The sequence below is a fragment of the Pseudomonas sp. GV105 genome (assembly GCF_003058185.1).
Taxonomy (GTDB): domain Bacteria; phylum Pseudomonadota; class Gammaproteobacteria; order Pseudomonadales; family Pseudomonadaceae; genus Aquipseudomonas; species Aquipseudomonas veronii.
In genome coordinates this window covers 1-114,683 of record NZ_QBUF01000019.1, presented here as the reverse complement: position 1 = coordinate 114,683, position 114,683 = coordinate 1, and the positions used below count along the sequence as shown (strand labels likewise).

Genomic DNA, 114,683 nt, shown 5'->3' with positions numbered 1-114,683 from the left:
ATGAGCGAGATCATGGACTTGAAGAAAGAGAAGAATTTCTTTGAGACCCGTGTGATCGAGTACCAGACTGGCGGTGCGTTGAGCTGGGATTGATTGAAAAAAACGGCCCCTTCAGGGGCCGTGTTGTTTCACCTGTCGATGTTTTTTTATGCCCAATCAAACCATCAAGACCCCCTGCGTCGGCCTGTGCTCCACCGTTTACGGTGATCTGGTCTGCCGCGGGTGCAAGCGTTATCACCATGAAGTCATCCAGTGGAATGGCTACAACGCCGAGGAAAAACAGGCGGTGTGGCTGCGCCTTGAGCAACTGCTGGTGCAGGTGATGGCCTCCAAGCTGGACGTGTTCGACCCACAGCGCCTGCGCCAGCAACTGGAAAGCCGCAAGATTCGCTTTATGCCGCACCAGTCGCCGTACTGCTGGGCCTACCAGTTGATTGCCCGGGGTGCGCGGGTGATTACCAGGCTGGACGCCTATGGCCTGGTGTTGCTGCCGGAATTTCGCGAGCACAGCCTGGCGGATTTGCGCGATGGAATTGATCGCGAGTTTTTCCTGCTGTCCGAGGCGCATTACCAGCGGTATATCGCCCCCGTGTTCTTGAAAGAGGCCTTTGGGCCAGCCCTGATCGCCACGTTCTAAATGTGGGAGGGGGCTTGCTCCCGATAGCAGTGTGTCAGTCAGCTTATATGTCACTGACCCGGCGCAATCGGGGGCAAGCCCCTCCCACATTTAGATCCAGGACGCTGCACGCTCCGCCTGGAGGCCATAGCGTTCAATCGCCTGCTGGCATACCTGCCGATCCAGACTGCCCTGCTCCGCCAATGCCGTCAGCGCGGCCAGCACGAGGTGATGGCGATCGACCTCAAAAAAATCCCGCAACGCCGCCCGTGTATCACTGCGCCCGAAACCGTCGGTGCCGAGTACGGTGTAGGGGGAATCCAGGTACGAAGCAATCATCTGCGGCACCGCCCGCACGTAGTCCGACACCGCAACCACCGGGGCGCCCTTGGGCAAGCAATCATTCACATGACTGACGCGCTGGATCGCCTGCGGATGCAAGCGATTCCAACGCTCCACCTCCCGCGCCTGCCGTGCCAGTTCGCTGAAGCTGGTCACGCTGTAGACCTCACTCGCCACCTGCCAATCGTCCGCCAATAGCTGCGCAGCCGCCTGGGCTTCACGCACCAGCGTACCCGAGCCGAGCAGGCGCACCTGGGCGTCAGGCGCGCCCTGCAAGCGGTACATACCTTTGATGATCGCCGCTTCCACCCCCTCGGGCAGGCTCGGCTGCGGGTAGTTTTCGTTCATCAGGGTCACGTAGTAGAACTCGTCGACATCATGCTCCAGCATCTGGCGCATGCCGTGGTCGAGGATCACCGCAAACTCCCCGGCAAACGCCGGGTCGTAGGCACGGCAGTTGGGGACGCTGGCGGCGCTCAGGTGGCTGCTGCCGTCCTGATGCTGCAGGCCCTCGCCGCCGAGGGTGGTGCGGCCGGCAGTGGCGCCCAGCAGAAAGCCACGGGCGCGCTGGTCGGCGGCGGCCCAGATCAGGTCGCCCACGCGCTGAAAGCCGAACATCGAGTAATAGATGTAGAACGGCAACATGCGCAGGCCATGCACCGAATAGCTGGTGGCCGCCGCGACCCAGGAGCTGATGGCGCTGGCTTCGCTGATGCCCTCTTCGAGGATCTGCCCGTCGGTAGCTTCGCGGTAGCTGAGGATCGAGCCGATATCTTCCGGCTCGTAGCGTTGGCCGACGCTGGAGTAGATGCCGATCTGCTTGAACAGGTTGGCCATGCCGAAGGTACGCGCCTCGTCGGCGACGATTGGCACGATGCGTGGCCCCAGGTGCTTGTCCTTGAGCAGGTTGGTGAGCATACGCACGAAGGCCATGGTGGTGGACATCTCCTTACCCGCGGCAGCCGTGGCGAAGCCGGCGTAACCGGCCAGAGGCGGCACACTGACCGGCGCTGCGGCCTGGCAACGACTGGGCACATAGCCGCCCAGGGCGTTGCGCCGTTGATGCAGATAGCGCAACTCCAGGCTGTCAGCGGCCGGTTTGAAGAAACTCAACGACTCGGTCTGCTCATCCGTCAGCGGCAACTGGAAACGATTGCGGAAGGCGATCAGCGCCTCGCGATCGAGTTTCTTCTGCTGGTGGGTGGTCATCTTGCCCTGCCCGGCTTCGCCCATGCCGAAGCCTTTTTTGGTCTGGGCCAGGATCACCGTGGGCTTGCCCTTGACCCGCCGCGCCGCGTGGTAGGCGGCGTGGATCTTGACCATGTCGTGGCCGCCGCGCTTGAGGCGGTCGATCTGTTCGTCGCTCATGCCCTCGACCAGCTTGGCCAGGGACGCGCTCTGGCCGAAGAAGTGCTCGCGGTTGTAGGCGCCGTCCTTGGCGGCGAAGGTCTGGAACTGCCCGTCCACGGTCTGCGACAGCGTATTGACCAGGGCGCCGTCGCTGTCCTTGGCGAGCAAGGCGTCCCAGTCCGAGCCCCACACCAGCTTGATCACGTTCCAGCCGGCGCCGCCGAACAACGCCTCCAGTTCATCGATGATCCGCCCATTGCCACGCACCGGGCCGTCGAGGCGTTGCAGGTTGCAGTTGACCACCCAGGTCAGGTTGTCCAGGCCTTCGCGAGCGGCCAGGGTCAGGGCCGACATGCTTTCCGGCTCGTCCATTTCGCCGTCGCCGAATACGCCCCAGACGTGGCGCTCGGTGGTGTCCTGCAAGCCGCGGTGCTGCAGGTAGCGCATAAAGCGCGCCTGGAAAATCGAGCTGATCGGGCCGATGCCCATGGAGCCGGTGGGAAATTGCCAGAAGTCCGGCATCAACCACGGGTGCGGGTAACTCGACAAACCGCGCGCGCCGACCTTGGCCCCGCCGATTTCCTGCCGGTAGTGCGCCAGGTCCTGCTCGCTCAGGCGCCCCTCCAGGAACGCCCGCGCATAAATGCCCGGCGCGGAATGCGGCTGGTAGAACACCAGGTCGCCGCCAAAGCCCTCGTGGCGGGCACGGAAAAAGTGATTGAAGCCCACTTCGAACAAATCCGCCGCGCTGGCGTAGCTGGCGATATGACCGCCGAGTTCGCCATACGCCTGGTTGGCGCGCACCACCATGGCCAGGGCGTTCCAGCGCACCAGCGAGGCCAGGCGTTCTTCGGTGGCCAGGTCGCCGGGAAACGCCGGCTGCTGCTCGACGCTGATGCTATTGATATACGGGGTGCCGTGACGGGGTTTCCAGTCGATGTGCGGGGCGCCGCCTTCACGGGCCAGCACGTCGAGGATCTGCCGCGCCCGCGCGGGGCCGGCGTTGGCCACCAGCGAGGCCAGGGCGTCGCGCCACTCGTCCTGTTCGATTTGATCACCGGCGAGCTGATCCGTTGTGGTGTGATTCACTGCGCTCGCAAAACCGTTCATGGGCACCTCCAGGCTTTTTTTCCAGTTTATGTCGATGACTGAGGATTTTTTGCCTGATGTCAGGCGTGCCAAAGCATATTTTGAGCATGAATCGCTGCCAATCAGACGTTTCCCAGCACGTTGTGCTCTAACCCCCCGAAACCTCGCCATTGTGTTTAAAATGCCGCCCGCTCAACGAACGACGCTCAACGATGAACCCCGACGCCCTCGCCACACTGCACGCCCACCTGCTGACCGCCCTGGCCACGCCACCGACCGAAACCCGGCGCCTGTTCCACGGGCGCGGCCGTTGCTGGCCGGGCCTGGAGCAACTGACCGTGGACTGGCTGCAGGGCGTGGTGCTGGTCGCGCTGTTCAAGGAGCCGGAGGCGGCGCACCTGGTCGCGCTGAAACAGCTGCTGGTTCAGTTCGAATGGGCGCAGTCCGGCGCCCACACGGTAGCCCTGCAGCACCGCTACCTGCCGCAAAGCACCACCGAATGGCTGGTGGGCGATGCGATCGATGAGCTGACGATTACCGAAGGCGGCCTGCGCTACCTGATCGACCTCGGTAAAAAACAGAACAGCGGGCTGTTTCTCGACATGCGCTACGGCCGCAACTGGGTGCGCGAACAGGCCAAGGGGCTGCGGGTACTCAACCTGTTCGCCTACACCTGCGGGTTTTCCGTGGCGGCCATCGAAGGCGGTGCCGAGCATGTGGTGAACCTGGACATGGCCCGCGGCGCCCTGAGCCGGGGTCGCGACAACCATCGCCTGAATGGGCATGACCTGAGCCGCGTTACCTTTCTTGGCCACGACTTGTTCAAGTCCTGGGCCAAGGTCATCCACAGCGGCCCCTATGATCTGGTGATCATCGACCCGCCGTCCTTCCAGAAAGGCAGTTTCCTGCTGACCAAGGATTACCAGCGCGTGCTGCGCCGCCTGCCGGATTTGCTCACGCCACAAGGCACGGTGCTGGCGTGCATGAATGACCCGGCGTTCGGCGAGGACTTCCTGATCGACGGCGTGACCCGCGAAGCACCGGGCCTGCACTTTGTCGAACGGCTGGAAAACCCACCGGAATTCCCGGATATCGATCGGCAAAGCGGCTTGAAAGCCTTGGTGTTCCGCCAAGGCTGATGCCGAAACGTCCGACGCTTGCTACGCTAAGCAATCACCGGGGTGGTGAACCTTATCCTCCCCTTCCCGGTCGATACCTGCATCCCCTGGCCAGACTCGACGCTGCCACAGCGTCGGCTGCCCCGTTTCACCCTTTGGAGAACCGCCCGTGATATCGACCCTGCATGTAGCCAGACTGAAAGCCTGGGGCGCCCACGGCTTCACTGCCACCGGAGTGGTGTTGGCCTTCCTGGCCACGCTGGCCTTGCTGGAGAACTCACCCAAGGCGTGCCTGCTGTGGCTGGGCCTGGCACTGGTGGTCGATGGCGTCGACGGTTCCCTGGCCCGCCGCGTGAATGTCAGCACGGTACTGCCCAGCTTTGACGGCTCGGTGCTGGACCTGGTGATCGATTACCTGACCTATGTGTTTATCCCGGCACTGTTTATCTACCGCTATATCGACCTGCCGGACTTTACCCACCTGTTCACGGTGTCGGTGATCCTGGTGTCGTCGCTGTTCTGCTTCTGCAACGTGAACATGAAAAGCAAGGACAACTACTTCGTCGGCTTCCCCGCCGCCTGGAACGTGGTGGCCCTCTGCGTGTATATCATCCAGCCCGACGCGTGGGTGACGTTGCTCACGGTGATTGGCCTGGCGCTGCTGACCGTGACGCCGATGAAGTTCCTGCACCCGTTCCGGGTCAAGCGGTTCATGCCGATCAACATCGCGGTGACCACGCTCTGGTTGCTGTGCAGCTTCTTGATGGTGGTGGATTACCCGAACACCAACCCGTGGACGTTTGGGTTGTGGTCGCTGATGTCGGCGTACTTCCTCGGGATCTGCATCTGGCGCACCGCGCTGGAGTGGCTGGGCACCCACAAATAGCCAGGCCGGCACCGTTTGAATGTGGGAGGAGGCTTGCGCCCTCCCACATTTGGATTTGCGTACATCGGGCAGGTAAGATGGCCGCCTTTCGCATAGCGCCCTGCCAACCATAAGCCCTGCCCATGCCCTTCGAACTCAGCGTAGACCTCACTACCCTCGCCATCCTGGCCGTCGTTGCGTTCATCGCCGGCTTCATCGACGCCATCGCCGGCGGTGGCGGCTTGCTCACCACCCCGGCCCTGCTCACCGCCGGCATGCCGCCCCATTTGGTACTGGGCACCAACAAACTCAGCTCCACCTTCGGCTCGGCCACCGCCAGTTTCACCTTTTACCGACGCAAGCTGTTTCACCCGCGCCAGTGGGTACATGCCATCGTCGGTACGTTTATCGGCGCCCTGGCCGGCGCCATCGTCGCCCACTACCTGCCCGCCGAAACCCTGAACAAGATGCTCCCGGTGATCGTCTTCGGTTGTGGCCTGTACCTGTTGTTCGGCGGCACGCCCAAGGCGCCGCTGGAGGGCGACGCACCGATCAAGAAGAAATGGCAGGCCACCCAAGGCTTCGGCCTGGGCTTCTACGACGGCGTGGCCGGCCCCGGCACCGGCGCGTTCTGGACGGTGAGCACGATGCTGCTGCACCCCATCGACCTGGTCAAAGCCAGCGGCGTGGCGCGCAGCATGAACTTCGTCAGCAACGCGGCGGCGCTGTCGGTGTTTATCATCAACGGTTCGGTGGACTGGATCGTCGGGCTGGCCATGGGCGTGTCGGTGATGGTGGGCGCGTTCTTTGGCGCACGCAGCGCAATCAGCGGCGGCGCCAAATTCATTCGCCCGGTGTTTATCACCGTGGTCCTCGGCCTGACGGTGCGCCTAGCCTGGCAGCACTGGTTCAGCGTGGCCTAAGCGGCGGGCCACGTAGAGGTCGATCAGGTAACGCGCAATCGAGCGTGACGCCGGCAACGGCGGCAAGTCGTGGATGTTGAACCACTGCGCGTCCTCGATCTCATCGGCCTGGGGCACGATATCGCCACCGGCGTACTCGGCATGGAAGCCCAGCATCATCGAATGGGGAAACGGCCAGCACTGGCTGCCCACGTACTGGATATTGCGGACTTCCAGCTGCACTTCTTCGTGAACTTCGCGGATCAGGCAGTCTTCGGCCGACTCACCCGGCTCGGCAAACCCAGCCAGCGTGCTGTAGACCCCGGGGACAAAGCGCGGCGACCGCGCCAGCAGGATCTCGTCGCCACGGGTCACCAGCACAATCATGCTCGGCGAGATGCGCGGGTAGCTGCGCAGGTCACAAGCCTCGCAGAACATCGCCCGCTCCCGAGGCACCTGGACCATGGCCTGGCCGCAACTGCCACAAAAACGGTGTTCCCGCGCCCAGGTGCCGATCTGCGCGGCATAGGCCAGCACTTTGTACAGCCGGTGATCGCCTTGCAGCATGAAGCCGCGCAGGCCTTGCCAACTGCATCCAGGCACGTCGCTGGCGGCATTGAGTTCGAGCAGGTACACCGGCTCGCCGTCAAGATGGCCGATACCGTGTTCGGCGAACACCGCCAGGTCCTGGCGCTTGAGCCATTCCCGCGGGAACAGCGCGCCATTGGTGTCGTGTAAAAAACCCTCGCGGCTGCGCGCGACGGCCCAGCCGCCGGGGGTTTGGTTGTCCAGCAGTGTGGTGGTAATCCAGCCTGGGGTCATATCAGTCAATCCACGAATTCGGGTTTCTGCTTGCTCATATGGGCCGCGATGGCCACGCGCAAGTCGTTGGATTGCAACATAGCCGCGTTCCAGGTGGCAACGTATTCCAGACCGTCATTGACTGTATGGTCACGCATGTAGCTGATCATGGCCTTGGTGCCGGTCACGGCAATCGGCGATTTGGCGGCGATTTCCCGGGCGATGTCCAGTACGCCGGCCAACAGGCTTTCCTGATCGGGATACACGCGATTGACCAGGCCGATGCTGCGCGCTTCCTCGGCGCCGAACTGGCGACCGGTGTAGGCCAGCTCGCGCAGCATGCCATCGCCGATGATGCGCGGCAGGCGCTGCAGGGTGCCGACGTCGGCCGCCATGCCGATGTCGATTTCCTTGATGGAAAACTGCGCGTCCTCGGCGGCGTAACGCATGTCGCAGGCGCTGATCAGGTCGATGGCACCGCCGATGCAGTAGCCCTGGATCGCGGCCAACACCGGCTTGCGGCAGGTGTCGACGGCGTTGAACGAGGCTTGCAGTTCGAGGATCTTGCGCCGCAACAGGCGTGCATTACGGCCCACGTCCTTGCCAAAATCATTGGCCACCGAGGCCAGCATCATCAGGTCGATGCCGGACGAGAAATGTTTGCCGGCACCGCTGAGCACCACGGCGCGCACGGCGTCGGTGTCGTCGACCCAGCGGAAGATATCGATGATCTCGGTCCAGAACGCCGCGTTCATGGCGTTGATCTTTTCCGGGCGGTTGATCTGCACATGGGCAACGCTGCCAATGAGCTCGACGACGAAGGCTTGGTATTCGGACATGGCAGTGATCCCTGACTGGCGAGTAATAAGAGCCGAACTATAACAAGGGTGAGCCACGGCGCATCAGCCAAAAACGGGACTGCTAAAATTCATCCGGGACGGGCCGTCGGCCTTGGAAAAGGCTGGATAAAAACCGCCTCAGGCGCCATCCTTCGCGCTTTAAGCCGCTGCCGCAGCGGCGCTCGACGTTTAAAGGATACGCCCCATGCTCACCCAACCTCTGGCCCCCGCCGATTTCGACCTGATCGAAGAAACCCTGCTCAAGTACGGTGACGACCACTCGGTGCTGAACCTCGCCGAACTCGATGGTTACTTCTGCGCACTGGTGTCCAGCCCGGCACCGGTCGATATCGCCGAGTGGTTCCCGGCGATCTGGGGCGGGCAGAACCCGCAGTGGGAAAGTGCCGAAGAAGCCAAGCAGTTCCTCGAACTGTGCGTTCGCCACATGAACGCCCGCGCCGCCCAACTGGCCACCGACGCCAAAGGTTTCCGGGCGCGCTTCGACGACACGGAGCATCAGGGCCAGACCCTGACCCTCGCCGAAGAATGGTGCTTTGGCTATATCCGTGGCGCCGCTATCGGCAACTGGCCTGAACTGCCCGCCGAACAGGCCGCACTGCTGGAGAAAATCTCCTGGTGCGCCGAACAGGACAACTTCGAACTGCCGGCGGACCTCGATGTACAGGCGCATCAGCAGCGCGTCAGCGAGATCGAACCGGCGGCGCGGGCGCTGCATGATTACTCGCTCGCCCAGCGCTAAGCCTCGACAAGCGTGACGTCTATGCCCGATTATTCGGGTCCGCCCGTCGGCCACTCCGTGCCACCTTGCCTTGAATCAGGAGCCTTGTACCTTGAGTTCGCAGAAAACCGTGACCGTTACACCGCCCACTTTCCCCCTCAATGGCAAGGTCGCGCCCCCCGGCTCCAAATCCATTACCAACCGCGCGCTGTTGCTCGCCGCCCTGGCCAAGGGCACCAGCCGCCTCAGCGGCGCGTTGAAGAGCGATGACACCCGGCACATGTCGGTGGCCCTGCGCCAGATGGGCGTGATCATCGACGAGCCGGACGACACCACCTTCGTGGTCACGGGCCAAGGCCAGCTGCAATTGCCTGCGCAGCCGCTGTTCCTCGGCAATGCCGGTACCGCGATGCGTTTTCTCACCGCCGCCGTCGCCACCGTGCAAGGCACCGTGGTGCTGGACGGCGACGACTACATGCGCAAACGCCCGATCGGCCCGCTGCTCACCACCCTCGGCCAGAACGGCATCCAGGTCGACAGCCCGACCGGTTGCCCGCCGGTTACCGTGCATGGCGTGGGCAAGGTCCAGGCCAAGCGCTTTGAGATCGACGGTGGTCTGTCCAGCCAATATGTATCGGCCTTGCTGATGCTCGCGGCCTGCGGCGCAGCGCCGATTGAAGTGGCGCTGACCGGCAAGGACATCGGCGCCCGCGGCTATGTGGACCTGACCCTCGACTGCATGCGTGCATTCGGCGCGCAGGTCGAGGTGGTCGACGACACCACCTGGCGCGTCGCTCCCAGCGGCTACACCGCCCATGACTACCTGATCGAACCGGACGCCTCCGCCGCCACCTATCTGTGGGCGGCTGAAGTGCTGACCGGCGGGCACATCGATATCGGTGTCGCCGCACACGACTTCACCCAGCCGGACGCCAAGGCCCAGGCGCTGATCGCGCAGTTCCCGAACATGCAGGCCACAGTGGTGGGTTCGCAAATGCAGGACGCGATCCCGACGCTTGCCGTACTGGCCGCGTTCAACAACAGCCCGGTGCGCTTCACCGAACTGGCCAACCTGCGGGTCAAGGAATGTGATCGCGTGCAGGCGCTGCACGACGGCCTCAACCAGATCCGCCCAGGCCTGGCCCGCATCGAAGGCGATGACCTGCTGGTGGCCAGCGATCCGGCACTGGCAGGCACGGCCTGCACTGCACTGATCGACACCCACGCCGATCACCGCATCGCCATGTGTTTCGCCCTGGCCGGGCTGAAGGTCTCGGGTATTCGTATTCAGGACCCGGACTGCGTGGCCAAGACCTATCCTGACTACTGGAAGGCACTGGGCAGCCTGGGTGTCGCCCTGCGCTACTGAGTCCGCGACGTCGAGATGGGGAGGGCTTGATCATGAACATTCGCCAACCCTGCCCGCCCGGCGCCTGTGTCTGTGACCGCGAACAGCTGCTGCAAACCCCAGGCGCCGACCTGCGCATCCTCAACCTGACGCGCCAGGAAGAAAAACGTCTGATCGAACGCCTGGAAGACCTGCAAAGCCTGCAAGACCTCGAACACATGCAGCAGCGCATGTACGCGCTATTGGGTATCCGCGTGCAGATCGCGCCGGGGCACACCGAGGTCAAGAGCATGCGCGGGATTCAGATCGTCATCGACGAACTGCCCGGCCTGTGCCGCAAGACCCGGCAATCGATCCCGGCGGCGATTCGCCGAGGCCTGGAGAAACGACCGGAGATTGCCTACCGGCTGCTGGATGCACATGACCTGCTTGGACTCTAGTCGGTCCTTTCAGTGCATCGCCACCAAGCTGCTGCTCCAGGCCTGAGGCGTGCCGCAACTAACGTAGTTACCAGATGAAATTATCGCCGCCTTTCACGCCATGCCCATTAAGCACGTCTTGGTAAGACATAGTGGGATACTTGATAAGCCTGTCCACTTGCTCGGAGTTCAAATCTTGAACTTCTCTAGGCGATATATTTGGAAACTCTTTCCCATGTGCATCCACCACTTGCTGAAAGTTCATATTGGGATATTTATCGAGCGTATTGTGTTGATCAAAGGTCAAGTTTTGCAGGTCGCCATTCGATAGATTTGGAAACGGACTGTCTTGGTCCGCATTGTTTTCCTGCTCTTGTCTCACTTGATCTTGTGTGGGTTTTTCCTGGGATGTGTCAATGGGAGGAGCAATCAGTGCGGATCCAGATGCAGCAGAAATTGAAGTCATTATCAAATCTCCAGTGATTGTGAACGCCTTGATTGGTCGTCGAACGGTTTCTGGTTCCCTGCTCGCAACGAAATCATCCGGCGACCGTCTCGGTTTCGAACAGACCCTGGCCCACTGCCTTGGCGTGATCCAGATGCACCTGCACCTGGCCGCTTTCCGACTCCAGCAGCAACGCTGACGTCAGCACCTGCGCGCCACAGTAATCGAAGATCCCGTAATCGATCTGCGTGTGCATGGCCTTGGCATAACCATGGCGCTCAAACGCGCTTTGATCTGCAGCACCGAGGGCCAGCAGGTGAACCTGCAAGTGCCGCAGTTTCTTCACCACCGGAGTGTCGGGGCCGTAGTCGATCGCCCAGCCGTTGACGAACACGCGGTCGATCCACCCCTTGAGCAGGCCTGGCAGCGACCACCAGTAAATGGGGAACACCAAGACCAGGGCGTCGGCGCGGTCGATGCGGGCTTGTTCGGCGGCGACGTCAGCCGGCGGTTCGGCGCGGGTGCGATGTACGCGCTGGTCGGCAGCGTTGTAGCGCGGGTCGAAGCCTTCGGCGGCAAGGTCGGCGATTTCGAACGTATGGCCAGACGCGCTCAGCCCGGCGGCGACTTGCGCGGCGAGGCTGTGGGTGAGGGATTGCGGGTCGTGATGAGCTACAACGATCAGTGCGTGCATGACAGTGACTCCCATTGGGTTTATGCTGGGCTTAAGTTACCTTTGGTAAGTTACTTTTGGTATATAAGCATGTCAAGCAGTGAATCCCCTGCCCCACGTCGTCGCCTGTCGCGTGAAGATCGTCTGCGCCAATTGTTGGACGTGGCCTGGCAACTGGTGCGTGAAGAAGGCACCGAAGCCCTGACCCTCGGCCACCTGGCGGAACGAGCGGGCGTGACCAAGCCGGTGGTCTATGACCATTTCGTTACCCGCGCGGGGTTGCTGGCGGCGTTGTATGAGGATTTCGATGGGCGCCAGAATCAGGTGCTTGCCGACGCCCTCGAAGCCAGCAGCCCGACCCTGGAAGATCGCGCGTGGGTGATCGCCTCATCCTATGTCGACTGCGTGTTGTTGCAGGGCCGGGAAATTCCGGGGGTGATCGCGGCGCTGAGCAGCTCACCGGAGTTGGAAAGCCTCAAGCGCAAGTACGAAGCACTCTTTCTCGATAAGTGCCGCGACGTCATGGCCCCCTTCGCGCCGGGCGGCAGCGTGTCCCAGGCGGGGCTGCGGGCCATGCTCGGGGCGGCGGAGGCCTTGTCTCATGCGGCGGCCAGCGGTGAGCTCAGCCGTGAAGAGGCGCAACAGGAGTTGCTGGCGACCATTCTGGCAATGGTCAATCGCGGGGCGCACAGCGCCCGTTGAGAGGCGTTTTTCAGCCTCGCCCCTGCACAAACAAGCGGACCTTGTGCGCCAGTTGATCCAGGTGCCGGTCGCGTTGCTTCTCGGCATCCACCATGGCGCGCTTGCCATGTTTTTGCAGCAGGTAGGTATGAATCTGCCGCACTTCCAATGAGCTATAGATAGCGGCCACATCCAGCACGCCCATCAAGCCATCGGTGGCGTAGGCGCGGGTGTTCATCAGCACCTGCGTGCCGCGCGCGCCGCGCACCTGAAAGCCCATCGCCGCGAAGGCCGGCACTTTGTCCACGGCGCAGGCCAGTTCGGCGTGAGGGTAACGTACCAGCACCTCTTGCATCATGCCCCGCGCCACGCCCTGGCGCCGGCTGCCTGCCTGTACGGCCATGAACGCCACACCGCAGGCTTCTGGGTCGTCCTTGACCGGCAAGTACAGCAAAAACCCAATGACTTTTTCCGGGTCTTGCGCAGACGTCGCGACGATCAGTTCGACCGCGATCCCCTTCGACCCGTCCAGCGCCTGCAGGTACAAATGCACCTCAAAGCCGATGGCATATTGGTAAATGTTGTAGAGCAGGTTACTCGGCGGCAGCGCGACGCTGCTGATGTCGGTGAGGTTGTCGACCACCATCTGCAGGATCTGGCTGTTGATCGGTTCGGGGCACGGCGTGGTGTAGCGGGTAAGGCTGAACATGCAAATTCCTGGAGTTTCGCGTCAAGGCAGATGGGATTGTACCTGTTGCAGCAGGTTCGGGATCGATAGGCATACCCGCCATGATCTGCATGCCTGGCGGCTCGCATGCACATCGCCCCGGGGACGGGCCGCACTGTCATCGTCCGCACACCTCACGCAAACACCCGCGCAACCAACGATGGGCCAGATCGGCGTCCAACCGTGGGTGCCAGAGCATTGCCACGGTAAACGCGGGTAACGCCACCGGCAGCGCAAAACAGAACAGGTCGCGCCGGTCTGGGGTATAGCGCTCGGGCACCGAGGCAATCAGGTCGGTGTTGCGTGCCAGGGCGATGGCGCTGGAAAAGCTGGCGACGATGCTGCCGATCTGCCGCGTCAGGCCCTGGGCTTCGAGGACGTCGTCGATCTGGCCGCGGTCCTGGCCGCGCCGCGATACGTAGAGGTGTCGGCCCTCGGCAAACCGTGCAGCGCTGATCTCGCCTTGGCTCAGGGGATGGCCGCTACGCACCACGCCGATCAGGCGATCGCGAAACAGCGCCTGGGTCAGCACTTCAGGGCTGGCCGTGGGGTCGACCACGCCGATGTCCAGGTCGACGCGGCCCTCGCGCAGTTGCGCAGTGTCCTTGTCGGTCTTGCTGACGAAGCGCAGGCGTACGCCGGGGGCGTCCTCGGCGAGACGGGCGAGCAACGCCGAACCGAAGCCTTCGACAAACTCCTCGCTGGTTCGCAGGGTGAAGGTGCGGACCACGTGGGCCATCTCCAGCGCCTGTGCCGGGCGCAACACCGCCTGGGCGCCCTGCACCAGTTGGCTGACCTGTTCACGCAGCGCCAACGCCCGGGGCGTCGGCACCAGGCCACGGCCAGCGCGGACCAGCAACGGGTCGCCGGTGGTCGCACGCAAGCGCGCCAACGCCCGGCTCATGGCCGAAGGGCTCAACCGCAGGCGCTTGGCCGCACGGGCGACACTGCCTTCGGCGAGCAATACATCCAGGGTGATTAGCAAATTGAGATCGGGCATTAGCGCTCCATAGTAGGCGTCACATGCAGGTATTTAGTGCAACTCATGCGTCTTCCGCCATGTTAGGCCACACCGTAGATTTGCGACAGTTACGTTCATTCAAGGAATCTTCCATGCATACCTCTTCCCGTGGCGGTCTTGTCAGCCTGTGCCTGTCCATGTTGCTGGCCGCCCTTGGCACCAGCATCGCCAATGTCGGCCTGCCCAGCCTCGCGCAGGCCTTCAATGCATCCTTTCACGCGACGCAATGGGTGGTGCTCACCTACCTGCTCGCGATCACGGCAGTCATCGTCAGTGCCGGGCGCCTGGGCGATCGGCTGGGGCGACGGCGGCTGTTGATCGCTGGCTTGCTGCTGTTCGCCTTGGCCGGCGGGTTATGCGGTGTCGCGCCTGGCCTGCGGTGGCTGATTGCGGCGCGCAGCCTGCAAGGTTTGGGCGCGGCGATCATGATGGCGATGACGTTAGCGATGGTCGGCGACACCGTCCCCCAAGCACGCATTGCGCGTGTCATGGGCTTGCTCGGCACGATGTCAGCCGTCGGTACCGCCATGGGCCCCGGCGTGGGCGGCCTGTTGCTCAGTGTGTGGGGGTGGCGCGCGCTGTTTCTGGTGGGGATGCCGCTGGGCTTGCTCGCGGCCGCCCTCGCCTGGCGCTACTTGCCGGTGGATCAGCCACCCGCGCCACTGGTCGGCGGCGGTGGCGTTTGGCGCTTATTGCAGTCGACCTCGTTGCGCGCCGGCCTGGTGATGAGTGCGTTGGTGTCGGCGGTGATCATGGCCACCTTTGTCGTCGGGCCGTTCTACTTGTCCCGAGGGCTTGGGCTCGATCCGGCCGGGATGGGCCTGGCAATGGCCGTCGGCCCTGGTGTCGCGGCGCTCACCGGCATTCCGGCCGGTCGTCTGAGCGAACGCTTTGGCAGCCACGTCATGACACTCGTGGGGCTGGCTGTCTGCGGCAGTGGCGCCCTGTCGCTGTGCCTGGCGTCCGGGCTGGTCACTTATCTTGCCTCATTGATTACGCTGACGGCGGGCTACAGCCTGTTCCAGGCCGCCAACAACACTGCGGTGATGAGCGAAGCCGATGCGGCACGCCGAGGCACGATCTCAGGCCTGCTGAACCTGTCACGCAACCTGGGGCTGATTTTCGGTGCGTCGGCATTGGGCGCGATGTTTGCCTGGACCACTCCCGATGTCACCCACGCCACGCCGCAATCCGTGGCTGACGGTCTGCACGCAACCTTTACCGCGGCATTCGCTTTGATCCTGCTCGCCAGCGCCATGGCATGGCGGCGGCAGCCCGCGCGTCAGTTGGCGTGAGCCGAATATCCTCGCTCATGACGGGTTGATCAGCCTCGCCATGCCGGCGCGGCGGGTGGTGGCGTTTGCCTTGTATGACCAGGGCCGTGAACATCCGGCATTCAAAACCCGAGGAAAAAAGTTCGGACCAACGGGTGCATGGACGCCCCTACATCGCGCATCATGGGCACTTTCAAGTTCAAGGGTAACGTCCATGCGCGTGCTGTCATTGATGATGGGTCTGACGACGCTGGCCGCCAGCCTGGTGTTCTGCGCCAGCGCGATGGCGAATGAAGAAAGTCAGTTGGTGCAACAGATCAACGCTTACCGCAGCCAGGTGCAACGCTGCGGCGACCAAGGTTCCCAGGAACTGCCACCGCTGGCCAGCGATACGCGCCTGGTGCTGCCGGCCAGTAATGTCGGCGACTTGCAGCAGGCCCTGGCCCGCGCGGCGTACCCGATGGTCAACGTGCAGGCAATCAGCCTGTCCGGGCCCAAGGATGCCCAGGCGGCCATGAAAGCCGTGCGCGAGAGTTTCTGCCGCGTGGTGCTGGACCCGCAATTCGTCGACATCGGCGTGAGCAACAGCGGCCAGGACTGGCGCATCGTGCTCGCCCGCCCGCTGCTGTCCAGCGGCCTGGGCGATTGGCAGACCGAAGGCAGGCAATTGCTGAACCTGATCAACGCCGCCCGCACACAACCGCGCCAATGCGGTCCCCAGGCGTTCACCGCGACCACGCCACTGTCGTGGAACGACACCTTGGCCAGTGCCGCCAACAGCCACACACGCAACATGGCCAACGGCAATTTCTTCGACCATCTGGACCACGACGGCCGCACCCCGGGCGACCGTGCCGAGCTGGCCGGGTACAGCGCGAAGAACATCGGCGAAAACATCGCGGCCGGCCTCGACACCCCGCGCAAAGTGGTGGACGGCTGGCTCGCCAGCCCCGGCCATTGCGCCAACCTGATGAACCCGCAATTCCGTGAAGTGGGCGCCGCCTACGCCATGGACCCGAAGAGCGATGCAGGCATTTATTGGACAGCGGTGTTCGGAACACAACAGTAAGTGAACACCCGCGATGAGATCTATCCCAGCGGGTGAAGCATCAAAGTGCCATCTCATGGATAATTGCGCTGAACCGGCAGCAATCATTTCTGTCTGTTGCTTATTGGCCTGACGCATCAGGCATCCAAACAGACCGTGGCAAACAAGGTGTTCACCCGATGATGAATTGGCTGCAAAGCAGCAGCGACATGGCCGAGCGGGTACGCCAGCACGACTGGGCCAGTACGCCCCTGGGTCCGCTGGAACACTGGCCGGATGTGCTCAAGACCACCGTGGCGCTGTGCTTTGCTTCAAGTTTCCCCCAAGCCATCGTGTGGGGGCCTCAATTGACGACCCTCTATAACGACGCGTTCATTCCGATACTGGGCAATAAACCCTATGCCCTGGGGCGTCCGTTCAGCGAGATCTGGAGCGAGGTCTGGGACGACATCAGCCCCATCGCCGACGCGGCTTTCCAAGGCCATGCGACCTATATCGAAAACTTCCCGCTGGTGATCGAACGCGGCGCGGCGCCGGAACAAGCGTACTTCACGTTCTGCTATAGCCCGATCCGCGACCCGCGGGGCCACGTCGTCGGCATGCTCGACACCGTGACCGAAACCACCGCCACGGTGTTCCTTTCGCGCCGCCTTGCGGTGCTGGATACCATCGGCAGCACGGTCGCCAATGCCACCGATGCCGAAGCCATCATGACCGCCACCACGCACCTGCTGGCGCAGCACCTGCAAGTGTCCATCTGCGCCTACGCCGATATGGACGCCGATGAAGACGGCTTCACCATCCGTGACAACTGGACGGCTCCCGGCTCGCCCAGCATCGTCGGCCACTACCGCCTGCAGGCCTTCGGGCAAACCGCGGTCAAGTGCCTGCGGGCCGGTGAGCCGCTGGTGATCGGCAACAACCGGCTTGAACTGCCCGCACAGGAAGCCGCGGCGTTCCAGGCCCTGGGCATCACCGCCACGATCTGCATACCACTGATCAAACACGGTCGCCTTACGGCCTTGATGGCGGTTCACAGCACAGCAGGGCGGACCTGGTCGCCGTATGACCTGGCGCTGTTGGCCGAAGTCACCGAACGGTCCTGGGCGCACATCGAACGGGTGCGCGCCGACGCCGCCGTGCGCGAAGGGTTGGCGGCCTTTACCGAATTGAACGCCACCCTCGAGCAGCGCGTGGAAGAACGCACCGCTGCGCTGGCCCAGGCCGAAGCGGCGTTGCGTCAATCGCAGAAACTCGAAGCCATCGGCCAATTGACCGGCGGCGTGGCCCATGACTTCAACAACCTGCTGACCATCATTCGTTCGTCGGTGGACTTTTTGCGTCAGCCCGGGCTGCCCGAAGAACGGCGCCAACGCTACATGCGCGCAGTGTCGGACACCGTCGAGCGCGCCAGCAAGTTGACCAGCCAGTTGCTTGCGTTCGCGCGCCGCCAACCGCTGAACCCGGAAGTCTTCGATGTGGCGCAGCGGGTCAAGGACATTGGCGAGATGCTCGAGAGTGTCACCGGTGCGCGCATTCATGTGCAGGTTCAATTGCCCGAGCGGCCGTGCCATGTCCGGGTCGACTCGAGCCAGTTCGAAACCGCGCTGATCAATATCGCACTCAACGCCCGCGATGCCATGGACGGCCAGGGCACCCTGACCCTGCGCGTGGGCACGGTGGACGCGATGCCGCGCATCCGGGGCGATGCCCAAGCCTGCCAGCCGTTTGTCACGGTGGCCCTGGCCGACACCGGCAGCGGCATTCCGGGGGAAACGTTCGAGCGCATTTTCGAGCCGTTCTTTACCACCAAGGCCGTGGGCAAAGGCACGGGCCTGGGGTTGTCACAGGTGTTCGGCTTCGCCAAGCAGTCCGGTGGCAATGTCGACGTGGCCAGCTGTCTTGGCCAGGGCACGGTGTTTACCCTGTATCTGCCCGAGGTCGAGCCGGAGGACGCCCGCCACGAGCCCTCCCCTAGTGACCCGGCACCGCCCCACGACACGAGCCTGCGCAATATCCTGATCGTGGAAGACAACCTGGACGTAGGCCGTTTCGCCAACCAGATCCTCCAGGACCTCGGTTACCAGACCACCTGGGCGACCAATGCCGAACAGGCGCTGGCGCTGGCCGGTCCGGATGCCGCGGCTTTCGACGCGATTTTCTCCGACGTGGTGATGCCGGGCATGACCGGCGTGGCGATGGCCAAGCTCCTGCGCCAACGTCGCGCCGACCTGCCGGTGGTGCTCACCTCCGGCTACAGCGAAGAACTCGCGGAAAGCGGCTACGAAGGGTTCGAGTTTCTCGCCAAGCCCTACTCCGCCGACCAGGTGGCGCGGGTGCTGGCCAAGGCCATGTTCAAGGACTGAGCCCTACTCCGCCACGACCACTTGATTACGGCCGAGGGCCTTGGCGCGGTACAGCGCCTTGTCGGCGGTGTTCATCAACGCGTGCAGGTCGCCATCCAAGGTGCAGGTCGACGCCACGCCGAGACTGGCGGTCATGCCCTGCACAGGTTCGGAAGCCATGCAGGAGATGGCCTTGATCAACTGCTCAGCGATACCCCGGGCGGTTTCCAGCGAGGTATTGGGCAGCAACACCGCAAACTCCTCGCCCCCCAGGCGACCGTACACATCGGCCTGGCGAAACGACGCGGTGATCACTCCGCCGATCTGCCGCAATACCTGGTCGCCGGCCTGGTGGCCATAGGTGTCGTTGATTTGCTTGAAGTGGTCCATGTCGATCATCAACGCACACAGCGGCTGCCGGTTGAGGCGGCACTGCGCGTACAGCAATTGTGCATGTTCGAAAAACGCGCGACGGTTCATCAGCCCGGTGAGTTCATCGGTCTGTGCGGCGCGCGCGGAAATAGTGTGGGCGCGTTCCATCTGCCTGGTCAGGCGGAAGGCTTTTTCCAGGGCGCCGGACAACTTGCGCGTGGCACTGACCACAAACGAGGAAAACACCAGCACCGCAATCGCCACGCCGACCTGCATCGACGACGGCTGAAACAGCAGCCACAGCGTACACGGCAGCAACACCAGGCCCATGGACACCATGGTCATGTAGCGATAGGCCGAATAGCACGAGACAGCGCTGACGGACATGCCCACGGTAAACAACATCACCAGTACTTGGGACATCCGGTCGTCGCTGGGCATGACTGCAAAGGCACCGGCGCCCCAGATGCTCGCGGACAGTATCAAGGTGAGCCAGTAACGGCGCTCCCAGCGTTCCGGCGTGCGCTCGCTGTAGGGGCTGCGAAACCATTCGAGGAACATTTTCACCCGCAGCAACGATGACGCCGCCAGCACCGCCAGCCATACCTGCATGACCTGGTGGTCAAAACGGTCCCAACACAGCCAGCAAAGCATCGCCGCCGCGAGATAGCTGCCGAAAATGGCGGCAAATGACTGACGAAACAGCTGATGCAAACGGTCGGTTCGCACCTGCTCCTCAATAACGCAATCCTGGTCTTGCTCATGCCCAAGGCCATTCATGAAAACCGCCTGATTCGACTGCCGCGACAAAGGTGCCATTGTGGCACCCTGCCACTAGCGCGGACAATAGACGCCAGCACCTTAGCGCCGTTAACTGTCTTGCGGACGCAAAATCAGCACGCCCAATGGCGGCAGATTCAACGACAGCGATACCGGTTGACCATGATGCGGTTCATCCTCGGTGAAGACCCCTCCGCCATTGCCATAATTCGAACCGGCATACGTGTCCGCATCACTGTTGATCACCTCGCTCCAACGCCCGGCGAACGGTACGCCGACCTTGTAGGCTTCACGGGGCACCGGGGTGAAGTTGGCCACCACCAGCACCGGTCTGCCGTCCTTGCTCCAGCGCAGCCAGGCGTAGACGCTGTTGATCGCATCGTCGCCGATCAGCCACTGGAAGCCCTGGGGCGCGTCGTCCTGTTCATACAGGGCCGGTTCCTCGCGGTACAGGCGATTCAAGTCACTCACCAGTTTCTGCACCCCACGGTGTTCGGGGTATTGCAGCAGGTACCAGTCCAGTTGCTGGTCGTGGTTCCACTCGCGCCATTGGCCAAACTCGCAGCCCATGAACAGCAGCTTCTTGCCCGGGTGCGTCCACATGAAACTCAGGTAGGCGCGCAGGTTGGCGAATTTCTGCCAGCGGTCGCCGGGCATCTTGTCGATCAGCGAGTGCTTGCCGTGGACCACTTCATCGTGGGAGATCGGCAGGATGAAACGCTCGGACCAGGCATACACCAGGCCAAAACTCAGTTCATTGTGATGGTGGGCGCGGTACACCGGGTCTTGCTGGATGTAATGCAGGGAATCGTTCATCCAGCCCATGTTCCACTTGTAGTTGAAGCCCAGGCCGCCCTGTTGGGTTGGCTGGCTGACGCCCGGCCAGGCCGTGGATTCTTCGGCGATCACCAGCGCGCCGGGGGCTTCGAGGGCGACCACGTCGTTCAAGTGCCGCAGGAAGTCGATGGCTTCGAGGTTCTCGCGGCCGCCATGGCGGTTGGGCACCCATTCGCCGGCCTTGCGCGAATAGTCGCGATACAGCATCGAGGCCACGGCATCGACGCGCAGGCCATCGACGTGGAAGTGTTTGAGCCAATGCAGCGCCGAGGCCAGCATAAAGCCATGTACTTCGGTGCGACCCAGGTTGTAGATCAGCGTGTCCCAATCCTGGTGGAAGCCTTCCAGCGGGTTGGCGTATTCGTACAACGCCGTGCCATCGAATTGCGCGAGGCCGTGGGCATCGGTGGGAAAATGCGCTGGCACCCAGTCGAGGATCACGCCGATGTCGGCCTGGTGACAGGCATTGACGAACTCGGCGAATGCCTGCGGCGAACCGAAGCGCGCAGTCGGCGCGAACTGGGACAACGCTTGATAGCCCCAGGAGCCGCCGAACGGGTGTTCCATGATCGGCATCAGCTCGATATGGGTAAAGCCCAGCTGTTGCACATACGGAATCAGCCGCTCGGCCAGTTCACCCCAGCCGTACTGGCGCGAAACCTCACCGGCCTCGTCCAGTTCGCACTGCCAGGAGCCCAGGTGCAACTCATAAATCGACAGCGGCGCCGTGGGCTTCTGCTTTTGCGCACGCGCCTGCATCCACGTGTGATCCTGCCAGTCGACCTGCAACGGCGACGCGACTTTCGATGCCGTGTCGGGCGGCATCTGGGTGGCCAGGGCCATCGGGTCGGCCTTGAGCGGCAAAATGCCGTGGGCCCCGAGAATCTCGTATTTGTAGGCCGCGCCCGCTTGCAAGCGTGGGATAAAGATCTCCCACACACCGGCCGGATGGCGCAGGCGCATCGGGTGGCGGCGGCCGTCCCAGATATTGAAGTCACCGACCACCGACACGCGCCGGGCGTTCGGTGCCCACACGGCAAACCGCACGCCCTGCACGCCATCGACCGTGGTCAACTGGGCGCCCAGGCAACTGCTGAGGTCACGGTGATTGCCTTCGGCAAACAGGTACAGGTCCATTTCCCCCAGCAGCAGTTGCTGGAAACTGTAAGGGTCTTCGGTGATCTGTTCGCCACCGGCCCATTGGATCTTCAACAGGTAGGCCTGGCGACTGCTGAAATGCCCGATAAACAGACCCGGCACCTGGGTCGCGTCGAGGCTGCCGATCGGCTCGCCAGTGTCGCGACTCAGCAGCTGGACACTCAAGGCCTCGGGCAGGAACGCACGGACAAACTGGCCGCCCTGCTCGTCATCATGGGGCCCGAGAATCGAGAACGGATCATGGTGTTCGGCGCGCACCAGCGCTTCGACGTCGTTGGACGCCGGCATTGCTGTCAGTTTCGGCTGCAGCGGTTCTTTATTCGTAAAACTCATGACGTCTCCCCACCGCGTACAGATTTCGATCCAGGTATGAGCCCGCTGAGCAAACCGTGCAAACCCTGCAAGGGCACCGGCAGCCAGGTCGGGCGGTTTTCCGCTTCATAAGCCACTTCATACGCGGCCTTTTCCAGGCTGAACAAGGTCAGCGCTGCGTCCTGGCCTTTGGCATCCTGCCAGTCATGCGCCAGTGTAGCCGTCGCCGCGTGATAAGCCTTGATAAATGCCAGACGCGCCTCAATCAGGTAGCGCTCGGTCACACGCTGGCGCGCCGCGTCCGCTGCGGGTGAGTGGTCCACACCTTGCACATTCAGGGCCATGGCCGCCGCGTAATCAAACGAACGCAGCACGCCGCTGACGTCTTTATAGGGGCTGTGCTTGCCGCGCCGTTCGTGCAGCGGCCGCGCCGGTTCCCCTTCAAAGTCGATCAGGTAGGCGTCGCCTTTCACTACCAGCACCTGGCCCAGGTGCAAGTCACCGTGGACGCGAATGCGCAAGCCGCCCAACGTGGCCTGCGCCAACGCCCGGACCTGAGCGCCGATGGCTTTTTTCTGCTCCAACAATTCACTGACCCGCGCCTGATCGGCCGGGTTCAATTGGTTTTGATGCAGTTTGAGCAATTGCAGGGCGCGCTCGATCTGCGCCGCGATGTCCTTGGCCCAGGCCTCGGCATCCTTGGCGGTGGTGACTTCGGCTTGGAAGTCTGGGTTGGCCGTCGGCGCCGCCAGCACGCCGTGCATTTCACCCAGGCGCTGCCCGAGCAAAGCGGCAAAGTCGGCCAGCTCGCCCAAGGCGTTGTAATGCTGCTCCTGTTCGGACATCGCTTCGGCCTGTTCGTCGCGGATCGCGCGCTCCAGGTTGTTCTGGGTCCAGCCCCAGGCGTCGCCCTGGTTGCTCAGGTAGCCCTGGGCAATCATCAACAGGTTGTCCTGGCCTTGGCCGTCACGCCGAATCATCGAACCGAGCAACGGCGAAATGTTCGGGTAACCGGCTGCGGTCAGGTAGGCGCTCATCTCCAGCTCCGGATGGACCCCGGTGCTGACCTTGCGGATCAACTTGAGCACCAGGCTCTCGCCCACCACCACCGAGCTGTTGGACTGCTCGGCAGCCAGGTAGCGCACGGGCGACTCATCGGTCAGCGGCAGCCTGGCCAACTGCGGCGTGGCTTCAAAGCGCAGCTCGCCCTCGCTGCTGTTCAACACGGTGCCGGCCTGCAAGGCCTGGATCACCGCGCGGATAAAGTGTTCCAGGCTGAACGCATCGGTCACCAACCCCACCTGACGCACGCGCCGCACACGGGCCAGGGCCAGTTGTTGCGGCAAGGCGCTGGTGAACTGGTCTTCGCCGAGAAAGCCGAACGGCAACTGGTAACGGCTGACCTGCCCCCCGGCGCTCACCTCGATTTCGCTGAGCAGCACCGGGTGCTGCAGGTCGCCGAACCGCACGCCGTAAGCGATATGCACGCTGTCGATGGCCGTGTCCTTGCCGGCGAACCAGCGGCGCTTGGGCAGCCAGGCCGGCAGCGAGGTGTGCTCCAGGACGGCGCGACACGGTGCGTCGAGCAGCTCCTCCATGCGTTTTTTCAGAACCAGGGTGGTGAAGTCCGGCATGCTTTGCACCGGTTCCACATGCCAGCTGGGCATCTGGTTTTCCGCCGCCAGCACGAACCAATAGAAGCCATACGGCGCCAGGGTCAGCAGGAAATTCAACTGGCCGATGGGCGGGAACGCATTACCGCCGAGCATCTCCACCGGCACCATGCCGGCGAAGGCCGAGAGGTCCAACTCGGCCGCCTGGGCGCTGCGCGAGACGTTGGCCACGCACAGGATGATCTCGGTGCGGCCGTCGTCCCCGGTGAATTCACGGGTATACGCGAGGATGCGCCGGTTGCTCGGCGAGAGCATCTTCAAGCTGCCGCGGCCGAAAGCCTTGGACTGCTTGCGCACCGCGAGCATGCGGCGGGTCCAGTTGAGCAGCGAATGCGGGTCCTGGGCCTGGGTTTCGACGTTGACCGACTGATAGCCGTATTGCGCGTCCATGATCGGCGGCAGCACCAGGCTGGCCGGGTCGGCGCGGGAAAAGCCGCCGTTGCGGTCGATGGACCACTGCATCGGCGTTCGCACGCCGTCGCGGTCGCCCAGGTAGATGTTGTCGCCCATGCCGATTTCATCGCCGTAATACAGGGTCGGCGTGCCCGGCATCGACAACAGCAGGCTGTTGAGCAGTTCGACGCGACGCCGGTCACGCTCCATCAGCGGCGCCAGGCGCCGGCGAATGCCCAGGTTGATCCGCGCGCGACGGTCGGCGGCGTAGTAGTTCCACAGGTAGTCGCGTTCTTTGTCGGTGACCATTTCCAGGGTCAGTTCATCGTGGTTGCGCAGGAAGATCGCCCATTGGCAATTGGCCGGGATTTCCGGGGTCTGGCGCAGGATGTCGGTGATCGGGAAACGGTCCTCCTGGGCCAGCGCCATGTACATGCGCGGCATCAGCGGGAAGTGAAAGGCCATGTGGCATTCATCGCCGTCGTCGCCCTTTTTGTCACCGAAGTACATCTGCGTGTCTTCCGGCCACTGGTTGGCTTCGGCCAGCAGCATGCGGTCGGGGTAATGAGCGTCGATCTCGGCGCGGATCTGCTTGAGGACGTCGTGGGTCTCCGGCAGGTTTTCGTTGTTGGTGCCGTCGCGCTCGATCAGGTACGGGATCGCGTCCAGGCGCAGGCCGTCGATGCCCATGTCGAGCCAGAAGCGCATCACCGACAGCACGGCTTTCATCACTTGCGGATTGTCGAAGTTGAGGTCGGGCTGGTGCGAATAGAAACGGTGCCAGAAGTACTGGCCGGCCACCGGGTCCCAGGTCCAGTTGGACTTCTCGGTATCGAGGAAGATGACGCGCGTGCCGTCGTACTTCTGATCGTCGTCGGACCACACGTAGAAGTCCCGCGCCGCCGAACCGGGCTTGGCCTTGCGTGCGCGCTGAAACCACGGGTGCTGGTCGGAGGTGTGGTTGATCACCAGTTCGGTGATCACCCGCAGCCCGCGTTGGTGGGCTTCGGCGATAAAGCGCCGGGCGTCGGCCATGGTCCCGTAGTCGCTGTGCACGCCGCGGTACTCGGCGATGTCATAACCGTCGTCGCGACGTGGCGAGGGGTAGAACGGCAGGAGCCAGATGGTGTTCACACCGAGGTCGGCGATGTAGTCGAGTTTGGCGATCAGCCCGGGAAAGTCACCGATGCCGTCGTTATTGGAGTCGAAATAGGATTTGACGTGAACCTGATAGATCACCGCGTCCTTGTACCACAGCGGGTCTTTGATAAAGGTGGCAGCCTTGGGTTTCTTCGCCATTGGAAACTCCTGAAAACTCGAGGATTCTTGCAGACTGAAGCGGGTCGATGCGCGGGGGCTTGCGCCCGATAGCGGCAGGACAGTCACTTGATCCATTGGCTGGCATAGCGCTTTCGGGAGCTAGCCCCCGCCCACATGTCGCTCCTTAGTACGTGGTGATGCGCCAGATCCCGAACGGCATCTGCGGCTCCAGCCGCATCCATTGGGTCTTGCCGTACCACGTCCAGCGATGGCCGTTCATCAAATCTTCGCCCTGGGTGTGGGCGTCGTCCGGCAAGCCCAGCTCCCACAGCGGCAATTCGAATTGCGCTTCCTGGGCATTGAATGGGTCGAGGTTGACCGCCACCAGGATGAAATTGCTGCCGTCTTCGCTGCGCTTGCCGAAGTACAGGATGTTCTCGTTCCAGGCGTTGTAGAGCGTCAGCCCCAAATGCGTGTGCAATGCCGGGTTTTGCCGGCGGATGCGGTTGAGTTGGGCGATCTCGGCGATGATGTTGCCGGGTGCGGTGAAGTCCCGCGGGCGGATCTCGTATTTTTCCGAGTCCTGGTACTCTTCCTTGCCCGGCACCGGCGCGGCTTCGCACAGTTCGAAGCCGGAATACATGCCCCACAACCCCGAGCCCATGCTCGCCAGCGCGGCGCGGATCAAGAAACCCGGGCGCCCGGACTCATGCAGGAAAGCGGGGTTGATGTCCGGGGTGTTGACGAAGAAGTTCGGCCGGTAGCACTCGCGCCAGGGCGACTCGTTCAATTGCGCCAGGTACTCGCTCAGCTCGGCCTTGGTGTTGCGCCAGGTGAAATAGGTGTAGCTCTGGGAGTAACCGACCTTGCCCAGGCGCGCCATCATCGCCGGTGTGGTGAATGCTTCGGCGAGGAAGATCACCTCCGGGTACTTGGACCGCACATCGCTGATCAGCCATTGCCAGAATGGCAGCGGCTTGGTGTGAGGGTTATCGACGCGGAATGTCTTCACGCCCTCCTCGACCCAAGCGAGCACGATGTCACGCAGTTCGGTCCACAGGCTGGGGATCGCATCCGCGGCGTAGAAATCGACGTTGACGATGTCCTGGTACTTTTTCGGCGGGTTTTCCGCGTATTTGATCGTGCCGTCCGGGCGCCAGTTGAACCAGCCCGGGTGCTGCTTGAGCCACGGGTGGTCCTGGGAGCACTGAATGGCGAAGTCCAGGGCGACTTCCAGGCCATGGTCGGCGGCGGCCTTGACCAGGCGCCGAAAATCGTCGCGGCTGCCCAGTTGCGGATGAATCGCGTCGTGGCCGCCCTCCTCGCTGCCGATCGCGTAGGGGCTGCCCGGATCGTGCTGCTCGGCCCTCAAGGCATTGTTTTTGCCTTTACGGTGGCTGCGGCCGATGGGGTGGATCGGCGGGAAGTACAGCACGTCGAACCCCATGTCATGGATCATCGACAGCCGCGAATGCACGTCGAGGAACGTACCGTGACGCGCTGGATGGTCGGTGATAGAGCGCGGAAACAGCTCATACCAACTGGCAAACTGCGCACGCTCGCGCTCCACGTCGAGCGGGTACGCGGGACTGATGCTCAAATAGGCGCGGTGATCGGCCCGGGTCATCAGGTACGCACTGTCTTCGTGCAGGAACAGCGCAACCTGCTCGGTTTCCAGCAGGCCGGAGAGCTCGTGGTGCAAGCGCATCAGGCGCTCGCGCAGCTCACTGTCACTGCGCTCGGCGGCCAGCAGCACCAGGCTGCGGCCTTCCTGCAACTCAAGGCTGACCGGCACGCCAGCCTCATGTTTCTTGCGCAGTTCGTAGCAGAAGCTGGCAAAGGTATCGATCCAGGCTTCGATGCAATATTCATGGGGCCCTTGGGCGGTGACGGTAAACGCGCCCTCCCAACCGTCGTTGCCGATATCGGCCATGACCTCGCTGTGCCAGCTTTCATCGTGCAAGGCGCGCCAGCGGATCAGCACCGCGAGCGTGTCGTGGCCGTCGGCGAACACCTTGCTGGTGACATTGATGCGTTGGCCCACCACGGCCTTGACCGCAAATTCGCCGCCGTCGATCACCGGCATGGTGCTTTCAATCGCTATGCGAGGCAGCAACAACGCCTGGGACAGCGGCAATACACAATCGTCTGGAGTCAGTGTTTCAGCAGTCATCGAGCATCTTCCCCTTACGCCCTGTGGACGCTCTTTGCTTGATCCGAATTCTGATACGGCACCGCTCTCCCTGAGCAGGACCACATAAGGTCCGAGCCCGGGGCCGGGTGAAAAGTTCAGGTGGATGTGCCGCCATCGACGGGGGGGAATCAATTCCCCCGGGCGGCTGTCCACCGATAGAGCAAAGCACAAAGGAGGCCACACCGATGAATATCCCGATTCCCGCGCAAACGCCCGATCCGAATATCGACAAGCCGACCCTGCCGCCCACCGAACCGGCTGCGCCGCCTGAGGAGGAACCGCCGCAAGACCCGCCCGTGCGGGTGGAGGAACCCTCAGCCCAATGCTATCCCCTCACCATCACCAGACGATGACAAGGAGTTCACCATGCCTGTACGTATCGAAAACCAGATCTGCTACTTCACGGTCGATGACAACGGCCAGGAACAAAGCCTGCCGGCGTCCCAGGTCACCGTCAGTACCGACAGCGAAAAATCCATGTCTTTTGTGGCGCTGAACGACGACCGGATCTACATCACCGAGGTCGAGGCCGACGCGCTGACCGTCGCCGGCGCCCAGGATGGGCGCAAACACCTGAAGGCCAGCGACAGTGATTCGGTGATTTGATTGATCTGTATCAGCACACGCTGAATCGAGCTGCGCCCCAGGCGCCACGGGGTGCAGCACATTGTCGCAGCAGGGCCTTTGCAGCGCATCTGATCCGCTTTTTATCGCCACACCTGAGTCTGTTATGCAAACAGCACGACGAGCATAGTTCACCGGCCTGATGGAGGCTGATGAGCAAACGACCATGAGCGAAATGATCCCCGTCCGAACCGTGGAAATCCACGAGCCTGCGCACCCGAAGAAGGTGACGGCCAAATCCAGCGATAACCAGATCCATACCCGTAGCTTCACCGGCCTGTACCGCACCTTGCGCGTGGCCGGTGCAGGCTTTCTGTTCCTGGCGTTTTTCGGCACGGTGTGGCTGAACTGGGGCGGTCGCCAGGCCGTACTGTGGGACCTGGCCGAAAGCAAGTTCCACATATTCGGCGCCACGTTCTGGCCGCAGGACTTCATCCTGCTGTCGGCGCTGTTGATCATCTGCGCCTTCGGCCTGTTTGCGATCACCGTGTTCGCCGGCCGGGTGTGGTGCGGCTACACCTGCCCGCAAAGCTCGTTCACCTGGCTGTTCATGTGGTGCGAAAAAGTCACCGAAGGCGAGCGCAACCAGCGTATCAAGCTGCAAGCGGCACCCTGGAGCCTGAACAAACTGGCACGGCGCTCGGCCAAACATACGCTGTGGCTGAGTATCAGCGTGCTGACCGGGTTGACCTTTGTCGGTTACTTCACACCCATTCGCCCGCTGGCCAGCGAACTGCTGACCTGGCAGATGGGCGGCGTGAGCCTGTTCTGGGTGGTGTTTTTCACCGCCGCCACTTACCTCAACGCCGGCTGGCTGCGCGAAGCGGTATGCATGCACATGTGCCCGTATGCGCGGTTCCAGAGCGTGATGTTCGACAAAGACACGCTGACCATCTCCTACGATGCGGCCCGTGGCGAACACCGCGGCCCGCGCAAGCGTGAAGCCAAACCGGCGGACGTCGGCCTCGGCGACTGCATCGATTGCCAATTGTGCGTGCAAGTGTGCCCCACCGGCATCGATATCCGCGACGGCCTGCAAATGGAATGCATCGGCTGCGCGGCGTGCATCGATGCCTGCGACTCGATCATGGACAAAATGGGCTACGCCCGCGGCCTGGTGAGCTACACCAGCGAACATCAACTGCAAGGCGGCAAGACCCACCTGCTCAGACCACGCCTGATCGGCTACAGTGCGGTGCTGCTGGTGATGATCGCGGCGTTGGTCGTGGCACTGGTGCAGCGGCCGATGGTGTCGCTGGACGTGACCAAGGACCGCGGCATGTTCCGCGAAAACAGCCAGGGCCTGATCGAAAACATCTACAGCCTCAAGGTCATCAACAAGACCCAGCAACCCCAGGACTACCGCCTGGAACTGGTGGATGGCGAAGGCTTCCAGCTGCAAGGCAAGACCCAGATCAGCCTGGCCCCGGGGGAAATCAGCGACGTGCCGGTGTCGGTGGCGTTGCTGGCGGACAAGCCGGCGAGCAGTTCGCAGATCCTGCGCTTCAAGGTCACCGACGTCGACGAACCATGGGTCTACAGCGCTGCCGACAGCCGTTTCGTGGCACCGTTGAACCGCTGAGGGTTGGCCGGCATAAGAGATCAAATGTGGCAGCCGCTCAGCCGGCGGCCACATTTCGCCCTGCGTACATCTTGAGAAGATTAATTTGGCTACCATGAAACGCTACGAAAAATTCGCCGACGACATCGCAGAACTGATCCGCTCCGGCGTGCTCGGCCCTGGCCAGCGAGTGCCTTCGGTGCGCTATGCCAGCCAGACCTACGGCGTCAGCCCGTCCACGGTGTTCCAGGCGTACTACCTGCTGGAACGCCGCGGCCTGATCCGGGCACGACCGCGTTCCGGCTACTTCGTCAACACCCATGCGCCCAGCCCGTTCTCCGAACCGGTGGTGAGTGAACACGTGCATGAATCCACCGAAGTCGATGTGAGCGAATTGGTGTTCTCGGTGCTCGAGTCCATCAAAGACCCGAATACCGTACCGTTCGGCTCGGCCTTCCCCAGCCCGATGCTGTTCCCGCTGCCCCGCCTGGCCCGCTCCCTGGCCAGCGCCGCCCGTGAGATGGACCCGCGCCTGGTGGTTACCGACATGTCGCCGGGCAACCCGCAACTGCGCCGGCAGATTGCCCTGCGTTATATGGTCGGCGGCCTGATGTTGCCGATGGAAGAGCTGCTGATCACCAACGGCGCCCTCGAAGCCCTGAACCTGTGCCTGCAGGCCGTCACCGAGCCGGGCGATCTGGTGGCCATTGAAGCGCCGGCGTTTTATGCCTGCCTGCAAGTGCTCGAACGCCTGAAACTCAAAGCGGTGGAAATCCCCGTGCATCCGCGTGACGGCATCGACCTCAACGCCCTGGCGCAAAGTCTGGAGCGCTACCCGATCAAAGCCTGTTGGACCATGACCAGTTTCCAGAACCCCATGGGCGCCACGCTGCCGGAAGCGAAGAAACAGGAATTGGTGGAGCTGCTGCGCCGCCATCAGGTGCCGTTGATCGAGGACGACGTCTACGCAGAGTTGTACTACGGACAACAGGCACCGAAACCCGCCAAGGCCTTCGACACCGAGGGCCTGGTGATGCACTGCGGCTCCTTCGCCAAGAGCCTCGCACCGGGTTATCGCATTGGCTGGGTGGCGGCCGGGCGCTATGCGCAGAAGGTCGAGCGTTTGAAGCTGATGACCTCGTTGTGCCCGTCGATGCCCGCCCAGGCGGCGATTGCCGACTACCTGCAACATGGCGGCTATGACCGGCACTTGCGCAAATTGCGCTACGCCCTGGAAGAACAGCAAAGCGCCATGCTCGCGGCCATTGCCCGGTATTTTCCGGCGCAGACGCGGGTCAGCCAGCCGGCCGGCGGGTATTTCCTCTGGCTGGAATTGCCGGAGCAGACGGATTCATTGAAGTTATTCCAGATGGCCTTGGCGCAAGGTATCAGTATCGCGCCGGGGCCGATTTTTTCGGCAACCCAGCGTTTCAGGAACTGTATCCGCTTGAACTACGGCAGCCCGTGGTCGGAAGCATCGGAAAAAGCGATGGAGACGTTGGGACGCATTGTGCGCTCGTTTTGACGCGGAACCAGATCGACGCACGTACCACACAGGACACTCACTATTCCTGGTTCGAACCAGAGGTTTCCTATGAGCGTTTCTGTCCCCCCAAGGCCTGCACCCCTGCCCATCCCGCCCAACTACATGCGTGCCGTCGAACAAAAGCAGGTTCGCGAGATGTACGCTCCGCTGGACCGACCGGCCGGCGACCTGCGCTCGGCACAGCAGATCATCGACCAGAGCCCGGTCATGACGCACTTCCTGCAAGGCCGCGACAGTTACGCGATCGCTGATGATCTTAAGCAGCAGGTCGGTGACTGGACCCCATCCAACGCAGACCCGGATGCGCGTGCTGACGCGGCTTACAACCTGGAAAAAGTGCTGCAGTTTCTCGACAACCTTGACGACCGCACCTTGAATGGCAGCCAGGCCCGCAACGGGCGTATCGACGGTTTCTTCAACGACGGCTATGGCACCCTGGAAAACTCCGAAGCCAGCCGCCTCAAGGCGTTTTCCTTTAAAGGCTATGAAGTGCTGCGCCATCTGCCGAGCTGAAGGCCGAGGGCCTCAACGACCGCCGCCCAGGTCGACGAATGTCCCGGTGGCATAGGACGCCTTGTCCGACAACAACCAGACAATCGCCTCCGCCACCTCGTCCGGCCGGCCGCCACGGGCCATGGGAATCCCGGACTCCAGCTTACTGACCCGGTCCGGATCACCGCTCAGGGCATGGAAGTCGGTGTAGATATAGCCGGGGCGCACCGCGTTGACACGAATGCCCTCGCCCGCCACTTCCTTCGCCAACCCGATGGTAAAGCTGTCCAGCGCGCCCTTGGAGGCGGCGTAGTCGACATATTCACCCGGCGAACCGAGGCGCGCCGCCACCGACGACACATTGACGATGCTGCCGCCCTGCCCGCCATGCCGGGGCGACATACGCAGCACCGCGTGCTTGGCGCACAGAATCGGGCCGAGCACGTTGGTCTTCATGATCTTCAGAATGCGGAACTCGGACATTTCATCGACACGGGATTTATGCCCCACAGTGCCGGCATTGTTGACCAGTGCCGTCACCCGCCCCAACTCGTTGTCAACACGATGGAACAGCGCGATCACCTCATCCTCGATGCTCACATCGGCGCGCACCGCAATGGCCTGGGCACCCAGCGCGCGGACCTGGTCGAGCACGCGATGAGCGGCCTCTTCGTCCGACTGGAAGTTGATGCAAATGCGATAGCCCTGGCGAGCCGCCAGCAAAGCCGTCGCCGCGCCAATCCCACGACCGCCCCCGGTGATGATGAGGACTTTGTCCATGCCTACGCTCTCCTGAATCAACCAAATGTTTAGAGTTGGCCCCAAGAATACCCGTCAAGCACGCTGCTTGTCAGGCGCCAGCGCTGCTTGTGCCCGCAGGATGTCGGCCATGAAGCCATCCGCCGGTAACGGATGCCCGAGCAAATAGCCCTGCAACGCGTTGCACCCCAGGCGGGTGAGGAAGCTCTGCTGGACATCGGTTTCCACCCCTTCGGCGACAATCCGCAGCCCAAGGGCCTGGCCCAGGGCGACGATGGCCGAGACAATGGCGGCGTCGTCGCCGTCGTGTTCCAGGTCTCGCACAAAGCCACGGTCGATCTTCAGTTCGTTGGCCGGCAGGCGCTTGAGGTACATCAGGCTGGAATAGCCGGTGCCGAAGTCATCAATGGACAGATCGACCCCCATTTCCGACAGCTGCTGCAACACCGTCATGCTCGCATCGGCATCGCTCATGGCGGTGGTTTCGGTAATCTCCAGCGTCAGGCTGTTGGCCGGCAACTGGTGGCGATCCAACGCGGTGGCGACACTCTTGACCAGGCCGGCGTGGCAAAACTGCAACGCCGACAGGTTCACCGCGATTCGCCAGTCCTCATAACCCTGGGCGTACCACACGCGCATCTGACGGCAGGCTTCGTCGAGCACCCACTCGCCAATCGGAATGATCAGCCCGGTCTTTTCCGCCAGCTCGATAAAGGCCGCCGGCAGCAACAAGCCCTCTTGCGGATGCTCCCAGCGCAGCAAGGCTTCGGCGCCTATCGGGGCACCGCTGACGGCGTCGAACTTGGGCTGGTAGTACAAGCGGAACTGCTGCTGCTCGACTGCGTTGCGCAAGTCCTGCAACAACTGCAGTTGCTTGCGCGCGTTAGAGTTCATCGACACATCGAAGAAGCTGTAGCCATTCTTGCCCATGCCCTTGGCGTGGTACATCGCGGCGTCGGCGTTCATCAGCAGTTCCTGGGGCGTACTGCCGTTGCCCGGGAACATCGCGATACCCACGCTGGCTGAAATTTTCAGCACGTGTTCGGCCACCTGGAACGCGCGATTGATCAGCACCACCTGGCGTTCGGCAAGGCCCAGGGCATCATTGGGCTGCGTCAGTTGCACCAGCAGCACAAACTCATCTCCGCCGATGCGCGCCAGGGTGTCCTGGCTGCGCAGATCTTCACGCAGGCGCTGGCTGACTTCGCGCAACAACTGGTCGCCCATGTGATGGCCGAAGGCATCGTTGACCGGCTTGAAGCCGTCCAGGTCGATAAACATCAGGGCCAGGCAACCGCCCTGCTCTTTCACCGCCTGCATGGCTTGCTGAATCCGGTCGGCGAGCAGGGTGCGATTGGGCAGGCCGGTCAGGGTGTCGTGCAGGGCCAGGTGGGTCAGTTCCTGATTGGCCAACGTCAGCGAGTCGGCCAGCACCGCGGTACGCGCCTCCAGGCGCGCGTCGAGCAACGACGTGAGCAGCGCGATAACCAGCACGGCCAGGCTGGTGACCAACACCAGGTTATCCAGTCCCTTGCCGCTCAAGCCGGTCAGCGCGGCGCCGCAGAAACTGTCGTCGGCAAAACGCGCCGCCGCCATGCCGGTGTAGTGCATGCCGACGATGGCCACGCCCATCACCACGGCGGCGCCACCGCGCGCCAGACGCACATAAGGCGTGTTGCGCCGCAGATTGAAGGCGATCCACAGTGCCGCGCCAGACGCCGCCACCGCGATCAGCAACGAGGCGCCAAACAACGCGGGGTCGTAATCGATGCCCGGCAGCATCCGCATCGCGGCCATGCCGGTGTAATGCATGCTGCTGATGCCGGCGCCCATGATCAGCGCGCCAAACCCCAGTTGCCACATAGGCAGGCGCTGCTGGCTGACCAGCCACAAGGCAAAGCCGCAGGACAACACCGCGATCAACAGCGACAACGCGGTAATGTCCAGGTCAAAACCCAGGGCGAACGGCAGCCTGAGCGCCAACATGCCGATAAAGTGCATGGACCACACGCCCACGCCCATGGCCAATGCCCCGCCCAGCATCCACAAGTAGATGGCGCGACCCTTGGCCGTGGCGATGCGACCGGAGAGGTCGAGCGCGGTGTAGGAAGCAAGCACCGCGACGAACAGGGAGATCACGACCAGAGAGGGAGAATAACTACCGATGAGCATGGAACTTCTCGAGAGCGACGGGTTGTAAACACCCGCCCCGGGTGACAAAGCCGCGGATTGTAGCGAGAATAATTATTGAACAGGCGATTAATTATAATAGGACCAGCACCGGCATTTTGAGGTCAATCTGCCCATTCAAAAAGGCCCGGACTTCACTCCTTTTCCGCCACTTGAGTCTGCCCATCCCAACCACCGCCCAACGCGGCGATCAGTTGCACACTGGCCACCAATCGCGTCTGCAGCAAGGTCAGCACGGTGCGTTCGTTACTCAGCGCCGTTGCCTGCACGGTGACCACATCCAGGTAAGCGATCAGCCCCGCTTTGTATTGGTTCTGGGTCAGGCGCAGCGATTCGCGAGCGGCCTCCAGGGCTTCGTTGCTGACCACGGCTTCGTCTTCCAGCACCTTGAGCTGGACCATATAGTTTTCCACTTCGCGGAAACCATCCAGCACGGTCTGGCGGTACTTGGCCACGGTTTCATCGTAACTGGCCACGGTGCGGTCGACTTCCGCCGAGCGCTGGCCGCCGTCGAACAGGGTCATCGCCAGTTTCGGCCCGACCGACCAGAAGCGGTTCGGCAGGCTGATCCAGTCTGAATAGGTGCTGCTGGAATAACCGCCAGCCAGGCTCAGGCTCAGGTCCGGGTAATAGGCGGCCTTGGCCACGCCGATATTGGCGTTGGCGGCGATCACCGAGCGTTCGGCCGAGGCGATGTCCGGGCGCCGTTCGAGCAATTGCGACGGCAGGCTCACCGGAATCTGCGGCAAGGCCGGAATGTCCTTGCTCACGGCCAGGTTGAAGTTGGCCGGCGCCTCGCCGATCAACACGGCGATGGCGTTTTCCAGCTGGGCACGCTGCCAGATCAGGTCGATCAGGCTGGCCTGGGTGGACTTGAGCTGGGTTTGCGCCTGGGCCACGGCTTCCTTGCCGGAGACGCCGGCGCGGTATTGGTTTTCGGTCATTTGCAGGGAGCGCTGGTAGGTGTCCAGCGTGGCTTGCAGCAACCGGGTCTGCTCATCCATGACGCGCAGTTGCAGGTAGCTTTGCACCAACTCCGACTGCTGGCTCAAGCGCATCGCGGCCAGGTCCGCCGAGCTGGCTTCGGCGCTGGCCTCTTTGGCTTCCAGGCCTCGGCGCAACTTGCCCCAGACATCGGCTTCCCAGCTCACGCCCAACTGCGCGTTGAGGGTGTCGCGGATGCCGCTGCTGGAACTGCTGAGGCTGGCGTTGCTGCTGCCGGTGCCCTGGCTGGCGCGGGTTTTCCCGACGCTCAGGTCCACCGTCGGGTAAAACGCCCCACGGGAACTGCGCACCAGCGCCTGGGCCTGGCGGAAGCGCGCTTCGGCCTGGGCGACGGTCTGGTTGGCGTTGTTCAGCCGGACCACGAGGTCATTGAGTTGACGGTCGCCGTACAGCTCCCACCAGGCGCCACGGGCCAGCGCATCGCTCGGCGTAGCCTGGCGCCAGCCCTGGGCTTGCTTGAACTGCGCCGGCTCGATGACCTCCGGGCGCGTGTAGTCGGGGCCGACGGCGCAAGCGCTGAGCAACACCCCGCAGAGCACCAGGCTGGCGATGCGGGAACCACGGGGCATGGCCAATGTGGCGAAAATTGAATCGGTCATAGCGCAGTGTCCAGGGCAGCATCGGTACGCACGCCGCGCCAAGCGTTGAAACGATGGCGCGCGCGGTCGAGATAAAGGTAAACCACCGGGGTGGTGTAAAGGGTCAGGATCTGGCTGAAGACCAGCCCGCCGATAATGGTCAGGCCCAGGGGCTGGCGCATTTCCGCGCCTTCGGCCCTGCCGAGCAACAACGGCAAGGCACCGAGGATCGCCGCCAGCGTGGTCATCAGGATCGGCCGCAGGCGCAACAGGCAGGCGCTGCGAATCGAATCCAGCGGGCTCAGGCCATCATTGCGCTCCAGTTGCAGCGCCAGGTCGATCATCAGGATCGCGTTTTTCTTCACCACCCCGATCAACAGGAACAAGCCGAGCAAGGAGATCAGGCTGAACTCGCCGCCCAGCAGGTAGATGGAGAGCAAGGCTCCGACGCCGGCCGACGGCAAGGTCGAGAGGATCGTCAGCGGGTGGATATAACTTTCATACAGAATACCCAACACCAGGTACACCGCCACCAGCGCGCCGAGGATCATGAACGGCTGGCCCTTCTGGGTCGCCGCAAAGGCATCGGCGGTGCCGGCCATCTTGGCGATGACGTCCTCCGGCAAGCCCACCTTGGCAATCGCCCGCTCGATGGCCGCAGTGCCCTGCTCCACCGTCACGCCGGGCGCTATGTCGAAGGCGATGTTTTCCGAGGCGAACTGGCCTTCGTGGCTGACCCGGTCGTCCGCCAGGCTGCTCTCATAATGGGCAATGGTCGACAACGGCACCCGCGCGCCCGTGGAGGTGATCACCTGCATCTGGTTCAGGGTGATCGGGTCCTGGGCGTATTTCGGGTTGACCTCCATCACCACCTGATACTGGTTGAGGCTGTCATAGATCGTGGAGATCTGCCGCTGGCTGTAGGCGTTGTTCAGCACCGCGGTGACCATGTTCATGTCGATACCCAGGCGCTTGGCCTGGTCGCGGTCGACGACCAGCGTCACCTGGGCCGCGCCCCGGCCTTCGCGGGCGTCGATGGCGGTGAGTTCGGGCAACGCACGCAGTGCGGCCACGACCTTCGGGTACCACAGGCGCAGTGCAGACAGATCACCGCTTTGCAGGATGTAGGAATACTGCGCACTGGTCTGGTCACGCCCGCCACCGAATTGCAGGTCCTGGTCAGCCATCAGGAACAGCCGCCCGCCCGGCACCAAGGGCACGTTCTTGCGCAGACGCTCGATCACCGCCTGGGCGGAGACCTTGCGCTCGCTGATGGGCTTGAGTCGAACCAGCATCACCGCGTTGTTGGTGCCGCTGTTGCCGCCGATGAAACCGGCCACGCTGAGCACCGCCGGGTCTTGCAACACGGCCTTGCGGAAAATCTCCATCTTCGGCTGCATCACGCTGAACGACAGCCCATCGTCGCCGCGCACAAAGCCGATCAATTGCCCGGTGTCCTGCTGGGGCATAAAGGTTTTCGGCACCACCACATACAGCGCGATATTCACCCCCACCGTGATCAGCAGGCTGAGCAAGGTCAGGCGCCGATGGCGCAGCACCCAGTCCAGGCTGGTGGCGTAGGCCGAGACCATGCGGTCGTTGACCTTCTGGCTCCAACGCTGCAAACCGGTCAGTTGGCCTTTGATATGAGGCTTGAGCCAACGCGCGCAGAGCATCGGCGTGAGGGTCAGCGAGACCACCAGCGACACGATGATCGCCGCCGACAAGGTGATGGAAAACTCACGGAACAGGCTGGTGACGATCCCGCCCATGAACAGGATGGACAGGAACACCGCCACCAGCGACACGTTCATCGACAGCAAGGTAAAGCCGACTTCCTTGGCGCCCAGGTACGCCGCCTTCATCGGCGGCACGCCCTCGTCGATATGCCGGGAAATGTTCTCCAGCACCACGATGGCATCGTCCACCACCAGGCCGGTGGCGAGGATCAGCGCCATCAGCGAGAAGTTGTTCAGCGAGAAACCGAACAGATACATCACCGCGAAGGTGCCGACCAGCGACACCGGCACCGCCAGGGTTGGAATCAGCGACGCACGGAAGTTACCGAGGAACAGGTAGACCACCAGGATCACCAGCCCTACGGCAATCAGCAAGGTCATCTCGGCCTCGTGCAGGGTGGCGGTGATCACCGGCGAGCGATCCATCGCCAGGCTCAGCTTGACGCTGGACGGCAGCACCGCCTGCAATGCCGGCAACTGCGCCTTGATCTGCCGGACGGTCTCGATGATGTTGGCTCCGGACTGGCGGTTGATCACCAGCAGCACCGCCGAATCGTTGTTGAAGAAGCCGCTGTTGTAGCGGTCTTCCACACCGTCGCTGATCTTCGCCACATCGCCCAGGCGCAGGGCCGCGCCGTTCTGGTAGCGGATCAGCAGCGGTTCATAGTCCTTGGCTTTTTCCAGCTGGTCGTTGGCCTGGATCTGCCAGTTGCGCTCGGCGTCTTCCAGGGAACCCTTGGGCCGACGCTGGTTGGCGTTGGCGATGGTGTTGCGCACATCGTCGAGGGCCACGCCGTACTGGTCGAGGGCCTTGGGTTCGAGTTCGATCCGCACCGCCGGCAGGGAACTGCCGCCGATCTGCACTTCACCCACGCCCGGCACCTGGGACAGGCTTTGCGACAGGATGGTCGACGCCAGGTCGTACAGCTGGCCCTTCTGCAATACGTCCGAGGTCAGCGACAGCACCATGATCGGCGCCTGCGACGGGTTGATCTTCTTGTAGGTCGGCATGCTGCGCATACCGCTGGGCAGCAGGTTGCGCGAAGCGTTGATCGCCGCCTGCACTTCGCGCGCCGCGCCGTTGATATCACGGTCGGAATCGAACGCCAGGATCACCCGCGTCGAACCCTGGCTCGACGAACTGCTCATGGTGGTAATACCGGCAATCGCGCCGAACGAGCGCTCCAGCGGCGTGGCCACAGTGGACGCCATCACCTCGGGGCTGGCGCCGGGCAGGCTGGCCGACACCACGATCACCGGGAAGTCGATCTGCGGCAGCGGCGACACCGGCAGCAGATTGAAGCTGACACCGCCCAGCAACATGATCGCCAGGCTCAACAGCATGGTCGCGACCGGGCGGCGAATGAAAGGTCCGGACAGGTTCATGACTCAACCGGCTCCAGGCGTTGCGGCTCTTTGCGCCAGCGCCGCCCCAGGCGATCGAAGTACAGGTAGATCACCGGCGTGGTGAACAGGGTCAATACCTGGCTCACCAGCAAACCGCCGACCATCACCAGGCCCAGGGGTTGACGCAGCTCCGCACCGGAACCGGTGGCCAGCATCAATGGCACCGCGCCGAACAGCGCGGCCAGGGTGGTCATCAGGATCGGCCGGAAGCGCAACAGCGCCGCCTGATAGATCGCGGTCTGCGGGTCAAGGCCCTGGTTGCGTTCGGCGTCGAGGGCGAAGTCGATCATCATGATCGCGTTCTTCTTGACGATACCGATCAGCAAAATGATGCCGATGATCGCGATCATGCCCAGGTCATTGCCGCTGAGCAGCAACGCCAGCAACGCCCCCACCGCCGCCGAAGGCAGGGTCGAGAGGATGGTGACCGGGTGGATGTAGCTCTCGTAGAGCACGCCGAGCACGATGTACATGGTGACCACCGCCGCCAGGATCAGCAGCAAGGTGCTCGACAGCGAGGCTTCGAACGCCTGGGCCGCGCCCTGGAACTGGGTCTGCACGCCGACCGGCATGCCGATATCTTTCTGGGTCTGGTTGATCAACTCCACGCCCTTGCCCAGTGCGACGCCAGGGGCCAGGTTGAACGACATCATCACCGCCGGGAACTGGCCGATATGCGCAATCGCCAACTGCGCCTGGCGCTGTTCCACATGGGCCAGGCTCGACAGCCGCACCTGGCCGCCGTCGGTGGTCTTGACGTGGATCTGGTTTAGCGCATCCGGCCCCAGGGTCTCGCCCGACTGGGCCTGCAACACCACGCGGTATTGGCTGGCCTGGGTGTAGATGGTGGAAATCTGCCGCTGACCGAAGGCGTCGTACAGCGCATCGGTGATGGTCGACACGTTGACGCCCAGGCGCGAGGCCGCATCGCGGTCGATCACCAGGTACACCTGCAGGCCCTTGTCCTGCAGGTCGCTGGCGACGTCGGTGAGCTGCGGCAACTGGCTCAAGGCATGGACCAGCTTTTCACTCCACAACGCCAGCAGTTCGGCATCGGGTGACGACATGCTGAACTGGTACTGGGTGCGGCTGACGCGGTCTTCGATGGTCAGATCCTGCACCGGCTGCATGTACAGGCGGATGCCCACCAGTTTGTCGATTTGCGGCTGCAGGCGGGTGATCACCTGGGCCGCGCTCAAGTTCCGCTGCCCATGGGCCTTGAGGTTGATCAGCAAGCGACCGCTGTTGAGGGTGGCGTTGTCGCCATCCACACCGATGTAGGACGACAGGCTTTCCACCGCCGGGTCGGCCAGGATGATCTTCGCCAACTCCTGCTGGCGCTGGCTCATGGCTGCGAAAGAAATCGACTGCGGCGCTTCGGAAATGCCCTGGATCACCCCGGTGTCCTGCACCGGGAAAAAGCCCTTGGGCACCACCAGGTACAGCACCACGGTGAGGCCCAGGGTGGCGATGGCCACCAGCAACGTCAGCGGCTGGTGCTTGAGCACCCACTGCAACTTGCGCCCGTAGGCCGCGATCAACCAATCGATCCAGGCGCCGCTGGCCTTGTAGAAACGGCTCTGTTCTGCTTCCTCGGGCTCACGCTTGAGCAGGCGCGCGCACATCATCGGCGTCAGGGTCAGGGACACCACCAGGGAAATCAGGATCGCCACCGCCAGGGTGATGGCGAACTCGCGGAACAGCCGCCCGACCACATCGCCCATGAACAGCAACGGAATCAATACGGCGATCAGCGACAGGGTCAGGGAAATCAGGGTGAAGCCGATCTGTTTGGCGCCCTTGAGCGCGGCGGCCAGCGGGGTTTCACCTTCCTCGATATAACGCGAGATGTTCTCCAGCATCACGATCGCATCGTCGACCACGAAGCCAGTGGCGATGGTCAGGGCCATCAGCGTCAGGTTGTTGATCGAGAAACCCGCCAGGTACATCACGCCAAAGGTGCCCACCAGTGACAGTGGCACAGCGATCGACGGGATGATCGTCGCGCTGACGCGGCGCAGGAACAGGAAGGTCACCATCACCACCAGGGCAATCGCGATCAGCAATTCGTGCTGCACGTCGGTGACCGAGGCGCGGATGGTCTGGGTACGGTCGGTCAGCACCGTCACATCCAGGCCGGCCGGCAGGTTATCGGTGATGCTCGGCAGCAGGGCCTTGATACGGTCGACTACCTCGATCACGTTGGCACCGGGCTGGCGCTGGATATTCAGCAGCACGGCCTGGTTTTCGTTGGCCCAGGCGGCGAGGCGTTCGTTTTCGGCGCCGTCGACGATCTGCGCGACGTCCTTCAGACGCAGCGGCGCGCCATTTTTGTAGGCCAGGATCAGTTCGGCGTATTGCTGCGGCGACACCAGTTGGTCGTTGGCGTCGAGCATCGACACGCGGGTCGGCCCGTCGAAGTTGCCCTTGGGCTGGTTGACGTTGGACGCGGTAATCAGCGTGCGTACATCCGACAGGTTCAAGCCGTTGGCCGCCAGGGCCTCGGGGTTGACCTTGATACGCACGGCCTGGCGCTGGCCACCGGCAATGCTGACCATGCCGACGCCGCTGATCTGCGCGATCTTTTGCGCCATGCGTGTGTCGACCAGGTCATTGAGCTTGGGCAGCAGCATGGTCTTGGAGGTAATCGCCAGGGTCAGCACCGGGGTATCCGCCGGGTTGACCTTGTTGTACACCGGCGGCGCCGGCAAGTCCTTGGGCAGCAGGTTGGTCGCGGCGTTGATCGCGGCCTGCACCTGTTGCTCGGCGACATCCATATTGATATCGAGGTTGAAGCGCAGGGTCAGCACTGAGGCCCCGCCGGAGCTGGTGGAGGCCATCTGGGTCAAGCCGGGCATTTGCCCGAACTGGCGCTCCAGGGGCGCGGTGACTGCGCTGGTCATCACATCCGGGCTGGCGCCGGGGTACAGGGTCATCACCCGGATGGTCGGGTAGTCCACCTGGGGCAAGGCCGAGACCGGCAACAAGCGGTACGAGATGATCCCTGCCAGGACAATCGCCAGCATGCTCAGCGTGGTAGCGACCGGGCGAAGGATAAACAGCCGCGACAGGTTCATGAACCGACCTTTTGCGCCTTGCCGGCGTCAGCGCCGGTCTCCCCTTTGGCCGCGGGCTTGCCTTGCAGGTGCTCGGTCGGCGTGGTCGGGACTTGGCTGCTGTCGTTGACCACTTCGACTTCACTGCCGTCCTTCAGGCGGTCGGTGCCTTCCAGCACCACGCGGTCGCCGGCGACCAGGCCTTGCTTGATCACGGTGTTGTCGCCGTCGCTATCGCCGACCACCAGGGGCTGGACCTTGACCTTCTTGTCGCCGTCGAGCTTGTAGACAAAGGTGCCGGCGTTGCCGAACTGGATGGCGGCGGACGGTGCCAGCACGACGTTGTGCAGGGTGTCGGCGAGCAGATGCACGTTGACGAACTGATTGGGGAACAGCGCCTGGTCTTTGTTATCGAAGCGCGCCTTGAACTTCAAGGTGCCGGTGGTGACGTCGATCTGGTTATCCAGGCTCTGCAGCACGCCGGTGGCTTGGCGCTTGGCGTCGCCGCGGTCCCAGGCTTCCACCGGCAGCTTGTTGCCGGCGTGGTAACGGGCGAGCACGGTTTCCAGGCTGTTCTCCGGCAGAGTGAAGGCCACGCTGATCGGCTGGGTCTGAGTGATCACCGCCAGCGCCGTGGTGTCGTTGGCGGCCACCAGGTTACCGACGTCGAGCTGACGCAGGCCGACGCGCCCGGTGATCGGCGCGCGGATCTTGGTGAATTCGAGGTTGAGCTTGGCGTCGTCGACCGCGCCCTGGTTGGTCTTGACCGTGCCCTGGTATTGCAGGACCAGCGCTTCGGCGGTGTCCAGGGTTTGCTTGGCGATACTGTCCTGGGCATACAAGCCGCGATAACGCTCGACATCGACCTGGGCGTTTTTCAATTGGGCCTGGTTCTGCATCAGCGTGCCCTGGGCCTGGAGCAAGGCGTTCTGGTAACTGCGCGGGTCGATTTCCGCCAGCAAGTCGCCGGCCTTGACCATCTGCCCTTCTTCAAAGGCGATCTTCACCAACTCGCCGCCCACCCGACTGCGTACATTAATAGTGTTGAGCGCGGTGACCGTCCCCAGTGCCTTGTAGTACACCGGGAACTCCCCCAGCACCGCCGGCGCCACGCGCACCGGCACCGGGCCGGTGGAGCCGCCGAAACCAGGGCGCGCCATGCCCGTTTTACCGGTGCGGCCGGCTGGCGCTTCTGGATGGGGCGCGCCGGTGGGCCAGAATTTCCAGCACAGGCCGGCGATAACCAGCAGCACGAGCAGGCCGAACAGCCAGCGACGGGAGTTGCGGGGGGAGGATTGCATGGAGTGATCAACCATTGGGCGCGAGGGCTTCTTCTTTGGGAGGCTGAAAGATAAGCACTGGGGCGCGTTAAGAAAAGCGCCTTTACCGGCTATTTACCTTGGGCTTACAACTTTTAACTTTTGAGCTTAGTCCACCGGCTATTTCGCTAAACATCTGACCAGCAAATAAAAACGGCCTGGACTAGGCCAGGCCGCAATTATGTACCGCGCAGTGTTACTGCATAACGACAGTAATGCGCAGAAACAGTTACTTCAAAACAGCCAGGGCTGCTTCGTAGTTTGGCTCTTGGCCGATTTCAGGGACCAGTTCGCTGTGCAGTACATTGTCGTTTTCATCCAGCACAACGACGGCACGGGCGGTCAGAGCCCGGAGCGGGCCGTCAGCAATCGAAACGCCGTAGTCAACGGCGAAATCAGCGTTGCGGAAGTCCGACAGGCTCTGCACGTTGTCCAGGCCTTCGGTGCCGCAAAAACGCTTCTGGGCAAACGGCAGGTCAGAGGAGATGCACAGCACCACGGTGTTGGCCACTTTGTCGGCCTGGGCGTTGAACGTGCGTACCGACGTGGCACAGGTCGGGGTGTCGACGCTTGGGAAGATGTTCAACACTTTACGCTTGCCGGCAAAGGTGGCCAGGGTCACGTCCGACAGATCGCCGGCGGTCAGGGTGAAGTCTGGCGCTTTGGAGCCGGTTTGCGGCAGTTCGCCTTCAACTTGGACGGGGTTACCACGAAGGGTGACTTGAGCCATGAACGGAATCCTTATGCTGGGTTTGGTTAAACGAATTCGAGAGGCGGAAGTTAACCACAAAGTGCCGTGGCGACCTACCGCCAGACACAAATTGTCATGTCTCGCCGGGCACGCGGGCGGTTGTGGTTTAATTGCGCGGTTTTCGTCCCCGCTCAAGGAATCTGTTGTTGATGAATCAGCCCGCCACCAAAGTCCTGGTCATTGGTTATGTCTGGCCGGAACCGCGCTCCTCGGCTGCCGGCGGGCATATGATGCAGATTCTCGAAACTTTTCTTACACAAGGTTGGGATATTACCTTCAGCAGCCCAGCGACCATCGGCGAGCACAAAGCCGACCTGCCGGCACTCGGCATCACCGAGTGCGCCATCGAACTCAATAACAGCAGTTTCGACGACTTTATCCGCGAACTGGCCCCGGACATCGTGCTGTTCGACCGCTTCATGATGGAAGAACAGTTCGGCTGGCGCGTCGAGAAGCACTGCCCCGCAGCGTTGCGGGTGCTGGAAACCTCCGACCTGCAAAGCCTGCGCGACGCACGCCAGCAGCGGCTCAAGGACGACCTCAAGGCGCAACCGGGCAACGATGACTTCAGCGCCTTGTTCGCACCGGGCCTGGAAGACGAGTTCCAGCGCATGGCCGACACTGACCTGGCCAAGCGCGAGATCGCGGCCATCTATCGCTGCGACATCAGCCTGATGATCTCCGACGTGGAAATCCGCCTGCTCACCGAACACTTCAAGGTGCCCGCCGCCCTGCTCCACTGGTGCCCATTGATGCTCGAGCCGCCAACCGAAGCATTCGCCCCCTTTGACGAGCGCGCGCACTTCCTCAGCATCGGCAACTTCCGTCACGCGCCGAACTGGGATGCCGTGCTCTGGATGAAGAACAGTGTCTGGCCGTTGATCCGCCAGCAACTGCCAGGCGCCCAACTGCATATCTATGGTGCCTACACCCCGCCCAAGGCGACGGCCCTGCACAACGCGGCCCAGGGGTTTCATGTGATGAACTGGGCCGAGGATGCCCTGCAAGTGATGACAGCGGCGCGCATCTGCCTGGCGCCGTTGCGCTTCGGTGCGGGGATCAAGGGCAAGCTGGCGGATGCCATGCTCTGCGGCACGCCGAATATCACCACACCGGTCGGCGCCGAAGCCATGAGCGACGAGCAGCCGTGGCCGGGGGCAATCGCCCACAGCGCCACGGCGTTGGCCGATGCCGCCGTGAGCCTTTACCAAGACCGCGAACGCTGGACCCAGGCTCAGGAGCACGGGCGCCAACTCCTGGCCCGCCGGTATGACCAAAACATCCACGGCCCCGCGTTGGTGGAATGCCTGGAGCAGTGCCGCAACGACCTCGCCGCCCACCGCCGAAATAATTTCACCGGCGGCATGCTGCGCCACCATGCCCACAAAAGTACGCAATACATGTCGCAGTGGATCGAGGCAAAAAACCGTAACCTTTAGCGCATCAGGAAGCGTGAATATCGTAACTTCGACGTGCCGCCGCTGCGCGGCACGTCACTCGGGGCAGCCCTAAACCTTAACGTCCCCAAACATACCTCACCTCATCCAGCGACACGCCACCACGGACCAGCGTGCGACGGCTGCCAGGCTCTTCTCTTCCGCCGAGCCCCTGATAAAAGCGAACAGCTCTTTCGTTTGCAGATAAAACCCATAAGGTAATATTTTTATAACCTTGATCAAACAAACGGTTTAAACCTGACTCCCACAATTTGGCACCGATTCCTTTACCCCAATACGCTGCCAAAATATAGATAGCCATGACCTCTCCCGACTCCGCTGCGGGCTTGTCTTCATCACGGCAACGGCCCACTGAAATCCAACCGACAACGTTTCCATCCACCTCTGAAACTAAAACGTCAGAGTCTTTGCTTTCGATTGCCTGAGCCCAATAAGCCTCCCTTTTTGGCAATGTCGCAGTCAGCGAGGCCAAAAAATCAGCCGGCATCAGATTCGCATAAGCGTGTTGCCAGCTACTGACATGAACATCAGCAATGCTCTTCGCGTCCTTGGGCAGTGCATCACGAATCATAACCAACTCCTTGTTCGTGTTCTGTTTCAGATAAAACGCTTCTTTGCTCCTAGCGACCATGCCCTCTCGATTAGCACGACGCCTGCTCGTAAACGCTTTTGTTAATAGCACAGGCCAGTGAAATATATTAAGTCGCCGATAACCCAAAACGGCCTTCAGGGATGCTCCAACCAACTTGCCGCTGGCAGCGACAGCACACAAGGGGGCATTATTGCGGAGCGCAACCACAATAAAGCGACGGCAGCATGACCCGAGCAACGCGAATCACCGACCCTTCCTACGAGCTGATGGACGATCACAACGGTCTGTCCATCATCTATCGCCAGCACGGTTTCCCTTGCCCGTTGGTGCGCTGGCATTTCCATAAGGAATACGAGCTGCACCTGATCGTCGCCAGTTCCGGCAAGGTGTTCATCGGCGACTACATCGGCAACTTCTACCCGGAAAGCCTGTTCCTTACCGGCCCCAACCTGCCTCACAACTGGATCAGCCAGGTCGAGGAAGACGAAGTAGTGCCCAAGCGCGACATGCTGGTGAATTTCACCGATGAGCTGCTTGAGAACGGCAGTCACATTTTTACTGAGCTCAAGACCCTCGCGCCGCTACTGGAGCGGGCGCAGTCCGGCATCGAGTTTCGCTGCAAGAAGACCATCGCCCAGGCCATGACGCTCATGCAACGCATCGAGGACGCCCAGGGCATGGCGCGCCTGGGGCACTTCTTTATCCTGCTGGACGTGTTGAGCGCGTGTGAGGACTACCAACTGCTGTCCGGCGTGACCACGCCGCAACTGGCCGACGAACACAGCATCGACCGCACCAACCGGGCGGTGGACTACATCTTTGCGCATTACGCACGGGAGTTGTCACTGGAGGAAGTGGCCGATTACCTGGGGATGAAACCGACGTATTTCTCGCGGGTGTTCAAGCAGGCCACCGGGCGCACGTTTATCGAATTCGTCAATCGCCTGCGCATCAGCAAGTCCTGCGAACTGCTGGCCGATGGCGACAAAGCCGTCACCGATGTGTGCTTCGAGTCGGGGTTCAACAACATTTCCAACTTCAATCGCCGCTTCCAGCAACTTAAAGGCATGACGCCTTCCCACTACCGGCGCCTGGCGGTGCAGCGGCTCACCGAACAGAACCTGGCTTAATCGTTTCGGCTTTTGGTGAGCGAGTACAAAAAAGTATCAGTCCCAGTGCGCCCAAGGATTTGTCACACCCCCCATTTGAGGGCTGTAATCAACGCACACTCTTCCTGGCTCCGCGTGGGAAGACACAACAACAATAACTGTCCTTCTGCAGCCCCTGGGCGCAGAAAAGGAGTGCGCGATGAAGTTCACAGCAAAAACACTGCTTGCCTGTTCTTGCATGACGGCATGCATGACCCTCAGCGCCGTCAGCCTTGGCGCGCAAACCCTGACCATTGCCACCGTCAACAACAGCGACATGATCCGCATGCAAAAGCTCTCGAAGACCTTCGAGGCCGAGCACCCGGACATCAAGTTGAATTGGGTGGTGCTCGAAGAAAACGTCCTGCGCCAACGCCTGACCACCGACATCGCCACCCAGGGCGGGCAGTTCGACGTGTTGACCATCGGCATGTACGAAGCCGCACTCTGGGGCGCCAAGGGCTGGCTGGAACCGATGAAGGACCTACCGGCGTCCTACGACCTCGACGATGTGTTCCCTTCTGTGCGTGACGGTTTGTCCGTCAAGGGTTCGCTGTACGCCCTACCGTTCTATGCCGAAAGTTCGATCACCTATTACCGCACCGACCTGTTCAAGGACGCCGGGCTGAGCATGCCCGAGCACCCGACCTGGACGCAGATCGGCGAATACGCGGCAAAGCTCACCGACAAAACCAAAGAGCAATACGGCCTGTGCCTGCGCGGCAAAGCCGGTTGGGGTGAAAACATGGCGCTGATCACCACCCTGGCCAACGGCTATGGCGCGCGCTGGTTCGACGAAAAATGGCAGCCTGAATTCAATGGCCCCGAATGGAAGGACGCGCTGAACTTCTACGTCGACAACATGAAGAAATCCGGCCCGCCGGGCGCTTCGAGCAACGGTTTCAACGAAAACCTCGCGCTGTTCAACAGCGGCAAGTGCGCGATCTGGGTCGACGCCAGCGTGGCCGGCTCGTTCGTCACCGACAAGACCCAAAGCAAGGTGGCAGACCACGTCGGCTTCACCTTCGCCCCCCACGAGAAGACCGACAAAGGCACCTCGTGGCTGTACTCCTGGAGCCTGGCGATCCCGACCAGCTCCAAAGCCAAGGACGCCGCCAAGCTGTTCACCAGTTGGGCGACTTCCAAGGAATACGGCGCCCTGGTCGCCAAGACCGACGGCATCGCCAACGTCCCGCCAGGGACGCGCAAGTCGACCTACAGCGACGCGTACATGCAGGCCGCGCCGTTCGCCAAGGTCACCCTGGAATCGCTGAAAGTCGCCGACCCGACCCAACCGACGCTCAAGCCGGTGCCGTATATCGGTATCCAACTGGTGACCATTCCTGAGTTCCAGGCGATCGGTACCCAGGTCGGCAAGTTCTTCTCGGGTGCGCTGACCGGTCAGCAAACCGTGGATCAAGCCTTGAGCGCCGCGCAGACCACCACCGAGCGTGAAATGAAGCGGGCCGGTTATCCCAAGTAACCCCCGATTCTGTAGGAGCGAGCTTGCTCGCGAAAAAGGTACATCCGACGCCGACATGCGCCTGAAATACCTTCGCGAGCAAGCTCGTTCCTACAGGAGTTTTGCGCACCTGCCTCTAATCGGTCTTGATCACCATGAATACAACACGCAAAAGCCGCCTGGCCAACCCCGGCTGGTTTCTCGTCAGCCCCTCGGTAGCCTTGCTGCTACTGTGGATGATCGTGCCGCTGGGCATGACCCTGTACTTTTCGCTGATCCGCTACAACCTGCTCTACCCCGGCGAAAACCAGTTCGTGGGGCTGGAGAACTTCACCTACTTCATCACCGATTCGGGCTTCCTGCCCGGCGCCACCAATACCCTGTTGCTGGTGGGCAGCGTGCTGCTGATCAGCGTGGTGTTCGGCGTATTGATCAGCGCCCTGCTGGAGGCCAGTGAGTTCTTCGGCCGCGGCCTGGTGCGGGTGTTGTTGATCTCGCCGTTCTTCATCATGCCCACCGTCGGTGCGCTGATCTGGAAGAACCTGATTTTCCACCCGGTGTCGGGGATTCTCGCCGCCGTGTGGAAGCTGTTCGGCGCGCAGCCGGTGGATTGGCTGGCGCATTACCCGCTGCTGTCGATCATCATCATCGTCTCGTGGCAATGGCTGCCCTTCGCGATCCTGCTGCTGATGACCGCCATGCAGTCCCTCGACCAGGAACAAAAGGAAGCCGCACGCCTGGACGGCGCCGGCGCCATCGCGATCTTCTGGCACCTGACCCTGCCCCACCTGGCGCGCCCGATTGCCGTGGTGGTGATGATCGAAACGATCTTCCTGCTCTCGGTGTTCGCCGAAATCTTCACCACCACCAACGGCGGCCCCGGCTACGCCTCGACCAACCTCGCCTACCTGATCTACAACCAGGCGCTGGTGCAGTTCGACGTGGGCATGGCCTCGGCCGGCGGCTTGATTGCCGTGGTCATCGCCAACATCGCGGCGATCATCCTGGTGCGGATGATCGGCAAAAACCTGACTGACAAGCCTTGAGGGCCGCGCCATGACGCTTCAACAATCCCGCCGCCTGCAAAGCCTGCTGCTCGGCACCCTGGCCTGGGCCATCGCGATCCTGATCTTCTTCCCGATCTTCTGGATGGTGCTGACCAGCTTCAAGACCGAGATCGACGCGTTCGCCACGCCGCCGCAGTTCATCTTCACGCCGACGCTGGAGAACTACCTGCACATCAACGAACGCAGCAATTACTTCAGCTATGCGTGGAACTCGGTGCTGATTTCGTTCAGCGCCACCGCCTTGTGCCTGCTGATCTCGGTGCCGGCGGCCTACTCCATGGCGTTCTACGAGACCCAACGCACCAAGGGCACCCTGCTGTGGATGCTGTCGACCAAGATGCTGCCACCGGTGGGCGTATTGATGCCGATCTACCTGCTGGCCAAGAGCTTTGGCCTGCTGGATACGCGTATCGCGCTGATCATCATCTACACCCTGATCAACCTGCCGATCGTGGTGTGGATGGTTTACACCTACTTCAAGGACATCCCCAAAGACATCCTCGAAGCCGCCCGCCTGGACGGCGCCACCCTGTGGCAGGAAATGGTCCGCGTGCTGCTGCCGATTGCCAAGGGCGGGCTGGCGTCCACGGTGCTGCTGTCGCTGATCCTGTGCTGGAACGAGGCGTTCTGGTCGCTGAACCTGACCTCGTCGACTGCCGCGCCGCTGACCGCGCTGATCGCCTCCTACTCCAGTCCCGAAGGCTTGTTCTGGGCCAAATTGTCGGCCGTGTCGACCCTGGCCTGCGCGCCGATCCTGATTTTTGGCTGGATCAGCCAGAAACAGCTGGTGCGCGGGTTGTCCTTCGGCGCCGTGAAATAACGGCTTCTCTCTAACAAAAACGAATTCAGAAGCGGAGGCCCATCCCATGGCCAACCTGAAAATCAAGAATCTGCAAAAAGGCTTCGAAGGCTTTTCCATCATCAAGGGCATCGACCTGGAAGTGAACGACAAGGAGTTCGTGGTCTTCGTCGGCCCGTCGGGTTGCGGTAAATCCACGCTGCTGCGGCTGATCGCCGGCCTGGAAGAAGTCAGCGAAGGCACCATTGAGCTCGATGGCCGCGACATCACCGAAGTCACCCCGGCCAAGCGCGACCTGGCGATGGTGTTCCAGACCTACGCGCTGTACCCGCACATGAGCGTGCGCAAGAACATGTCGTTTGCCCTCGACCTGGCCGGCGTCGACAAAAAGCTGGTGGAGAGCAAAGTCAGCGAAGCGGCGCGCATCCTCGAACTGGGCCCACTGCTGGAGCGCAAGCCCAAGCAGCTGTCCGGCGGCCAACGCCAGCGCGTGGCGATCGGCCGGGCGATTGTGCGCAACCCGAAGATCTTCCTGTTCGACGAACCGCTGTCCAACCTCGACGCCGCGCTGCGCGTGCAGATGCGCCTGGAACTGGCGCGCCTGCACAAAGAGCTGCAAGCAACCATGATCTACGTGACCCACGACCAGGTCGAAGCCATGACCCTGGCCGACAAAGTGGTGGTGCTCAACAGCGGCCGCATCGAGCAGGTCGGCTCGCCACTGGAGCTGTATCACCAGCCGGCCAACCTGTTTGTCGCGGGCTTTCTCGGCACGCCGAAAATGGGCTTCCTCAAGGGCAAGGTCACGCGGGTCGAGGGCCAGGGCTGCGACGTGCAACTGGACGCCGGCAGCTTGATCAGCCTGCCGCTGAGCGGCGCCACCTTGAGCGTGGGCAGCGCGGTGACCCTGGGCATTCGCCCGGAACACCTGGAGATCGCCGCGCCGGGCCAGGCCGGCCTGACCGTCACCGCCGACGTCGGCGAGCGCCTGGGCAGCGACACCTTCTGCCACGTCATCACCGCCAACGGCGAGCCGCTGACCATGCGGATTCGCGGCGACATGGCCAGCCAGTATGGCGAGACGCTGCACCTGCACCTGGACCCGGCGCACTGCCACCTGTTCGACACCGACGGCGTGGCCGTCACCCGACCACTGCGCGCCGCCGCCTGATTTCGCGAGAGTTATGATGAAACTGAATAAACACAACCTCACCCAATTGGCGCCGGAAGTGAAAATCCCGACCTACGCCATTGCCGATACCCGCCAGGGCATCGCCCATATCGGCGTCGGCGGTTTCCACCGCGCGCACCAGGCGTATTACACCGATGCGCTGATGAATACCGGCGAGGGCCTGGACTGGAGCATTTGCGGCATCGGCCTGCGCAGCGAGGACCGCAAGGCCCGCGACGACCTGGCCGGCCAGGACTACCTGTTCACCCTGTATGAACTGGGCGACAGCGACGACACCGAAGTGCGCGTAATCGGCTCGATCAGCGACATGCTGCTGGCCGAGGACGGCGCCCAGGGGCTGATCGACAAACTGGTCAGCCCGCACATCCGCATCGTCTCGCTGACCATCACCGAAGGCGGCTACTGCATCGACGACAGCAACGGCGAGTTCATGGCCCACCTGCCGCAGATCCAGCACGACCTGGCACACCCGCAGGCGCCGAAAACCGTGTTCGGCTTTATCTGCGCCGCACTGACCCAACGTCGCGCCGCCGGCACGCCGGCATTTACCGTGATGTCCTGCGATAACCTGCCGCACAACGGCGCCGTCACGCGCAAGGCCCTGCTGGCCTTCGCCGCCCGGCACGACGCCGAACTGCATGACTGGATCCAGGCCAACGTGACGTTCCCGAACGCCATGGTCGACCGCATCACGCCGATGACCAGTACCGCGCATCGCCTGCAATTGCACGATGAGCACGGCATCGACGATGCCTGGCCGGTGGTGTGCGAGCCGTTTGTGCAATGGGTGCTGGAAGACCGCTTCGTCAACGGCCGCCCGGCCTGGGAAAAAGTCGGCGTGCAGTTCACCGATGACGTCACGCCCTATGAAGAAATGAAGATCGGCCTGCTCAACGGCAGCCACCTGGCCCTGACTTACCTGGGGTTTCTCAAGGGGTATCGGTTCGTTCACGAGACCATGAATGACCCGTTGTTCGTCGCGTACATGCGCGCCTACATGGACCTGGACGTCACGCCGAACCTGGCGCCGGTGCCGGGCATCGACCTCACGCAGTACAAGCAGACCCTGGTCGATCGCTTCTCCAACCAGGCGATTGCCGACCAGTTGGAGCGCGTGTGTTCCGATGGCTCGTCGAAGTTTCCCAAGTTCACCGTGCCAACGATCAATCGCCTGATTGCCGATGGGCGTGAGACCGAGCGCGCAGCGTTGGTGGTGGCCGCGTGGGCGTTGTACCTCAAGGGTGTCGACGAGACTGGCGCGGTCTACAAAATTCCCGACCCGCGTGCCGAGTTTTGCCAGGGCCTGGTGAGTGACGATGCGCGGATCAGTCAGCGCCTGCTCGGCGTGGAGGAGATTTTCGGCACAGCTATTCCCAAGTCGGCTGAGTTTGTGGCAGCGTTCGAGCGGTGCTATGCGAGCCTGCGCGAAAACGGCGTCACAAAAACACTGCAGCAACTCCTGAAGAAACCGGTTTAAACCTGTGGGAGGGGGCTTGCCCCCGATAGCGGTGGGTCAGTAAAGAACATTTACACTGAAACACCGCCATCAGGGGCAAGCCCCCTCCCACATTTGAAGCGCATTTACAATCCAACAACAATGCTGAGCAAACCCTCATGACCCAGCAAAACCTGTTCCTCGGCATCGACTGCGGCACCCAAGGCACCAAAGCCATCGTCCTCGACGCCTCCAGCGGCAAGGTGCTGGGCCTGGGCGCCGCGGCACACACACTGATCAGCGGCGCCAACGGCCGGCGCGAGCAGCACACCCAGGAGTGGCTGGACGCCTTTACCGAAGCCACCCACCGCGCCCTGCAACAGGCCGGCGTGGACGGCCAGGATATCCTCGGCATCGGCGTGTCCGGCCAGCAACACGGCCTGGTGTTGCTCGATGACAGCGGCCAGGTGCTGCGCCCGGCCAAGCTGTGGTGCGACACCGAAACCGCCGCCGAAAACGAGCGCCTGTTGCAATACCTGGGGGGCGAAAGCGCTTCGCTGGAGCGTCTCGGCGTCGCGATCGCGCCGGGTTACACCGTGTCCAAACTGCTGTGGACCCGCGAGCAGCACCCCGAGGTGTTCGCGCGCATCGCGCATATCCTGCTGCCCCACGACTACCTCAACTACTGGCTCACCGGCCGCGCCGTCGCGGAATACGGCGATGCCTCGGGCACCGGCTACTTCAACGTGCGCAGCCGTACCTGGGACGTGGCGCTGCTCCAGCACATCGACCCCAGCGGCCGCCTGCAGGCAGCCTTGCCGACGCTGATCGAAGCCGACCAAGCCGTCGGCACGATCCTGCCGGCCATCGCCGAACGCCTGGGCATCAACCCCGACGCCATCGTGTCCAGCGGCGGCGGCGACAACATGATGGGCGCCATCGGCACCGGCAATATCGCCCCCGGCGTGATCACCATGAGCCTGGGTTCATCGGGCACCGTGTATGCCTTCGCCGACCAGCCCAACGTCAGCCCCCAGGCGTCGGTCGCGACCTTCTGTTCCTCCAGCGGCGGCTGGTTGCCGTTGATCTGCACGATGAACCTGACCAACGCGACCGGGGTGATTCGCGAACTGTTCGACCTCGACCTCGACGCCTTCAACGCCCTGGTCGAGCAGGCGCCGATCGGTGCCGACGGCGTGAGCATGCTGCCGTTCCTCAATGGCGAACGCGTGCCCGCCCTGCCCCACGCCACCGGCAGCCTGCATGGCTTGACCATGACCAACCTGACCCGCGCCAACCTGTGTCGCGCGGTGGTCGAGGGCACCACCTTCGGCTTGCGTTACGGCCTTGATCTGTTGCGCCAGACCGGCCTGCACAGCCAGAGCATCCGCCTGATCGGCGGCGGCTCGAAAAGCCCGGTGTGGCGGCAGATGGTTGCCGATATCATGCACACCGAAGTGATCTGCACCGAACAAAGCGAAGCGGCGGCCCTGGGCGCGGCGATCCAGGCGGCGTGGAGCCAGTCCGGCGAGTCCCTGGCCAGCCTGTGCGAAAAATGCGTGAGCGTCGACCCGGCCAGCCGGACCCTGCCGGTGGCCGACAATGTCAGCGCCTATCAACACGCCTACGAGCGCTATCAGCAGCACGTGGCAACCCTTTAAGAGCGAACGACTATGTATCTGGTGTGCGGTGAAGCGCTGTTTGATTTTTTCAGCGAGGACGATCCCAGCGGGCAAGCCTCCAAACTCAATTACAAGGCGATTGCCGGTGGTTCGCCGTTCAACGTCGCCGTCGGTTTACGCCGGCTCGGCATCGAGGCCGCGCTGTTCGGCGGCGTGTCCACTGACTTCCTCGGGCAGCGCTTGTTGCAGGTGCTCAGGGACGAAGGCGTCAACCCGCAGTTCCTGGTGGAATTCGCCGCGCCGACCACCCTGGCGATGGTCGCCGTGGGCGCCGATGGATCCCCGCAATACAGCTTTCGCGGCGAAGGCTGCGCCGACCGCCAATTGACGCGCGCACACCTGCCAACCCTGGGCGATGAGGTTCGCGGGCTGCATGTGGGTTCGTTCTCCCTGGTGGTGCAACCGATTGGCGACACCCTGCTGGCCCTGGTCCAGCGCGAAAGCGGCAAGCGCTTGATCAGCCTCGACCCCAACGTGCGGCTCAACCCGCAACCGGATATCCAGCTGTGGCGCGAGCGCGTGGCCGAACTGGTCAAGTACGCCGACCTGATCAAGGTCAGCGATGAAGACCTGCACCTGCTCTACCCCGACCAATCGCCGGAAAGCGTGCTTGAGGGCTGGTTGCAACACCGCTGCCAGTTGGTCTTCCTCACTCGCGGCGGTAACGGCGCCAGCGTGTTCAGCCGCCAGCACGGACACTGGTCGCAACCGGCGGTGAAGGTGGTGATGGCCGATACCGTGGGTGCCGGGGACACCTTCCAGGCGGCGTTGATTGCCTGGCTGACCGAGCAGCAACTGGATTCGGTAGAGGGCCTGCAGCAACTGACCCGCGCCCAGATCGACGCGATGCTGGGCTTTGCGATCCGTGCGGCCGCCATGACCTGCGGCAAAACGGGCCCGGACCTGCCCTATCGGCAACAGTTGGGGTGAACAAACGATCACAGGCTGCGGCGTTCAGCATGGATTGACGGGTAGCAACAGCATCGGGCCTGGTATTTACCAGGCCCGCAGATCGGTGAAAGCAACGCTCGCTATCTAGTAGTGGCCGCGCCCTGCTGCTCTTTGCAGTGCAGGCCCCTGCGATTGCTTGAGGTCTTCGCGCAACCCGGTGATCAGGTTGCAAATGGCTCGACTGCTGTCGAGTTTGTCAGCATTGATGCCTTTGACTTCCAGATCCACCCGGTCACGGTCGCGATCGTCATAGACCTTGATCGTCAACGAGGCATCTTCAGCTTTGGTGCATTCGCACCGTTTAGGCAGGAAACTTCCTTCAATGATACTGCGAAGTTCTAATTCCGAAAGCATGGTCAACCTCTCCTTTCTTGAGACTGCCAATCGATTGTTATAAGTCTTGCAGGCACTCGCCCGCCACGTCCTGCCAACCCTGGAAGACGTTTACAATCAATAAGCCTACTCGGCAAAATCCGTTCTCGTTGTAACCTTTCCTCATAAGCAGTACCCAGTCTTGTATAACTTTGTTCAACTCAAATTCACTCGACGAACATCATCGCCGAACAGCTTCGATTAAACGTTTAACCCTGGGCTTTGCGTTAACCGGCACTGTGTGCTGCGGCTCTTTCAGCAACATGTCGCAAACTATCAAAGTTGATATTGGCCCCTGAGTTGACCGCCACCAGCGTCTGCCCGCGCACGCGGTGTTGCCCCACATAGCGGCGAATGCCCGCCACAGCCAAGGCGCCGGACGGCTCGACGATGGAACGCGTATCGTCGTAGATCAGCTTGATGGCACTGCACAGTTCATCGTTGCTGACTGTGATGACGTCATCCACCCAATCCCGGCAGATCTCAAAGCCATAGGCGCCGATCTGTGCCACCGCCGTGCCATCGGCAAACCCGTCCACACTGGGCAGCACCACGCGTTCACCGGCGCGCAAGGCTGCCAACAGGCAACTCGAGCCTTCGGCTTCGACGCCGACGATGCGTACCTCGGGCCGCAGGTACTTGACGTAGGCGGCGATCCCGCCGATCAGGCCGCCACCGCCCACCGGCACGAAGATCGCGTCCAGCGCGCCCTGCTGCTGGCGCAGGATTTCCATGCCCACCGTGCCTTGGCCGGCGATCACGTCCGGATCGTCGAACGGCGAGACAAACGTACAACCGCAGGCTTCGGCCAGTTGCAACGCGTGGGCCAGGGCAAACGGAAAGCTCTCACCGTGCAGCACCGCTTGCGCCCCTCGCGAGCGCACACCCAGCACCTTCAACTCCGGCGTGCTGCACGGCATGACGATCGTGGCCTTGATCCCCAATTCCCGCGCCGCCAGCGCTACGCCTTGCGCATGGTTGCCGGCCGATGCGGTGATCACGCCGCAGGCCTTCTGCTCGGCGCTGAGTTGCATCAGCTTGTTGTAGGCGCCACGGATCTTGAAGGAAAAGGTCGGTTGCAGATCTTCGCGCTTGAGCAACACCTGGTTGTCGAGCAACAGCGACAGCGCCGGGGCGACCTGCAAGGGGGTTCGCACGGCCAAATCGTAGACCGGCGCGGCGAGGATCTTTTTGACGTAGTGCTCAAGCAGTCCCGAGACAGCGGTAGATGGGACGGGGCAAGTGCTCATGGGAGTCTCCTGGCTTGGGTAAGGGCACCTGGAGACGGAAAAACAAAACCCGCCTCTAGGGCGGGTTTGGGTGCAGCCGAGCGCTATCCCGCCAAATGAGGAATGGCGGTAATAATAATTGGCTGGCAACGCAGGGTTTGAAATGTCATGTCACGAAATTACCCGGCGGTGGCCGGTCAAGTCAATGGCAAGGGGCCATTTCGCTGACGGGGCTTTACGATGAATATACGAAACGTATACGATCCGTATATTCATCTGACACAGTGAAGCACATGGGCATCGTCAAGATCACCGACCAACTGCATGAACAACTACGCCTGGCCAGTGCGGCCATGGACCGTTCCATCAACGCCCAGGCCGAGTTCTGGATCAAGATCGGCCTGCTCGCCGAACTCAACCCGCATTTGCCCTACAACGAGCTGATCAACAAGCTGTTGCTGGACAAGCCGGACCTGATCCGGGGGCGCAGCTGATGATCAAAACCGCCGCACAACTCGCCGTGATGCGCGAATCCGGGCGCCTGCTGGCCCAGGTGTTCAGCATGCTCGACGGTTTTGTCGCCGCCGGACGCTCCACCCTGGAGCTGGACAGCGCCGTCGAAGCCTTCATCCGCCACGAGCTCAAAGCCCGCCCGGCGAGCCTCGGGCAATACGACTACCCCTTCTCCATCAACACCTCGGTCAACGAAGTGGTGTGCCACGGCATGCCCAGCGCCACGCAAGTCCTCAAGGACGGCGACATCGTCAACATCGACATCACCCTGGAAAAAGGCGGCTTTATCGCCGACTCCAGCAAGATGTACATGATCGGTGCCGTCTCGCCGAAGGCACGCCGCCTGGTGGAGATGACCTTCGAGGCGATGTGGGCCGGTATCCGCCAGGTCAAGCCCGGCGCCCGCCTGGGCGACATCGGCCATGCGATCCAGCACCATGCGCAGGCCAATGGTTACAGCGTGGTACGTGAATACTGCGGCCACGGCATCGGCCGGCAGATGCATGAAGACCCCCAGATCCTGCACTTCGGCCGCCCCGGCACCGGGCTGGAGCTGCGCGAAGGCATGGTGTTTACCATCGAGCCAATGCTGAACCAGGGCAGCGCCAAGGTGCGCAGCCTGAAGGACGGCTGGACGGTGGTGACCAAGGACAACAGCCTGTCGGCCCAGTGGGAACACACCGTGGCGGTGACGGCGGACGGGTTCGAGGTGCTGACCCTGCAAGCCATGTCCTGAGCCGGTCCCCCCAGGGATGGGGGGTCACCTCCCATTCGCGCCGCCTGCAATCCGCTTGAGCCCCAGCACCATCAACCCCGCGCCCAAGCCCATCGCCAACAAAAACAGCGGGTACGACACCCACCACGGCGTACCCGCCGTCATCATGCTGAACTCCGACATGCCGCCAATGCTGGCGATCAGGTTGAGCGGCAGAAACACCACGTTGATCAACGTCAGCTTGCGCAACAGGTTGTTCATGCTGTTGTTCATCAGGTTGCCGCGCGCGTCGATCAGCCCGGAGAACACGTTGGAATAGATCTCGGCCTGTTTGTAGCACTGGTGGTTCTCGATGATCAGGTCGTCGATCAGGCCGAGAATCTCGGCGCTGAAATGCTCCTTCTCGCCGTGGTTGCGCAGCCGCGACAGCACGGCGCCATTGCTGTGCAGCGCGTTGATGTAATAGATCAGGCTTTCGCTGAGGTTGAACATCTGCATCAGATGATGGTTGCTCATGGACGCGTTGAACTGTTGCTGCAACTCCCGCGCGACCAGCTTGATCACTTTGAGGTGGCCGAGGTAGTGGTGAATGTTGTTGAGCAGCAGGTCGAGCAGCACATCCAGCGGTGTGTGCAATGGGCGGCGGGCGCCGAGCCCGGACAGCGGGGTTTCATCGGTGGCGATCACCAACAGCCGGCCAGGTGAAAACAGCAGGCCGCAGGACGACACCTCAAACACCAGGGTGCCCCCGCCGGAGTAGTTCTCCGGGCGCTTCCAGATCAGAAACAGATTGTCGGGGTGAAATTCGATGCGTGAGACTTCATCCGGGTCGAGCGCCGAGGCCAGGGCATGCTCGTCCAGTTTGTGGTGCTCAAGCAGCCAGTTGCGCTCGGCATGGTCAGGGTTGCTGAACAACATGATCGGGGCCTCGTCACTGTCCCCGCTGCGCAACTTTCCATCGATCAATTCAAAGCGCTGGATCATCGCGACTCACCAGACCTGGCCCTGACGCTTCAACTCCAGGCGTCGGACGAATTCCTCCAGCACCAGGCCATACAGGTCGTCCTGCAAGTAGGCATCTTCGATACCGGCATCCAGGTTGGGGTTGTCGTTGACCTCGATCACCACCACCTTGTCGCCCGATTGCTTGAGGTCCACGCCGTAGAGGCCGTCGCCGATCAGGTTGGCGGTCTTCACCGCCAGCTCCACCACGGCCTTGGGCGCCTCGTGGACCGCCAGGGTGCGGCATTCGCCGTTGATGTCCGCGCCGATGGCCTTGTGGTTGTAGATCTGCCAATGGCCCTTGGACATGAAGTATTGGCAGGCAAAGATCGGCTTGCGGTTGAGTACGCCAATGCGCCAGTCGTACTCGGTGTAGAAAAACTCCTGGGCCAACAGCAGCACCGAATGCTCGAACAGTTCGGCGGTGGCCTTGAGCAACGCTTCCTGGCTTTCGACCTTGATCACCCCACGGGAGAAACAGCCGTCGGGGATTTTCAGCACCAAGGGGAAGCCGAGGCGTTCGCCGACCCGTTCGAAGTCTTCCGGTCGTTCCTTGTAGAGAATCTCGGTGGCCGGCATGCCCAGTTGATGGCTGTTGAGCAGGTCGGTGAGGTAGACCTTGTTGGTACAGCGCAGGATCGACGCGGGGTCGTCCATCACCACCAGGCCTTCGCTTTCGGCTTTCTTGGCGAAACGGTAGGTATGGTTGTCGACGCTGGTGGTCTCGCGGATCAACAAGGCGTCGTATTCGGCCAGGCGCGCGTAGTCCTTGCGCTCGATCAGCTCCACATCGATACCCAAACCCTTGCCGACCCTGATGAAATTTTCCAGGGCCCTGGCGTTGGACGGCGGCAATTGCTCCTGGGGATCATGCAGGATCGCCAGGTCATAGCGGGCCAATCGGCGTGAGCGCGGCTGACGCCAGATCTTGCGGCTGAAGTTGTCGAGGGCGTGGGCGAATTGGTCTTCCTGGTCATCGCGCAACTTGTGCAAGATGCCAGACTTGACCCCTTCGATATGCCAGCCGTTATTCTTTTTGAACTCAACTAACAAGATCGGACACGGGAACGCTTCAAACAGTTGGCGGGCCAACTCCTGCAACGGTTCTATATTGGTTCGACCAAAATAAAGTGTCAGCGTAAAGCCTTCGGTATTGCTGTAAAGATGATGACTCAAGGCTTTATCGAGGGTTTTATCCAGGTCGTCCAGGGCCAGCCCGTACAGTGACTTCTTGGTCAGTTCACTGATGGTCCGCACCGATGGAATCACCTTGTGCCCGCGAGCCTCGGCCAACAGTGAGCAGTAGTAACCGTGCCCCAGGTACTTGTAGCCGCGACACAGGTTGATCACCTGCACACGCTTGCCGGTCTCGCTTTCGCGGGTTTGTTCGAGATATTCCTGGGCCGTGACGATGTCTTCGCTGGGGAAGTAGGAGGCCCAGTCTTCCTTGCGTTCGACAATGATCACCACTTGGCTCGTGCCTCTGGGCGGAGCAGAAAAATAACCTTTGGAAGTTATTGTCGCCGCGACTGTTTGCTCGGATACTTCACGCCAATGACTTTGTACCGCCGACATAATATTTGATCCGCTTTAGAGAACTCGACCTTTTCTATTAAGCACGATCTTTTAGAGAAGTCCCGTTTCATTACGCAACTTTTACGGCGGTCATATGGCTCTTTTCTTTCGCGTTGCAACCCCCAGCGATGTGCCGACATTGGTGGCACTGGAACAGCACTGTTTCACCACCGATCGACTGTCGCCGCGCAGTTTTCACTGGATGATCAGCCGCGCCCATGGCGAGTTGCTGGTGGCTGAACAGGACGGCCAATTGCTCGGGTATGCGCTGGTGTTGTTCCATCGCGGCACGTCCCTGGCGCGGCTGTACTCGATTGCCATCGCCGAACACGCGCGCGGCCTCGGCCTGGGCAAGCAGTTGCTGAGTCGCATCGAGGCCTGCGCGGTGGAGCACGACTGTGCGTACCTGCGCCTCGAAGTGCGCAGCGACAACCCCGGCGCCCTCGCCCTGTATGAACGCAACGGCTACCGGCGCTTTGCGCTGATCAACGATTACTACGAAGACCACGCTCCCGCCCTGCGCCTGGAAAAACGCATCGTCCAGCACCAGGACGCGCGCGTGGAGCGTGTACCGTATTACCCGCAAACCACCGACTTCACCTGTGGCGCCGCCTGCCTGCTGATGGCCATGGGCGCGTTGGTGCCGGAGCGCGTCGCCACACGCCGCGAAGAACTGCAAATCTGGCGTGAAGCGACCACCGTGTTCATGACCGCCGGCCATGGCGGTTGCAGCCCTCAAGGCCTGGCGCTGGCCGCCTGGCGTCGGGGCTTTCGTGTGCGGATGCAGGTGAATGTACGCGGGCCGTTGTTTCTCGACGGCGTGCGCGATCAGCATAAAAAGGATGTCATGCGTTTAGTGCATGACGCCTTCGAGGAAGAGTTGGCCACCAGCACGGTCGAGCAAGTGCTCGGCGGCGCGCTGGATCTGCCCAGGGTACTGCGCGACGGCGGGCAGCCGTTGGTGCTGATCAGCAGCTATCGGCTGACCCGCTCCAAGTCGCCGCACTGGGTGATGGTCACCGACTGCGACGACGACTTCGTCTACTTGCACGACCCGGATGTGGACCACAGCCAGCACCGCCAGCCTCTGGACTGCCAGCACCTGCCGGTCAGCCACGCGGAGTTCGAGCGCATGTGCCGGTTCGGCAACAACAAATTGCGCGCGGCGGTGGTGCTGTTCAAGCCGCCGGCTTGATCGAGGCGGTGAGCAGCGGCAATACGCGACCGCGTACCTTAGAAAGCCAGCTTATAACCGATGCTCATCAACATGATCGCCAGACACGGGCGCAGCACGCCGTCCGGGACTTTACCGGCCATGTGGCTACCGATGTAGATACCCGGCAGCGACCCCATCAGCAAAAAGCCCAGCAGGTGCCAATCCATATTGCCCATGCCGGCGTGGCCCAGGCCCGCTACCAGCGTCAGGGGTACGGCGTGGGCGATCTCGGTGCCGACCAGGCGCCGCGTAGCGAGGAACGGGTAAAGGATAAACAGCGCCACGGTGCCGAGGGCTCCGGCGCCGATCGAGGTCAGTGCCACCATGGTGCCGAGGACCGCCCCCGTGACCACCGTCAGCGCGTTCAGGTTGCGCGGGTGCATGTGGTAATCGTCGCCAGCATGGCGCTGGGCGAAGGCCAACAGGCGATGCTTGAACAGAATCGCCAGGGCGGTCAGCAGCAACACCACGCCGAGCGCCTGTTTGATCACCGCGTTCATCGCGCTGGGGTCGGTGTGCAGGCTGGCGAGGAACCACAGGGTCAGCAGCACCGCGGGCACGCTGCCCAAGGTGAGCCAGCCGGTGATGGTCCAGTCGATATTCTTGTTTTTGCCATGCACCAGCACCCCACCGGACTTGGTGATGGCGGCGTACAACAAGTCGGTGCCCACGGCGGTGGCCGGGTTAATGCCGAACCACAGCAGGATCGGGGTCATCAAGGAGCCCCCGCCGACACCGGTCATGCCGACGATAAAACCAACGATCAGGCCTGCAACTACGAAACCAACGTTACCCACATCCATCACAGCTACCTGCGGCCTTGTAAAATTCTGGCCGCAGGATAGCGATTTTTCTTATAACCACTTATATCAATATGATCTGACTTTATGCCTTTTACGTCAGTCGTTGGCAAACGTAGGCCTGGGTCTGATAGGGAAAGGCCACGGTATCGCGGCCTTTCAACGCCGGGTGAGTGGCGATCAGGTTGCGTAATTGCGCGGTGACCTCGGCTTTTTCAGCGGCGGGCAGTACCGCGATAAAGCTGACGGAGAGGAAGCGATCCATGATCACTTCCTGCGGACTGCCGACGTGGTTGTAGGGAAAACAGGTCATCTCGGGGGCGGAAAAATACTCGCCGGTGAACGCCTCGCGCCATTTTCCGCTGTGAAAGCGCGGCGTATCGCCCTCGTAAGGCGTGATGATCGCGGTGATCGCTGCCACCCAGTCCACCGATTCATCCCGCACATTCCACACCAGCCCCAGACGCCCGTCGGGCTTGAGCACGCGGTGAATTTCGGCCAACGCGGCCTGGGTGGAGAACCAGTGGAAGGACTGGGCGCAGACCAGCGCATCGGCGCAGGCGGACGCCAGGGGGATGGATTCAGCGGTGCCGTTGACCAAGCGCACATCCGGCAACAACCTGGCCAATTGCGCAGCCATCGCCTGCACGGGTTCGACGGCAATCAGCGTCGGCGCCAGGGCGTTCAGCAGGCGCGTGAACTTGCCGGTGCCGGCGCCCAGGTCGATCACCGTCGACTGCGCGTCGATGCGCAGTACGTCAGCCAGCCAGCCCGTGAGTTGCCGCGGATAGTTCGGTCGGCCCTGGGCGTAAGTGACGGCCTGGGTCGAAAAACCCTGTTGCGCAGACGTGTGAACACCGGTCATTGCCAATCTCTCCTCGGGTAAAGCGGGGACACAGTGTGCGCCTTCCCACCCGGTTTTTCTAATCCGTCACACTCGGCAACCACACACGAAACCGCGCACCGCCGAGCGGTGAAGCCTGCGCGGTCAGGGTGCCGCCCTGGGCTTCGAGGGCGCGTCGGCTGATCGCCAGGCCCAGGCCAAACCCGCCGGTGGAGCGGTCGCGGCTGCGGTCCAGGCGATAGAACGGCTCGAAGATACGTTCGCGCTGGTCCGGCGGAATACCGATGCCATCATCGTCCACGCAGATTTCGCAGCCCGTGGGACATACCTTGACCCCCACCTGGATGCGTTTGTCGCAGTAGCGCGTGGCATTGCGCAGCAGGTTTTGCAGGGCGCGGGCGGTCAGGCGCGGGTCGAGGCTGAAGCGCTCGACACTGCAGTCGAGCGCCACGTCGATCACAATCTCAGGGTGCTCCAGTTCGTCGTCGACGCTGCCCAGCACGCTGTCGACAAACTCGTCGAGCACCACCTCGACCCGCTCCGGCAGCTGCGCAGGGTTTTGCAGGCGGCTATAGGAGAGCAACTCCAGCACCAGCTCATCCAGCTCACGGATATGCGCCACCAAGCTTTGCAGGCGCTCGCGGCTGGCCTGGGGCAGGTCTTCGGACAACGCCAGGGCCAGGCCGAAGTCCAGGCGCGTCAGGGGGGTGCGCAGTTCGTGGGAGACCGCGTTGAGCAAGTCACGCTGCTGGTTCAACAGGTGTTCGATATCGTCGGCCATGGTGTCGAACACCGTCGCCAGGCTGCCGATATTGGAACTTGGCGGAATGCGCGTGCGTTCGCCAAAATTCCCCTTGCCCAACTGCGTGGCAGTGCTTTTCAGGCGCTCCAGGTCGCGCCAGTGCGGGCGCAGCCATACCAGCAGGCAGGCGAGCAGCGCGGCACCGATCAGTACGTTCATCGACCAGTACAGCAGGTTCATGTCCAGCGAGTCCGGCGGGATCGTCAGCTTGACCGCAAACTGCGGGTTGATCGGTGAGCTGACCTCGGCCATCCACCCCCACTCGCCCAGGCGGATCACCGGCTTGCCTTGGGCCAGCAGCTGCTCTTCTTCGGGGGTGTAGCGCGCGTCCTGGTGCAACAGCAGTTCGACCTTGAGCGGCGCGAAGTCACGGCCCAGTTGTTCGGTGACCTGGGACCAGCGCTCCACCGGCGCCCGCTGGTATTGCTTGACGATGAGTTTCTGCAGGCCGCGGGACTGTTCGACGTTGTAGTCCACGTAGCGGTGCTCGAACACCTGGATCACCAGCTTGGGAATCAGGAAGATCGCCGCGCTGTAGGTGACGATCGTGATCAGATAGAGACGCAGCAGCACACGAAACATGACTCAGCATTCCCACTCTGATCGGCTGAACAGATAGCCTTTGCCCCACACCGTCTTGATCTTGCGCGCTTCCCCGGCGTGGTCGTCGAACTTGCGGCGCAGCTTGGAGATGGCCACGTCCACCGAGCGGTCGGTGCCGTTGAACTCGATCCCGCGCAGGCGTTGCAGGATCTGATCGCGGCTGAGCACTTCACCGGCATGCCGCGCCAGCACCACCAGCAGGTTGTATTCGCCGCTGGACAACTCCACCGCCTGCTCGCGCCAGGTCGCGGTGCGTTCCGACAGGTCGATGCACAGGTTGCCGATGACGATCTGGTCGTTGGCCACCTGCGGTTCGGACAAGCTGCTGCGGCGCAACAGCGTGCGGACCCGGGCCAGCAGCACGCGGGGCTCGCAGGGTTTGGTGACGTAGTCGTCGGCGCCCATTTCCAGGCCCAGCACCTGGTCGTGGCTGTCATCGCGGGCGGTCAGCATCAGGATCGGCAGGCCCGCCGAATCGGCGCGCAGCAAACGGCACACCTGCAGGCCGTCGAGGCCGGGCAGCATCAGGTCGAGGATCACCAGGTCTGGCGGGTTGAGCCGCGCGCGTTCGCGAACATGGTCGCCCCGGCTGAGCACGCTGACGTGGTAGCCATTGCGCTCCAGGTAGCTGGCAATCAGCTCGGAGAGCGCGGCGTCGTCTTCGACCAGGAGGATGTTGGGCATGGTGTTTCCAAATAATGCAGTTATGGGTCTTACACAAATCCCATGTGGGAGGGGACTTGCGCCCTGCCACATTTGATCTTCAGTGTTTGCAAGGTTGTGCAAGGATATACGCCCGCGGCCGAACGTGGGCTGCACCTTACATTTCTTCACAGACGACCTACACAGCTTCACAGCAGCGCAGTGCCGGCGACATTAGGATGCACCAGTCAATATTGGGATAAGAGCATGTCGAAGAATCTGTTTGCGCCGTTTTGCTTGCTGGCCCTGACACTCGCCCTGAGTGCGTGTGACGAGTCGTCCGCCGAAGCACCGGAAATGCCCCTGGCCACCGTCCGCATCGAAACCCTCGAGGCCAAACCCCTGTCCATCAGCAGTGAACTGAGCGGGCGCATTGCCGCGCCGCGCATTGCCGAAGTGCGCGCGCGGGTCGCCGGGGTGGTGATGCAGCGGGTGTTCAAGGAAGGCCATGACGTGAAACAGGGCGACGTACTGTTTCGCATCGACCCGGCACCGTTCAAGGCCGATCTGGACAGCGCTCAGGCCAACCTGAGCAAGGCCGAGGCCAATGCGTTCCAGGCGCGCCTGCAAGAACAGCGCTACAGCCAGTTGGTCGAAGGCAACGCCATCAGCGGCCAGGACTACGACAACGCCCGCGCCGCCCTGCGCCAGACCAACGCCGAAGTCGCCGCGAACAAGGCCGCCGTCGAACGGGCCAAACTGAACCTGGGCTACGCCACCGTCACCGCGCCGATTTCCGGGCGCATCGGGCGTGCGCTGGTGACCGAAGGCGCGCTGGTCGGCCAGAACGAGGCCACGCCGCTGGCGATCATCCAGCAATTGGACCCGATCCACGCCGACCTGACCCAGTCCACCCGTGAGTTGAACGAGCTGCGCCGCGCCTTCCGCGCCGGCAGCCTGAAACAAGTCGGCCAGGACCAGGCCAAGGCCACGCTGATCCAGGACGACGGCAGCCTGTATCCGCTGCCGGGCAAATTGCTCTTCGCCGAGATCAGCGTCGACCCCGGCACCGGGCAGATCATCCTGCGCAGCGAGTTCCCCAACCCGGACCTCGACCTGCTGCCCGGCAGTTTCGTGCGCGTGCGCCTGGAACAGGCGGTCGACCGCCAAGGCATCAGCGTGCCGCAACGCGCGATCACCCGCGACAGCGCCGGCATCCCGATGGTGCTGTTGTTGGACGCCGAACAAACCGTGAGTTTGCAACCGGTGGAATTGGGCGCGGTGATCGATGACCGCTGGGTCGTCAGCGCCGGGCTCAAGGCCGGTGACCGCATCGTCGTCGAGGGCGTGCAACACGCGCGTCCCGGTGAAAAAGTTCAAGTGGATGACAGCCCGCCACCGCCCGCCCAGGCTTCCGGCCAATAAGGATCTTTGACCATGCCGCAGTTCTTTATTGACCGCCCGATCTTCGCCTGGGTGGTCGCCCTGTTTATCCTGCTGGCCGGCGCGCTCGCCATCCCGCAGTTGCCGGTGGCCCAGTACCCCAACGTCGCGCCGCCGAAAGTCGAAATCCACGCGGTGTACCCCGGCGCTTCGGCGCAGACCCTGGATGAAAGCGTGGTCAGCCTGATCGAGCAAGAGCTCAATGGCGCCGATCACCTGCTGTATTTCGAATCCCAGAGCAGCCTCGGCTCGGCCACCATCACCGCGACTTTCCAGCCGGGCACCAACCCGGAGATGGCCCAGGTCGATGTGCAGAACCGCCTCAAGGCCGTGGAATCGCGCTTGCCCCAGGCGGTGACCCAGCAGGGTTTACAGGTGGAGAAAGTCTCCGCCGGCTTCCTGCTGCTGGTGACCCTGACCTCCAGCGACGGCAAGCTCGATGACGTGGCGCTCAGCGACTACCTGGCGCGCAACGTGATGAACGAACTCAAGCGCCTCGACGGGGTGGGCAAGGCCCAGCTGTATGGCGCCGAGCGGGCCATGCGGGTGTGGATCGACCCGCAGAAGCTGATCGGTTTCAACCTGACCCCGGCCGACGTGAATGCCGCGATCAGCGCGCAGAACGCCCAGGTTTCCGCCGGCAGCATCGGCGACTTGCCGGGCACCAAGACCCAGGAAATCACCGCGGCGATCCTGGTCAAGGGCCAGTTGTCCACGCCGGCCGAATTCGCCGACATCGTGCTCAAGGCCAACCCCGACGGTTCCACCGTGCGTATCGGCGATGTGGCGCGGGTGGAAGTCGGCAGCCAGGAATACCAGTTTTCCACACGCCTGAACGGCAAGCCGTCCACCGCCGTCAGTGTGCAACTGTCGCCGGGCGCCAATGCGCTGAGCACCGCGAACCGGGTGCGGGCGAAGATGGATGAGCTGTCGCGCTACTTCCCGGCCAATGTCGAATACAAGATCCCGTATGACACCTCGCCGTTCGTCAAAGTCTCGATCACCAAGGTGGTCTACACCCTGCTCGAAGCGATGGCGCTGGTGTTCGCGGTGATGTTCCTGTTCCTGCAGAACGTGCGCTACACGCTGATCCCGACCCTGGTGGTGCCGATTGCGTTGATGGGCACCTTCGCCACCATGCTGTTGCTCGGGTTCTCGATCAACGTGCTGACCATGTTCGGCATGGTGCTGGCCATCGGTATCCTGGTGGACGATGCGATCGTGGTGGTGGAGAACGTCGAGCGGATCATGGTCAGCGAGGGCCTGTCGCCCAAAGAGGCCACGCGCAAGGCCATGGGCCAGATCACCGGGGCCATCATCGGCATTACGTTGGTGTTGGTGGCGGTGTTTCTGCCGATGGCATTCATGCCAGGCTCGGTGGGGGTGATCTACCAGCAGTTTTCGCTGTCGATGGCCACCTCAATCCTGTTCTCGGCGTTCCTCGCCCTGACCTTGACCCCGGCACTTTGCGCGACCCTGCTCAAGCCGATCGCCAAGGATGAGCACCACGCCAAGGGCGGGTTCTTCGGCTGGTTCAACCGGCGTTTCGAACGGCTCACCGACCGCTACGAAGGCTGGGTGGCGTATGCCCTCAAGCGCAGCGGCCGTTACCTGTTGATCTACCTGGTGCTGCTGGTGGGCCTGGGGCTGATGTTCAGTCGCCTGCCCTCCTCGTTCCTGCCGGTGGAAGACCAGGGTTACACCATCATCGATATCCAGTTGCCGCCGGGCGCGAGCAAGAACCGCACGGTGCAGGTGGCCGAACAGATCGAAGCGCACAACGCCGAAGAGCCCGGGGTTGGCGACACCACCATGATCATGGGCTTCAGTTTCTCCGGCTCCGGGCAGAACGCGGCGCTGGCGTTCACCACGCTCAAGGATTGGTCGCAACGCAGCAGCGACGATTCGGCCGCCGCGATTGCCGACCGCGCCAACATGGCGTTCACTGAACTGAAGGACGCGATTGCCTATGCGATCCTGCCCCCACCGGTGGACGGCCTCGGCACCAGCAGCGGTTTCGAGTTCCGCCTGCAGGACCGTGGCGGCGTCGGCCACGCGGCGTTGATGGCGGCGCGTACCGAACTGTTGGACGCTGCGGGAAAAAGCCCGATCCTGGCCAACGTGCGTGAAAGCGCCCTGGCCGAAGCGCCGCAAGTGCAGTTGCAGGTCGACCGCAAGCAGGCCAACGCGCTGGGCGTGTCCTTCGCCGATGTGGGCAATGTACTGTCGTCGGCCATCGGTTCGGCCTACATCAATGACTTCCCCAACCAGGGGCGCATGCAGCGCGTGGTGGTGCAGGCCGAAGGCGACCAACGCAGCCAGGTCGCGGATCTGTTGAAGATCAACGTGCGCAACAAGGCCGGCGAGATGGTGCCGCTGTCGGCGTTCGTCGCAGCCAAGTGGACTCAGGGACCGACGCAGTTGACCCGTTACAACGGCTACCCGGCCATCGCCATTTCCGGTGAAGCGGCACCGGGGCACAGCACGGGCGAGGCGATGGAAGAAATCCAGCGCCTGGTCAACCAACTGCCGGCGGGCCTGGGCCAGGAATGGACCGGCCTGTCGTTGCAGGAACGCCTGTCCGGCTCCCAGGCGCCGCTGTTGCTGGGCCTGTCGCTGCTGATCGTGTTCCTGTGCCTGGCCGCCCTGTATGAAAGCTGGTCGATCCCGACGTCGGTGCTGCTGGTGGTGCCGCTGGGCGTGCTCGGCGCGGTGTTGGCCGTGACCTTGCGCGGCATGCCCAACGATGTGTTCTTCAAGGTCGGGCTGATCACCATCATCGGCCTGTCGGCGAAGAACGCGATCCTGATCATCGAGTTCGCCAAGGACCTGTACGAGCAGGGCGAAGACTTGCTCGACGCAACCTTGAAGGCCGCGCGGCTGCGCTTGCGGCCGATCATCATGACCTCGCTGGCGTTCATCCTCGGCGTGGTGCCCCTGGCGATTGCCACCGGCGCCAGTTCGGCGAGCCAGCAAGCGATCGGTACGGGGGTGATCGGCGGGATGATCACTGCGACGCTGGCGGTAGTGTTTGTGCCGGTGTTCTTTGTGGTCGTCATGAAGCTGGTGCGCAAGCGTCCATAACCCGCGCAAAAATGCGCTATGGTGCTCACAACCGCCCTTGTTGTGAGCACCCATGCCCTTCCTCGCCCGCACCCACCCTCGCCTCTCTTGCGCCGCCGTCCTGGGCCTTGCCGTTGGCATCCTGGTACCCGCCGATACACTCGTGAGCAAAATCCTGATCGGCTGGAATGCCGGCGTCTGGATCTACCTGGTGCTGATGCTGTGGCTGACCATCCGCGCCAAGGCCGAAGACGTCAAACGCATCGCCGAGATCGAGGATGAGAACGCCGGCCTGGTGCTGTTCACGGTGTGCATCGCAGCCATCGCCAGCCTGGCCACCATCACCTTCGAACTGGTCGGCAGCAAGGACCTGAGCACCGCCGAGCGGCTGTTGCACTACGGTTTTACCGGCCTGACGGTCATCGGCTCATGGTTGTTGATCGGGGTGATCTTCAGCGTTCACTACGCCCGGCTCTATTACACCTGGGCCGGCAAAGAGCCGGCGCTGCGCTTTGCCGAGGGGTTGTTGACCCCCAACTATTGGGACTTCCTGTACTTTTCCTTCACCATCGGCGTCGCCGTGCAAACAGCAGACGTGGGCGTTGCCACCCGCACCATGCGCAAGGTGGTGCTGGGGCAATCGCTGATCGGGTTTCTGTTCAACACAGCGATCCTTGGGTTCTCGATCAATATTGCCGCGGGACTGTTCAGTTGACGCCGCACAAACCTTCTAGACGCCCACGACTCGATGGGCGCTAGATAACATCGTCTATTCCGCCTCGGTGTTGTGATGGCCGCGCACAATTGGATCGATCTGTCCCAGGACGCCGACACCGGCATCGAGACCCTGCGCGCGCATTTCGAAGGCCATGCCTACGATCCCCATTGGCACGACAGCTACCTGATCGGCGTGACCGAACAAGGCGTGCAGCAATTCAACTGCCGCCGCACGCGCCACAACAGCGTGCCCGGCCAGGTGTTCCTGGTGGAACCCGGCGAGTTGCATGACGGCGACGCGCCCACGGCCGACGGTTTTACCTACCACATGCTCTACCTCGACCCGCAGTGGTTGACGCGGGAAGTGAGCGCGGTCTTCGAAGAGGCTCCCGTCAACAGCCAGCTGAGTTTTGCCGCGACCTTGACCAACGACCCGCGCCTGGCCCTCGCCACCAGCCAAGCCTTTCGCACCCTGCACAGCGGCGAGTTGCGCATCGTGCGACAACGGGCCATGGACCAGTTGCTCGAACGCCTCACCGGCCAGCTCCACTGGCGCAGCCGTTACCGTGACGACCCACGCCTGCCGCTGGTCGCCCACAAAGCCCGGGAATACCTGCATGCCCACCTGCATCACGATGTAGGCATGGATGCCCTGGCGCTGGCCTGCGGCGTCGACCGCTTCCGCCTGACCCGCGCGTTCAAGAGCGCGTTTGGCCTGCCGCCCCATGCTTATCTGGTGCAACTGCGCCTGGCCCGCGCGCGGCACTTGCTGGCCAAAGGTGAACAACCGGCCGATGTGGCGATCGCCCTGGGTTTTGCCGATCAGAGCCACCTGGGCCGCTGGTTCGTGCGCGCCTATGGCCTGACGCCCGCCGCCTACCGCAAGCGCTGCTCAAATCTTCCAGACAGGTGATACGCGGGCTTGTGAAGATCGACGCCATCAATGGGTCTATCGGAGTCGTCCCCCATGCTGTCCACGCTGTTGCCTTTCATGCTGTTTGCCTTCGTCGCCTCAATTACCCCCGGCCCGACCAATATCCTGGTACTGAGCAACAGCGCCCGTTTCGGTTTCAGGGCCACGCTGCCAATCATCCTGGGCGCCTGCGCCGGCGCGGCGCTGCTCGTGCTGGTGGTGGGCTCGGGGTTTGGCCGGTCCTTGGTGCAGCTACCCAAGGTACAAACCGCCATGCAATGGATCGGCATTGCCTGGCTGAATTACCTGGCCTGGCAGATTTTCAGCGCCCCCACCCGGGCCATCGAAGCGGATACACGCCAAAAACCCCTGAGCCCGATCGGCGCCGCCAGCCTGCAATTGATCAACCCGAAAAGCTGGATGATGGCACTGGCCGTAGTCAGCGTTTTTACCGGCAATGGTGCGGAGCGCCAAAACCAGGTGGTGTACCTCTCCCTGGCGTTTTTCCTGATATCGATCCCCTGCCTGGGCACCTGGGCGCTGTTGGGTGCCGGATCCGCACGGGTGTTGCGTTCGAGCAGCGCCATGCAGCGTTTCAACCGCGGTATGGCCTTGCTGCTGTTGGCGGCGGCTTGGTTAAGTGTGCTGGCCTGAACACACCGGCTATCTGGCTTTGTCCTACAACTTCTTGACGGCTTTCGTACTTTAGTGGTTTCCTGAAACCGGTTTCAGTCATTCCAATAAAAATAGAAGGTCGATGACCGTGAACAGTTTCTCTGCCGCCCAGCGCAGCCGCGTGACCATGCTCGACGTCGCCCAGCGCGCCGGCGTGTCCAAAGCCAGCGTGTCGCGCTTCATCGGCGACGATCGCGCCCTGCTCTCCGATGCCATCGCCCTGCGCATCGAGCACGCCATCGCCGAACTCGGCTACCGCCCCAACCAGATGGCCCGTGGCTTGAAACGCGGGCGCACGCGCCTGATCGGTATGCTGGTGGCCGATATCCGCAACCCCTATTCCATCGCCGTGATGCACGGTGTCGAAACTGCCTGCCGCCAGCACGGCTACAGCCTGGTGGTGTGCAACACCGACCGCGATGACGAGCAGGAACGCCAGCACCTGGCGGCGCTACGCTCGTACAACATCGAAGGGCTGATCGTGAACACCCTCGGCCACCACCTCGAACAACTGCTGGAACTGCAACGGGAAATGCCCCTGGTGCTGGTGGACCGCAAGGTCGCACCGTTGCGCAGCGACCTGGTGGGTTTGGATAACCCGGCCGCGGTACGCATGGCGCTGGAACACCTTGAGCAACAGGGCTACCGCGAGATAGTGCTGGTCAGCGAGGCCACCGATGGCACCAGTTCGCGCCTGGAGCGCCTTGACAGTTTCACCGCCGAGATTGCCCGCCGCCCGGCGTTGAGCGGCACGGTGCTGGAACTGGACGGCGCGCTGGAAAAGCGCCTGCGCGCCTTTCTGGCCAAGCCCGGCGCCAAAGCCGTGTTCTGCGCCAACGGCATCGCCGCCCTCGCTTGCACCCGCGCGCTCAAGGCGCTGGAGTGCGACCTGTTCGCGGACGTCGGCCTGATCGCCCTGGATGACCTGGACTGGTACCCGCTGGTGGGCACCGGCATCACCGCCCTCGCCCAACCGACGCAGGCGATTGGCGCCAGTGCCTTCGACTGCCTGCTCAAGCGCCTGCGCGGCGATACGGCGCCGGCCCGCACCCTGGATTTCCTGCCCGAACTGATCGTTCGCGGTTCCACCCAACCCACCTCGTAGCCGCTGTCGAGCCCTCGCGGGCGTCAATTCAATAGGTTGCGCATAAAAATGAAACCGGTTTCAGAGGTACACAATCATGCATGAATACCCCGTCTCCATCAGCCTTTCCAGCTACGGCGCCGACCTCGTCCGCCAGCAGGGCCAATTGAGTTTTGTCGCCCTGCTGGCGGCGGCCGGTGCCCGGCGCATCGAGTGGCGCGAAGAGCTGCTGACCATTGAACAACCGGCACAACTGGCCCGGGCGGCGGCCGAACAAGGCCTGGAGTGCGTGTTCTCTTCGCCGCTGGAACTGTGGGTCGCCGGCCGCGCCCAACCGAATGCCGAGCTCGCCGCCACCCTTGATCGCGCCCAGGCCTTTGGTGCGCGCTGGCTGAAAGTCTCCCTCGGCTACTTCACCGACACCAACGACCTGCACAGCCTGCACGCCCTGCTCAACCGCCACCCGGTCAAGTTGCTGGTGGAAAACGACCAGACCCTGCATGGCGGCCGCATCGAACCGCTGCAACGTTTCTTCAGCGAAGTCGAGCGCCTTGGCCTGCCGGTGAAGATGACGTTCGATATCGGTAACTGGCACTGGCAGGACCAGTCCGCGCTCACCGCCGCGCGCCTGCTCGGCCGGCATGTCGACTACCTGCACTGCAAGGCCGTGGCGCGTCGCGCGGACGGCAAGCTGGTGGCACTGCCGCCCGGCGCCACCGACCTGCATCTGTGGGAACAACTGCTGGGCCACATGACTCAAGGTATTACCCGGGCGGTGGAATTCCCGCTGCAAGGCGACGACTTGGTCGAAGTCACCGCCCAGCAGGTCGCCACCCTCGCCCTGCTTGGCCAACCCCGTGCGGAGTACGCCCATGTCTGAGATCGATATCCTGTCGTTCGGCGAAACCATGGCGATGTTTGTCGCCGAACAGAGCGGCGACCTGGCCCAGGTGGGCCACTTCCACAAACGCATCGCCGGGGCCGACAGCAATGTCGCCATCGGCCTGTCGCGCCTGGGCTTCAACGTCGCCTGGCTGAGCCGGGTGGGCAACGACTCCCTGGGCCGCTTTGTGCTCGACACGCTCAAGCAACAAGGCCTGGATTGCCGGCACGTGGCGGTCGACCCGCTGCACCCCACCGGTTTTCAGCTCAAGTCCCGCGAAGAAGCCGGCGATGATCCCCAGGTCGAGTACTTCCGCAAGGGCTCGGCGGCCAGTCACTTATCCATCGCAGCCATCAGCCCGGCGCTGCTGCAGGCGCGCCACCTGCACGCCACCGGCATCCCGCCGGCCTTGTCCAAGGCCACCGGCGAGTTGTCCCGCGAGCTGATGACGCAAATGCGCAAGGCCGGGCGCAGCGTGTCGTTCGACCCGAACCTGCGCCCGGCGCTGTGGCCCAGCCAGCAGCAGATGATCCGCGAGATCAACGCCCTCGCAGGCTTGGCCGATTGGGTCTTGCCGGGCTTGAGCGAAGGTCGCCTGCTTACCGGTTTCGACGACCCGGCGGACATCGCCGCGTTTTACCTGGACCAGGGCGCCGAAGCCGTGGCCATCAAGCTCGGCCCGGACGGCGCGTATTACCGCACCCAACTGGACCAAGGCTTTGTCGCCGCCGTGAGCGTGGACAAAGTGGTCGACACCGTCGGCGCCGGTGATGGCTTTGCCGTCGGCATGATCAGCGCCCTGCTGGAAAACCTCAGCTTCCCCGAGGCGGTACACCGCGGCAACTGGATCGGCAGCCGTGCCGTGCAGAGCCGCGGCGATATGGAAGGCTTACCCACACGCACGGAGCTGCCGACCCGATCCGTTGCTTGACCCACTCCCTGTTGCCACAACTACAACAAGCTCAGGAGCAACCCCATGGATACCTTGAAACTCGCCACCCGCCGTTGGTGGTACATCATGCCCATCGTCTTTATCACCTACAGCCTGGCGTACCTGGACCGCGCCAACTACGGTTTCGCCGCCGCCAGCGGCATGGCTGAAGACCTGATGATCACACCCGGCATGTCGTCCCTGCTCGGCGCACTGTTCTTCCTCGGTTACTTTTTCTTCCAGGTGCCGGGCGCGATCTACGCGCAAAAGCGTAGCGTGAAGAAGTTGATTTTCGTCAGCCTGATCCTCTGGGGCGGCCTGGCCACCCTGACCGGCGTGGTGTCCAACGCCTACATGCTGGTCGCCATTCGCTTCATGCTCGGCGTGGTCGAAGCGGCGGTGATGCCGGCGATGCTGGTGTACCTGTGCCACTGGTTCACCCGTGCCGAACGCTCGCGGGCCAATACGTTCCTGATCCTCGGCAACCCGTTGACCATGCTGTGGATGTCGGTGGTGTCCGGCTACCTGGTGCAGCATTTCAGCTGGCGTTGGATGTTCATCGTCGAAGGCCTGCCGGCGGTGCTGTGGGCATTTATCTGGTGGCGCCTGGCCGATGAGCGGCCCAAGGATGCCCAGTGGTTGAGCGACAGCGAAAAGCACCAGCTGGAAACCGCCCTCGCCGCCGAACAGGTGGGGATCAAAGCGGTGAAGAACTACGCCGAAGCGTTTCGCTCGCCCAAGGTGATCATCCTTGCGCTGCAGTTCTTCTGCTGGAGCATCGGCGTGTACGGCTTTGTGCTGTGGCTGCCGTCGATCCTCAAGGCCGGCTTGCAGATGGACATGGTCGAGGCCGGCTGGTTGTCGGCGCTGCCGTACCTCGCGGCGGTGATCGGCATGCTGGTGGTGTCGTGGGGTTCGGACAAGCTGCAAAAACGTAAGCGGTTTGTGTGGCCGCCGTTGTTGATCGCCTCTATCGCTTTCTATGCGTCCTACGTGCTCGGCGCCGAACATTTCTGGTGGTCCTACACCCTGCTGGTGATTGCCGGCGCGTGCATGTACGCGCCCTATGGACCGTTTTTCGCGATTGTCCCGGAGATCCTGCCGGCCAACGTCGCCGGCGGCGCCATGGCGTTGATCAACAGCATGGGCGCGCTCGGTTCGTTCGGCGGTTCGTACCTGGTGGGTTACCTCAATAGCAGCACCGGTTCCCCCGGCGCCTCTTACCTGTTGATGAGCGGCGCGTTGATGGTCTCGGTGGTGCTGACGATGTTCCTCAAGCCCGGCGCCAGCGACCGCGAGCGCGCGCCGTTGCAGTCCCTCGAATTAAAGGTGAAGACCTGATGAAAAAGTCTGTCGTTCTGTACAAAAAACTCTCCGCGCCGCTGATGGCCCGGCTGCATGAGCACGCCGAGGTCACGCTGATCGACGCGCTCGACCCGCCCGGCCTGGCCAAACTGCGCGACGCCCTCCCCGGCGCCCAGGGGTTGCTGGGCGCGAGCCTGCGCCTGGACGCCGCGTTGCTGGACCTGGCACCGCAACTGGAGGCGGTGGCCAGCGTGTCCGTCGGCGTCGACAACTACGACATCGAGTACCTGACCCGGCGCGGCATCCTGCTCAGCAACACGCCCGATGTGCTGACCGAAACCACCGCCGACACCGGCTTCGCGCTGATCCTCGCCACCGCACGCCGGGTGGTCGAACTGGCCGATATGGTGCGTGCCGGCCAGTGGCACAAGAACATCGGCCCGGCGCATTTCGGCAGCGACGTGCATGGCAAGACCCTGGGCATCATCGGCATGGGCCGCATTGGTGAAGCGCTGGCCCAGCGCGGGCATTTCGGCTTCGGCATGCCGGTGCTCTACCACAGTCACTCGCCCAAGCCACAGGTGGAAGAACGGTTCGGCGCGCAGTACCGCCGCCTGAACGACTTGCTGCAACAAGCGGACTTCGTCTGCCTGACACTGCCGCTCACCGCCGAAACCGAGCGGTTGATCGGCGCGCAAGAATTCGCCCTGATGGGCCCGGAGACGATCTTTATCAATATCTCCCGCGGCAAGGTGGTGGATGAAGCCGCGCTGGTCGAGGCCTTGCAGCAGCGCACGATTCGCGCGGCGGGGCTGGATGTGTTCGAGCGCGAGCCGCTGCCCCACGACTCGCCGTTGCTGCGCTTGAACAATGTGGTGGCCACGCCGCATATCGGCTCGGCGACCCATGAGACGCGGGAAGCGATGGCCGAGTGCGCGGTGGATAATCTGCTCGCGGCGCTCGCCGGTCAGAAGCCGAAAAACCTGGTAAATCCAAGCGCCTGGATGCAATAGCTTCTGACACCACACAGAGCAAATGTGGGAGGGAGCTTGCTCCCGATGGCGCTGGATCAGTCAGTAGATGAGTTGACTGACCCATTGCTATCGGGAGCAAGCTCCCTCCCACATTGGGATTGCACTGCAAAGTGGCTCAGATAACGAACCTGGCCACCATCGCATTCAAATCCACCGCCAGGCGCGACAGCTCATGGCTGGCCGCGCTGGTCTGGTTGGCGCCCGCCGCCGACTGGGTCGCCAGGTCCCGGATGTTGACCAGGTTGCGGTCTACTTCACGGGACACCTGGGCCTGTTCTTCCGAGGCGCTGGCGATCACCAGGTTGCGCTCGTTGATCAGGCTGATCGACTGGGTGATCTGCTCCAATGCCACGCCGGCCGCGCGGGCCATTTCCAGGGTGTTATGGGTGCGCTGGTTGCTCTGTTGCATGGATTGCACGGCTTCACCGGTGCCGTTCTGGATACCGGCGACCATTTTCTCGATTTCCTGGGTCGACTGCGCGGTGCGATGGGCCAGGGCCCGCACCTCGTCGGCCACCACCGCGAAGCCGCGCCCGGCTTCACCGGCACGGGCGGCTTCGATCGCCGCGTTGAGCGCCAGCAGGTTGGTCTGCTCGGCAATCGCCCGGATCACGTCGAGGACCTTGCCGATGTCGCGCCCCTGAGTGGCCAGACCTTCGATCAGCAACGAGGTGTTTTGCACATCCTGGGTCATGGTCTGGATCGCGCCGACGGTCTCAACCACCCGGTCGCGGCCTTCCCGTGCGGCCTGGTTGGACTGCGTGGAGGCTTCGGAGGTGGACACGGCGTTCCGCGCCACCTCTTCCACGGCAGCGGTCATCTCATTGACGGCCGTGGCGGCCTGGTCGATTTCGTTGTTTTGTTGCTGCAAGCCTTTGGAGGCTTCTTCGGTGACGGCGCTCAACTCTTCCGCCGCCGAGGCCAATTGCGTGGCCGAACCGGCGATGTGCTGGATGGTCTGGCGCAAGTTGGTTTGCATGGCCGACAACGCACTGATCAAACGCGCCGGTTCATCCTTGCCATCGTCTTCAATGACTTTGCTCAAGTCGCCGCCGGCAATGGTTTGCGCCACTTCCACGGCTTTGCGCAGCGGCGTGACGATGCTGCGGGTCAGCAACCAGGCCAACAGTACCGTGAGCAAGGCGGCGGCCACGGCCACCACGACGATCCCGCTGATCGCGCTGTCATAGCTGCGTCCGGCCTGCTCGTTGGCCTGCTTGGCGCCAGCGGAGTTGAGGGCGATCAGCTTGTTCAACTGCTCGCCCATCTGATCGGTGCCGTTCTTGATCCGGGTATTGATCAAGTCGCGCATCTCATCGACCTTGTTTTGCTGGGACAGGGCCAGCATCTCGGCCTGGGCCGTCAGGTAGTTGTCCAAGGTGCCGACAAACGTCTTGTACAGGGCCGCTTCCTCAGGCACGGAAGGTAACGCTGAGTAACCGGCCTGGGCGGCTCTGACCTTGTCGATCAGTGCGGCGATGCGCGTTTGCGCCTCTTGCAACGCGGCCGGTTCACGGTTGACCAGCACGCGAAACGACAAGATACGCATGCGCAACACGTTTTCCGTGAGGCTGCCCAAGTAGGCCACGCTGGGCAGTTGGTTGCTGCTCATATCCACCGACGCCTGACGGATCAGCGTCATGCGGTTGACTGCAAACACTCCCAATACAACCACCAACAACGCAATGAATGCGAAACCGAGAGACGCTCGAGGGGCAATATTCAGATGACGAAGAGACATAGAGGTATTCTCAAGAAGGAGTGTCTGCGCGCATCCCTGCAGCGGATTGATCAGCTGGCGTCAACACGCTGCTCTGACCTTGGTCACCACTTGTTGTCATTGTTGGGTGGGCCTATAAAAGATATCGGCAGGCCCAGCGGTTTTCGCAGGGCCTCCATAAATATTTTTTTACACTTCTGACGATCAGCGGTTTCTGGCATTCTGCGCCTCCATTTTCTGTCCAGAGCCCGCACTTTGTCTGACGCTCAAGCCCCGCGCCCGCGCTATAAATCCGACCTGATCTATGGCCTGGAAGACCGTCCGCACTTCTCTGCCGCAATGTTTGCCGCCTTGCAGCATGTGTTGGCGAGTTTTGTCGGCATCATCACCCCTACGCTGATCGTCGGCGGCGTGCTGGGCCTGGAAAGCGAGGTGCCGTACCTGGTGAGCATGGCCTTGTTCGTGTCGGGGCTCGGCACTTTTGTGCAGGCGCGCACGTTCGGCCCGATCGGTTCGGGGTTGTTGTGCCTGCAGGGCACCAGTTTTTCGTTTATCAGCGTGATTCTCAGTGCCGGGTTCATGGTCAAGGCCCGGGGTGGCGGCACCGATGAGATTCTCTCGACGATCTTCGGCATCTGTTTTTTCGCGGCGTTTATCGAAGTCGTGCTCAGCCAGTTCATCGGCAAGTTGCGCAAGCTGATCACCCCGGTGGTGACCGGCACCATCATCACCCTGATGGGCTTGTCGCTGATCAAGGTGGCAGTCACCGACATGGCCGGCGGCTTCGGCGCCGACAACCTCGGCGCCGCGAGCAATATGGGGCTGGCCGCGCTGGTGCTGCTCACCATCGTGGTACTCAACCGCTTCAACAACCCGTTCCTGCGCCTGGGTTCGATCGTGATCGGCCTGACCCTGGGCTTCATCGTGGCCTGGTGGCTGGGCCGTGTGGATATGGCGGCCTTGCCCCAGGTGCCGTTGATCAGCGTGCCGGTGCCGTTCAAGTATGGCTTCTCGTTCGACTGGGTGGCGTTTATCCCGGTGGCGGTGATCTTCCTGATTTCGCCCCTGGAGGCCGCCGGTGATCTGACGGCCAACTCGATGATTTCCCAACAGCCGGTCAAGGGCCCGCTGTACATCAAGCGCATCAAGTCCGGCCTGCTGGCGGACGGCCTCAACTCGGCGATGGCCGCGACCTTCAACAGCCTGCCGATGGTAACGTTCGCCCAGAACAACGGCGTGATCCAACTCACCGGCGTAGCCAGCCGTTATGTGGCGTACTTCATTGCCGGCCTGCTGGTGCTGCTGGGGCTGTTCCCGATGATCGGCGCGGTGCTGCAACTGATGCCCAAGCCGGTATTGGGCGGCGCGACGCTGATCATGTTCGGCACCGTCGCCGTGGCGGGGATCAAGATCCTCGCCGAAGCCGGCCTGCACCGCCGCAATATGCTGATCGTGGCGATCTCCCTGGGCATGGGCCTGGGTGTCGCCGCCGTGCCGGAAGTGTTGCGCGACCTGCCCAAGGCGCTGCACAACATCTTCGAATCGCCGATCACCGTAGGCGCGTTCTGTGCAATCCTGCTGAACATTTTCCTGCCGGAAGAGTTCTTAGAACTGGAAGAAGATGAATTTGATCCGGAGTCCTCAACCCTCAAAGTGATGCAAGACCCGGACGTCACGCACTAGGAGCACCTTCGTATGCGTAAGCTCATGGTTCTATCGATACTGCTGCTGACCTTGAGCGCTTGCGCCCTGTTCCCCAATCGCGACCCGGTCACTATCAACGTGGTGGGCATCGAGCCGCTGCAAAGCCAGGACCTGGAAGTGCGCTTCGCCGTGAAGCTGCGGGTGCAGAACCCCAATGAAACGGCAATCGACTACAACGGCGTGGCCCTGGACCTGGAGGTCAATGGCCGGCCGCTGGCGTCGGGGGTGAGTGATCAGCGCGGAAGCATCCCACGCTTTTCCGAGACGGTTCTGATGGTGCCGGTCAGCGTTTCAGCGTTTTCCGTGTTGCGGCAAACCCTCGGCCTGAGCCAGACCCAGAGTTTGAACAACCTGCCCTACGTATTGCGCGGCAAATTGGCCGGTGGGCTGTTCGGCACCATGCGGTTTGTCGATCGTGGAACACTGGACCTGCCGAATACCGCCACTTGGTAACCCCCCATGCAACCGACCTTGGTCACCCAACGCCTGATTCTGCGCCCGCTGACGCTCGACGATGCCGAGGGCATCCAGCAACAGTTCCCCCATTGGGAAGTGGTGCGTTATCTCAATACCCTGGTGCCGTGGCCCTACCCGGCTGACGGCGCGCGTCACTACCTGGAACACATCGCGTTGCCCGCCATGGCCCGGGGCGAGGAATGGCATTGGGCGATCCGCCTGCAAAGCGCGCCGACGAAGGTGAGTTTGTCGAGGGCATTTTTCCACGGGACATCTGGGAAATGACCCGTGAAGAGTGGCTGGATCGCCGCTCTTTCAAGCGATAGATATCAACCGGTGGGAGTAGGCTGACTCCCACCGGTTTTACCGCGCTCAGTCCGTGATGTAGCGCACGCCCGGCTTGGCCCGCTCATCGACCACCAGCTCGAAAACATCCGGCCGGGCGTAATGCCCCACCACGTCATAGTCATACCGTGCGCGCACCAGATCGTCGGTATTGATCTGCGCGCTCAAGAGCCCGGCTTCACCCAGCAGCGGCCCAGCCAGGATGTCGCCCATGGGGCCGACAATCACACTGCCGCCTGCAATCAACGGACGATCTGAAGGCCAGTTGGCAACCTCAACGCCCAGCGCCGCGGGCGATGCCTGCACCTGGCACGCACTGACCACAAAACAGCGGCTCTCGTGGGCAATGTGGCGCATGCTCACCTGCCACATCTCGCGCTCATCCACCGTGGGCGCACACCACACCTGCACGCCCTTGGCGTACATCGCCGTTCGCAGCAGGGGCATCATGTTTTCCCAGCACACCGCGCCGCCGATGCGCCCGACCGCCGCGTCGATCACCGGCAGTGTGGACCCATCGCCCTTGCCCCAGATCAGCCGCTCGGTGCCGGTGGGCATCAGCTTGCGGTGCTTGGCCACCAGGCCGTGCGCCGGCTCGAAGTACAGCATGGTGCAATACAAGGTGCTGGCGCTGCGCTCGATCACGCCCAGGACCAGGCTGGCACCGGTGCGCGCCGACAAACCGGCCAACGCTTCGGTTTCGGCGCCGGGCACGTCGATGGCGTTGGCAAAATATCGCGCAAAGGCTTCGCGACCTTCGGGCAGGCGATAACCGAGTTGCGTGCCGAAGCCTTCGCCTTTGGGATAACCGCCCAGCAGCGCCTCGGGCATCACCACCAATTGCGCGCCACTGCGCAGGATCGGCTCTTCATAGGCCAGGATTTGCGCCAGGGTGTCGGCCTTGCCGCCGGGCAAGGAACCGATTTGCAAGGCGGCCACAATAGAAACAGGCATCAGGATCACTCCGAACAATGAGGGGTTGCCCATTCTCCAGCCAGCCCGGATCATGAATAAAGCCCACCTCAGTGCTGAATGATATGAGCCAGATAAATATCACCCAAGTCGACCTCAACCTGCTGAAAACCTTCGAAGCCCTGCACGACGAATCCAGCGCCAGCCGCGCAGCGTTGCGCCTGGGCGTCACCCAATCGGCGATCAGCGCGGGCCTGCGGCGTTTGCGCGAGGTGTATGGCGACCAACTGTTCGTGCGAACCGGCCGTGGCCTGGCGCCGACCTTGCGGGCCAACCAGTTGAAGCCGGTGATCAGTGAGGCGTTGGACCGCTGCCGACAGAGCCTGGCAATGACCCACCCGGACACCCAGCAGTATCAGGGACGCTCCGTGGTGCTGGGTTTATCCGACGACTTCGAGATTGCCTACGGCCGCCGCCTGATGGCGGAAATTGCCCAGCGGTTGCCGAAATTGCGTGTGATTTTCCGTCAGACCCACAGCCAGATCGTCGCCGCCGCCCTGCTCGACCGCAGCCTCGACCTGGCGATTACCGCCGGCGGCTTTGCCGAACGCCGCCTAAGCCGGCAGGTGCTGGGAGAAGGTGATTACCGCTGCCTGGTCGACCCGCACAGCCTGGCGCCAGGCCAGCAATGCATCGACCTGCACGCGTTCGTTAGCCGCGAGCATGTGCTGGTGTCATCCGGCGGTTTTATCGGGATCACCGATGAAGGGCTGGCGGCACAAGGGCTGAGCCGCCAGGTGTGTGCCTCCACCAGCCACTTCGCCGCGTTGCCGTTTCTGCTCAAGGGCAGCCAGGCGGTGGCGACCATTCCCGGGCACGCCGCCGAAGCCATCGCCGGCATGACCGGCTTGCAGGTTCTGCCGTGCCCGCTGGCGCTGCCGCGCTACCCGGTGGAACTGGGCTGGCGCACCCAGGCTCAGCTTGATCCGATGTTGCTGAAAGTGCGCGAGGCGATTGTCGCCAGCTTTACTTCGCCGCCGCCATCAGCTTGTTGACTTCGCTGCGCACCATGTTGGAGAACTCCGGCGGCGACATGCCGTCGAGTTCCGCGCGAACCCATTCGGCCCACTTGCCCTTGCGTTTGGCGCGCTCGCCGAACAGGCGCGCGGCTTCGCCCTTGGCCTTGCCCAGGTTGCTTTGCCACAGGTCGTAGAGACGGGACTTTTCATCTTCCAGCTCGGCGCGTTCGGCGAGGGTCTTGTTGGCGAGATTGAAGCTCATGTTGAATTTCCTGCTGCACAAATAGGTGACATCTTACACTGTAGGTCTAAGTTTCCTGATTCGGATTTCGCATACCCACGCCGGCCGGCAAAAAACTGCAACTTTTGCCGCCGCCCGACACTCCATTGTTCACTGTCACATTTACCTGCAAGGAGTCACACAATGGCCCGTAAATCTGCCGCCCAAGTCGTCGAAGATCAAATCAAGGATCAAGCGTTCAGCGAACTGACTGCACTGATCGAAGAGTCGGACAAACTGCTCAAAAACAGTGCTTCCCTGGTCGGCGAAGAAGGTGAAACGCTGCGCGAGCAGGTCGCTATCAAGCTCAAGCAAGCGCTCGATTCGGTGTCCAATGTGCGCGAGCGCAGCAAGCCGGTGGTGGATGCCACCGAAACCTACATCGGCGGTCACCCGTGGCAGACCGTGGCGATCTCGGCAGGCTTTGGCCTGGTGGTCGGCCTGCTGCTCGGTCGTCGCAACTAATACTGTAGGCCTTGCGTAGCCACTGCCGAACCCTGGCGAGGTAGCGGCTACGCGGGTTTTCAGACGGCCCACTCACGTAGTTGATTCAACGCCTGCGCGTCCACTTCAATGCCTGCCGCCAACGACTTCGCCCGCGTGCGATGACGTCGATCCCCCGGCAACCGCCGCAACCCCACCGCGTGCATCTGCCGCACCAGTTCCTGGCTGCGCTCGGCGAAGTTTTGCCCGGCGGTTTTGCTCGGGTCGATCAGGATCAACAACTGGCCGGTCCACGGCGTGCGGGCGCCAGGGTGATCGGCCCAGTTGAACTCAAACGAGAAGTTGCCGCCGGTCAGGGCCGCGGCCAGCAACTCAACCATCATCGACAGCGCCGAGCCCTTGTGCCCGCCGAACGGCAACAACGCACCGCCTTCGAGGATGGCCTTGGGGTCCTGGGTCGGCTGGCCCAGGCTGTCGACGCCCATGCCCGGCGGCAGGCGCTCGCCGTTGCGCGCAGCAATCTGCACGTCACCATGGGCGATGGCGCTGGTGGCCAGGTCGAACACAATCGGCGCGCCGTCCGCCCGTGGCGCGGCAAACGCGATCGGGTTGGTACCGAACAGCGGGCGATCGGCGCCATGGGGCACCACGCAGGTCATGCTGTTGACCACGCTCAGCGCCACCAGGCCTTGCTCGGCGAAGGGTTCGACATCCGGCCACAGCGCGGCGAAGTGATGGGAGTTGTGTATCGCCAGCAACGCGATACCGGCGCTGCGGGCCTTGTCCACCAGCAACGCACGGGCCGCCGCCAACGCCGGTTGGGCGAAGCCATTCGCGGCGTCGACCCGCACGAAGCCGGAAGCGACATCCGTGACCACCGGCGTGGCCTTGCCATCGACCCAGCCGCTCTCCAGCGTGCTGATATATCCGGGCATCCGAAAGATGCCATGGCTGTGGGCGCCGTCGCGCTCGGCGCTGGCGCAATTGTGCGCGAGGATCTGCGCCACTTGCGGCGACGTGCCGTGCTTCACAAACACCGCGTGCAGCAACCCCACCAGGTCGTTGAAACCGATGAACGCTGAAGAATCGTCAACTCTCGGGGACTGGGCAGACATCTGTAGCTCCGATTTTGTAATTGGAAGAGACAACAAGAATCCAGACCGACGATTAAACAACGCCTCCCGTGCCTGCTGTCAACGGGCGCTTGAGTTATCTACTGCCTGACGCGCTTCGCCGTCCATTACGGTGTGTCGCGACTCCGTCACCAGCCTGTTTGGGCGTGCCCCAACGAGAATAAAAGTTCAATTGATGCGCAATTGCCATGAAGGCTGTTCTCGCCCTCGGTCTCGGGAGGTTAGAATGTGGGAAATCAGGATGAATTAATGACCGAAAAGTCTGCTTTAGAAGCCGAATATGACGCCATCACCGACGCCGCCGCGCATTGGTGCATGCGCTTGCATGCAAGTGATTGCACGGCGGACGAACGACAGGCCTTTCAACAATGGCACGATGCTCATCCGCTGCATGCCTTCGAATACGCGGCGATGCTGGAAATCTGGGACGTGGCCGATCACTTGCCACGCCATGCGCCGCTCGTAGCGCCGTTCAGACCGCGTCGCCGGCTGCGCGATTACGCGGTGGCTGCCGCAGTGTGCTTGGCCGCGCTGCCCCTGGCGGCGTTCACTGGCTGGGAAGCGGGCTGGTTGCCGACTGCCTATGAACGGTTCGAGGCCAGCAATGGCCTGCGCCAGGTCACCCTGGCCGATGGCAGCCAGGTTGAGCTCAACCTAGGCACCGAACTGGTCTACGCCGATTACAAGGACCAGCGCCGGGTCACACTGAGCAAGGGCGAGGCGTTTTTCAAGGTCAGCCATGACAGCACCCATCCGTTTGTCGTCAAGGCCGGTGAAGGACAGGTGCGCGTGACCGGCACCCAATTCAACGTGTGGAAATACGAAAATCAGGTGCGGGTGATGCTGCTCGAAGGCTCGGTGCAGATTTCCAGCGACCCGGCACACGGCAGCGTGCCGCTGACTCCAGGCATGCAAGCCAGCTATCAACCAGGCGATGCCACCCCAAGCGTGCGCCCGATCAACCCCAACGACAGCGCCCTCGCCTGGCGCCAGGGCAAATTGGTCCTGGACAACCTGGCCCTGGCCGACGCGTTACCGTTGATCAACCGCTACCTGAACAAACCGGTGATGCTGGCCGATATCGGCACCGGAACAATCCGCATCGGCGGCATCTATAACATCAGCGAGGTCAACAACCTCGTCCCCTCCCTGCCCAAGGTTTTGCCGGTCTACCTGACCCAGAACCAGGATGGCAATCCCGTCCTCAACTCCATCCCACGTAAAGCGCCCAAGGGCTGAGGCTTCTGCCTGTCCCTGCGGGCCTGATTGCGCCCGCAGTGTCCATTTTTGAAACACCTCCCTGCCCTGAACGGCCCGACCGGCGCGAACTCCCGGTTTTGTTACACGAAGTGTTACATCGCTGATACAGGCTCCCGAACTCACCGCCTGCGCGCCAGGCGTATCGGAAATTGCCGGCCGGCGTCGGCCAGCTGTATCAACGCTGAAACAGTATGGCCATCACTTAGCCTGCTAAGTTTCATAACTATTTGATTAACAATAATAAATTGAAAGCGGCACGCCTTCTGCTCTATCCCTTACAGCGCTGTTTAGGGTCAGCGCGGTGAATAAGGAATACTGCCGTGGATACGCATAATCCAGGCTCATTGAGCCTCCTGCTGATCAGCTGTGTACTGAGTACCGGCGTGAGCCTTCCAGTGCTCGCGGCAGGTGATGGTGTGATCGTCGTTCAACGTCAGGTCCAACCTTACGCGATAGGCCGGACACGCGGCACAGACCCCTACCCCACCACGGTCAATACCAATCCGTCGGCAACCGTCAACAGCGAACTCAGCGACAACGACATCGCCGGTGTGAGCAGTGGCGCCAGCATCACTCGCAGCATCATGCCCAATGGCGACCTGGCCGGCTTGACCAACACCAATAGCATCGGCCTGGGCGCTGGCAGCGCAGCCGGCCATGGCGGCAGCGGTATCGCCGGTACGGTCAACGGCGCGGTATCCCGCGGCCTGGCCCCGGTGAGCAATATCGGCGGCATGATCGGGGGGGCAATGAAATGAAGGCTTCCTGGATGCTCCTCGCGGTACTGGGCTGCACGGCGGCAATGGCCGACAGCAGCAACAACGCGACGATTGATAACTCTGCCAAGCAATACAACGGCGTCGTGACGCTCAACCAGGCCGCAGGCGACCAGCAACAACTGAGCAACAACGTCGCGATCGCGGTGGGCCACAACGCCCAGGCGAACATCGCCATCACGCAAAAAATCAGCGGCGCTGCCGCAGACCGCGCCATGGATGCCAAAGCGGCGATCCACGGCACCTCCTTCAGCAATGGCAACGGTGTACTGAGTGTCAACCAGTCGGCCGGGGCCCAGAACCAGATGATCAATGCCGTGCGAATCAGCATCAACGCTGGCCCGCAGAGCATCGACGACAGTGTCATGTCGCAACAGAACGTTGCACTTGCAACAGACTCAGGGTTGAACCCTATCACTGGCAGCCGCCAGGTCGTTACCAGCGACCAGGCCTTCACCGGCAGCCGTGGAGTGGTACAGGTCAACCAGAGCGCCGGGGTGGGGAACCGAGTGGCTAACACCCTGAATGTACGACTCAACTGATGGAGCTGAGTCGCCAGCTACACCGTACCAACACTTAACCAACTAAATAGAAGCAAGGAGATACACCATGAAACCTACAATGGCTCTTAAACCACTGGCTTTCGCTCTCGCTGCTCTCATGGCTGTTGCTGCTCAAGCGGGTCAGACTCATCATCATCCACAACCACCAACCGTCGCTGCCGCGGCCGCCAATGACGGTCAAAGCAACCATGGCAACGTGGTGATCAATGACAAAACCCAAAACAACGCGTCGGCCAACAGCTCCTACAACCACAGCAGCGGCGTAGCCAACGGCAACGTTCTCAGCGGTGACAACAACCAAGGCAAAAACGACGTAGTCGTTCAGTCTGCCGATGCTGATTTCGTGTTCGCCGCCGTGAACTCCGCACAGTCGAACACCGGTAACCTGGTGATCAACAGCGGCACCAAAAACAATGCCTCCCTCAACGATAGCGGTAACAACGCTTCGGGCATCATTCAGTTGAACGCCGCCGCGGGCACTTCCAACCAAGCCAGCAACAGCACTGTCGTTCAGTCGAACAAAGACGGTTCTGGCGGCCTCGCAACCGTCAATGGCGTGCAGGAAGTATCCAGCAACCTGACGCTCAACATCAGCAGCGGCCACAGCTGGAGCGCCAAACCCGTTGTCAACAACGCCAGCGTGAACAACTCGATGAACTACAGCTCTGGGGTGTCGAACTCCAACGTTCTGTCGGGCAGCAACAACCAAGGTCAGAACAACGTAGTGGTCCAATCCACCACTCGCTTCTGATCCAGATCGGGCCTTGGCAACAAGGCCCTTTTTATTTCCAGTGTCCAACAGGTCATACGATCATGCGCCTCGTCGCCTTCTGCCTGCTGTTAGCACTCACCGGCCCAACCTGGGCAGGGCAAATGGCCGTGGTCATGCCCGGCGGTGGGTTGATCTACAAAAAGGTCGAGAGCATCCGCGAGCGCAAGTTCGCCAACCTGGTGGAACAGAAAACCGATTTCAGCTGCGGGGCCGCCGCACTGGCGACCATCCTGCGCCAAGCCTATTGGATGGACGTGGATGAAGATCACGTCATCAAGGGCATGCTGGCCAGCGCCGACCAGGAACTGGTGCGTTCCCAGGGCTTCTCCATGCTCGACATGAAGCACTACCTGGAAAGCATCAACATGCGCGCCAGGGGCTACCGGATCACTCCGGAAGTGCTGATCACGGTCAAAGTGCCGGTCGTCGTGCTGCTTGATATTCGCGGCTACAAGCACTTCGTGGTGCTGCAGCGCGCCGACAAAGACTGGGTGTATATCGGCGATCCCGTGCTGGGTCACAAGCGTTATGCCAAGGACGATTTCATCAAGGGCTGGAACGGCATCGTCTTCGCCGTATTGGGTGAAGGCTACGACAAGGCCAACGTCTTGCTCGACCCACCCACGCCACTGACTGCCAAGAACAAGCTGAACGAGTTCAGCCCGGTGCGCGACAGCGAATTGATGGACTTCGGTTTTATCCAGAGCGACTTCTTCTAGATAGAAGCGCAATAAGGGGTAGGAAGCTCCAGGAGCAAACGATGAATACTCTCCGTTGGCTGACAGTCATGTGCCTGGCAGCCTCAGCACCTGTTTATGCTTCATCGGCGTTCAAGCCGATTGAACTCAAGGATTCGGAAATGGCCGAGTTGCGCGGCCGCTATGTGATGCCGGGGCGGATTGTCAGCTTTGGCATTGTGATGAGCAGTACCTGGACCAACGCCGCCGGTGCCACCGTGACCGGCACTGCCAACATGCAAGTCAACTCCACCACCATCACGCCGCAATTTTACGTGCAGATTACCGGCAGCGATGGCAACGGCACGACCCAGCAGCCTACCGGCACCGGCACCGTCGTCGGCGGCTCCGGCCTCGGCACCGGCCAGGGCGTGGTTCAAAGCGTCCGCACAGCGGGTGATGGCAACACAGCCACCAACGGCGTTGACATCAACGTCACCAAAGACGGCTTGACTCCGGCCAACTATGTCCAGTCAGGCCAGGCGTTACTGGCCGGCCAGCCGATTACCGGCAGCACTGCCGCTGGCCAGGTCACGGTGAGCGCCAAGAACGGCGGCCTGCAGATGGCGCTGCTGGCCAGCAACAATCAAGGCAACGTCGTGCAGCAAATTGGCGGCGGCAACGTCCTGCAAGGCACGGTCATCCAAGGGAACAGCAACTTCGTGAACAATCTGACCCAACTCAATGTGGTGCTGGGAAACAGTGGTCTGAACAATATCACGCAAAATCTTAACCTAGATCAACTCAAAGGCCTTCGCCCTTCCGGTTATTGAACTACGCTGAGCCACGACACTTACGCATTAGGAATGGGACGGCTTATTTCATGCATCGATCGTTATCGTTACGTGCCGTGATTTGTTTGAGTACGCTCCTGCCGGCGTCCGCGCTATATGCCGCACCGGACACCGATATTGAAACCTTGAAACAGGAACTTCTGGAGCTCAAGCAACGTTATGAAGTGCAGCAAAAAGCACTGGCAGTATTGGAGCAACGCGTTCGACAGGTAGAAGACCAACCCGCAACACCCGCCCCTAGACGCTTGGTCAAGTCGCCTGCCGACTTGAGAAAAGGCGGCACCACCGTGGCAGGCAACACGCCTGGGGTGGGCGCGGCGGCAGCATCGGGCGGCGCCGGCGGTGGCAGTTCCTATGGGCAAAGCCTGAAGGATGACTCGGCGCCGGCACAAAGCGTGAGCAACTTGTACAACGAGGCCAGTGGCTTCTTCGGCAATGGCAAGTTCAGCTTTGAAACCGGCGTCACCTATGCGCGCTATGACGCACGCCAGTTATCCCTTAACGGCTTTCTGGCGCTGGATTCGATCTTCCTCGGCAATATCAACCTGGACCGGATCAAGTCCGACAGCTGGACCGTGGACCTGACCGGGCGCTACAACCTGGACAACCGTTGGCAGTTCGACGTGAACGTGCCAGTGGTGTATCGCGAGTCGACCTACCAGTCCGGCGGTGCGGGCGGCAGCGCCAACACCACCTCGGAAGGCTCGGTTACCCGCGACCCGACCATCGGCGACGTGAACTTCGGCATTGCGTATAAATTCCTCGACGAGAGCGCCAGCCTGCCGGATGCAGTGGTGTCGTTACGGGTCAAGGCCCCTACCGGCAAAGATCCTTATGGCATCAAGCTGATCGAATCGCCGACCAACACCAACCTCGCCGTGCCGGAAACCCTGCCGACCGGTAACGGCGTGTGGTCGGTGACGCCAGGTATCTCCCTGGTCAAGACCTTCGACCCGGCGGTGCTGTTCGGCTCGCTGTCCTACACCCATAACTTCGAAGATTCGTTCAGCGACATCAGCCCCAACGTCAACCAGAAAATCCCCGGCAAGGTCAGTCTGGGCGACAGCTTCCAGTTAGGGGTCGGTGTCGCCTTCGCCCTCAACGAGAAAATGAGTATGTCGTTCTCGGTGTCCGACCTCGTGCAACGCAAGAGCAAGGTCAAGCAAAGCGGCGGGGATTGGCAATCGGTGGTCTCCAGCGATGCCAACGCCGGTTACTTCAACGTGGGCATGACCATCGCGGCGTCGGATAACCTGACGATCGTGCCGAACCTGGCCATTGGCATGACGGATGATGCGCCGGACTTCACCTTCAGCCTGAAATTCCCGTACTACTTCTAAACCGCGCACAGGGAAAAGCCCCGCAACGATAAGGGTCGTTGCGGGGCTTTTCGGTTTACCCGCCCTAGCGGATCTGGTGTTTGTGCAACAACCGGTAGAACGTCGGCCGGGAAATCCCCAGCACACGGGCCGCGACACTCAGGTTGTCGCTGTGCCGGTTGAGCACATCGCACAGCGCCTGGCGTTCGGCGCGGTGTTTATAGTCTTCCAGTGTAGCCATCGGCGACGAAATTGCCTGCTGACTCTGCAAACCCAGATCAACGGCTTCGATTTGCCGCCCTTCGGCCAGCACCAGGCCTCGGCGCACGCGGTTGGCCAGCTCACGCACATTGCCCGGCCAAGGGTGGTGCCCCATGGCCACCAGGGCGTCTTCGCTGAAGCTGCGGGGGCGGCGCCCGGTTTCCTGGCTGTAGAAGCGCGCAAAGTGGTTGGCCAGCATGGCGACGTCACCGTGGCGCTCGCGCAACGGCGCCGTGACCACTTGCAGCACATTCAAACGGTAATACAAGTCTTCACGAAACGTACCCTTCGCAACGGCCGCTTCCAGGTCGACGTGGGTCGCCGCCAGCACTCGCACATCCACCGGGATCGGCTGGCTGCCGCCGACGCGTTCGATCTGTTTTTCCTGCAGGAATCGCAGCAGGTTGGCCTGCAGCTCCATCGGCAAATCGCCGATCTCATCAAGAAACAACGTGCCGCCATTGGCCGCTTCAATCCGCCCGACCTTACGCTGGTGGGCGCCGGTAAACGCGCCCTTTTCGTGGCCAAACAGTTCGGATTGGATCAGGTGTTCCGGGATCGCGCCGCAGTTGATCGCGACAAACGGCTTGGCATGGCGCTGGGATTGGCGGTGCAGGGTTTTGGCCACCAGCTCTTTGCCGGTGCCGCTGTCGCCGCGGATCAGGACCGGGGACTCGGTGGGCGCCAATTTGGACAATAACTTGCGCAGCTCGCGGATCGGTCGGCTGTCGCCCAGCAGTTCATGTTCGGGCTCGTCCACCGCGGTGTAGCCCTTGCCCCGCAGCCGTGCCATGCCAAAGGCGCGGCCGAGGGTGACCTGCACCCTGGACACATCGAACGGCAAGGTATGGAAGTCAAAAAACCATTCGCAGACAAAATCGCCGACGTTCTGCAAGCGCAACACTTCTTGGGTGAGCACCGCGATCCACTCGGTGCCGCTGCGGCTGATCAGTTCCTTGACGGCTTCGGGCCGCTCCAGGTGATACGGCTGCAAGCGCAGCAAGCCGACATCGCAGGATCGCTCACCCACGGCCGCCAACGTACAACTGTCCACCTCCCACCCCGCCGCACGCAAACCCGGTAACAACTCATAGCAGTCATCACAGGGGTCGACCACGAGCAAGCGGCGCTGCACAGGTGTAACAATCATGACTATTCCTTGGCGCCAGAATTGCTAAAGTTATTTATAAACAAAGGTTTGTGACGCCCGGGAGTTACAGTATCAAAATCTTGACAGTTGCCTTGTATCGATTTGCTATATGTCTTGGCAAAAAGCCACTCGACCGTCACATCCCAGCAAAAAAGTTGTACCTGCCGAATCGCGTATTCAGCTTTCAAAACAGCCGCTTACATGACGCCAATCACGGAAAGTTGAAAATTGTTGCTCTAACATGTGACCCGTACCCCGCCATCGCGCATCAGTACAAGTAACTCGCCGCACGGTCAGCCCAGCCGACGGCACTCACTTGATTGGGCATTTAGAGAGAAGACCCACATGAACGCCCCGCTCCGCATCAACGAAGCTCTTTTGATCGCAGACCGTGCTTTCCAACCCTTCCAGTGCGTGGCCTGGCACGATGGCAACGGTGCCCTCAGCCTGAGCGTCATCGACCGCACCAATACCCGCATCGGCACTAAACAACTGTCGTCGAGCGCGTATACCGACCCGGCACAACTGGAAGATTTGTTGTTGCAGGCGCGCGCCGAGCTCGATAAAGATGGCTACCAGTTGCAGTCCTGGGCCATGCCGAAGTAATCCGAAACTGCAACTTGCGAGCACTGTGTTGTAAAGGACAGGGCTCGCAAGTTCAGTATTAAACGCCGATGGTCTAACTTGGCGTATCGAACACTTTGTGTGGCACCTTGAGAATAAACCGCTCGATCGCTTGTGCCGCACCGTCTTCGAGATTGCTGCCGGTGACCACATCGGCCTGGCGCTTGACGGGCTCTTCAGCCTGCCCCATGGCAATCGACAATCCGGCCACATGAAACATTGCCGGGTCGTTGCCACCATCGCCGATCACTGCGGTCTGTGCCAACGGCACTCCGAGGTGCGCGGCCAAGGCTTTCAAGGCCTCGCCTTTGTTGGCTTTCATGGCGGTCACATCCAGGTAGATCGGTTGCGAACGCGAGACCTGGGCCAAGCCCTGCACCTTGGGCTGCAATTGCGCTTCCAGCTCCATCAATAATTGCGTGTTGCGACTGGCGGCGACGATCTTGTCGACCCGATCCAGGTACGGTTCAAAACTCTCCACCACCAGCGGCCCATAACCCAGGCCAGCGGTTTCAACCGCCACCATGGGCCCAGGCGGATCGCGCCGCAGCCATTCACCATCGGCAAACAGCCAGACTTCCACGTCCGGCTCGCCGGAAAACAGCGCCAATGCCACCAGCGCCGCCTCCGCCGGCAGCCGGTGCGCGACCAGCACGCTGCCGTCAGGGTTGACCAGTGTGCCACCATTGAAGCCCGCCACCGGCACGTCGATGCCAAACGCTTCGACCATGTGCATCATGGCCTTGGGCGGACGCCCGCTGGCCAGGCTGAATAACACGCCAGCTTCACGCAAGGCGCGAACCGTTGAAAGGGTGCGTTGGGTCGGGGTGTGATCCGGGCGCAACAAAGTGCCGTCCATATCACTCAACACAAACCGGATGGGATGCTTCGCAGTATCACTCATCCGAGCGAGTGCCAGGCACGGCCATCGCGGGCCAGCAACGCATCGGCCGCCGCCGGACCATCTTCACCGGCCTTGTAGGCCTGGATCCCGTCGTCTTCCTTCCACGCATCGAGAAACGGCTGCACCGCACGCCAGCCGTTTTCGATGTTGTCGGCGCGCTGGAACAGGGTCTGGTCGCCGGTCATGCAGTCGTAGATCAAGGTTTCGTAACCCGTCGACGGCTGCATTTCGAAGAAGTCTTCGTAGGCAAACCCCAACTCAATGTTGGCCATGTCCAAGGTCGGCCCAGGCCTTTTCGCCAGCAGGTCGAACCACATGCCTTCGTTGGGCTGGATCTGGATCTTGAGGAACGTGGGCCGCAGCTCATTCACTTCGGTGTCGCGGAACTGCGCATAAGGCGCCGGCTTGAAGCAGATCACGATCTCGGTATCGCGAATGCTCATGCGTTTGCCGGTGCGCAGGTAGAACGGCACACCCACCCAGCGCCAGTTGTCGATCATCACTTTCAGGGCGACAAACGTTTCGGTGCTACTGTCGGGCGCGACGTTGGCTTCGTCGCGATAACCGGGAACCGGCTTGCCACCAATCTCTCCGGCGCTGTACTGGCCACGCACCGAATTGGCCCGCGCATCCTCTGCGGACCAGGGGCGCACGGCACCGATCACCTTGGCCTTTTCACCCCTCACAGCGTCGGCGCCAAACGCCGCCGGCGGTTCCATGGCGACCATTGCCAGCAGCTGGAACAGGTGATTGGGCACCATGTCACGCAGGGTGCCGGTTTTTTCGAAGAAATTGCCTCGGGTTTCCACGCCGACGGTTTCGGCGGCGGTGATCTGTACGTGGTCGATGTAATGGTTGTTCCAGAACGCCTCGAACAGCACGTTGGAGAAACGGCTGATCAGGATGTTCTGTACCGTTTCCTTGCCCAGGTAATGGTCGATGCGATAGATCTGCTTCTCGCTCATCACCTTGAGCAAACAGGCGTTCAAGGCTTCGGCGGTGGCCAGGTCGGAACCGAACGGCTTTTCGATCACCACGCGGCGGAAGTGATCGTCGCTCTCCGTCAACAAACCGGCACTGCCCAGGCGCTGCACCACGTCACTGAAGAAGCGCGGCGCGGTGGCCAGGTAGAACACCGCATTGCCGGTGCCGCTGTCGGCGATTTTTTCGGCGATGTCCGCGTAGGTGCTGTCGTCGAGGAAATCACCCTCGACGTAGCTGATACCTTTGGCCAACTGCGCCCACAGCTGTGGGTCCAGTGCGTTGTCGGCATTGCCCTTGACCTTGCTCGCGGCTTCGGTGCGAATGAAGTCCTCGAGTTTCTTGGCAAAGTCGGCATCGCTGATGGCGTTGTGATCAACGCCGACAATGCGCAGGCCCTCGCCCAGCAGCCCGTCACGACTCAGGTTGTACAGCGCCGGCATAAGCAGGCGCTTGACCAGGTCGCCGTGGGCACCAAACAGAAACAGCGTGGTGGGAGGAGCGGGTTCGGCCTTGGGTTTCTTGCCGTTGGCGGTCATTTTTTGGACGTCTCCACGTGACCACCGAAGCCAAAGCGCATGGCAGACAACATCTTGTCACCGTAGGTGCTCTGCTGGCGCGAGCGGAAACGCGCAAACAACGACGTGGACAGCACCGGCACCGGCACGGCTTGTTCCATGGCGGCTTCGATGGTCCAACGGCCTTCGCCGCTGTCGGCAACCGAGCCGGAGTAGCCCTCGAGTTTCGGGTCGGTGGCCAGGGCGTCGGCGGTCAGGTCCAGCAGCCAGGACGACACCACGCTGCCACGACGCCAGACTTCGGCGATATCGGCAACATTCAGGTCGAAACGTTGGTCTTCTGCGAGGTTTTCCGAGTTTTTGGTCTTGAGGATGTCAAAGCCTTCGGCAAACGCCTGCATCATCCCGTACTCGATACCGTTGTGAATCATCTTCACGAAGTGCCCCGAACCTGCAGGGCCGGCATGAATGTAACCGTGCTCGGCGCGGGGGTCTGCGGCGGCCGAGCGGTCCTTGGTACGCGGGATGGAACCCAGGCCCGGCGCCAGGCTGGCGAAGATCGGATCAAGGCGCTGTACAGTCGCGGCGTCGCCGCCGATCATCATGCAGTAGCCACGCTCCAGGCCCCAGACGCCGCCCGAGGTGCCGACGTCGACGTAGTGCAGGCCTTTTTCCGACAGGGCCTTGGCACGACGCACGTCGTCCTTGTAGTTGGTGTTGCCGCCGTCGATGATCACGTCACCGTGGTCCAGCAGGTCGCTCAGTTCATTGATGGTGTTTTCGGTGGGGTCGCCTGCCGGCAACATCACCCACACAGCGCGGGGCTTCTGCAGCCCGGCGACCAGCGCCTTCAAATCGGCAACGCCGGTGGCGCCCTCTTCGCTCAGGCCTTTGACAAATGCTTCGTTACGGTCGTAAACAACGGTGGTATGCCCATTGAGCATCAGGCGCCGCGCAATGTTACCGCCCATGCGGCCTAGTCCAATAATCCCCAGTTGCATGTGCTGATGCTCCTAACTACTAAAAAATGTGTGACATAGTTTATAGCGCAATGAGGCTAATGAGGGTTAGTTCAGAGCGGATCGGTATAGTTTCATGAGAAAAAGTAGCCAGCATTTCACCATTACCGCCGCAAAAGTCACACGACCGCCAAAAATAAAAAAGTTCCCTTGATACATAAAAGAATTCAGAATTGCTTCCGACTGATGCCCAGAACCTCCAATCATGCGTTCCGGCACCGCGATCTACCGGCTATTTGCGAGGTAAGCAATGAGCACAGCACAGATGACCCGCCCGCCACAGACCCTCTACGTCAGCATCCGTCGCGACGAGTTGCGCCAATTGAAGGCCGAACGCGACCAACTGCAACAGGAAGTCTTGCGCCTGCGCTCGCACCTGCAAGGCCAGCTGGATCAGCCTTCCAGCACACAGCCCGCCCTCTGCTGAGCGGTTTTGTAAGGTAACTCCTACAAAAAACTCACAAAGTTTTCACATCTCCTTCACGATACTCGCGCCCGAAGGGCCGCCTTACACAAGGGCGGCCTCTGCTGCGTGCGTCCCTGCGCGTCAGCTGAAAAATTATCGGGTTGGAGCGCTGGATGGCGATGTTCAAACGCAGCACTACGTCTGCGAAAGGTTTTGATTGGGCCGGCCTGGGTTGGCTGTTCCTGTTCTTCTGGTACTTCTCGGGTATTACCCAACTGCTGATTCAACTGACCGGCACTTCCGGTTTCAGTGGCTTTCGCCAAGCCTTCTTCATGAGTGCGCTGTGGTTGGCGCCGATGTTGTTATTCCCGCGCCGTACTCGCCTGCTGGCCGCCTTGATCGGAGTGGTGCTGTGGGCTTGCTCCATGGCCAGCCTGGGTTATTTCTTCATCTATCAGCAGGAATTCTCCCAGAGCGTCATCTTCATCATGTTCGAGTCGAACATTTCTGAAGCGGGCGAATACGCCACCCAATATTTCGCCTGGTGGATCGTGCTGGCATTCATTGCCCACACCGCCTTCGCCATCTTCCTGTGGACGCGCTTGCGCCCGGTTTACCTGCCGCGCGGCCAGTCGATACTGGCAGCGGTAGCCATTGTGCTGGCCGTCGTCGGCTACCCGTTGGTCAAGCAGATCGCCACGAGCGAAACCATGGAACTGGCCATCGACCGCTTTGAAACCCGCATCGAGCCGGCCGTGCCGTGGCAGATGATCGTCGCCTACCGCCGCTACACCGAGCAACTGGACAACATGCAAGGCATGCTGACCAGCGCCAGCCAGATCCCGCCGTTGAAAAACCTCAAGGACAGCATGGCCGGCCAGCCTTCGACCCTGGTGCTGGTGATCGGCGAGTCCACCAACCGCCAACGCATGAGCCTCTATGGCTACCCGCGCAATACCACGCCGGAGCTGGACAAGCTGCGTGACCAGTTGGCCGTGTTCGACAACGTCATCACCCCGCGCCCCTACACCATTGAAGCGCTGCAACAGGTGCTGACCTTCGCCGACGAAGAGAACCCGGACCTGTACCTCAAGACGCCGTCGATTGTCAGCGTGATGAAACAGGCCGGTTACAAGACCTTCTGGATCACCAACCAGCAGACCATGACCAAGCGCAACACCATGCTCACGACCTTTTCCGAACAGGCCGACGAGCAGGTCTACCTGAACAACAACCGCAACCAGAACGCCCGCCAATACGACGGTGACGTGCTGGCGCCATTCGCCAAGGCCCTGACCGACCCCGCCGAGCGCAAGCTCATCGTGGTCCACCTGCTGGGCACGCACATGAGCTACCAGTACCGCTATCCGCCAACCTTCGAGAAGTTCACCGATCGCCAGGGTGTTCCGGACGCTATCACCGATGCCCAGTTGCCGATCTACAACAGCTACGACAACGCGGTGCTGTACAACGACTTCGTGGTGTCGAGCCTGATCAAGGACTACGCCAAGACCGACCCCAACGGTTTCCTGCTGTACCTGTCGGACCACGGTGAAGACGTATTCGACTCCGCCGGCCACACCACCCTGGGCCGCAACGAAGGCAAGCCGACGGCGCCGATGTACACCATCCCGTTCATGGCCTACGCCTCACCGAAATGGCGCGAAACCCACGACTGGAAATTTGCCGGCGACCTGCAACGGCCCTACAGCAGCTCGCAGCTGATCCACACCTGGGCCGACTTGGCCGGCCTGAATTTCGATGAGCTGGACCACAGCAAAAGCCTGGTCAGCGACAGCTTCAAACCGCGCCCGCTGTTGATCGGCAACCCCTATGAGCGCCAGCAGAAAGCGCTGATCGACTTTAGCCTGATCAAACCGAAGACGGCCGAAAACGCCGACGTGGTGCTCAAGTAAATACCGCCTTGTAACAGAACGATAACAATCATTCTCGTTTACACCTAAAGTTCCACGCCTCCTTTCGTCTTTGAGCCAAGGCCTTTTCATACTGAGAAGGCCGCAAAGACGACAAGGAGTCTTCCGCGATGTTCGCGCCCTTTACCCGTTCCATGACCGTTACCCTCGGCCTGTTCAGCCTGGCGCTGAGCCCGGAACTGCTGGCTGAAACCGACCCCGAACAGACACCCGCCACCGCGCTGGAGCTGGGCAGCACCCACATCAGCGCCGAAGGCCTGGGCGCCAATACCGAGCACACAGGGGCCTATACCACCGGCTCGATGAGTACCGCCACCCGGCTGAACCTGTCGATCAAGGAAACGCCTCAATCCATTTCGGTGGTCACCCGCCAACAGATGGACGATTTCAATCTCAATACCCTGACCGACGCTTTGCGCCAGACCACCGGCGTGACGGTCCAGCATCTGGATTCGGACCGGGCCGGGTATTCCTCCAGGGGTTATTCGATCAATAACTTCCAGGTGGACGGCATGCTCAATACGTTCGGGCGCATGAAGTCCGACTCGGACACCATCATCTACGACCGTATCGAAGTAGTACGCGGCGCCACCGGCCTGACGACCGGCGCAGGCGACCCCTCGGCGACCGTCAACATGATCCGCAAGCGCCCGACCGCGCAATGGCAAGCCAAGACCGGCGTCAGCGGCGCCAGCCATGACAACTACTACAGCTACCTGGATGTGGGCGGCCCGCTGGCCTTTGACGGACGGCTGCGCGGGCGCACGGTGATGGCTTACCGTGACAGCCAATCCTTTCGCGACAACTACGCGCTGCAACGGGAAGTCGGCTACGGCATTCTGGAGGCCGACCTGACGGACGACACCGTGGTAGCCGTCGGCTTCGACTACCAGAACAAGCACGTGCAAGGCAGCTCCTGGGGCACCCTGCCCTACTGGAACAGCGACGGCAGCAAGGCCCGCCTGTCGCGCTCGGCCAACCTCGCGGCCGACTGGAGCTCCTGGCCCCTGAAGGACAAGACCACCTTCGCCTCCATCGATCACACGCTGGCGACGGACTGGCGCCTGAAAGCCGCCTACACCCATCGGCAAAGCGATACCGACGGCAAGGTGTATTACGGCGGCGCCGGTTTTCCGAATGCCGATGGCAGCGGCATGACGGCCTGGACCAACCAGATGGTCGGCACCTCGAAAATGGATGTGGTCGACTTCAACCTGGCCGGCACCTACGCGCTGTTGGGGCGCGAGCATGCGTTGATGCTGGGTTATGGCGAATCCGAGCAGCGCGACACGTCACCCTTCCAACGTTTTGCAACGCCCCAAGGCTACGAGACCATCGAAGACTGGAAACACATGGGCGGCATCGGCAAGTTCCCCGACCGCACCACCGGCCTCAAGGGCGAACACAGCAGCAAAAAACAAAAGGCCGGCTACCTCGCCACACGCTTGAGCTTGACCGACACGCTGCATGCGGTACTGGGCAGCCGCTATGGCAGCTGGGAAATCGAAAGCGCCTCGCCCACGTACAACCTCGACAATCAATTGACCGCCTCAAGCAAATCCAGCCAGACCCACACAGACATGTGGACACCTTACGCGGGCCTGCTCTACGACCTGACGCCGGAATACACGGTGTACGCCAGCTACACCGACATCTTCAACCCGCAGGACGAGCGCAACGCCAGCAAGCAGTACCTCGAACCAGTGGTCGGCAGTAACTACGAAATCGGCCTCAAGGGCAGCCTGCTCAACGAACGTTTGAACCTGGCCACCGCGTATTTCTGGAGCACCCAGGATAACGTCGCCGAACTCGACAATGCGGCCCCGCCGGACCCGATCACCCGCGAGCAGTTCTACAAATCCGGTGGCAAGGGCAACAAGGTGCAGGGCTTTGAAGTGGAGGTGTCCGGCGAAGTCATGCCGGACTGGAACCTCACGGCGGGCTACACCTACACCCATTCGCTCAACGGCGATAAACAACGCAACAACACCGGCCAGCCGATGAATATGCTGAAGGTGTCGACAGCCTATCGTTTACCGGGCGAATGGCGCGGGTTGACGGTGGGCGGCGCGGTGAACTGGCAGAGCGACTTCTACGACTTCGCCGAGCGGCCGATCGGCGGCCGGGACCAAGAGGGTTACCTGCTCACCGAATCCACCAAGATCACCCAACAGGCCTATACCGTGGTCAACCTGATGTCGCGCTACCAGTTCGACGAGCATGTTTCGGCTTCGGTTAACGTCAATAATCTATTCGATGAAAAATATTATGAACGCGTCGGCTTTTATAATGGCGTGTACTGGGGCGACCCGCGCTCGATAACCTTGGCACTCGACTGGAAACTCTAACCAGCCTCCACCGAAGTTAACAACATTGTTAACTTCGGGAGTTCCCCACGTTAATACCCACTTAATAAGCTGCCCGCACAATCGCCCCATGAATCTGATCAAGGACCGAGCGGATACCGACCACACTGAATGGGAACACCTTGATGAAACCCTCGATTTTGATGCTTGCCGGCCTGCTGACCCTGACTTCCGCGGCGGCTTTTGCAGAAGGCGGCTCGGAGCGCTCGAAGGAGTTCTACAATAACTTCACCTTCACGCAGCAGAAATTCCACGGCAGCAATGAACAAACTGCCTCCGCTGACGGTAAAACTTTAAAGCGCGACACAGCTGATCAATCCAGCACCGAGGCACAACCTAAAAGTTAAGTTAACTTTTATTTAACTCGCATCACCCTGTGCCAACCCGCTCTGTTGGCAAAGGTTAACTTGGCGCCATTCAATGGCGCCTTTTTTTTGCCTGTGCCTTATTACAGTGGTTTGTTCCAGAACAACATACGCCCATGGGCCGGATCAAATACCGAGTCGTCAAAACCGAACTTGCGGTACGCCGACTGCGCCACAGCATTGCCCTCGAGCACTTCCAAGGTGATCTTGCAGCAGCCACGCTGACGGGCGATTTCCTCGACCTTCTGCAGCATTTTCTGGCTCAGCCCCAGGCCCCGGAACCGATTCATCACGGCGACATCGTGGACATTGACCAGCGGACGACAGGCGAAGGTGGAAAACCCTTCAAAGCAATTGACCAATCCCGCAGGCTCGCCGCCCACGAATGCCAGGACACTGAACGCATGCGGGCGCTTGGCCAGTTCAGCCGGCAGTTGTTGCAACAGGTCGGCGGGCAGGCTGTGGCCGCCCCCCATTGGGTCTTCAGCGTAATGATTGAGCAGCAGGGCAATGGCCTCGGCATGCACAGGATTAGTGTAGCTGGCTTGCAGCACCAGGATTTCAGGGGTATCCATTTCCGTCCTCGATAACGACAAACAAGGGAATCAGTTCCCTTTGAGGAGGACGATTGTAAGCGTGGAGCAGGCGCTAGATGAAGGAGATTAACTACAAATAGCTGCCAGAAGGCGCGAAGGTTACCCACATCAAAAGCAGCCATAGGACTTGCACCAGGCTTTTTCCTACCCCCCAAAGCGCTGCAATTGCATTTCCTGCAAGCGACTCAAGGTTCGTCGGAAAGGGAATTCCAGATAGCCTTCGGTGTAGAGGCTTTCCAACGGCACTTTAGCCTCGATGAACAGCGGCACCTTGCGGTCGTAGCATTCATCCACCAGGGCGATAAAGCGCCGCACGCTGTCATCGTGTACTGACAACTCGGGCAATTCGCGATCACCGGCCGCTACTCGCTGGACACCGTCCTCGGTGCCTCGGGCAATCCGTCCCGGTCGCTTTTGTGCACTCAGGTTGGGGACCTCACCCAACAGGATCGCCTTGAAACGATCACACAGCAGCATGAAATCCATCGCTGCCAAAGGTTGCTCGCACAGGTCGGCATACCGGCACCACAACACCGTGTCGCTGGCCTGCACCGCCACGATGCAGCGATGACCGACACTGATCGGGCCATGGCGCACCGCTTGGCCTTCGCTCAATTGCTCGAACACCGCCGCCAGCGCATCCGGCTGATCGACCCAATAACGTTGCACGCCGACACCCGGGTGCAAGCGATGGTCTTCACCACCGTCCACCGCCACCACTTGCATGTGCTGCTTGATCGCCGCAATGCCCGGCAGGAAACGCTCGCGATTGAAGCCACCGGCGTAAAGCTGTTCGGGCGGTTGATTGGAGGTGCAGACCATCACCACGCCTTCTTCGAACATCACCTGGAACAAACGGCCAAGGATAATTGCATCACCGATGTCACTGACGAACAACTCGTCAAAACACAGCACGCGCACCTCTTGGGCCAGCTCACGGGCCAGCGCTTGCAACGGGTCATGGGTGCCGGTGAGCTGGAACGAACGCTGGTGTACCCAACCCATGAAGTGATGGAAATGCTGGCGCCGCGCCGGCACGCGCAGGCTCAGGTAAAACTGGTCCATCAGCCAGGTTTTACCCCGGCCCACCGGGCCCCAGAGGTAAACCCCGAGAATCGGCGAGCGCCCTTGGTGCAAGGCTTGGTGGCAGGTCTGCAGGGCATCCACCGCACGGCGCTGGGCATCGTCGGCGACGAAGCCCAGTTGGGTGGTGGCGTATTGATAAGCGGCGAGCGGCGAGTCGAAAGTCATGCGCGCCATTATGACTTACAAGGAGATATCCAACCGTGAAATCTTGCCCTGTTCGTTCAAGCGAAAGGTGTAGCGCAGCTCCAGCGGGCTGCCGGGGAAGTTGCCGGAAACCACATTGCTGACCAATACCTTGCCGGTGCGATGCTGCACGTTGAGCACTTCGACCCTGGGCTGATAACGCTGCGCGGTGTCTTCCATCCAACGTGCGATGGCGGCGGTGCCGACCTGATGCGCGCCCTCATCGAACACGTTGGCGTCGTCAGCAAAACAATGGGCGACGGCCGAAGTGTCGCAGGCATTGGTTGCCGCAATGTAGGCGGCGATGGCCGGGGCCAGATCAGCGTGGGACATGGCACAGCTCCTTTGTGATGATTTATGACGCCATGCTAAACCAGGGCTGTGTCAGTTTTTGTCAGGAGTGAACGGCGAGGAATGCTGCTGCTCCATCAACTTGCGCCAGCCCCGCAACCAATCACTGCGGCGCCCCGGATAGCGCTCGCCGCGGGACTCAGCGGCAGCCACGCGATCGGTGCGAAAGGTGCGATACGCGTCTCGCAGTTCGCACCAGGCTACGATCACCCGCACCTCATTGAGAAAACCCAGCGCCAGGGGCCAGATCAGCCGCTGGCTCTGGGTCTGGCTCGCGTCGGCGTAATCGATGTGCAGCTTGGCCTGGTTGCGAATGGCTTCGCGAAACACATTGAGCGGTACGCGGTTTTCCGGGTAGCCGAACCCTGGCGGGCCAGGTAGCAGCGTCGGGTTGCGTAACGCTTCCTGGGCGGCGGGGTCCAGCACGTCGGCAATTTTTGCCAAGGCGTTGGCCGCGGCATGGCTCAAGACATCGTCGCCACGCTGATCCACATAGCGCAGACCAAGCACGATGGCTTCGGTTTCCTCGGCATTGAGCATCAAGGGCGGTAAAAACAGCCCGCTGCGCAACACATACCCAACTCCGGCCTCGCCAAAAATCGGTGCGCCCAGCGCGGTCAATTCGGCGATGTCGCGATACAGCGTGCGCTCGGACACCTCCAACTGCGCCGCCAGTACAGCAGCGGTCACCGGACGTTTCTTGCCCCGCAGAGCCTGGAGCAAAGTCAGTAGACGAGTGGTACGCGACACGTTGAGCCCATCAAAAAAAGAAAGTGGCACAGCTTATCAGAGCACCCTGTCAGAAAATGTCAGCAGCCGCTCGGCCGCCGATTATCCGGGACGAAAAAAAACGGCCTGTCGGCCGTTTTTTTAATTGCGTGGTTTACGCAAGGCTCTTGCTGACCACCTCGAACACATCGCTCGACAGCTCACCGGAAGCTCGAATACGTTCCAGTTCCGCCTTCATCAGCGCCTGCCGCGCGCTGTCGTATTTGCGCCAGCGGGTCAACGGCGCCAATTGGCGCGAGGCGATCTGCGGGTTGAAGCCGTTCAACTGAATCACCAGGTCCGCCAGGAAACGATAGCCCGAGCCGTCCGCGGCGTGGAAGTTGATCAGGTTCTGCCCGGCAAACGCGCCCACCAGTGCACGCACTTTGTTCGGGTTCTTGATGGTGAACGCCGGATGTTCCATCAACGCCTTGACCCGCGCCAGCCCGCCCGGCAACACGCTGCCAGCCTGCACGCTGAACCACTGGTCCATGACCAGCGGGTTGTCCTTGAAGTTCTCGGCAAACACTGCCAAGGCCTTGGCTTTTTCCGCCTCGAACGGCGAATTCACCAACACCGCCAACGCAGTCAGGCGTTCAGTCATGTTGTCGCTGGTGTCGAACTGGTCCAACGTTGCCGCCAGCACTTGCGGCTTGCCGCTGAGCATCAGGTACGACAGCGCAATGTTCTGCAAGGCACGCCGGGCAAAGTGCTCGGCAGCCGCTACATACGGGGTTTGCTTGGAGAGTTCGCGGTTGGCCTGGTAGCGCAGCCACAAGCCGTCGAACAACTGGTCGGCCAGTTGCTTGCGGGCGAATTCACGGGCGGCATGAATGGCGTCGACGTCGGCCACTTCGCTGATTTCCGTCAGGTAGGCCTCACCCGGCAACGAGAGCATTTCGGCGACCATCGCCTGGTCCAGGCTTTCGTCGCTCAATACCGTGCGCAGAGCGTCGATCAGGCGCTGATCCAGCTTCAGCGGCTGACCCGCCTGGTACTGGCCAATCAGCTCCTGCAACACCTGCACCGACAGTTGCTGGCCGGCATCCCAGCGATTGAACCCGTCGCTGTCGTGCTGCATCAGGAACATCAACTGATCACGGGTGTACGCGAAGCTCAGTTTCACCGGCGCCGAGAAACCGCGCAGCAGCGAAGGCAGCGGCTGTTCGTTGATATCGACGAAGGTAAAGGTCTGCTCGGCCTCGGTCACCGAAATCACGCGGGACGTACCGGCAGCACTTGCCTCACCGGCCAGGCGCAACGCGACAGCGGCGCCCTTGCCGTCCAGCAGGCCCAATGCCACTGGAATCACGAACGGCAGCTTTTCCACTTTGTCCGGGGTTTCCGGGCAGCTTTGGCGGAAAGTCAGGCTGTAGGTTTTGGCCGCAGCATCGTAGGAATCACTCACCGCCAAGCGCGGCGTACCGGCCTGGCTGTACCAGCGCTTGAACTGGCTGAGGTCGGCACCGTTGGCGTCTTCCATGGCCTTGATGAAGTCGTCGCAGGTCACGGCCTGACCGTCATGACGCTCGAAATAGAGGTCGCTGCCTTTGCGGAAGCCTTCGGCGCCGAGCAAGGTGTGGATCATACCGACCACTTCCGAGCCCTTTTCGTACACGGTCAGGGTGTAGAAGTTGGAGATCTCGATAAAACTTTCCGGGCGCACGGCATGGGCCATCGGGCCGGCGTCTTCGGCGAACTGATGAGTGCGCAGGTACGCCACATCCTGAATGCGCTTGACCGTGGCTGAGTTCATGTCCGCAGAGAAGCCCGAGTCGCGGAACACGGTGAAGCCTTCCTTGAGCGACAGTTGGAACCAGTCGCGGCAGGTCACGCGGTTGCCCGACCAGTTGTGGAAGTATTCATGCGCGACGATAGCCTCAACCCGCTGATGCGCGGCATCGGTGGCGGTTTCGGCGCGGGCCAGCACGGCGCTGGAGTTGAAGATGTTGAGGCCCTTGTTCTCCATGGCACCCATGTTGAAGTCGTTGACCGCGACGATCATGAAGATGTCGAGGTCGTACTCGCGGCCGTAGGTTTCTTCATCCCAGCGCATGGATTTTTTCAGGCTGGTCATGGCGTGCTGGCACTTGTCGATATTTTCCGGCTCGACATAGATACGCAGCGCCACGGAACGGTTGGTCATGGTGGTGAAGCGGTCTTCGACACACCACAAATCACCGGCCACCAGCGCGAACAGGTACGCCGGCTTCTTGAACGGGTCTTCCCAGGTCGCCCAGTGGCGGCCGTCTTCGCCAGGACCGCTGGCAATCGGGTTGCCGTTGGACAGCAGCACCGGGTAGCTGTGTTGCTCGGCGATCACGGTGGTGGTGAAGGTACTCATCACATCCGGACGGTCGAGGTAGTAAGTGATCTTGCGGAACCCTTCGGCCTCGCACTGGGTGCAGAACATGCCGCCGGACTTGTACAAGCCTTCGAGGGCCGTGTTGGTTTCGGGGTGGATCTTGACGCTGGTGTCGAGGGTGAAGGTCTCACTCGTGGGATGCACGGTCAGGTGGCTGTCGGTCAACTGGTAGTCAGCGTCCGTCAATTCCCGGTCAGCCAGGTTCACGCTCAACAGTTCGAGCTGCTGACCGTCCAGCACCAGCGGCGGCAAGCCGGCGCCACGTGCGGGGTTACGGCGCATCACCAGTTGCGCGTGGACCAGGCTGTGGTCCTCGAACAACTCGAAGGTCAGGTGCGTCTCGTCGATCAGGTAGTCCGGCGCCTGATAGTCCTTCAGGTAAATCATCTTCGGTTGTTCGGTACGCATGGGTGGCATCCTTTTACTGATGCACGGCGAGCTGGTAGGCCGTGTACTTGCGAATATTGATGACCCCGGTGTCGAAGATCAGGTATTGGCCCTTGATCCCCAGCAGCGTGCCTTCGGCAATCGGGTTCTTGTCCAGGTTGAAGCTGACGATCTTGGTCGGATACTGCTCGATCGGGTAACGGATTTCGATCGGTTCGATGTCGGCAATCGTTTGGATGGCTTGTAGGCCAAAGCGTTCCTGCAAACTCGCCAAGCCCTCGGCGCAAGACGCGAACAACTCATCGCGCACCTGCTTGAGGTCAACCGATTGTGCATCGCCCTTGAGCAAGGCACGCCAGTTGGTCTTGTCGGCGACCTGGCTGCGGAACAGGTCTTCGACGAAACCGGACTGCTGGCGCGTGGACACCCGCACGATCGGCAGCGCCTGGCTGGCGCCCTGGTCGAGCCAACGCGTGGGCAATTGGGTGGCGCGGGTGATGCCGACCTTGATCCCCGACGAATTGGCCAGGTAGACCACATGGTCGGTCATGCAGAACTGCTCGCCCCACGCCGGATCACGGCAGGTGCCGGCGGCGTAATGACAACGCTCGGGACTCATGATGCACAGGTCGCACTGAGCCAGCTTGGTCATGCACGGGTAGCAATAACCCTGGCTGAAGCTGGTCTTGGTCTTGCGGCCGCAATGGCTGCAATGGATCGCACCCAGGTACTCCAGGCGCACATGGGTACCGATCAACGGGTTGACCGGCACCTCGGTATCGCCCAGACGAAACGCATATTGAACGGTCGGCTCACCGAGTTGCGCCGACATTTTGCTGACTGCACCGCGACCGATTTCAATCAATGGATCGCGTCCGACTTGAACAGGATGTTCGGCACCGTGGTCGACTTCGATTCACACTCCTGCGTTCCCATGTAGCCGGTGCGCTGGTCTTCCGGCAGGTTCTGGATCTCCCAGGCGATCATCGCTTGCAGCGACAGCTCCCGCTGCTCGGCGGTGAGCTTGCGGCCATCGGACCATTTGCCGATTTCCACGGCGAGCTTGAGGCTCCGGTAGATGTCCGGGGTGATGTTTTCGATCATTTCAGCAAAAGAGGACATTCAGGCTCTTCCTTAACGAATAGTGGATTTGCGACGACTGTATAAACCGCCCAACAAGCCGGTCAGGCAACCGATGGCCAGGCCGCCGACATGGGCGGCATTGGCGATTTCGCCGAAACCGATCATCGAGACCAGCCCCGACAGGCACAGCACCAACCACACCAGCATCATCACCAGCACCCCACGGGGCAGGCGATAAGCCGGGTTGGGCGAGATGAGTTGATAGATCCAGCAATGCCCCAGCAGCCCATACAAGACGCCGGACAAGCCACCAAACAGGCCGGGGCCGCCATACAGGTATTGAGCGAAATTGGAGGCCAGGCTGAACAACAGCGTCAGCCCCAGCAGGTTGATACTGCCCTGGCGCGCTTCAATACGCCGCCCCAGCTCCCAGTACCACATGCCATTCATGGCCAGGTGCAGGATGCCGAAGTGGATCAGCATCGGCGTGACCAGCCGCCACCACTGGCCCGAGGCCAAGGTGTCGGCCAGCGGCGTGAACTGGATGTACTCACCCATCACCCGGAACGGCAGGAAGGTCAGCCAGCTCATCGCTTGCAGGTTTTCACCGAGCAAGGTCACCGCGCCGACGATCAGGCTCGCCAGCAACACCAGCGCTGTCACCGGGCTATGGCGCACTTGCTGAACAAACCCCGGACGCGTGACCGCCGCCTGCTCCGGAATATCCAGTTGCTGGTCCGGATCGCCGGCCGGAAAACGTTGATACAAGACGCGCACGTCGTCGCTGATGGTCTCGGGCACCCACAACACCTGCTCGCCCGCTTCTTCACTGACGCGATGGGGCACCTGCATGCGTTGCAGCAGTTTGACGAAACCGCCCAGGTCGACGCTCAGCGGCAAGCGTAATACGGGCACGGCACTCATGTAATCACCTCGGGGCGCTCAACGTCGACCCATACGAATTTATGCGGATCGAGGCGGGTTTCCTGATCCAGTCGGTACGCCACCAGCTTGCCGTACAGCACCGCGCTGTAGTCCAGGCAGGCCAGGTTCGGACGGATCGGCGCCGGTTTGCCACTGCGCCAGTAATGCCCGACGAACAGCACAGGCTCGTCGACGCCGTAGCGCAGCAGGGAGTTTTTTTCAGAAGACGACAACGGTGTGCGCGCCACGGGCTCCGGCAACGCGTCGGGTTGGAACACGATGTCGCCGTAGGTTTTCGGGTCTTCTTCCCAGAACTTGGTGCGGAAGAACGAGCGTGTCAGGCCGTCGCCGCCGGTCAGGGTCAAACCGTCCGGCAGACGCATGTCGGTGCCGCGCAACAGGCGGTCAAAGGCATTGCAGGCGAAGCTGCCCGGCACGGCGGCGGCCTGCAGGAAATGCTGATCGATACAGCCATCGGGAAAAGTCGCGCGCAGCGGCTGGATAAACCCGTCATCCCAGCACGCATGCACCACACGGAAACGCCCGGCGTCGACGAACAGCGGCATGTCATAGAACCAGCCGAGGAAGTCGTGCCAATCGGCCGGGTGATCCTCGAATTGGGTCAGGGTCTCGTGGATCAAGCGCTCATGCCGCGGGGTGTGCTCGCGCACGAACTGCTTGCCGCTGCCCGGTGGCGCGGGCGTGGCCCAGCCCAGGGCGTTGAACTCATGGTTGCCCATGATGCACAGCGCCTGCCCGGCCTCGGTCATGTCGTGGACAATGTGCAGCGCCTCGCGAATCCGCGGGCCACGGTCGATGATATCGCCGAGGAACACCGCCATGCGCGACGGGTGGCGCCAGGTGCCAGCGTGCTTGTGGTAGCCCAACTGGTCGAGCAGGTGCTCAAGGGTGTGGGCGCAACCATGCACATCACCAATCAGGTCGTAGCTACGCGCGGGATCGAGCATCAGTCGCCTCCACCCCCCAAGCGGCTGCCCCAGCCCAACTTGGTGCGGCACACTTCATAGTAATTGTGGTCCAGCGGGTGGATCAGCCGCAGCTTCTGCGCTTTTTTACTCACGGTGATGGTGTCACCGGGGGCGCAGGTGAAATGGTTCTGCCCGTCGCAGGAGACTTGCGGGTAAATCTGCATGTCTTTGGAAACCACGATTTTCAACTCACTGTTGCCATCGACCACAATCGGCCGGCTGGACAACATATGGGGGTACATCGGCACGATCACAATGGCGTCGAGCTTGGGGTGCATGATCGGGCCGCCCGCCGACAGCGCATAAGCGGTGGAGCCGGTGGGCGTGGCGACGATCAGGCCATCGGCCTTTTGACTGCACACGAACTGGCCGTCGATATACAGCTCGAATTCGATCATCCGCGTGGATTTGCCGGGGTGCAGCACGACATCGTTGAGGGCGTCGCCCTGGCCGATGGCTTCGCCGTGGCGGCGCACTTCAGCTTGCAGCAGGAAGCGGTTCTCCACCAGGTAATGGCCGTCGAGCACCTTGGCCACTTCGACTTCCAGCTCATCGGGACGAATATCGGTCAGGAACCCCAGGCTACCACGGTTGATCCCCAGCACCGGCACGTTATGCCGCGCGAGCGCCCGTGCGGCGCCCAGCAGGCTGCCGTCGCCGCCGACCACAATCACCATGTCACAGACTTCACCGAGCATCTTGCGCGACGAGGTTTGCAGGCCATGACCCGGGAGGATTTCGGCGATGGTGTCTTCGAGGATCACATGCAGGTGGCGCTCGAGCAGAAACTTTTTCAGCCGGCGGACGGTGTCCAACACCTGGGTACTGCCCAGGCGACCGATAATGCCGATATTGCGAAATTGCTCCATGGGGCTCCTGCGGGATTGGGGTGTGGCAAAAAAGAACGATTATGGGCGAAAGGCCGCGTCAGGCAAAATCCTTTGTCGCCGTGAAGCCTTGATGACAACGCTTCTCAGCCACCCTCCCCTGTGTAAAAGGCTATGCTCGGACCATGACCGTGTTCCCCGACTTGCACAACCTGCCCCGCCAACTGCGCCATCCCGAGGTGCGCGACCTGGCGTGGGTGATGCTCGCCCCACCGATGCTCGCGCAAACGCCGTGGCCGCAACGCCATCCGCTGGCCGGCAGCGACTGGGTACAGGCGCCCGACCGTCTCGAACACTGGCTGCGGCAATTGGACCAGGACAGCACCCCCCTACAGCATTGGCTGAACCTGGCGCGCACCCGACGCCTGGGCCTCTACTACGAACGCCTGTGGCAGTTCGCCGTGCAGCATGCGCCGGGAGTGGAACTGCTGGCAGCCAACCTGCCGATCCGCCGCGCCGGGCATACCCTGGGCGAACTGGACATGCTGCTGCGCGACCGCGAGGGCGTGCATCACCTGGAACTGGCGATCAAACTCTACCTCGGCCCGCAGGACGGCAATGGCCAGGACACCGCGCAGTGGCTGGGTCCGGGCTGTCATGATCGGCTGGATCGCAAGCTGGCGCACCTGGCCCAGCATCAGTTGCCGATTTCGGCACGACCGGAGAGCCGCGAGGTGTTGGCCGCGCTGGGTATCGCGCAGTTCGATGCACACTTGTGGCTCGGCGGCTATTTGCTTTACCCCTGGCCTGGCCAGGCTGAACCGCCCTATGGCGCTCACCCGCAGCATTTGCGTGGGCGCTGGCTGCATCAGCGTGATTGGCGGGACTTTGTCAGCGCCAGCGCGCCCGGCCGCTGGCAGCCCTTGCCCCGACATGCGTGGCTGGCACCAGCGCATTACCAGGCAGAAGCGGTGTGGAGCGAAGAACAGATGCTGGAATGGCTGGCGGACCTGGCACCGATGGCACCGGCTCAGTTGCTGGTGCGACTGGTTCAGAACGGCGAGGAGTGGGAGGAAGCCGAGCGGTTGTTTCTGGTGGCGGATCTTTGGCCGAATGTACCGGGCACTCCCTGACCTGCAAGGAGCGGTCTCACCGACTCGAAGGCTCAGCCCTCATTGAGAAATATCTGTTGCGGCAACCTGAAATCACGCAGCTTGAGCAACGCCAGCGGCCCCGCATCCAGTTCGGTGCGCAGGTGCCACGTCAGGCTCAGGCCGTCGGGCGCCTTGAGGGCCAGGCGGTAGCGGCTGTTGCCGTCGTCCAATGGCGTGACCTGGGCGTTTTCCAGCAGGCGGATCAGGCCCCAGGTGCCGGGGTAGTCGCCAAATAGCCGCTCGCCGGCATGTACGCTGGTCCAGCTGAGGCTCACGCCGGGATAGTCGCTGCGCCCCGGCCAGTTGAAACGCTGCCAGTTTTCTTTCTGGTTGAAGTACTGGTGCCGGTCGCCGTTGAGGATGAAGGTGGTTTGCACCACGTCGCGCACGGGTTTGCCTTGCAGTTCAAAGCTC

Annotated in this window: 102 protein-coding genes and 1 pseudogene; 57 read left to right on the top strand and 46 right to left on the bottom strand. The window is 61.9% G+C overall.

Features of this window, described 5'->3' with window-relative positions:
• On the top strand, positions 1 to 93 hold a 93-nt coding region (locus tag C8K66_RS31425), incomplete at its 5' end, for a hypothetical protein (protein ID WP_238347833.1).
• A gap of 55 nt (positions 94 to 148) precedes the next feature.
• Positions 149 to 637, top strand: a complete 489-nt coding sequence (locus tag C8K66_RS28210) for a DUF1289 domain-containing protein (RefSeq protein WP_108526619.1) — start codon at positions 149 to 151, stop codon at positions 635 to 637.
• 90 nt (positions 638 to 727) lie between these two features.
• Here the strand turns inward: C8K66_RS28210 and mdeB are convergent, their stop codons facing one another.
• Positions 728 to 3,418 (bottom strand): alpha-ketoglutarate dehydrogenase, encoded by a 2,691-nt coding sequence (gene mdeB / locus C8K66_RS28205; protein WP_108526618.1) that lies wholly within the window; start codon positions 3,416 to 3,418, stop codon positions 728 to 730.
• A gap of 191 nt (positions 3,419 to 3,609) precedes the next feature.
• Between mdeB and C8K66_RS28200 the strand changes: the two genes are divergently transcribed.
• The 3 genes from C8K66_RS28200 (at position 3,610) to C8K66_RS28190 (ending at position 6,303) form a co-directional block, all read left to right on the top strand.
• A complete protein-coding gene (locus C8K66_RS28200) occupies positions 3,610 to 4,536 on the top strand; it encodes a class I SAM-dependent methyltransferase (RefSeq protein ID WP_108526617.1) in 927 nt (308 codons plus the stop codon).
• A 148-nt stretch (positions 4,537 to 4,684) separates the two neighbouring features.
• Positions 4,685 to 5,401: a phosphatidylcholine synthase gene (pcsA, locus tag C8K66_RS28195; protein WP_017848465.1), complete on the top strand. Its 717-nt coding sequence runs from the start codon at positions 4,685 to 4,687 to the stop codon at positions 5,399 to 5,401.
• A 122-nt stretch (positions 5,402 to 5,523) separates the two neighbouring features.
• Positions 5,524 to 6,303 carry a TSUP family transporter gene (locus C8K66_RS28190; protein WP_046383211.1) on the top strand — a complete coding sequence of 260 codons (780 nt, stop codon included), beginning with the start codon at positions 5,524 to 5,526 and terminating at the stop codon, positions 6,301 to 6,303.
• Here C8K66_RS28190 and nudC read toward each other — a convergent pair.
• Together nudC and C8K66_RS28180 are read right to left on the bottom strand one after the other, a co-directional pair.
• Entirely contained in the window at positions 6,271 to 7,104 is an 834-nt protein-coding gene (nudC, locus tag C8K66_RS28185) for an NAD(+) diphosphatase (RefSeq protein WP_017848463.1), read from the bottom strand. The genes C8K66_RS28190 and nudC overlap by 33 nt on opposite strands.
• A gap of 5 nt (positions 7,105 to 7,109) precedes the next feature.
• Positions 7,110 to 7,922 (bottom strand): crotonase/enoyl-CoA hydratase family protein, encoded by an 813-nt coding sequence (locus C8K66_RS28180; protein WP_017848462.1) that lies wholly within the window; start codon positions 7,920 to 7,922, stop codon positions 7,110 to 7,112.
• Positions 7,923 to 8,127: 205 nt separating this feature from the next.
• On the opposite strand from C8K66_RS28180, the gene C8K66_RS28175 reads away from it, so the two are divergent.
• From C8K66_RS28175 to C8K66_RS28165, 3 genes are all read left to right on the top strand, one after another.
• The gene (locus C8K66_RS28175; RefSeq protein WP_017848461.1) at positions 8,128 to 8,682 is read left to right on the top strand and encodes a UPF0149 family protein; all 555 of its coding nucleotides are present in this window, start codon (positions 8,128 to 8,130) and stop codon (positions 8,680 to 8,682) included.
• 91 nt (positions 8,683 to 8,773) lie between these two features.
• Positions 8,774 to 10,030: a 3-phosphoshikimate 1-carboxyvinyltransferase gene (gene aroA, locus C8K66_RS28170; RefSeq protein ID WP_108526616.1), complete on the top strand. Its 1,257-nt coding sequence runs from the start codon at positions 8,774 to 8,776 to the stop codon at positions 10,028 to 10,030.
• Positions 10,031 to 10,062: 32 nt separating this feature from the next.
• The gene (locus C8K66_RS28165) at positions 10,063 to 10,449 is read left to right on the top strand and encodes a hypothetical protein (protein WP_017848459.1); all 387 of its coding nucleotides are present in this window, start codon (positions 10,063 to 10,065) and stop codon (positions 10,447 to 10,449) included.
• A gap of 67 nt (positions 10,450 to 10,516) precedes the next feature.
• On the opposite strand, the gene C8K66_RS28160 is transcribed toward C8K66_RS28165, so the two are convergent.
• Positions 10,517 to 10,894 (bottom strand): hypothetical protein, encoded by a 378-nt coding sequence (locus tag C8K66_RS28160; RefSeq protein ID WP_108526615.1) that lies wholly within the window; start codon positions 10,892 to 10,894, stop codon positions 10,517 to 10,519.
• Between the two features lie 73 nt (positions 10,895 to 10,967).
• A complete protein-coding gene (locus tag C8K66_RS28155; RefSeq protein WP_017848457.1) occupies positions 10,968 to 11,567 on the bottom strand; it encodes an NAD(P)H-dependent oxidoreductase in 600 nt (199 codons plus the stop codon).
• Positions 11,568 to 11,636: 69 nt separating this feature from the next.
• Here C8K66_RS28155 and C8K66_RS28150 point away from each other — a divergent pair, with 69 nt between their 5' ends.
• Positions 11,637 to 12,248, top strand: coding sequence for a TetR/AcrR family transcriptional regulator (locus tag C8K66_RS28150; RefSeq protein ID WP_046483623.1), 612 nt, complete (start codon positions 11,637 to 11,639; stop codon positions 12,246 to 12,248).
• Between the two features lie 10 nt (positions 12,249 to 12,258).
• Here C8K66_RS28150 and C8K66_RS28145 read toward each other — a convergent pair whose 3' ends face one another.
• Both C8K66_RS28145 and C8K66_RS28140 read right to left on the bottom strand, forming a co-directional pair.
• Positions 12,259 to 12,936 (bottom strand): GNAT family N-acetyltransferase, encoded by a 678-nt coding sequence (locus C8K66_RS28145; RefSeq protein ID WP_108526614.1) that lies wholly within the window; start codon positions 12,934 to 12,936, stop codon positions 12,259 to 12,261.
• Positions 12,937 to 13,072: 136 nt separating this feature from the next.
• Positions 13,073 to 13,954 (bottom strand): LysR family transcriptional regulator, encoded by an 882-nt coding sequence (locus C8K66_RS28140; RefSeq protein WP_017848454.1) that lies wholly within the window; start codon positions 13,952 to 13,954, stop codon positions 13,073 to 13,075.
• A gap of 113 nt (positions 13,955 to 14,067) precedes the next feature.
• On the opposite strand from C8K66_RS28140, the gene C8K66_RS28135 reads away from it, so the two are divergent.
• From C8K66_RS28135 to C8K66_RS28125, 3 genes are all read left to right on the top strand, one after another.
• Positions 14,068 to 15,270, top strand: coding sequence for an MFS transporter (locus C8K66_RS28135; protein WP_108526613.1), 1,203 nt, complete (start codon positions 14,068 to 14,070; stop codon positions 15,268 to 15,270).
• Between the two features lie 193 nt (positions 15,271 to 15,463).
• A complete protein-coding gene (locus C8K66_RS28130) occupies positions 15,464 to 16,318 on the top strand; it encodes a CAP domain-containing protein (protein WP_017848452.1) in 855 nt (284 codons plus the stop codon).
• A 158-nt stretch (positions 16,319 to 16,476) separates the two neighbouring features.
• A complete protein-coding gene (locus C8K66_RS28125; RefSeq protein ID WP_108526612.1) occupies positions 16,477 to 18,663 on the top strand; it encodes a GAF domain-containing protein in 2,187 nt (728 codons plus the stop codon).
• Between the two features lie 3 nt (positions 18,664 to 18,666).
• Here the strand turns inward: C8K66_RS28125 and C8K66_RS28120 are convergent, their stop codons facing one another.
• From C8K66_RS28120 to C8K66_RS28105, 4 genes are all read right to left on the bottom strand, one after another.
• Entirely contained in the window at positions 18,667 to 19,833 is a 1,167-nt protein-coding gene (locus C8K66_RS28120; RefSeq protein ID WP_108526611.1) for a diguanylate cyclase, read from the bottom strand.
• 51 nt (positions 19,834 to 19,884) lie between these two features.
• Positions 19,885 to 22,122 (bottom strand): 1,4-alpha-glucan branching protein GlgB, encoded by a 2,238-nt coding sequence (gene glgB, locus C8K66_RS28115; RefSeq protein ID WP_046383202.1) that lies wholly within the window; start codon positions 22,120 to 22,122, stop codon positions 19,885 to 19,887.
• Positions 22,119 to 25,466 carry a maltose alpha-D-glucosyltransferase gene (gene treS / locus C8K66_RS28110; protein WP_108526610.1) on the bottom strand — a complete coding sequence of 1,116 codons (3,348 nt, stop codon included), beginning with the start codon at positions 25,464 to 25,466 and terminating at the stop codon, positions 22,119 to 22,121. Before treS ends, glgB begins: the two co-directional genes overlap by 4 nt.
• Before the next feature lie 145 nt (positions 25,467 to 25,611).
• Positions 25,612 to 27,600, bottom strand: coding sequence for an alpha-1,4-glucan--maltose-1-phosphate maltosyltransferase (locus C8K66_RS28105; RefSeq protein WP_046383200.1), 1,989 nt, complete (start codon positions 27,598 to 27,600; stop codon positions 25,612 to 25,614).
• Between the two features lie 206 nt (positions 27,601 to 27,806).
• Between C8K66_RS28105 and C8K66_RS31050 the strand changes: the two genes are divergently transcribed.
• From C8K66_RS31050 to C8K66_RS28085, 5 genes are all read left to right on the top strand, one after another.
• The gene (locus C8K66_RS31050) at positions 27,807 to 27,974 is read left to right on the top strand and encodes a hypothetical protein (protein ID WP_164887046.1); all 168 of its coding nucleotides are present in this window, start codon (positions 27,807 to 27,809) and stop codon (positions 27,972 to 27,974) included.
• Positions 27,975 to 27,987: 13 nt separating this feature from the next.
• Complete coding sequence (locus C8K66_RS28100) at positions 27,988 to 28,227, top strand: DUF3203 family protein (RefSeq protein ID WP_017848445.1); 240 nt, start codon at positions 27,988 to 27,990, stop codon at positions 28,225 to 28,227.
• A 184-nt stretch (positions 28,228 to 28,411) separates the two neighbouring features.
• Positions 28,412 to 29,827, top strand: coding sequence for a cytochrome c oxidase accessory protein CcoG (ccoG, locus tag C8K66_RS28095; protein ID WP_046383199.1), 1,416 nt, complete (start codon positions 28,412 to 28,414; stop codon positions 29,825 to 29,827).
• Positions 29,828 to 29,921: 94 nt separating this feature from the next.
• Positions 29,922 to 31,331 (top strand): GntR family transcriptional regulator MpaR, encoded by a 1,410-nt coding sequence (gene mapR / locus C8K66_RS28090; RefSeq protein WP_017848443.1) that lies wholly within the window; start codon positions 29,922 to 29,924, stop codon positions 31,329 to 31,331.
• A 69-nt stretch (positions 31,332 to 31,400) separates the two neighbouring features.
• Positions 31,401 to 31,865 carry a hypothetical protein gene (locus C8K66_RS28085; protein WP_256591090.1) on the top strand — a complete coding sequence of 155 codons (465 nt, stop codon included), beginning with the start codon at positions 31,401 to 31,403 and terminating at the stop codon, positions 31,863 to 31,865.
• Between the two features lie 12 nt (positions 31,866 to 31,877).
• Here C8K66_RS28085 and C8K66_RS28080 read toward each other — a convergent pair whose 3' ends face one another.
• The 7 genes from C8K66_RS28080 to tpx form a co-directional block, all read right to left on the bottom strand.
• Positions 31,878 to 32,624, bottom strand: a complete 747-nt coding sequence (locus C8K66_RS28080) for an SDR family oxidoreductase (RefSeq protein ID WP_017848441.1) — start codon at positions 32,622 to 32,624, stop codon at positions 31,878 to 31,880.
• Positions 32,625 to 32,678: 54 nt separating this feature from the next.
• A complete protein-coding gene (locus C8K66_RS28075) occupies positions 32,679 to 34,775 on the bottom strand; it encodes a bifunctional diguanylate cyclase/phosphodiesterase (protein WP_057005255.1) in 2,097 nt (698 codons plus the stop codon).
• A gap of 152 nt (positions 34,776 to 34,927) precedes the next feature.
• Positions 34,928 to 36,397: an efflux transporter outer membrane subunit gene (locus C8K66_RS28070; RefSeq protein WP_108526606.1), complete on the bottom strand. Its 1,470-nt coding sequence runs from the start codon at positions 36,395 to 36,397 to the stop codon at positions 34,928 to 34,930.
• Positions 36,394 to 39,501, bottom strand: coding sequence for an efflux RND transporter permease subunit (locus C8K66_RS28065; protein WP_057005254.1), 3,108 nt, complete (start codon positions 39,499 to 39,501; stop codon positions 36,394 to 36,396). The genes C8K66_RS28070 and C8K66_RS28065 overlap by 4 nt, the downstream gene beginning before the upstream one ends.
• Complete coding sequence (locus C8K66_RS28060; RefSeq protein ID WP_102618160.1) at positions 39,498 to 42,599, bottom strand: MdtB/MuxB family multidrug efflux RND transporter permease subunit; 3,102 nt, start codon at positions 42,597 to 42,599, stop codon at positions 39,498 to 39,500. Before C8K66_RS28060 ends, C8K66_RS28065 begins: the two co-directional genes overlap by 4 nt.
• Entirely contained in the window at positions 42,596 to 43,894 is a 1,299-nt protein-coding gene (locus C8K66_RS28055; protein WP_046383194.1) for an MdtA/MuxA family multidrug efflux RND transporter periplasmic adaptor subunit, read from the bottom strand. The genes C8K66_RS28060 and C8K66_RS28055 overlap by 4 nt, the downstream gene beginning before the upstream one ends.
• A gap of 232 nt (positions 43,895 to 44,126) precedes the next feature.
• On the bottom strand, positions 44,127 to 44,627 hold the full coding sequence (tpx, locus tag C8K66_RS28050; protein WP_017848435.1) for a thiol peroxidase: 501 nt from the start codon (positions 44,625 to 44,627) through the stop codon (positions 44,127 to 44,129).
• Positions 44,628 to 44,797: 170 nt separating this feature from the next.
• On the opposite strand from tpx, the gene C8K66_RS28045 reads away from it, so the two are divergent.
• Positions 44,798 to 46,087: a glycosyltransferase gene (locus C8K66_RS28045; RefSeq protein ID WP_108526604.1), complete on the top strand. Its 1,290-nt coding sequence runs from the start codon at positions 44,798 to 44,800 to the stop codon at positions 46,085 to 46,087.
• A 76-nt stretch (positions 46,088 to 46,163) separates the two neighbouring features.
• Here the strand turns inward: C8K66_RS28045 and C8K66_RS28040 are convergent, their stop codons facing one another.
• Positions 46,164 to 46,676, bottom strand: a complete 513-nt coding sequence (locus tag C8K66_RS28040; RefSeq protein ID WP_026140209.1) for a GNAT family N-acetyltransferase — start codon at positions 46,674 to 46,676, stop codon at positions 46,164 to 46,166.
• Positions 46,677 to 46,921: 245 nt separating this feature from the next.
• Here C8K66_RS28040 and C8K66_RS28035 point away from each other — a divergent pair, with 245 nt between their 5' ends.
• The 8 genes from C8K66_RS28035 to C8K66_RS28000 all read left to right on the top strand — a co-directional run bounded on the left by C8K66_RS28035 (position 46,922) and on the right by C8K66_RS28000 (position 56,412).
• Entirely contained in the window at positions 46,922 to 47,827 is a 906-nt protein-coding gene (locus C8K66_RS28035) for an AraC family transcriptional regulator (RefSeq protein ID WP_017848432.1), read from the top strand.
• Positions 47,828 to 48,005: 178 nt separating this feature from the next.
• The gene (locus C8K66_RS28030) at positions 48,006 to 49,328 is read left to right on the top strand and encodes a sugar ABC transporter substrate-binding protein (protein ID WP_046383192.1); all 1,323 of its coding nucleotides are present in this window, start codon (positions 48,006 to 48,008) and stop codon (positions 49,326 to 49,328) included.
• A gap of 134 nt (positions 49,329 to 49,462) precedes the next feature.
• A complete protein-coding gene (locus tag C8K66_RS28025; protein WP_046385260.1) occupies positions 49,463 to 50,353 on the top strand; it encodes a carbohydrate ABC transporter permease in 891 nt (296 codons plus the stop codon).
• Positions 50,354 to 50,363: 10 nt separating this feature from the next.
• Positions 50,364 to 51,194, top strand: a complete 831-nt coding sequence (locus C8K66_RS28020; protein WP_012723930.1) for a carbohydrate ABC transporter permease — start codon at positions 50,364 to 50,366, stop codon at positions 51,192 to 51,194.
• Positions 51,195 to 51,240: 46 nt separating this feature from the next.
• The gene (locus C8K66_RS28015; protein WP_046383191.1) at positions 51,241 to 52,344 is read left to right on the top strand and encodes an ABC transporter ATP-binding protein; all 1,104 of its coding nucleotides are present in this window, start codon (positions 51,241 to 51,243) and stop codon (positions 52,342 to 52,344) included.
• A gap of 16 nt (positions 52,345 to 52,360) precedes the next feature.
• On the top strand, positions 52,361 to 53,842 hold the full coding sequence (locus C8K66_RS28010; protein ID WP_108526602.1) for a mannitol dehydrogenase family protein: 1,482 nt from the start codon (positions 52,361 to 52,363) through the stop codon (positions 53,840 to 53,842).
• Between the two features lie 137 nt (positions 53,843 to 53,979).
• A complete protein-coding gene (gene xylB, locus C8K66_RS28005; protein WP_046383189.1) occupies positions 53,980 to 55,461 on the top strand; it encodes a xylulokinase in 1,482 nt (493 codons plus the stop codon).
• A 12-nt stretch (positions 55,462 to 55,473) separates the two neighbouring features.
• Positions 55,474 to 56,412, top strand: coding sequence for a carbohydrate kinase (locus C8K66_RS28000; protein ID WP_046383188.1), 939 nt, complete (start codon positions 55,474 to 55,476; stop codon positions 56,410 to 56,412).
• Positions 56,413 to 56,517: 105 nt separating this feature from the next.
• Here the strand turns inward: C8K66_RS28000 and C8K66_RS27995 are convergent, their stop codons facing one another.
• Positions 56,518 to 56,787 carry a DUF1652 domain-containing protein gene (locus tag C8K66_RS27995; protein ID WP_017848424.1) on the bottom strand — a complete coding sequence of 90 codons (270 nt, stop codon included), beginning with the start codon at positions 56,785 to 56,787 and terminating at the stop codon, positions 56,518 to 56,520.
• A gap of 245 nt (positions 56,788 to 57,032) precedes the next feature.
• Positions 57,033 to 58,055, bottom strand: a complete 1,023-nt coding sequence (ilvA, locus tag C8K66_RS27990; RefSeq protein ID WP_079443655.1) for a threonine ammonia-lyase, biosynthetic — start codon at positions 58,053 to 58,055, stop codon at positions 57,033 to 57,035.
• A 272-nt stretch (positions 58,056 to 58,327) separates the two neighbouring features.
• Between ilvA and C8K66_RS27985 the strand changes: the two genes are divergently transcribed.
• The gene (locus C8K66_RS27985) at positions 58,328 to 58,528 is read left to right on the top strand and encodes a ParD-like family protein (RefSeq protein ID WP_003190946.1); all 201 of its coding nucleotides are present in this window, start codon (positions 58,328 to 58,330) and stop codon (positions 58,526 to 58,528) included.
• Positions 58,528 to 59,283, top strand: coding sequence for a type I methionyl aminopeptidase (gene map, locus C8K66_RS27980; RefSeq protein WP_108526600.1), 756 nt, complete (start codon positions 58,528 to 58,530; stop codon positions 59,281 to 59,283). Before C8K66_RS27985 ends, map begins: the two co-directional genes overlap by 1 nt.
• A gap of 24 nt (positions 59,284 to 59,307) precedes the next feature.
• Here map and C8K66_RS27975 read toward each other — a convergent pair whose 3' ends face one another.
• Entirely contained in the window at positions 59,308 to 60,246 is a 939-nt protein-coding gene (locus C8K66_RS27975; RefSeq protein ID WP_046383186.1) for a magnesium transporter CorA family protein, read from the bottom strand.
• A gap of 6 nt (positions 60,247 to 60,252) precedes the next feature.
• A complete protein-coding gene (locus C8K66_RS27970; protein ID WP_108526598.1) occupies positions 60,253 to 61,839 on the bottom strand; it encodes a RimK family protein in 1,587 nt (528 codons plus the stop codon).
• A 94-nt stretch (positions 61,840 to 61,933) separates the two neighbouring features.
• On the opposite strand from C8K66_RS27970, the gene C8K66_RS27965 reads away from it, so the two are divergent.
• Entirely contained in the window at positions 61,934 to 63,034 is a 1,101-nt protein-coding gene (locus tag C8K66_RS27965; RefSeq protein ID WP_046383184.1) for a GNAT family N-acetyltransferase/peptidase C39 family protein, read from the top strand.
• Between the two features lie 38 nt (positions 63,035 to 63,072).
• Here C8K66_RS27965 and C8K66_RS27960 read toward each other — a convergent pair whose 3' ends face one another.
• The 4 genes from C8K66_RS27960 to C8K66_RS27945 all read right to left on the bottom strand — a co-directional run bounded on the left by C8K66_RS27960 (position 63,073) and on the right by C8K66_RS27945 (position 66,788).
• Entirely contained in the window at positions 63,073 to 63,858 is a 786-nt protein-coding gene (locus C8K66_RS27960; protein ID WP_046383183.1) for a sulfite exporter TauE/SafE family protein, read from the bottom strand.
• A 91-nt stretch (positions 63,859 to 63,949) separates the two neighbouring features.
• Positions 63,950 to 64,720 (bottom strand): class I SAM-dependent methyltransferase, encoded by a 771-nt coding sequence (locus C8K66_RS27955; protein WP_108526596.1) that lies wholly within the window; start codon positions 64,718 to 64,720, stop codon positions 63,950 to 63,952.
• 58 nt (positions 64,721 to 64,778) lie between these two features.
• On the bottom strand, positions 64,779 to 66,083 hold the full coding sequence (locus tag C8K66_RS27950; protein ID WP_046383182.1) for an ATP-binding protein: 1,305 nt from the start codon (positions 66,081 to 66,083) through the stop codon (positions 64,779 to 64,781).
• Between the two features lie 3 nt (positions 66,084 to 66,086).
• Positions 66,087 to 66,788 carry a response regulator transcription factor gene (locus C8K66_RS27945; protein ID WP_017848415.1) on the bottom strand — a complete coding sequence of 234 codons (702 nt, stop codon included), beginning with the start codon at positions 66,786 to 66,788 and terminating at the stop codon, positions 66,087 to 66,089.
• 225 nt (positions 66,789 to 67,013) lie between these two features.
• Between C8K66_RS27945 and C8K66_RS27940 the strand changes: the two genes are divergently transcribed.
• The 10 genes from C8K66_RS27940 (at position 67,014) to C8K66_RS27895 (ending at position 78,773) form a co-directional block, all read left to right on the top strand.
• Complete coding sequence (locus C8K66_RS27940; protein WP_046383181.1) at positions 67,014 to 68,171, top strand: efflux RND transporter periplasmic adaptor subunit; 1,158 nt, start codon at positions 67,014 to 67,016, stop codon at positions 68,169 to 68,171.
• Between the two features lie 12 nt (positions 68,172 to 68,183).
• Positions 68,184 to 71,273, top strand: a complete 3,090-nt coding sequence (locus tag C8K66_RS27935; protein WP_057005244.1) for an efflux RND transporter permease subunit — start codon at positions 68,184 to 68,186, stop codon at positions 71,271 to 71,273.
• Between the two features lie 52 nt (positions 71,274 to 71,325).
• Positions 71,326 to 71,967: a DUF1345 domain-containing protein gene (locus tag C8K66_RS27930; protein ID WP_057005243.1), complete on the top strand. Its 642-nt coding sequence runs from the start codon at positions 71,326 to 71,328 to the stop codon at positions 71,965 to 71,967.
• Between the two features lie 75 nt (positions 71,968 to 72,042).
• Positions 72,043 to 72,882, top strand: a complete 840-nt coding sequence (locus C8K66_RS27925; protein WP_108526594.1) for an AraC family transcriptional regulator — start codon at positions 72,043 to 72,045, stop codon at positions 72,880 to 72,882.
• 54 nt (positions 72,883 to 72,936) lie between these two features.
• Positions 72,937 to 73,536, top strand: a complete 600-nt coding sequence (locus C8K66_RS27920; protein WP_108526592.1) for a LysE family translocator — start codon at positions 72,937 to 72,939, stop codon at positions 73,534 to 73,536.
• Between the two features lie 109 nt (positions 73,537 to 73,645).
• Positions 73,646 to 74,662: a LacI family DNA-binding transcriptional regulator gene (locus C8K66_RS27915; protein WP_108526620.1), complete on the top strand. Its 1,017-nt coding sequence runs from the start codon at positions 73,646 to 73,648 to the stop codon at positions 74,660 to 74,662.
• A gap of 76 nt (positions 74,663 to 74,738) precedes the next feature.
• A complete protein-coding gene (locus C8K66_RS27910) occupies positions 74,739 to 75,521 on the top strand; it encodes a sugar phosphate isomerase/epimerase (RefSeq protein WP_057005239.1) in 783 nt (260 codons plus the stop codon).
• On the top strand, positions 75,514 to 76,455 hold the full coding sequence (locus C8K66_RS27905) for a sugar kinase (protein WP_046383172.1): 942 nt from the start codon (positions 75,514 to 75,516) through the stop codon (positions 76,453 to 76,455). The genes C8K66_RS27910 and C8K66_RS27905 overlap by 8 nt, the downstream gene beginning before the upstream one ends.
• Positions 76,456 to 76,500: 45 nt before the next feature.
• Positions 76,501 to 77,796: an MFS transporter gene (locus C8K66_RS27900; RefSeq protein ID WP_108526590.1), complete on the top strand. Its 1,296-nt coding sequence runs from the start codon at positions 76,501 to 76,503 to the stop codon at positions 77,794 to 77,796.
• The gene (locus C8K66_RS27895; RefSeq protein WP_108526588.1) at positions 77,796 to 78,773 is read left to right on the top strand and encodes an NAD(P)-dependent oxidoreductase; all 978 of its coding nucleotides are present in this window, start codon (positions 77,796 to 77,798) and stop codon (positions 78,771 to 78,773) included. The genes C8K66_RS27900 and C8K66_RS27895 overlap by 1 nt, the downstream gene beginning before the upstream one ends.
• Positions 78,774 to 78,909: 136 nt before the next feature.
• On the opposite strand, the gene C8K66_RS27890 is transcribed toward C8K66_RS27895, so the two are convergent.
• Entirely contained in the window at positions 78,910 to 80,535 is a 1,626-nt protein-coding gene (locus tag C8K66_RS27890) for a methyl-accepting chemotaxis protein (protein ID WP_057005238.1), read from the bottom strand.
• Between the two features lie 234 nt (positions 80,536 to 80,769).
• Here C8K66_RS27890 and C8K66_RS27885 point away from each other — a divergent pair, with 234 nt between their 5' ends.
• The 3 genes and pseudogenes from C8K66_RS27885 to C8K66_RS27875 all read left to right on the top strand — a co-directional run.
• Positions 80,770 to 82,197 (top strand): nucleobase:cation symporter-2 family protein, encoded by a 1,428-nt coding sequence (locus C8K66_RS27885; RefSeq protein ID WP_046383168.1) that lies wholly within the window; start codon positions 80,770 to 80,772, stop codon positions 82,195 to 82,197.
• A gap of 12 nt (positions 82,198 to 82,209) precedes the next feature.
• Positions 82,210 to 82,671 (top strand): LEA type 2 family protein, encoded by a 462-nt coding sequence (locus C8K66_RS27880; protein ID WP_017848402.1) that lies wholly within the window; start codon positions 82,210 to 82,212, stop codon positions 82,669 to 82,671.
• Between the two features lie 6 nt (positions 82,672 to 82,677).
• Positions 82,678 to 82,908 (top strand): annotated as a pseudogene (locus C8K66_RS27875) (GNAT family N-acetyltransferase); the annotation flags it as partial.
• Positions 82,909 to 83,046: 138 nt separating this feature from the next.
• Here the strand turns inward: C8K66_RS27875 and C8K66_RS27870 are convergent.
• The gene (locus tag C8K66_RS27870) at positions 83,047 to 83,973 is read right to left on the bottom strand and encodes a carbon-nitrogen hydrolase family protein (protein ID WP_026140204.1); all 927 of its coding nucleotides are present in this window, start codon (positions 83,971 to 83,973) and stop codon (positions 83,047 to 83,049) included.
• 83 nt (positions 83,974 to 84,056) lie between these two features.
• Between C8K66_RS27870 and C8K66_RS27865 the strand changes: the two genes are divergently transcribed.
• On the top strand, positions 84,057 to 84,986 hold the full coding sequence (locus C8K66_RS27865) for a LysR family transcriptional regulator (protein WP_079443641.1): 930 nt from the start codon (positions 84,057 to 84,059) through the stop codon (positions 84,984 to 84,986).
• Here the strand turns inward: C8K66_RS27865 and C8K66_RS27860 are convergent.
• The gene (locus C8K66_RS27860) at positions 84,958 to 85,212 is read right to left on the bottom strand and encodes a hypothetical protein (protein ID WP_017848398.1); all 255 of its coding nucleotides are present in this window, start codon (positions 85,210 to 85,212) and stop codon (positions 84,958 to 84,960) included. The two genes, C8K66_RS27865 and C8K66_RS27860, sit on opposite strands and share 29 nt — an antisense overlap.
• 162 nt (positions 85,213 to 85,374) lie before the next feature.
• Between C8K66_RS27860 and C8K66_RS27855 the strand changes: the two genes are divergently transcribed.
• A complete protein-coding gene (locus tag C8K66_RS27855; protein WP_017848397.1) occupies positions 85,375 to 85,695 on the top strand; it encodes a YqjD family protein in 321 nt (106 codons plus the stop codon).
• A gap of 59 nt (positions 85,696 to 85,754) precedes the next feature.
• Here the strand turns inward: C8K66_RS27855 and C8K66_RS27850 are convergent, their stop codons facing one another.
• Positions 85,755 to 86,789, bottom strand: coding sequence for an Ldh family oxidoreductase (locus tag C8K66_RS27850; RefSeq protein WP_057005237.1), 1,035 nt, complete (start codon positions 86,787 to 86,789; stop codon positions 85,755 to 85,757).
• Positions 86,790 to 87,056: 267 nt separating this feature from the next.
• On the opposite strand from C8K66_RS27850, the gene C8K66_RS27845 reads away from it, so the two are divergent.
• From C8K66_RS27845 to C8K66_RS27815, 7 genes are all read left to right on the top strand, one after another.
• The gene (locus C8K66_RS27845) at positions 87,057 to 88,046 is read left to right on the top strand and encodes a FecR family protein (protein ID WP_046383165.1); all 990 of its coding nucleotides are present in this window, start codon (positions 87,057 to 87,059) and stop codon (positions 88,044 to 88,046) included.
• Between the two features lie 341 nt (positions 88,047 to 88,387).
• Positions 88,388 to 88,825 (top strand): hypothetical protein, encoded by a 438-nt coding sequence (locus C8K66_RS27840; protein WP_108526586.1) that lies wholly within the window; start codon positions 88,388 to 88,390, stop codon positions 88,823 to 88,825.
• On the top strand, positions 88,822 to 89,385 hold the full coding sequence (locus C8K66_RS27835; RefSeq protein ID WP_057005235.1) for a hypothetical protein: 564 nt from the start codon (positions 88,822 to 88,824) through the stop codon (positions 89,383 to 89,385). The genes C8K66_RS27840 and C8K66_RS27835 overlap by 4 nt, the downstream gene beginning before the upstream one ends.
• Before the next feature lie 67 nt (positions 89,386 to 89,452).
• Entirely contained in the window at positions 89,453 to 90,157 is a 705-nt protein-coding gene (locus C8K66_RS27830; RefSeq protein WP_108526584.1) for a heme utilization protein, read from the top strand.
• Between the two features lie 62 nt (positions 90,158 to 90,219).
• The gene (locus C8K66_RS27825) at positions 90,220 to 90,897 is read left to right on the top strand and encodes a C39 family peptidase (RefSeq protein ID WP_108526582.1); all 678 of its coding nucleotides are present in this window, start codon (positions 90,220 to 90,222) and stop codon (positions 90,895 to 90,897) included.
• 41 nt (positions 90,898 to 90,938) lie between these two features.
• On the top strand, positions 90,939 to 91,688 hold the full coding sequence (locus tag C8K66_RS27820; protein ID WP_057005232.1) for a hypothetical protein: 750 nt from the start codon (positions 90,939 to 90,941) through the stop codon (positions 91,686 to 91,688).
• 50 nt (positions 91,689 to 91,738) lie between these two features.
• Positions 91,739 to 93,049 carry a hypothetical protein gene (locus C8K66_RS27815; RefSeq protein ID WP_057005231.1) on the top strand — a complete coding sequence of 437 codons (1,311 nt, stop codon included), beginning with the start codon at positions 91,739 to 91,741 and terminating at the stop codon, positions 93,047 to 93,049.
• Positions 93,050 to 93,113: 64 nt separating this feature from the next.
• Here the strand turns inward: C8K66_RS27815 and C8K66_RS27810 are convergent, their stop codons facing one another.
• Complete coding sequence (locus C8K66_RS27810) at positions 93,114 to 94,439, bottom strand: sigma-54 dependent transcriptional regulator (protein WP_046383162.1); 1,326 nt, start codon at positions 94,437 to 94,439, stop codon at positions 93,114 to 93,116.
• A 345-nt stretch (positions 94,440 to 94,784) separates the two neighbouring features.
• Here C8K66_RS27810 and C8K66_RS27805 point away from each other — a divergent pair, with 345 nt between their 5' ends.
• Entirely contained in the window at positions 94,785 to 95,045 is a 261-nt protein-coding gene (locus C8K66_RS27805) for a hypothetical protein (RefSeq protein WP_017848387.1), read from the top strand.
• A 73-nt stretch (positions 95,046 to 95,118) separates the two neighbouring features.
• Here C8K66_RS27805 and C8K66_RS27800 read toward each other — a convergent pair whose 3' ends face one another.
• From C8K66_RS27800 to gnd, 3 genes are read right to left on the bottom strand one after another with little or no spacing between them, the layout of a single operon-like run.
• Positions 95,119 to 95,967, bottom strand: coding sequence for a Cof-type HAD-IIB family hydrolase (locus C8K66_RS27800; protein WP_057005230.1), 849 nt, complete (start codon positions 95,965 to 95,967; stop codon positions 95,119 to 95,121).
• The gene (gene zwf, locus C8K66_RS27795; protein WP_046483711.1) at positions 95,964 to 97,487 is read right to left on the bottom strand and encodes a glucose-6-phosphate dehydrogenase; all 1,524 of its coding nucleotides are present in this window, start codon (positions 97,485 to 97,487) and stop codon (positions 95,964 to 95,966) included. The genes C8K66_RS27800 and zwf overlap by 4 nt, the downstream gene beginning before the upstream one ends.
• Entirely contained in the window at positions 97,484 to 98,467 is a 984-nt protein-coding gene (gnd, locus tag C8K66_RS27790; RefSeq protein WP_017848384.1) for a phosphogluconate dehydrogenase (NAD(+)-dependent, decarboxylating), read from the bottom strand. Before gnd ends, zwf begins: the two co-directional genes overlap by 4 nt.
• A 268-nt stretch (positions 98,468 to 98,735) precedes the next feature.
• On the opposite strand from gnd, the gene C8K66_RS30920 reads away from it, so the two are divergent.
• From C8K66_RS30920 to C8K66_RS27775, 4 genes are all read left to right on the top strand, one after another.
• Positions 98,736 to 98,912, top strand: coding sequence for a DUF6026 family protein (locus C8K66_RS30920; RefSeq protein ID WP_155678519.1), 177 nt, complete (start codon positions 98,736 to 98,738; stop codon positions 98,910 to 98,912).
• A 152-nt stretch (positions 98,913 to 99,064) separates the two neighbouring features.
• Positions 99,065 to 100,807 (top strand): phosphoethanolamine transferase CptA, encoded by a 1,743-nt coding sequence (locus C8K66_RS27785; RefSeq protein ID WP_079443636.1) that lies wholly within the window; start codon positions 99,065 to 99,067, stop codon positions 100,805 to 100,807.
• Positions 100,808 to 100,935: 128 nt separating this feature from the next.
• Positions 100,936 to 103,173 carry a TonB-dependent siderophore receptor gene (locus C8K66_RS27780; RefSeq protein WP_108526580.1) on the top strand — a complete coding sequence of 746 codons (2,238 nt, stop codon included), beginning with the start codon at positions 100,936 to 100,938 and terminating at the stop codon, positions 103,171 to 103,173.
• A 143-nt stretch (positions 103,174 to 103,316) separates the two neighbouring features.
• Positions 103,317 to 103,538, top strand: coding sequence for a hypothetical protein (locus tag C8K66_RS27775; protein WP_017848380.1), 222 nt, complete (start codon positions 103,317 to 103,319; stop codon positions 103,536 to 103,538).
• 101 nt (positions 103,539 to 103,639) lie between these two features.
• On the opposite strand, the gene C8K66_RS27770 is transcribed toward C8K66_RS27775, so the two are convergent.
• The 10 genes from C8K66_RS27770 to C8K66_RS27725 form a co-directional block, all read right to left on the bottom strand.
• Positions 103,640 to 104,131 (bottom strand): GNAT family N-acetyltransferase, encoded by a 492-nt coding sequence (locus C8K66_RS27770; RefSeq protein ID WP_017848379.1) that lies wholly within the window; start codon positions 104,129 to 104,131, stop codon positions 103,640 to 103,642.
• Positions 104,132 to 104,296: 165 nt separating this feature from the next.
• Positions 104,297 to 105,403 (bottom strand): cell division protein ZapE, encoded by a 1,107-nt coding sequence (gene zapE / locus C8K66_RS27765; RefSeq protein ID WP_046483725.1) that lies wholly within the window; start codon positions 105,401 to 105,403, stop codon positions 104,297 to 104,299.
• A 15-nt stretch (positions 105,404 to 105,418) separates the two neighbouring features.
• Positions 105,419 to 105,754 carry a nuclear transport factor 2 family protein gene (locus C8K66_RS27760; protein ID WP_017848377.1) on the bottom strand — a complete coding sequence of 112 codons (336 nt, stop codon included), beginning with the start codon at positions 105,752 to 105,754 and terminating at the stop codon, positions 105,419 to 105,421.
• A gap of 51 nt (positions 105,755 to 105,805) precedes the next feature.
• Complete coding sequence (locus C8K66_RS27755) at positions 105,806 to 106,522, bottom strand: YafY family protein (RefSeq protein WP_026140198.1); 717 nt, start codon at positions 106,520 to 106,522, stop codon at positions 105,806 to 105,808.
• Positions 106,523 to 106,655: 133 nt separating this feature from the next.
• Positions 106,656 to 109,313 carry an aminopeptidase N gene (gene pepN / locus C8K66_RS27750; protein WP_108526578.1) on the bottom strand — a complete coding sequence of 886 codons (2,658 nt, stop codon included), beginning with the start codon at positions 109,311 to 109,313 and terminating at the stop codon, positions 106,656 to 106,658.
• A gap of 13 nt (positions 109,314 to 109,326) precedes the next feature.
• The gene (locus tag C8K66_RS27745; protein ID WP_017848374.1) at positions 109,327 to 110,157 is read right to left on the bottom strand and encodes a DUF2797 domain-containing protein; all 831 of its coding nucleotides are present in this window, start codon (positions 110,155 to 110,157) and stop codon (positions 109,327 to 109,329) included.
• A complete protein-coding gene (locus C8K66_RS27740; protein ID WP_017848373.1) occupies positions 110,154 to 110,414 on the bottom strand; it encodes a YeaC family protein in 261 nt (86 codons plus the stop codon). Before C8K66_RS27740 ends, C8K66_RS27745 begins: the two co-directional genes overlap by 4 nt.
• Before the next feature lie 12 nt (positions 110,415 to 110,426).
• Positions 110,427 to 111,299 carry a rhomboid family intramembrane serine protease gene (locus C8K66_RS27735; protein ID WP_017848372.1) on the bottom strand — a complete coding sequence of 291 codons (873 nt, stop codon included), beginning with the start codon at positions 111,297 to 111,299 and terminating at the stop codon, positions 110,427 to 110,429.
• Positions 111,296 to 112,267 carry a metallophosphoesterase gene (locus C8K66_RS27730; RefSeq protein WP_046383153.1) on the bottom strand — a complete coding sequence of 324 codons (972 nt, stop codon included), beginning with the start codon at positions 112,265 to 112,267 and terminating at the stop codon, positions 111,296 to 111,298. Before C8K66_RS27730 ends, C8K66_RS27735 begins: the two co-directional genes overlap by 4 nt.
• Positions 112,267 to 113,157, bottom strand: coding sequence for an NAD(+) kinase (locus C8K66_RS27725; RefSeq protein ID WP_003217892.1), 891 nt, complete (start codon positions 113,155 to 113,157; stop codon positions 112,267 to 112,269). The genes C8K66_RS27730 and C8K66_RS27725 overlap by 1 nt, the downstream gene beginning before the upstream one ends.
• A gap of 143 nt (positions 113,158 to 113,300) precedes the next feature.
• Between C8K66_RS27725 and C8K66_RS27720 the strand changes: the two genes are divergently transcribed.
• A complete protein-coding gene (locus C8K66_RS27720) occupies positions 113,301 to 114,248 on the top strand; it encodes a DUF1853 family protein (protein WP_017848370.1) in 948 nt (315 codons plus the stop codon).
• 32 nt (positions 114,249 to 114,280) lie between these two features.
• Here C8K66_RS27720 and C8K66_RS27715 read toward each other — a convergent pair.
• A partial coding sequence (locus tag C8K66_RS27715; RefSeq protein WP_305891089.1) for a type VI secretion IcmF C-terminal domain-containing protein occupies positions 114,281 to 114,683 on the bottom strand: 403 nt, incomplete at its 5' end.

Coding starts and splice junctions, on each gene's coding strand:
- C8K66_RS28210 (WP_108526619.1), top strand. CDS start 149: ATGCCCAATCAAACCATCAAGACCCCCTGCGTCGGCCTGTGCTCCACC.
- mdeB (WP_108526618.1), bottom strand. CDS start 3,418: ATGAACGGTTTTGCGAGCGCAGTGAATCACACCACAACGGATCAGCTC.
- C8K66_RS28200 (WP_108526617.1), top strand. CDS start 3,610: ATGAACCCCGACGCCCTCGCCACACTGCACGCCCACCTGCTGACCGCC.
- C8K66_RS28190 (WP_046383211.1), top strand. CDS start 5,524: ATGCCCTTCGAACTCAGCGTAGACCTCACTACCCTCGCCATCCTGGCC.
- nudC (WP_017848463.1), bottom strand. CDS start 7,104: ATGACCCCAGGCTGGATTACCACCACACTGCTGGACAACCAAACCCCC.
- C8K66_RS28180 (WP_017848462.1), bottom strand. CDS start 7,922: ATGTCCGAATACCAAGCCTTCGTCGTCGAGCTCATTGGCAGCGTTGCC.
- C8K66_RS28175 (WP_017848461.1), top strand. CDS start 8,128: ATGCTCACCCAACCTCTGGCCCCCGCCGATTTCGACCTGATCGAAGAA.
- C8K66_RS28165 (WP_017848459.1), top strand. CDS start 10,063: ATGAACATTCGCCAACCCTGCCCGCCCGGCGCCTGTGTCTGTGACCGC.
- C8K66_RS28160 (WP_108526615.1), bottom strand. CDS start 10,894: ATGACTTCAATTTCTGCTGCATCTGGATCCGCACTGATTGCTCCTCCC.
- C8K66_RS28155 (WP_017848457.1), bottom strand. CDS start 11,567: ATGCACGCACTGATCGTTGTAGCTCATCACGACCCGCAATCCCTCACC.
- C8K66_RS28150 (WP_046483623.1), top strand. CDS start 11,637: ATGTCAAGCAGTGAATCCCCTGCCCCACGTCGTCGCCTGTCGCGTGAA.
- C8K66_RS28145 (WP_108526614.1), bottom strand. CDS start 12,936: ATGTTCAGCCTTACCCGCTACACCACGCCGTGCCCCGAACCGATCAAC.
- C8K66_RS28140 (WP_017848454.1), bottom strand. CDS start 13,954: ATGCCCGATCTCAATTTGCTAATCACCCTGGATGTATTGCTCGCCGAA.
- C8K66_RS28135 (WP_108526613.1), top strand. CDS start 14,068: ATGCATACCTCTTCCCGTGGCGGTCTTGTCAGCCTGTGCCTGTCCATG.
- C8K66_RS28130 (WP_017848452.1), top strand. CDS start 15,464: ATGCGCGTGCTGTCATTGATGATGGGTCTGACGACGCTGGCCGCCAGC.
- C8K66_RS28125 (WP_108526612.1), top strand. CDS start 16,477: ATGATGAATTGGCTGCAAAGCAGCAGCGACATGGCCGAGCGGGTACGC.
- C8K66_RS28120 (WP_108526611.1), bottom strand. CDS start 19,833: ATGGCACCTTTGTCGCGGCAGTCGAATCAGGCGGTTTTCATGAATGGC.
- glgB (WP_046383202.1), bottom strand. CDS start 22,122: ATGAGTTTTACGAATAAAGAACCGCTGCAGCCGAAACTGACAGCAATG.
- treS (WP_108526610.1), bottom strand. CDS start 25,466: ATGGCGAAGAAACCCAAGGCTGCCACCTTTATCAAAGACCCGCTGTGG.
- C8K66_RS28105 (WP_046383200.1), bottom strand. CDS start 27,600: ATGACTGCTGAAACACTGACTCCAGACGATTGTGTATTGCCGCTGTCC.
- C8K66_RS31050 (WP_164887046.1), top strand. CDS start 27,807: ATGAATATCCCGATTCCCGCGCAAACGCCCGATCCGAATATCGACAAG.
- C8K66_RS28100 (WP_017848445.1), top strand. CDS start 27,988: ATGCCTGTACGTATCGAAAACCAGATCTGCTACTTCACGGTCGATGAC.
- ccoG (WP_046383199.1), top strand. CDS start 28,412: ATGAGCGAAATGATCCCCGTCCGAACCGTGGAAATCCACGAGCCTGCG.
- mapR (WP_017848443.1), top strand. CDS start 29,922: ATGAAACGCTACGAAAAATTCGCCGACGACATCGCAGAACTGATCCGC.
- C8K66_RS28085 (WP_256591090.1), top strand. CDS start 31,401: ATGAGCGTTTCTGTCCCCCCAAGGCCTGCACCCCTGCCCATCCCGCCC.
- C8K66_RS28080 (WP_017848441.1), bottom strand. CDS start 32,624: ATGGACAAAGTCCTCATCATCACCGGGGGCGGTCGTGGGATTGGCGCG.
- C8K66_RS28075 (WP_057005255.1), bottom strand. CDS start 34,775: ATGCTCATCGGTAGTTATTCTCCCTCTCTGGTCGTGATCTCCCTGTTC.
- C8K66_RS28070 (WP_108526606.1), bottom strand. CDS start 36,397: ATGACCGATTCAATTTTCGCCACATTGGCCATGCCCCGTGGTTCCCGC.
- C8K66_RS28065 (WP_057005254.1), bottom strand. CDS start 39,501: ATGAACCTGTCCGGACCTTTCATTCGCCGCCCGGTCGCGACCATGCTG.
- C8K66_RS28060 (WP_102618160.1), bottom strand. CDS start 42,599: ATGAACCTGTCGCGGCTGTTTATCCTTCGCCCGGTCGCTACCACGCTG.
- C8K66_RS28055 (WP_046383194.1), bottom strand. CDS start 43,894: ATGGTTGATCACTCCATGCAATCCTCCCCCCGCAACTCCCGTCGCTGG.
- tpx (WP_017848435.1), bottom strand. CDS start 44,627: ATGGCTCAAGTCACCCTTCGTGGTAACCCCGTCCAAGTTGAAGGCGAA.
- C8K66_RS28045 (WP_108526604.1), top strand. CDS start 44,798: ATGAATCAGCCCGCCACCAAAGTCCTGGTCATTGGTTATGTCTGGCCG.
- C8K66_RS28040 (WP_026140209.1), bottom strand. CDS start 46,676: ATGATTCGTGATGCACTGCCCAAGGACGCGAAGAGCATTGCTGATGTT.
- C8K66_RS28035 (WP_017848432.1), top strand. CDS start 46,922: ATGACCCGAGCAACGCGAATCACCGACCCTTCCTACGAGCTGATGGAC.
- C8K66_RS28030 (WP_046383192.1), top strand. CDS start 48,006: ATGAAGTTCACAGCAAAAACACTGCTTGCCTGTTCTTGCATGACGGCA.
- C8K66_RS28025 (WP_046385260.1), top strand. CDS start 49,463: ATGAATACAACACGCAAAAGCCGCCTGGCCAACCCCGGCTGGTTTCTC.
- C8K66_RS28020 (WP_012723930.1), top strand. CDS start 50,364: ATGACGCTTCAACAATCCCGCCGCCTGCAAAGCCTGCTGCTCGGCACC.
- C8K66_RS28015 (WP_046383191.1), top strand. CDS start 51,241: ATGGCCAACCTGAAAATCAAGAATCTGCAAAAAGGCTTCGAAGGCTTT.
- C8K66_RS28010 (WP_108526602.1), top strand. CDS start 52,361: ATGAAACTGAATAAACACAACCTCACCCAATTGGCGCCGGAAGTGAAA.
- xylB (WP_046383189.1), top strand. CDS start 53,980: ATGACCCAGCAAAACCTGTTCCTCGGCATCGACTGCGGCACCCAAGGC.
- C8K66_RS28000 (WP_046383188.1), top strand. CDS start 55,474: ATGTATCTGGTGTGCGGTGAAGCGCTGTTTGATTTTTTCAGCGAGGAC.
- C8K66_RS27995 (WP_017848424.1), bottom strand. CDS start 56,787: ATGCTTTCGGAATTAGAACTTCGCAGTATCATTGAAGGAAGTTTCCTG.
- ilvA (WP_079443655.1), bottom strand. CDS start 58,055: ATGAGCACTTGCCCCGTCCCATCTACCGCTGTCTCGGGACTGCTTGAG.
- C8K66_RS27985 (WP_003190946.1), top strand. CDS start 58,328: ATGGGCATCGTCAAGATCACCGACCAACTGCATGAACAACTACGCCTG.
- map (WP_108526600.1), top strand. CDS start 58,528: ATGATCAAAACCGCCGCACAACTCGCCGTGATGCGCGAATCCGGGCGC.
- C8K66_RS27975 (WP_046383186.1), bottom strand. CDS start 60,246: ATGATCCAGCGCTTTGAATTGATCGATGGAAAGTTGCGCAGCGGGGAC.
- C8K66_RS27970 (WP_108526598.1), bottom strand. CDS start 61,839: ATGTCGGCGGTACAAAGTCATTGGCGTGAAGTATCCGAGCAAACAGTC.
- C8K66_RS27965 (WP_046383184.1), top strand. CDS start 61,934: ATGGCTCTTTTCTTTCGCGTTGCAACCCCCAGCGATGTGCCGACATTG.
- C8K66_RS27960 (WP_046383183.1), bottom strand. CDS start 63,858: ATGGATGTGGGTAACGTTGGTTTCGTAGTTGCAGGCCTGATCGTTGGT.
- C8K66_RS27955 (WP_108526596.1), bottom strand. CDS start 64,720: ATGACCGGTGTTCACACGTCTGCGCAACAGGGTTTTTCGACCCAGGCC.
- C8K66_RS27950 (WP_046383182.1), bottom strand. CDS start 66,083: ATGTTTCGTGTGCTGCTGCGTCTCTATCTGATCACGATCGTCACCTAC.
- C8K66_RS27945 (WP_017848415.1), bottom strand. CDS start 66,788: ATGCCCAACATCCTCCTGGTCGAAGACGACGCCGCGCTCTCCGAGCTG.
- C8K66_RS27940 (WP_046383181.1), top strand. CDS start 67,014: ATGTCGAAGAATCTGTTTGCGCCGTTTTGCTTGCTGGCCCTGACACTC.
- C8K66_RS27935 (WP_057005244.1), top strand. CDS start 68,184: ATGCCGCAGTTCTTTATTGACCGCCCGATCTTCGCCTGGGTGGTCGCC.
- C8K66_RS27930 (WP_057005243.1), top strand. CDS start 71,326: ATGCCCTTCCTCGCCCGCACCCACCCTCGCCTCTCTTGCGCCGCCGTC.
- C8K66_RS27925 (WP_108526594.1), top strand. CDS start 72,043: ATGGCCGCGCACAATTGGATCGATCTGTCCCAGGACGCCGACACCGGC.
- C8K66_RS27920 (WP_108526592.1), top strand. CDS start 72,937: ATGCTGTCCACGCTGTTGCCTTTCATGCTGTTTGCCTTCGTCGCCTCA.
- C8K66_RS27910 (WP_057005239.1), top strand. CDS start 74,739: ATGCATGAATACCCCGTCTCCATCAGCCTTTCCAGCTACGGCGCCGAC.
- C8K66_RS27905 (WP_046383172.1), top strand. CDS start 75,514: ATGTCTGAGATCGATATCCTGTCGTTCGGCGAAACCATGGCGATGTTT.
- C8K66_RS27900 (WP_108526590.1), top strand. CDS start 76,501: ATGGATACCTTGAAACTCGCCACCCGCCGTTGGTGGTACATCATGCCC.
- C8K66_RS27895 (WP_108526588.1), top strand. CDS start 77,796: ATGAAAAAGTCTGTCGTTCTGTACAAAAAACTCTCCGCGCCGCTGATG.
- C8K66_RS27890 (WP_057005238.1), bottom strand. CDS start 80,535: ATGTCTCTTCGTCATCTGAATATTGCCCCTCGAGCGTCTCTCGGTTTC.
- C8K66_RS27880 (WP_017848402.1), top strand. CDS start 82,210: ATGCGTAAGCTCATGGTTCTATCGATACTGCTGCTGACCTTGAGCGCT.
- C8K66_RS27870 (WP_026140204.1), bottom strand. CDS start 83,973: ATGCCTGTTTCTATTGTGGCCGCCTTGCAAATCGGTTCCTTGCCCGGC.
- C8K66_RS27865 (WP_079443641.1), top strand. CDS start 84,057: ATGAGCCAGATAAATATCACCCAAGTCGACCTCAACCTGCTGAAAACC.
- C8K66_RS27860 (WP_017848398.1), bottom strand. CDS start 85,212: ATGAGCTTCAATCTCGCCAACAAGACCCTCGCCGAACGCGCCGAGCTG.
- C8K66_RS27855 (WP_017848397.1), top strand. CDS start 85,375: ATGGCCCGTAAATCTGCCGCCCAAGTCGTCGAAGATCAAATCAAGGAT.
- C8K66_RS27850 (WP_057005237.1), bottom strand. CDS start 86,789: ATGTCTGCCCAGTCCCCGAGAGTTGACGATTCTTCAGCGTTCATCGGT.
- C8K66_RS27845 (WP_046383165.1), top strand. CDS start 87,057: ATGACCGAAAAGTCTGCTTTAGAAGCCGAATATGACGCCATCACCGAC.
- C8K66_RS27835 (WP_057005235.1), top strand. CDS start 88,822: ATGAAGGCTTCCTGGATGCTCCTCGCGGTACTGGGCTGCACGGCGGCA.
- C8K66_RS27830 (WP_108526584.1), top strand. CDS start 89,453: ATGAAACCTACAATGGCTCTTAAACCACTGGCTTTCGCTCTCGCTGCT.
- C8K66_RS27825 (WP_108526582.1), top strand. CDS start 90,220: ATGCGCCTCGTCGCCTTCTGCCTGCTGTTAGCACTCACCGGCCCAACC.
- C8K66_RS27820 (WP_057005232.1), top strand. CDS start 90,939: ATGAATACTCTCCGTTGGCTGACAGTCATGTGCCTGGCAGCCTCAGCA.
- C8K66_RS27815 (WP_057005231.1), top strand. CDS start 91,739: ATGCATCGATCGTTATCGTTACGTGCCGTGATTTGTTTGAGTACGCTC.
- C8K66_RS27810 (WP_046383162.1), bottom strand. CDS start 94,439: ATGATTGTTACACCTGTGCAGCGCCGCTTGCTCGTGGTCGACCCCTGT.
- C8K66_RS27805 (WP_017848387.1), top strand. CDS start 94,785: ATGAACGCCCCGCTCCGCATCAACGAAGCTCTTTTGATCGCAGACCGT.
- C8K66_RS27800 (WP_057005230.1), bottom strand. CDS start 95,967: ATGAGTGATACTGCGAAGCATCCCATCCGGTTTGTGTTGAGTGATATG.
- zwf (WP_046483711.1), bottom strand. CDS start 97,487: ATGACCGCCAACGGCAAGAAACCCAAGGCCGAACCCGCTCCTCCCACC.
- gnd (WP_017848384.1), bottom strand. CDS start 98,467: ATGCAACTGGGGATTATTGGACTAGGCCGCATGGGCGGTAACATTGCG.
- C8K66_RS30920 (WP_155678519.1), top strand. CDS start 98,736: ATGAGCACAGCACAGATGACCCGCCCGCCACAGACCCTCTACGTCAGC.
- C8K66_RS27785 (WP_079443636.1), top strand. CDS start 99,065: ATGGCGATGTTCAAACGCAGCACTACGTCTGCGAAAGGTTTTGATTGG.
- C8K66_RS27780 (WP_108526580.1), top strand. CDS start 100,936: ATGTTCGCGCCCTTTACCCGTTCCATGACCGTTACCCTCGGCCTGTTC.
- C8K66_RS27775 (WP_017848380.1), top strand. CDS start 103,317: ATGAAACCCTCGATTTTGATGCTTGCCGGCCTGCTGACCCTGACTTCC.
- C8K66_RS27770 (WP_017848379.1), bottom strand. CDS start 104,131: ATGGATACCCCTGAAATCCTGGTGCTGCAAGCCAGCTACACTAATCCT.
- zapE (WP_046483725.1), bottom strand. CDS start 105,403: ATGACTTTCGACTCGCCGCTCGCCGCTTATCAATACGCCACCACCCAA.
- C8K66_RS27760 (WP_017848377.1), bottom strand. CDS start 105,754: ATGTCCCACGCTGATCTGGCCCCGGCCATCGCCGCCTACATTGCGGCA.
- pepN (WP_108526578.1), bottom strand. CDS start 109,313: ATGCGTACCGAACAACCGAAGATGATTTACCTGAAGGACTATCAGGCG.
- C8K66_RS27740 (WP_017848373.1), bottom strand. CDS start 110,414: ATGTCCTCTTTTGCTGAAATGATCGAAAACATCACCCCGGACATCTAC.
- C8K66_RS27735 (WP_017848372.1), bottom strand. CDS start 111,299: ATGAGTGCCGTGCCCGTATTACGCTTGCCGCTGAGCGTCGACCTGGGC.
- C8K66_RS27730 (WP_046383153.1), bottom strand. CDS start 112,267: ATGCTCGATCCCGCGCGTAGCTACGACCTGATTGGTGATGTGCATGGT.
- C8K66_RS27725 (WP_003217892.1), bottom strand. CDS start 113,157: ATGGAGCAATTTCGCAATATCGGCATTATCGGTCGCCTGGGCAGTACC.
- C8K66_RS27720 (WP_017848370.1), top strand. CDS start 113,301: ATGACCGTGTTCCCCGACTTGCACAACCTGCCCCGCCAACTGCGCCAT.